A 113,659-nucleotide genomic window follows, 5' to 3' on the forward strand; every position below is an offset into this window, starting at 1 on the left:
CGCGTGCACCTGCATGCCGTACGGCGAGTGCAGGATGAGCCGCCAGTCGCCGAGCTCGTCGCGGAAGCGCTCGACCACGAGCGTCGTGTCGTTCGGTACGTGGCCGGTCGCCGCGCGCTGGTCGCGCAGGAAGGTCAGCAGGTTCGTCACCGCGCGCTCGTCCAGGCCGCCAGCGGCGACCCGGGCGCGAGCGTCCTCGTCGGACGCCGCGTCGACCTCGCGCACGAAGGCCCCGGTGGCGCGGCCGAGCTCGGCGGGCCGACCGATGCCGTCGCCCTTCCAGAACGGCACCCGCCCGGGCTGTCCGAACGCCGGGCTGACGATCACGCGGTCGTGCGTGATCTCCTCGATCCGCCAGCTCGTGGCGCCGAGGGCGAAGACGTCCCCGACGCGGGACTCGTAGACCATCTCCTCGTCGAGCTCGCCGACACGGCTGGCCTTCTCGCCCACCATGAACACGCCGAACATGCCGCGGTCGGGGATCGTGCCGCCGCTCGTCACCGCGAGCCGCTGCGCACCGGGACGCGCGGTCAGGGTCCCGTGCACGCGGTCCCACACCAGGCGCGGCCGGAGCTCGGCGAACTCGTCGCTCGGGTAGCGCCCGGTCACCAGGTCGAGCGTCGCCTCGAACGCCGAGCGCGGCAGCGAGCTGAACGGGGCGCTCCGGCGGACGAGCTCGAACCAGTGCTCGACCTCGACGGTGTCGACGGACCCGGCGGCGACGGTGTGCTGCGCGAGGACGTCGAGCGGGTTCGCCGGCACCGAGATCGACTCGATCTGCCCGGAGACCATCCGCTCGACCGTCACGGCGCTGTTCACCAGGTCTGCGCGGTGCTTCGGGAACAGCACGCCGCGGGAGACCTCGCCGACCTGGTGCCCGGCACGGCCGACGCGTTGCAGCCCGCTGGCGACGGACGGCGGTGCCTCGACCTGCACGACGAGGTCGACCTCGCCCATGTCGATGCCGAGCTCCAGCGAGCTCGTCGCGACGACGCAGCGGAGCCGGCCGGTCTTCAGGTCGTCCTCGATGATGGCCCGCTGGTCCTTCGACACCGATCCGTGGTGGGCACGCGCGAGCACGGGGACCTTCGGGTCGGAGCCGCCGCCGTCGGTCTGCCCGGACTGCCCGACCATCTGGGCGGGTGGACGCTTCGGCTGTGCGACCGGTGCGTGGGCGGACGCCCGGCCGGGGGACTGCGTGACCGTGGCTGCTCCGGCGACCGCGCCGACCGTCTCCGGGGTCTCGACGGCCGCGAGGACCCGCTCCTCGTGGATCTCGTTGAGCCGGGCGGTCAGGCGTTCGGCGAGCCGCCGGGAGTTCGCGAACACGATCGTCGAGCGGTGTTCCTCGATGAGGTCGACGACCCGTTCCTCCACGTGGGGCCAGATCGAGCCGTTCGTCGGTGACTCGGTGGCGTCCGCGCCGACGGGCGGTGCGCCGAGCTCGGTCATGTCGTCGACCGGCACCACGACGCGCAGGTCGAAGGTCTTCTGCGCGGGCGGCGCGATGACCGTGACCGGTGCGCGACCACCGAGGAAGCGTGCGACCTCCTCCGCCGGACGCACCGTCGCGGACAAGCCGATGCGCTGCACGGGCTTCTCGAGCAGGTCGTCGAGCCGCTCGAGCGACACCGCGAGGTGGGCGCCGCGCTTCGTCGAGGCGACCGCGTGCACCTCGTCGACGATGACCGTGTCGACGTTCACCAGGGTCTCGCGCGCCTGCGACGTCAGCATGAGGTACAGCGACTCGGGTGTCGTGATGAGGATGTCCGGCGGCTGTCGGAGCAGACGCTGCCGATCGGACGAGGGGGTGTCACCGCTCCGGACGCCCACCGTGACCTCGGGCGGTTCGGTGCCGAGCCGTCGGGCCGTCTGGGTGATCCCGACGAGCGGGCTGCGGAGGTTCCGCTCGACGTCGACGCCGAGCGCCTTGAGCGGCGAGACGTACAGCACGCGGGTCCGCTGCTTCGCGGGCGGACGGTCCGACGCGCTGATGAGCCGGTCGATCGACCACAGGAACGACGCCAGTGTCTTGCCGGACCCCGTCGGGGCGATCACGAGCGCGTGCTGCCCGGTGGACACGGCGTCCCACGCTCCCGCCTGGGCCGCGGTCGGTGCGGGGAACGCGCCGCGGAACCACTCCGCGGTCGCGGGGGAGAAGCGCTCGAGGACGTCCGTCATGGTCCGTCCCATCCTGCCCGCCGCCACCGACAGCTGGCCGAGGGGACGCCGCCCTTGACCTCGCGATAGGTACCGATCTATCGTTGACGCATCGCGATACCGCAGCAACCCATCGCGAGCCCACTTCACCACCGACAGGAAGGAGTCATCATGCGCCCCTCGTACGATGACCTCGACAGCACCACCCCTCGCCGCGGCCCCCGCGGCACCGGCCCGCGCGGACCCCGCTTCGGCGGCGCGCGGCAGCACCACGGCCACGGCTTCCCCGGCCGCGACCGCGGTGACCACGACCACGGCGGGCGCGGCGGCCCCGGGTTCGGCGGCCCCGGGTTCGGCGGCCGCGGCTTCGGTCCGGGCTTCGGTCCGGGCTTCGGCGGCGGCCCCGGCTCCGGACGCGCACGGCGTCGCCGTGGTGACGTCCGCCTCGCGATCCTCGGCCTGCTCGCCGAGGGCCCGCAGAACGGGTACGCCGTGATCAAGACCATCGCCGAGCGCACCGACGGCGCCTGGAAGCCCAGCCCCGGATCGGTCTACCCGACGCTCCAGCAGCTCGTGGACGAGGGCCTCGTCGTCTCGACCGGTGACGGCCGCGGGACCCTCTTCGAGCTCACCGACGCCGGCCGCGCCGAGGCCGAGGCGAAGTCCGCCGAGATCGCCGCCGCGTTCGAGGCCGCGCCGGGCATGCCCGAGCCGCAGCGCGAGCTGGCGGAGGCGCTCCGCAAGGCCGTGAGCGTGCTGCACGTGTACCGGACGAGCGCCACCGACGAGCAGACGAAGGCCGCGACCGCCAGGGTCGACCAGCTCCGCAAGGACCTGCTGCAGATCCTCGCCGACTAGCGGGGTCGCGCCCGACGCGACACGGCGTCGGCCGGGAGGCGCGTGGCGACGCTCGCCGTCCACGGCGACCGCGCCTTCCGCCGAACTCGCCGGAGCGACTGGTAGACACGGTGCATGGCCTCGCTGCGCACCCCCGACCCCGACTCCGGCTGGCTGTCCGACGAGGAACTCGCGAACATCCGCCGCCGGCTGCCCATCTGCTACGTCGAGGCACTCCCCGTCCGCACCGACGGACTCGGCGTCGTGACCGAGGTCGGCGTGCTGCTCCGCGTCGCGCCGAGCGGCTCCATCGCCCGGACGCTCGTCTCCGGCCGGGTGATGTTCGGCGAGTCGATCCGCACCGCGCTGTTCCGGCACCTCGAGAAGGACCTCGGGCCGATGGCGTTCCCCCAGCTCCCCGCGAGCCCCACGCCCTTCACGGTGGCCGAGTACTTCCCGCTGCCGGGTGCCTCGGTGTACACCGACGAGCGCCAGCACGCGATCTCCCTGGCATACGTCGTCCCGGTCACGGGCACGTGCGACCCCCGGCAGGACGCCCTCGAGCTGACGTGGATGAGCCCGATGGAGGCCGCCTCCGACGCCGTGGCCGAGGAGATGGAGGGCGGCCGCGGAGCCCTGCTGCGCGCCGGCCTGGCCTCGGTGGGGGCGCTGCACTGACCCGACCCCACCGCCCGCGCTCCGCGCACGACGAAGCCCCCGGATCCGTCAGGACCCGGGGGCTTCGCAGCTCGGTCGTGGACCGGCTTCAGTGCTTCTCGTCGCGGAGGGAGTCCGCGACGCCGTGCGCCGCGCCCTTCACATCGTCGACACCCTGCTTGGCCGACGCCTTGGCCTGGTCGGTCTGACCCTCGGCCTGCAGCTTGTCGTTGCCGGTCAGGTTGCCAACGCCCTCCTTGACCTTACCGACGAGCTTCTCGCCGGTGTGGTTCTCTTCGCTGCCAGCCATACGGTCTCCTTCCAACGACGGACGATTCCCCGTCGGCTGCTCACGCGGCCTCCGGTGCACCAGAACGTACGCGGTCGGTGCCGCCCTGCTCCCACTGGGCGTCCAGGTTCCGAGCAGCCGAGCGCCCGGAGCCCGAGCCGCGCCTCAGTGGCGGTCGGCAGCCCCGGCCGGACGCGACGCACGACGCGAGCCGCCGCGACGACGACCCCCGCCGGACTCGCCCGCACCGGATCGACCGGCCGCGTAGCCGCCCTCGGACGACCACACCGGAGCGGACCCACCGCGCACGACGTCGCTCGACGCCCGACGGCTCCCGCCCGAGCGGCGCTGACCGCCCGACGACGCTCCGCCCGAGGCGCCGCCACGCGACGACCCGGAGCGGGTCGCGGCCGCGCCGGCGCCCTCGGCGACCGGACGACCACCGCGACCGCCGGTGGACCGGGCCGAGCCGCCGGCCGCAGGAGCGGCCTGCGGGGCCTGGGCCGCGCCTCCCGACCGTCCACCGCGACCGCGGCGACGACCGCCGCCCGCGGACTCGGGCCGAGCCGACTCGGTCGCACGCGGCTGACGCTGACGCTGCTGCTGGGCCGGCTGCTCCGGAGCGAGGTGACGGATCGGGGCTGTCTCGCCGACGAGCTCGGTGACGGCGGGCGAGCTCGCGGTGACCTGCTGCGGCGTGACCTTGATCGCGGCAGCACGCATCATCTGCGCGACGTCGCGGCGCTCGGCCGGCAGCGTCACGGTGACGACGTCACCCGAGGAACCCGCACGCGCGGTGCGGCCCGAGCGGTGCAGGTACGCCTTGTGCTCAGTCGGCGGGTCCACGTGCACGACGAGCTCGACGTGGTCCACGTGCACACCGCGGGCGGCCACGTCGGTGGCGACGAGCACGAGGGCCTCGCCGGAGGAGAACTTGGCGAGGTTGCGCTCCCGGGCCCCCTGCGACAGGTTGCCCTGCAGGTCGACGGCCGGGATCCCCTGGCTGGTGAGCTGCTTCGCCAGGCGCTTCGCGTGGTGCTTCGTGCGCATGAACAGGATGCGACGGCCGGTGCCCGAGGCGAGCGTGCGGACGAGGTCCTTCTTCGCGTCGGCGTCGGCGACCTCGAACAGGTGGTGCGTCATCGCCTCGACCGGGCTGGTCTCGTCGTCGACGGAGTGCATCACCGGGTCGTGCAGGAACTTCTTGACGAGCTTGTCCACGCCGTTGTCGAGCGTGGCGGAGAAGAGCAGGCGCTGGCCCTTCTCGGGCGTCGCCTGCATGATCTTGGTGACGCCGGGCAGGAAGCCCATGTCGGCCATGTGGTCGGCCTCGTCGAGGACGGTGACCTCGATGTCGCCGAGGCTGACGTGCCCCTGCTGCATGAGGTCGGCGAGGCGACCCGGGCAGGCGACGACCACGTCGACACCGCCGCGGAGGGCGTCGACCTGGCGGCCCTGACCGACGCCGCCGAAGATCGTGGTGGTGTTGAGCCCCATCGACTTCGCGAGCGGCGCGAGCGTCGCGTCGATCTGCGTGGCGAGCTCACGGGTCGGGGCGAGCACCAGCGCACGGGGGCGACCGGCGCGACGCGGACGACGGCTCGCGGCCAGGCGGGCGGCCAGCGGGATCGCGAAGGCGATCGTCTTGCCGGACCCGGTGCGACCGCGGCCGAGCACGTCCTTGCCCTGCAGGGAGTCGGGCAGCGTGTCGGCCTGGATCGGGAACGCGGTCTCCTTGCCCTGCTGGGCGAGGGCCTGCGCCATCGGCGCGGGCACGCCGAGGTCGGAGAAACGGATGTCGGAAGGGGTGGCGGTCATCGTGACCTTTCGGGCCGGCACGTGCCGGCCGTGGGCGCGCTCGGGTTCGGCGCGCGGGCGGGATCCCCGCGTCAGCGTGGCTGGCGCGGTCGCCGCAGCAGAGAGCCTGGCACCGGATGGTGGTGCGCGATCATCGACCGGATGACGGTCGGGAGTCGGGGGCGTCCGTACGACGCACGAGGCGATCGGCGCCTCGAGTACCACCAGCATAGCGTGCGACCCCCGGACCCGGGCAGGAACGTTCGCCGAGCGCGTGCGATGATCCCGTGGTGCGCACCCGTCCCGTCCTGCTGACCACCGCGATCGCCCTGGTCGCCGTCCTGGCCAGCGCCGGCTGTGCCGAGGCGTCCACCCCCGCCTCCGCCCGCGCGGCCGCCGCGACGACGTCGTACCGGAACCTGCCGACCGCGGGGCTCCCGGACTACCAGCTCGGCGGCGGGTACACCCCTGCCGTCGGAGTCACCATCGTCGAGCGGGACAGCACGGACCGGCCCGCGTCCGGGAAGTACGGCATCTGCTACGTGAACGGGTTCCAGACCCAGCCCGGCAGGCTCGCGGCCTGGAAGCGGACCGCCCCGTCGGCGCTCCTCCGCGACGCGAAGGGCAGGCTCGTGTCGGACCCGGGCTGGCCGGACGAGGTGCTCCTCGACACCCGCACGGCGGCGAAGCGTGCCGCGATCACGAAGGAGCTCACCAGGTACGTCGCCCGGTGCGCCGACCGCGGGTTCGACGCCGTCGAGTTCGACAACCTCGACTCGTGGACGCGCTCCGGGAAGCGGCTGACCCGCGCCGGGAACCTCGCGCTCGCGAAGGCCCTCGTCCGGGTCGGGCACGGGCACGGGCTCGCCGTGGGCCAGAAGAACACGCCGCAGCTCGGCACGGCCGGGCGGAAGACGACCGGCTTCGACTTCGTCGTCGCCGAGGAGTGCGTGCAGTACGACGAGTGCTCCGCCTACACGGCCGTGTACGGGAAGCGCGTGATCGACATCGAGTACTCGGACACGCTCGGTCGCTCGTGGGAGTCGGTGTGCGGGCTGCGGGACCGACCGGCGATGACGATCCTGCGGGACCGCGACCTGGTCACCCCGGACGACGACGAGTACGTCTTCGAGCACTGCTGACCGACGCCGACCGCGGGACGCAACACCGGCGGCAGCGTGCAGCGGAACGGTGCCGCGTGAGGTCGGCAGGGTTGCGTGCCGCGGACGCGCGGCCGGGCACGCGCGGCCGGGAGGCGCGGCTCGGGCCCGCCGCGTGCCCGGCGTGGTGCCGCAGGGCGGGTCAGGCGGGCCAGGCCTCGCGCAGCGCGGCTGCGGCCTGGTCGGCGGAGAGCCCGGCGTCGTGTGCGGCGGCCGCCAGGGCGCGGGCGGCCTCGGTCACCCCGTCCGGCACCTCCGCCGGGCGTACCACCCGGGTGCCCGCTCCGCGGGCCGTGTGCACGAGCCCGGCTTCCTCGAGCAGCTGGTAGGCCTTGGCGACCGTCCCGGCGGCCAGGCCGAGCTCCTCGGCGAGCGCACGGACGCTCGGCAGGCGCTCCCCGTCCACCAGGTAGCCGGCGGCGATCTGCGCCGCGATCTGCGAACGGACCTGCTCGAACGGCGGTACGCGCCCGCCGGCGTCGAGTGCCACGAGTCCCGTCATGCGATCCACCCTTGCGTCCTGCTCGTCGTGTCGTGTGCTGGGGTCAGAAGTCGTACTGCTCGCCGACCGGGATCGGCACGGCGACCGTGTTGCCCGGGGGAGCGAGGGGGCACGCCCACGCCGGGTCGTACGCGCACGAGGGGTTGTACGCGAAGTTGAAGTCGAGCACGAGCTCGCCGTCGTCGCCACCCAGGTCCGCGCCCTTGATGGTGTCGAGCAGGTAGCGGCCGCCGCCGTAGGTGCCCCGGGCCCTGCCGGCGCTGGCGTCCTTCACCGGTACGAAGACCCCGCCCGCGTACCCGCCGTGCGACCAGACGTCGAGCGTGCCGATGCCCGGGAGCCGCACGACGCCGAGCCGGTCGAAGTGCACGGTGCCGTCGGTGCCCGTCTCGACGTCCATCGCCAGGGGCTCCGCCGGCTCGACCCGGGCGCGGAACCGCCACTCGGGGTCGTAGTCGGGGACCGGCAGCGTCTCGAAGTCGCGGGCGTCCTCGTCGAGCAGCGGACTCGCCGGGTGCTCGCCGAACATCGCGTCGCGGGTCTCCCGCCACATCGCGTGGGCGGTCTCGGGGTCGGCCGTCGCCCGCACGCGCCGGTACAGGTCGAACGTCATCCGCCGCCAGTCCACGGTGGCGAGCGTGCTGTGCACGCGGTCACGGGCCCTCGGCTCCTGCGTCTGGCTCACGGTGCGAGCGTACGCCCGGCCGCTCCGGGCCCGCCAGCGACGGGCCGCGCCTGTGGAAGCTCCCCGACCCGGGCGCTCGCGGGCGGACCCTGGCAGAGTCGTGGGTGCAGGCACGGACGGAAGGGGGCACGACATGGTCGGACGGACGGGGCGACTGCTGGCAGCGGGGGTGACGGCCGTCGCGTCGGCAGCGGCGCTCGCGGGGTGCACGGTCTCGGCATCGGCGGAGCGGACGGTCTCGCCGCCGCGGTTCGAAGCGTCGGTCGCCGACGCGCTCGAGCAGGAGGTCGGCCAGCGGCCCGAGGTCGACTGCGGCACCGACGACGTCGAGCTGGTCGAGGGCAACACCGTGCACTGCGACATCGGCGCCGAGGGGGACACGACCGTGTACGACTCCACGGTCGAGGTGCGGGACGTCGACGGCTCGCGGTACTCGGTGCGGGTCGAGGTGGCGGAGCAGCCGAAGACGCCCTGATCAGGCCCGGTCGGCGGGGACGGGACGGGGCCAGGACGGGGCGAGCTGCCGCATCCGGAGCGCGCGCCACTGCCAGATCACCCACATGCCCGGCCAGAGGGCCACGCCGAGGAGCGCCGGGCGCATCCGGTAGGTCAGGCGGTCGAGCAGCAGGGTCCGACCGTCGCCGAGGTCGACGGTGGCCATGCGGTGCCGCATCGTCATCCGGCCGAACAACCCCGAGACGCCGCCGCCGCCGTCGCGCTGCACCGGCACGCCGTCGACCTCGTACAGGTCGATGTCGACGTGGGTGTCCCCGCTCGGTACGACGCCGAACGCGTCCGCCGTGATCGGGTGCGGGACACCCGGCGTCCAGCGCTCCGGCAGGCCCTCCGGCGAGCGGGACCGGTAGACCAGGAACGGCTTCGTGACGGCGACCATCACCGACGGCGACAGCAGGGCGTCGCGGACGGCGTCGACGGGTGCATCGAGGACGATGCGGAGACCCACGTGCATGACCCGAACCGTACGCCGCTGCTCTGGGTCCCCGCGCGCGGGCCGGGGGACGCGCGCGGCGCTCAGGCGTGCCGGGCGGCGCGGCGGCGGGAGCCCTCGGCGCGGTCGCGCGTGCGCAGTCGTTCCGTGAGCGCCAGGCGCACGGTCGGCCACTCGGCGGCGGTGATCGAGAAGACGACGGTGTCGCGGAGGGCGCCGTCGCGTCCGATCGAGTGGCTCCGGAGCACGCCGTCCTGCTTCGCACCGAGCGACGCGATGGCCGCCCGGGACTGCTGGTTGTGCCAGTGCGTCCGGAACTCGACCGCGATGCACTGCCACGTCTCGAACGCGTGGCTGAGCAGGAGGAGCTTCGCCTCGGTGTTGATGCCGGTCCGCTGTGCCGCCCGGGCCAGGAACGTGTACCCGACCTCGACGCGACGGTTCGCCGTGTCGATGTTCGCGAAGGTCGTGGCGCCGACCACCCGTCCGGTCGGGCGGTCCCGGATCGCGAACGGCACCATCCGTCCCGCCTCGTGCTCGGCGAGCCGACGTCCGATCTCGGCGTCGACCCGGTCGGGTGCGGGCACCGACGTGTACCAGGTGCGCCAGAGGTCGCCGTCCGACACCGCCGCCCGCAGGTCGTCCGCGTGCTCGGCCGCCAGGGGCTCGAGGGTGACGCGGTCGCCGGTCAGGGTGGGGACGGTGCCGATCTCCATGGTCATCGATCCTACGGTCGCGGGACCGGCAGGACGGCCCTGCGGCCCGCACCTGTGGAGACGGACAGGACCCGGCCGCGGGTATCGTGGTCCGGTGGCAGCACGCACCCAGGAGAAGTACCAGGTCCGGTTCGCGTGGGGGACCGCGGGTGCCGACCGGATCGCGCACGACACCCACCTCGTCGTGTGGGTCGACGTGCTCCCGGACACGCGCGACGCAGCCAGGGGCGCCGACCCCGTCGCACGCGCACGGGCCGCGGCAGGCCTGCTGCCGGACGGGCCGGAGGTCGTGCTCGGCCACCTCGGGAACGCGTCGGCCGTGGCGGAGCGGGTCACGAGCCTCCAGGCCGGGCGCGGCGACCGTTGCGTCGTCGCGGTCGTCGCCGCCGGACGGTCCACGTCCGCAGCCGCCGACGTGGCGGACGCCGCCGGGGAGCCGACCGACACGGGCGACGTGCCGGAGCCCGCGGTCGAGGACCTGCTCGCCGCCGGTGCCGTCGTCGACGCGCTCATCGCCGTCGGCATCGACCACACCTCGCCCGAGGCCGCCGCCGCCTGCGCCGCGTACACGGGGCTCCGCCGCGCCGTGAAGCACCTGGTGAGCGCGGCCGAGGGTGCCGCCGGGCTGGAACGCGAGACCGTGCACGCGGCGCTCGCCGCCGGGCCCGACCTGGTCGTCCTGCGGGAATCGAGCGCGTCGGCGTAGCGTTCCCGATCGCAGGCGCCGCCAGGGCGCCGTTGATCGCAAGGAGCACACGTCATGAAGGCAGTCGTCGGCGACACCGTGATCGCGGAGGCCCCGAAGGAGGACCTCATCCAGATCGAGGGCAACTGGTACTTCCCGCCGTCGAGCGTGGACCCGGAGTTCTTCTCGGAGAGCGACACCCAGTACCACTGCCCCTGGAAGGGCGACACGCAGTACTACACCGTCACGGTCGACGGCCAGGAGCTGCCGGACCGCGCCTGGACGTACCCGACGCCCATCCCGTCGTCGTTCGACCGGGTCGGCAAGGACTACTCGGGCTACTTCGCGTTCTGGAAGGACGTCCGCGTCGTCGACTGACCGCCCAGCCGCACGGCCGGCTCAGCCGACCAGCGTCAGCACCACGAGCGCCACGTTGAGGGCGACGATCACCAGCGCGATGACCCCCGCCACGACGCGGGTGGTCATCGCGTTGACGTCTGCGCCCATGATGCTCCGGCGCGACGTGTAGACCACGAGCGGGACGATCGCGAACGCGATCCCGAAGCTCAGGACCACCTGGCTCAGCACGAGGAGCGTCGTCGGGTCCGCGCCGAACGCGAGCAGCGCCACCGCGGGCAGCAGCGTCACGAGTCGGCGGGCGACGACCGGGATGCGCACGTGCAGCAGCCCGTGCATGATCTCCGCGCCGGCCATGCAGCCGACCGACGTCGACGCGAGCCCGGATGCGAGCAGTCCGACCGCGAACAGGACGCCGACGACGGGTCCGACGTTCGCCTCGATCGCAGCCTGCGCCCCGGGGATGGTGTCCGTGCCGGCGACCCCGGGCAGCGTCGCGGCGGCGAGCACCAGCATGCAGACGTTCACCCCGCCGGCCACGACGAGCGCGAGGGCGACGTCCCACCGGGTCGCGACGAGCACCCGCCGGCGCCCGGGTCCCGCGGGCACGTCCCCGTGCCGGTCGCGCGCGAGCGCCGAGTGCAGGTAGACGGCGTGCGGCATCACCGTCGCGCCGAGCATCGAGGCGGCGAGGAGCACGGACTGCGCGCCCTCGAACCGGGGGACGAGCCCGCCGACGAGCTCGCCGGGCGACACCTGGGCGAAGAGCAGTCCGGCACAGAAGCCGACCGTGAGGATCGCGAGCATCGTCGTCACGACGGCCTCGAACGTGCGGGTGCCGCGGCGGCTGTGCAGCAGCAGGATCGCCATCGAGACCACGCCGGTGAGCACCCCGCCGGCGACGAGCGGCAGTCCGAAGAGCAGGTGCAGGGCGAGCGCGCCGCCGATGACCTCGGCGACGTCCGTGGCCGCGGCGACGACCTCGGCCTGCGCCCAGAACAGCAGGCGCGGTGTCCGCTGCATCCGCAGGCCCAGGTGTTCCGGCAGGGACCTCCCGGTGACGACGCCGAGCTTCGCGGAGAGGTACTGCACCACCACGGCGCTCGCGTTCGCGGCGACGAGCACCCAGAGCAGCAGGTACCCGTACTGCGCGCCCGCGGTCAGGTTCGCGGCGACGTTGCCGGGGTCGACGTAGGCGATCGCCGCGACGAACGCCGGACCGAGCAGCGTGAGACCGGCAGCGCGGCGCCGCGGCAGCCCGGGGCTCGGCGAGGCGCCGTCCGCAGGGCGTCCGGAGCGGGCACGTCGGGCGGCGGCGGTGTCGGTCATGCCCTCAGCATGCCAGGATTCGGCGTACCGAATCCACAGATTCGGGTGCGGTTCCGAGCCGGCTCGGGCAGCCGCCCACCCGAGCGCACTCAGGCGGCTGCGCGCCGGGCCCGGTGGGCGCGGACCTTCGCCCGGTTGCCGCAGCGCTGCATGGAGCACCAGCGACGCGTGCCGCCGCGCGACGAGTCGTAGAACACGAGCCCGCAGTCGTCGGCCGAGCACCGGCTCAGCCGCGTCGGCTGCCCGTCCGCGGCGAGGTCGTCGAAGCCGACCTCGGTGAAGAGCGCCACCGCGTCGCGCGCCACGCTCGACAGCGCCTGCGCCAGCCGGACCCGGTTCGCCCCGGCCCGGCGTCGACCACCGGGCAGGCTCGGCGGCACGTCGGGCAGCGCAGCGAAGAGGTTCACCGTGTCGATGTCGTCCGGAGCCGGGCGCGTCCGTCCGGTGCCGGCGCGCAGCCCCGCCGCGACCGCGGTCCGGGCGGCCGCATCGGTGGAGCCCGTCGGGGCCGGGGCCGCCGCGACCGCGAGCCGGCCGATCGCTGCCCGGAGCGCCCGGGCGTCCTGCAGTTCACGGGCGGTGGCGCCGACGTCGATCGGCTCGGTGTGGTCACCGAGCCACTCGTCGAGGTCGGCCGGGGTCACGAGGAGCTCGCCGAGGCGTGCGCGGGGACGTCGGCCGTCCGGGTCGTCCGCGAAGCCACCGGTGTGGGCGAAGTCCAGGGCGATCCGGCCGGCGTCGAAGAACCACGACGACCCGCTGTCCGTCCGGATGTGCTGCCCCGTGTGCATCCGCCCAGGCTAACGGTTCCCCGGCGCGCCTCCCCGCGGCCTGTGGATCATGCGGTAGCCGAGCGGCGTTCCCACGTGATGAGGTTCCGTCCGTCGAACCGTCGGGAGCACCGCGCGCACGCCAACGGGCGCGTCGGGGTGCGGTAGCGGAAGTGCTCGTGACCGGCCGGGCAGGTGCCGACCCACGGCGCGAGCTCCGAGGCGATCGGTCCGTCGTACAGGCGGGACCCGGTGTACCCGATGCCCGCGGCGGTCCGTCGCCACGCGGGGCCGTGGCCGGCGCGGGGGCCGGCGAGCGCGTGTGCGACCTCGTGGAGCAGGACCTGCTCCACGTCGTCGTCCGACACCCGGGCCGCGATGTGCCGGCTCACCGTGATCCGCCGGCGTCCGAAGTCGCACTGGCCGGCACGGGTCTTGGCGTGGTCGAACGCGAACGTCCACCCGCCCGACCCGAGGTGCACGGTCAGCAGGTGCTCCGCGCGGTCCCGGACCCGCTCGAGCGTCGCTGCCGCGGACCGCGTGGTCGCCGCAGGGTGCGTCGTCACCGCTGGTCGGGGTCCGGCTCGTCGCGTGGCGCCTGGCCCTTCTGCGCCGCCCGTGCGGCGATGCGCCCCCACAGGTCGTCGGCCTCGGTCCGCGCGGCGTCGGGTGCGCCGAGCACACGGCGGCGCACGGGCGGGACCTGCTTCACCGGCTCGGCGACGCGGGTGGTCGGCTCGTCGTCCTCGGCGCGGCGCGCGGCGACCTCGCGAGCGGTGCGGGGCTTGTCGTCGGCTGCCTTCGGCTGCGACACGGACGCACGGAGCGCTGCCTCCACCGCGGTGCGGAGGGCCTCGGTGCGCTCGGAGGGGGCGCCGGCCTGGCGGAAGGCCTGGTACGCGCGGGACAGTGCGGCGCGGGCCTCGTCGAACCGGGACAGCTCGAACAGCGACCAGCCCTCGAGCTCGGCGGCGGCGCCCTCGAGCTCCGGCCACTCCTCGGTCCGCGCGGTGTCGCGTGCCATCGCGGCCTCGGTCGCGGCACGCTCGTGCCGGCCGAGGTCGTGCAGCACGTGGGCACGACGGATCCGGGCGGCGACCTTGTCCGACCGCTCGCCGGTGAACATCGTCAGACGGAACACCTCCTCCGCGACGACGAGCGACTCGTCGAGGCGGCCCAGCAGGCGGAGGAGCTCGGCCCGCTCGGCGAGGGCGTCGGTGCTCCGGCTCTGGCCGAGGTCACGCAGCCGCTGCTGCACGGCGTCGGCGTCGACGGCCGGGCGCAGGCTGATCGGCGCGAAGGTGCTCCCCGGGCTCACACCGGCGGTGACCGGCGCGGAGTCGCCCGGTGCGGCGTGACGGGGTTCCCGGGCGCGTTCGGCGCGGTCGGGCTGCTGGCTGTCGTCGGGCGGGAGGGACATCGGTTCGAGGGTAACCGCGGGCTCCCGTGAGCGGGCGGTGCCACGCGCACGGGCGGCGCGACCCGGACCGGGAGGGGACGAACGACGACGGCCCGCCCCGCTGCTGCGGGACGGGCCGTTCGGTGGGTGGGCGGGCGCTCAGGACGCGCCGTTCACCGCCGCCGCCGCGGCGACGCCGACGTAGGTCACGAAGGTCGCGATGGTGGCGACGACGGCGAGGACGATCGCGAAGATGCCCCAGCCGCGACCGCGCCCGGTCACGGCGGCGATGATCCCCTGCACGAGCGCCCAGAGGCCGAGGATCGCCGCGATCCCCGCCACGACCGCGCCGACGCCGAGCTGCCCCATCACGGCCGGGTCGTTCATGAGCTGCTGCTGGAGCTGCTGCTGTTGTTCGGCGGACGCCCCGCCGTTCTGCGCGATGTCGCTGAGCGCGTTGCTGCTCGCCAGGGCGGTGCCCATCAGGTACCCGCCGACGACGCCGAGCACGAGCGACGCGAGTCCGAGCACGAACGCGACGACGCCGACGGTCTTCTTCTTGCGATTCGGCTCCTCGTGGGACTGCCATGCGGGGCCGCCGGCGCTGGCCGGCGCCGAGGACGCCGCGTACGGCTGGTGGGAGCCCTGGTGCTCGCCCCACGTCGGGGAATCCTGGCGCCCGTCGCCCTGGCCGTACTGGTCCTGCTGGTGCCCGTGGTGCTGGCCGTACTGCGGCTGCTGGCCGTACTGGTCCTGCTGGCCGTACTGCGGCTGCTGGCCGTACTGGCCGTGCTCGCCGTGGCGCTGCGCCCGGTCGTCGTACTGCGGCGCGGGGTCGACGCGCTCACCGTACCGCGGTGCGTCGGACTGGTCGTGCTCGGGTGCCCGGCCCCAGACCGGGGCGCTGCCGTCGCCCGTCCGGTCCTCGTTGCTCCGGTCGTCGTTCGTCATCAGGGACTCCCTCGGTCGGTCGCGCGGCTGCGCGGTCGTTGTCCCCCATCCTGGCAGCCGGATGCCCGACGTGTTCCGAGGTCGAGGCCGGCCCGGTACCCCGTCGTCGGCCGGGAGGCGCGGTGCCGGTCCGGCACGGCACCTCCCGGCCGCGCGGTCGCCGCGACCCCGGGTCAGCCGCCGAAGACGCTCCGGTTCGGCTCCGGGGACGCGACCGCGGTCACGTCCGTCACGATCGGGGCCCCGGCCGTGAAGGCGCGCAACTCCGCCCCGTGCACCACCTTCGCGGGCATCGGGTCCGACGAGTACCGCCGCGGCATGTCCGCCACCGGCAGCTCGCTCGCCGACCCGAGCAGCACGATGTTGCCGAAGCGCCGGCCCTTGAGCATCCCGGTGTCCGCCACCGCCGCGACCGAGGGGAGCACGGCCTGCAGGGTCGACGCCTGCCCCCGGGCGAACGCCAGTCCCGCGCCGTCGGCGACGTTCACCGCGACGATGCCGGTGGGGGACAGGAACTCGGCGACGGACCGGTAGAACTCGAGGCTCGTCACGTGCGCCGGGATCTGCGAGCCGCCGAACACGTCGACGACCACCAGGTCCACGGTGCCGCGGAGCCCCGCGGGCAGCTTGCCGAGGACCTCGCGTGCGTCGCCGTACCGCACGCGGATCGACGCACCGCGCGGGAAGGGCAGGACCTCGCGGACGTGGTCGACGAGGTCCCGCTCGAGCTCGACCACCTGCTGCCGTGACCCCGGCCGGGTGACGGCGACGTAGCGGGGGAGCGTCAGGGCGCCCGCGCCGAGGTGCAGCGCGGTGATCGGTCCCCCGGGCAGCAGGTCGATGGCGTGCCCGATCCGCCGGATGTACTCGAAGGCCAGGTGCGTCGGGTCCTCGAGGTCGACGTGCGACTGGGGGGTGCCGTCGACCACGAGGGTGAAGGACCCGGGGCGGTGCCGGTCCGGCTCCACCGAGGCCCAGCCCGCACCGATCCGGAACCCGTCGATCGCATCAGCCATGCCCCCATGGAACACCACGCGCGCGGCCACCCCGCACACGACCACCTGCGCACGGCCACCCGCGCACGGCCAGCAGACGCCAAGACTCCCGACGTACCCTCGACGCCGTCGTCACCCGACAGGTGTCGAGCAACCGGCCGTCGCGGCCGGGGTGTTCCGCTCGTCCGTGTGACCACGACGTGGACCGGCACGACCCGCGCGACCCCCACCGCGCCCGGCGCCCTCGCACGTCGTCGGCGTGCCCCGGTGCGCCGCCCTCCGGCGTGCGAAGGTGCACGGCACCACCCGTGCGCCGATCGCCCGATCCGTGCGGCGCGCGGTTGGGACCGGACTCCCCCGAGGAACCCGACCCACCAGGAGACCCGCGATGACCGACACCCTCAGTGTCCCCACCCTCGGACCCGCCCGCGCCGCGACGGCGGCGGGCCGGTCCGCCCGCCCGCACCGTGCCTCCCGTCCGGAGACGGCCGACGGGGAGCGCGCTCCCGTCTGGATGCGGGTCACCGGCGCCGTGCTGCTGCTCGGCGGCGGCGCGCTCACGGCGGCCGTCCTCGGCTGGCCCGGTGACGCACCCGAGGTCGCGCTCCTCGTGCCGGGACTGGTCGCGCTGGTGGCCGGCGCGCTGCTGCTGCTCGCCCGCACCGGGATCGCGGTGACCGACACCGACGTCGTCCTGCACTTCCGACCGCTGCCCGTCCGCCGGATCCCGCGGCGGCGCATCGCCGACGTCGCGGTCGTCGAGGCGGACGCGACGACGTACGGCGGGGTCGGGCTGCGCCTGCGCCGTGGCGTCCGGGCGCTCATCCTGACCCCGGGTCCGGGGGTGCGCATCACGGACGACCGTGGCCGCGTGACGTTCGTGCGGGCCGAGCACCCGGAGCAGGTCCTGCACGCGCTCGCGGCCCGGGCCGGCGCGGCTCCCTGGTCGTAGGAGCGGGAATACGCGACCGGTCTCCGCGCTTATACACGCCATCGCCGAATCCGGTCAAGCCAGGACTGGACAGCGCAGGCCAGGGCGACCTATGATGACAGTTCGCGCTCCCTGGCATCCGTGTGTCGTCATATTGCGGTCGAACACGCGCCCTGGTGCAGCCGGTCCCGTATATGGCGGCGGGTCCCGCTCACCGATCATCCCACAGGTCCTCGACGGTCGTGCCCGTCCTGCACCCGTGTCGGTGGTCCCGGGGTCGCGCCGAGCGATCAATCCACTCACCTACGTGCTGCTCGTCAGTACCGGCCCGACGGGGCCTACCGGAGGTCACACCCTTGGCTGCTGCGCCCAACGCATCCACCAACCCCAAGAACGGTCGCAACCACTCGCGACTCTCGTTCGCCAAGATCACGGACACCCTCACGGTCCCTGATCTGCTCGCCCTCCAGACGGAGAGCTTCGACTGGCTCGTCGGCAACGACGTCTGGAAGGCCCGCCTCGCCGAAGGACAGGAGCAGGGTCGCACCGACCTCGCGCTGCACTCCGGCCTCGAGGAGATCTTCGAGGAGATCTCCCCGATCGAGGACCTCGGCGAGACCATGCAGCTCTCGTTCACGTCTCCGGAGCTCGAGGACCCGAAGTACTCCATCGACGAGTGCAAGGAGCGTGGCAAGACCTACGCCGCGCCGCTCTACGTCAACGCCGAGTTCATGAACCACATGACCGGTGAGATCAAGACGCAGACCGTCTTCATGGGCGACTTCCCGCTCATGACCGAGCGCGGCACGTTCATCATCAACGGCACCGAGCGCGTCGTCGTCTCGCAGCTCGTCCGCTCCCCGGGCGTGTACTTCGAGCGTGCGCAGGAGAAGACCTCCGACAAGGACATCTACTCCGCCCGCGTCATCCCCTCGCGCGGTGCCTGGCTCGAGTTCGAGATCGACAAGCGCGACCAGGTGGGCGTGCGCATCGACCGCAAGCGCAAGCAGTCCGTGACCGTCTTCCTCAAGGCCCTCGGCCTGACGAGCGAGGAGATCATGGAGGAGTTCCAGGGCTTCGCCTCGATCGAGTCGACGCTCGAGAAGGACGCCGTCCTCACCAAGGAAGAGGCGCTCAAGGACATCTACCGCAAGCTGCGTCCGGGCGAGCAGGTCGCCGCCGAGGCCGCGCGTGCGCTCCTCGACAACTTCTACTTCAACCCGAAGCGCTACGACCTCGCCAAGGTGGGTCGCTACAAGCTGAACCGCAAGCTCGGCATCGACGCGCAGCTCTCGGACTCGGTGCTGACCGTGCAGGACATCGTCCGCACCATCAAGTACCTCGTCTCGCTGCACGCCGAGAAGACCACGCTCGACGGTGTCCGCGACGGCGAGCCGGTGCAGCTGCGCCTCGACGTGGACGACATCGACCACTTCGGCAACCGTCGCATCCGCGCCGTCGGCGAGCTCATCCAGAACCAGGTCCGCACGGGTCTGTCCCGCATGGAGCGCGTCGTCCGCGAGCGCATGACCACGCAGGACATCGAGGCCATCACGCCGCAGACGCTCATCAATGTGCGTCCGGTCGTCGCCGCGATCAAGGAGTTCTTCGGGACCTCCCAGCTGTCGCAGTTCATGGACCAGAACAACCCGCTCGCGGGCCTGACGCACAAGCGTCGCCTGTCGGCCCTCGGCCCGGGTGGTCTGTCCCGTGAGCGTGCCGGCGTCGAGGTCCGCGACGTCCACCCGTCGCACTACGGCCGCATGTGCCCGATCGAGACCCCGGAAGGCCCGAACATCGGCCTGATCGGCTCGCTCGCCTCGTTCGGTCGCATCAACTCGTTCGGCTTCATCGAGACGCCGTACCGCCGCGTCGTGAACGGTCAGGTCACCACGACCATCGACTACCTCACGGCTTCGGAGGAGGACGACTTCGTGGTCGCCCAGGCCAACGCGCCGCTGACCGACGACTTCCACTTCCAGGACGACAAGGTGCTCGTCCGGAAGAAGGGCGGCGAGGTCGAGCTCGTCGGCAAGGACGAGGTCGACTACATGGACGTCTCGCCGCGCCAGATGGTGTCGGTGGCGACCTCGCTCATCCCGTTCCTCGAGCACGACGACGCGAACCGCGCCCTCATGGGTGCGAACATGCAGCGTCAGGCCGTCCCGCTGCTCCGTTCCGAGTCGCCGCTCGTCGGTACCGGCATGGAGGGCTACACCGCCATCGACGCCGGTGACGTCGTCACCGCCGACAAGGCCGGTGTGGTCTCCGAGGTCTCGGCCGACGCCGTGACCCTGCAGCTCGACGAGGGCGGCACGCAGACCTACTACCTGCGCAAGTTCGACCGCTCGAACCAGGGCACGAGCTACAACCACCGCGTCATCGTCTCCGCCGGCGAGCGCGTGGAGCAGGGCGAGGTCATCGCCGACGGCCCCGCGACGGAGAACGGCGAGCTCGCGCTCGGCAAGAACCTCCTCGTCGCGTTCATGCCGTGGGAGGGCTACAACTACGAGGACGCGATGATCCTGTCGCAGAACCTCGTGAAGGACGACACGCTCTCCTCGATCCACATCGAGGAGTACGAGGTCGACGCCCGCGACACGAAGCTCGGCAAGGAGGAGATCACCCGCGACCTCCCGAACGTCAGCCCGGACCTCCTGGCCGACCTCGACGAGCGCGGCATCATCCGCATCGGCGCCGAGGTCCGCCCCGGCGACATCCTGGTCGGCAAGGTCACGCCGAAGGGCGAGACCGAGCTCTCGGCCGAGGAGCGCCTGCTCCGCGCGATCTTCAACGAGAAGTCGCGCGAGGTGCGCGACACCTCGCTGAAGGTGCCCCACGGTGAAGAGGGCACGATCATCGGCGTCAAGGTGTTCGACGCGCAGGACGGCGACGACGAGCTCGGCTCCGGCGTCAACCAGCGCGTGGTCGTCTACATCGCCCAGAAGCGCAAGATCACCGCGGGTGACAAGCTCGCCGGTCGTCACGGCAACAAGGGCGTCATCTCGACGATCCTGCCGGTCGAGGACATGCCGTTCCTCGCGGACGGCACCCCGGTCGACATCGTGCTCAACCCGCTCGGCGTCCCCGGCCGCATGAACTTCGGCCAGGTCCTCGAGATCCACCTCGGGTGGCTCGCGAAGCAGGGCTGGAACGTCGAGGGCATCCAGGAGTGGGCGTCCGCCCTCCCCGAGGCCGCCCGCCACGCGGAGCCCGGCACGAAGGTCGCCACCCCGGTGTTCGACGGTGCGTACGAGCGTGAGATCGAGGGCCTCCTCGACAGCACCCTCCCGAACCGCGACGGTGAGCGCCTGATCGGTTCGTCCGGCAAGGCGCAGCTCTTCGACGGTCGCTCCGGCGAGCCGTTCCCGGAGCCCGTCTCGGTCGGCTACATGTACATCCTCAAGCTGCACCACCTGGTCGACGACAAGATCCACGCCCGTTCGACCGGTCCGTACTCGATGATCACGCAGCAGCCGCTGGGTGGTAAGGCGCAGTTCGGTGGCCAGCGATTCGGTGAGATGGAGGTGTGGGCGCTCGAGGCGTACGGCGCCGCCTACGCCCTCCAGGAGCTCCTGACGATCAAGTCCGACGACATCCTCGGCCGCGTGAAGGTCTACGAGGCGATCGTCAAGGGCGAGAACATCCAGGAGCCCGGCATCCCCGAGTCGTTCAAGGTCCTCATGAAGGAGATGCAGTCGCTCTGCCTGAACGTCGAGGTCCTCTCGGCCGACGGCCAGGCGGTCAGCCTCCGCGACACGGACGACGAGGTCTTCCGTGCCGCTGAGGAGCTCGGCATCAACATCTCCTCGCGGTTCGAGTCGTCGTCCGTCGACGACATCTGATCCCGCCCGTACCGAACACGTTTCGAACTCAGCAAGAGAGAAGAACATTGCTCGAAGCAACTTCCTTTGACGCCATTCGGATCGGCCTCGCAACCGCCGAGGACATCCGTCAGTGGTCGTACGGCGAGGTCAAGAAGCCGGAGACCATCAACTACCGCACCCTGAAGCCCGAGAAGGACGGTCTGTTCGGTGAGCAGATCTTCGGTCCGTCCCGTGACTGGGAGTGCGCCTGCGGCAAGTACAAGCGCGTGCGCTTCAAGGGCATCGTCTGCGAGCGCTGCGGCGTCGAGGTCACCAAGTCCTCGGTCCGCCGTGAGCGCATGGGCCACATCGAGCTCGCCGCCCCCGTCACGCACATCTGGTACTTCAAGGGCGTCCCGTCGCGCCTCGGGTACCTGCTCGACATGGCCCCGAAGGACCTCGAGAAGGTCATCTACTTCGCGGCGTACATGATCATCGACATCGATGAAGAGGGCCGTCACGCCGACATGCCCGGTCTCGAGAACGAGATGCGCCTCGAGATCAAGAACCTCGAGGGTCAGCGCGACTCGATCATCGCCGACCGCCTCAAGAAGCTCGAGGACGACCTCGCAGCGCTCGAGGAGGAGGGCGCCAAGGCCGACGTGAAGCGCCGGACCAAGGACACCGCCGAGAAGGAGATGTCCCAGGTCCGCAAGTCCTTCGACGAGGACATCACCCGCCTCGAGCGCGTGTGGGAGGACTTCCGCAACCTCAAGGTCGGCGACCTCAAGCCCGAGGACGCCGTGTTCCACGAGCTGCAGGACCGCTTCGGGATCTACTTCGACGCCTACATGGGCGCCGAGGCGATCAAGCTGCGTCTCGAGGCCTTCGACCTGGCCGCCGAGGCCGAGTCGCTGCGCCTGCAGATCGCCGAGGGCAAGGGCCAGAAGAAGATCCGCGCGATCAAGCGTCTGCGCGTCGTCAGCTCCTTCCTCGCCACCGGCAACTCGCCGGCCGCGATGGTGCTCGACGTCGTGCCGGTCATCCCGCCGGAGCTCCGCCCGATGGTGCAGCTCGACGGTGGCCGCTTCGCCACGTCGGACCTCAACGACCTCTACCGTCGTGTGATCAACCGCAACAACCGTCTCCGCCGCCTGCTCGACCTCGGTGCCCCCGAGATCATCGTGAACAACGAGAAGCGCATGCTGCAGGAAGCGGTCGACGCGCTGTTCGACAACGGTCGTCGTGGTCGCCCGGTCACGGGTACCGGCAACCGCGCCCTGAAGTCCCTGAGCGACATGCTCAAGGGCAAGCAGGGTCGTTTCCGCCAGAACCTGCTCGGCAAGCGCGTCGACTACTCGGGCCGTTCGGTCATCATCGTCGGCCCGCAGCTCAAGCTGCACCAGTGCGGTCTGCCGAAGCAGATGGCGCTCGAGCTGTTCAAGCCGTTCGTCATCAAGCGCCTCATCGACCTGTCGCACGCGCAGAACATCAAGTCGGCCAAGCGCATGGTCGAGCGTTCGCGTCCGCAGGTGTGGGACGTGCTCGAGGAGATCATCCGCGAGCGTCCCGTGCTGCTGAACCGTGCGCCGACGCTGCACCGTCTGGGCATCCAGGCGTTCGAGCCGCAGCTCGTCGAGGGCAAGGCCATCCAGCTCCACCCGCTCGTGTGTGCTGCGTTCAACGCGGACTTCGACGGTGACCAGATGGCCGTGCACCTGCCGCTGTCGGTGGAGGCCCAGGCCGAGGCCCGCATCCTGATGCTCGCCTCGAACAACATCCTCAAGCCGTCGGACGGCCGTCCGGTGACCCTGCCCGCACAGGACATGATCATCGGTCTGCACCACCTGACGACCGTCCGCGAGGGCGCCCTCGGCGAGGGCCGTGCGTTCTCCTCGGTCGCCGAGGCGATCCTGGCGAAGGACCAGAACACGCTGCACCTCAACGCGATGGTGAAGATCCGCATGACGGGTGTCCACTTCGCCGAGGGTGAGGCGCCGGAGGGCTACGAGGTCGGTCAGCCGATCCTCCTCGAGACCACCCTGGGCCGCGCGCTCTTCAACGAGACCCTGCCGGCGGACTACCCGTTCGTGCAGCGCGTCACCGACAAGGGCACGCTCTCCGCGATCGTCAACGACCTCGCCGAGCGCTACTCCAAGACCGAGACGGCCGCCGCGCTGGACCGGATCAAGGACGCGGGCTTCTACTGGGGCACCCGCTCCGGTGTGACCGTGGCGCTGTCGGACGTCGTGACGCCTCCTCGCAAGAAGGAGATCATCGCGGGCTACGAGGTCCAGGCCGCCAAGGTGCAGGGCGAGTTCGACAAGGGTCTGATCACCGACGCGGAGCGCCGCGCCGACCTGATCAAGATCTGGACCGAGGCCACGAACGAGATCGCGCAGGAGATGCGCGACAACTTCCCGGTCGACAACACCATCAACCGCATGGTGTCGTCGGGTGCCCGTGGTAACTGGCTGCAGGTGCGCAACATCGCCGGTATGCGTGGTCTGGTGAACAACCCGAAGGGCGAGATCATCGCCCGCCCGATCATCAACTCGTACCGCGAGGGCCTGACCGTGGCGGAGTACTTCATCGCCACGCACGGTGCGCGCAAGGGTCTGGCGGACACGGCTCTCCGTACCGCCGACTCGGGCTACCTGACGCGTCGTCTCGTCGACGTCTCGCAGGACGTCATCATCCGCGAGGACGACTGCGGCACGACCCGTGGTCTCGAGCTGCCGATCGCGACCGTGGGTGCCGACGGTGCCCTCGTCCGCGACCCGCGCGTCGAGAACACCGTGTACTCGCGCACCCTGGCCACCCCGGCCACGGACGCGCAGGGCACGGTCGTCGCCGAGGCCGGCGAGGACGTCGGTGACGTCCTCATCGACAAGCTCATCGCTGCCGGTGTCGAGAGCATCAAGGTGCGCTCGGTCCTGACCTGCGAGTCGGCCGTCGGTGTCTGCGCGAAGTGCTACGGCCGTTCGCTCGCCACGGGCAACCTCGTCGACATCGGCGAGGCGGTCGGCATCATCGCCGCCCAGTCCATCGGTGAGCCCGGTACCCAGCTGACGATGCGTACCTTCCACACGGGTGGTTCGGCCTCGGCCGACGACATCACGCAGGGTCTGCCCCGCGTGACCGAGCTCTTCGAGGCCCGCACCCCGAAGGGCGCGTCCCCGATCGCCGAGGCCCCCGGCCGCGCCACGATCGAGGACACGGACAAGGGCCGTCGGATCATCCTCACGCCGGACAACGGCGACGAGCCGTTCATCTACCCGGTGCTCAAGCGTGCGACCCTCCTCATCGAGGACGGCCAGCACGTCGAGCTCGGCGAGCAGTTCATCGCCGGCACGGTCGACCCGAAGGAGGTCCTCCGGGTCAAGGGTGTGCGCGAGGTCCAGAAGCACCTCGTCAACGGTGTGCAGGACGTGTACGGCTCGCAGGGCGTGCCGATCCACGACAAGCACATCGAGGTCATCGTCCGTCAGATGCTCCGCAAGGTCACCGTCGTCGACCACGGCGACACCGACCTGCTGCCGGGTGAGCTCGTCGACCGGTCGCGCTACAACGCGCTGAACCGTGCGGCACTGCAGGAGGGTCGCAAGACCGCCTCGGCTCGCCAGGAGGTCATGGGCATCACGAAGGCGTCCCTCGCGACCGAGTCGTGGTTGTCCGCCGCTTCCTTCCAGGAGACCACCCGCGTCCTCACGCAGGCGGCCATGGAGGGCAAGCAGGACCACCTCGTCGGCCTCAAGGAGAACGTCATCATCGGTAAGCTCATCCCCGCCGGGACGGGCCTCAGCCGGTACCGCGACGTGGACGTCGCCGCGACCGAGGAAGCCAAGGCAGAGCGGTACCCCAACCGCATCTTCGCCGACGACTCCTCGTTCTCGGACGCGGACCTGAGCTTCGTCGACTTCGACAGCTTCTCGTCCGACGACTTCACGCCCGGCACCTACAACTGAGCCTGAGCTGACGTCGGAAGGCCCCCGCATCCTCGGATGCGGGGGCCTTCCTCGTTGCGGCGACGGCGCCGGACGGGAGGCGCGGTGCGGGCCGGTACCGCGCCTCCCGTCCGCCGTGCGGTCTTGTCAGGCCGTCCGGCCCTTCTCGTCGACCAGCGAGTAGAGGCTGAGGACGTTGCCGTCCGGATCACGCACGTCGAACCAGTCGACGGCACCGTCGACGCACTCGACCGGGCCCACGTCGATGCCGAGGGACCCGATCCGCGCGTGCTGCGCGCGGACGTCGTCGACGCCGAACCGGACGGTGGCCGGGCGCTCCTCGGCGTCCGCGGCCAGGTACAGCTGGAGCCAGATGCCGCCGACCTCGTACTCGACGACGCCGTCCTCGGGCTCGAGGTCGGGATCGGTGCGCTGGAACACCGCGCCGTACCAGAGGCAGGACGCCTCGATGTCGGTGACGGGCAGGCCCACGGTCACGCTCGTGATGTCCATGACCCATCATGTCCCGACGGGAACGCGCACGTCGAGGGTCTTCTCGTCCCGTGCCTGCTGGCAGCCGTTCCTGCACCGGTACGGCCCACCACCGCCCTGTCCACCGATCGGCGCCCGCACCCGCGCTGGTGGCGCGGCGGAGCAGACGATCGACGCATGTCGAACACGACGCGGACACATCGGCACCGACCGTCACCCCTGCACTGGGGACACCCGGCACCCCGTCGCCCCCTCGTTGTGGGACTGCGGGGCCGAGGTGGCTCAGCCGTAACGTGGACGGGCGCCGCGACGCCGCGGTGCGCACCCCCACGACACAGTCTCGACCCGAAGGAGGCTCCGGGGCACATGGCCACGCTGTCCGAGATCCTCATCCTCAACGGCGCCCTGCCGATCGAACACCTCGACGCCATGACGGGCGACGAGGAGATCGACGAGCGGGCGATCCGCACCCTCGTCGACCAGGGGGTCGTGAGCGAGGCGCAGTACATCACCGCCCGTGCGGCCTCGAACAACTCGCGCACCGTGCCGCTGACGGACTACCCGGTGGACGGCACGGCCGTCTCGATGCTGCCGGCTGCGCTCTGCCGTCGACACGGCGTGCTCGGCATCGGGTTCGAGGGCGAGACGCTGGTGCTCGCGATGGTCAACCCGACCAACGTGCTCGCGATCGACGACGCCCGCACCGCCTCCGGTCGTACGGTGAAGCCGCTGCAGGTCGACGAGCGGGACCTGCAGGCAGCGCTCGACCGGTACCTCCGCGCGGACGACGAGCTCAACGACCTGACCTCGTCGCTCGAGGAAGAGGCGTCCGCCCAGGCGCAGCAGCAGGTCGACCTGACCGACGGGTCGCTCGACGACGTCCCGATCGTCCGCTTCGTCAACCTGCTCGTGTCCCAGGCGATCCAGGACCACGCGTCGGACATCCACATCGAGCCCGGCGAGCACGAGGTCCGGGTCCGGTACCGCATCGACGGTGTGCTGCACGAGATGGCACCGGCGCCGAAGAACATCCAGAACGGCGTGACCAGCCGGCTGAAGATCATGAGCGACATCGACATCGCCGAGCGTCGGAAGCCGCAGGACGGTCGCATGTCGGTCCGGCACGGTGGACGGCAGATCGACCTCCGCGTCGCGACGCTGCCCACGGTGTGGGGCGAGAAGGTCGTCATGCGGATCCTCGACAACTCGAACACGTCGATGTCCCTCAAGGACCTCAACCTGCTCGAGCAGAACTTCCGGGCGTACCAGCGCTCGTACTCGAAGCCGTACGGCATGATCCTGGTCACGGGCCCGACCGGTTCGGGCAAGTCGACGACGCTGTACACGACCCTGAACGCCGTCGCCCGCCCCGAGATCAACGTCATCACCGTCGAGGACCCGGTCGAGTACCGGATGGCCGGGATCAACCAGGTGCAGGTCAACCCGAAGGCGGGCCTGACGTTCGCATCGGCGCTCCGGTCGATCCTGCGTTCGGACCCCGACGTCGTGCTCCTCGGCGAGATCCGGGACCACGAGACCGCCCAGATCGCCATCGAGGCGTCGCTCACCGGGCACCTGGTGCTCTCGACGCTGCACACGAACGACGCTCCCTCGGCCGTCACCCGGCTCACCGAGATGGACATCGAACCCTTCCTGGTCGGGTCCGCCCTCGACTCGGTCGTCGCGCAGCGTCTGGCGCGGCGGCTCTGCGACCGGTGCAAGGCGCCGGCGGTCTACGAGGCCGAGCAGCTGCACGCGCTCGGGTTCCTCGACAGCCCGGGCGCAGTCGTGCCGGAGTTCTTCGCGCCGATCGGCTGCGCCGTGTGCTCGAACACCGGGTACCGCGGCCGCATCGCCCTGCACGAGGTCATGACCGTCACCGAGGAGATCGAGCGACTCGCCGTCGCACGCGCGTCGAGCGCCGAGATCAGCCGCGTCGCCCAGCAGCAGGGCATGCTCACGCTCCGGCAGGACGGGTGGGAGAAGGTCAAGCTCGGCATGACGAGCGTCGACGAGATCCTGCGCGTGGTCGCGTAGGTCGGGAGCACGGACGATGAGCGAATCGGTGTACGACATCGAGGCCGGCGACGACCCCGTCGCCGGGTGGCACCCCGGGCAGCCGGGCAACGAGGTCGGTGGTCGACGGGCCGCGCGGCTCGCGGCGGCCGCAGCGGCTGCGGCCGCCGCATCGGCGCCGGAGGTCGACCGGCCCGTGGTGCCGACGTCGAGCAACGCCGTCTACGACCTGTCCGCGGAACCCGCCTGGGATGCCCCGGCCGACCCCGGCAGCGCGTCCGCGTGGGGGAGCGAACCGGGTGGCGACGCCGCTCCCGCGTGGGGCGGCGCCGGGTCCTGGCCGCCGCCCGCGGGGGAGCCCGTCGCCGTACCGGTGGCGCAGCCGCAGGCCGCGCCGGCCACCCCGCCGGCCGCCGTGCCCCCGTCCACCGCCGCCTACGGCTACGCCGACACGGTGACCCAGCACCTGCCCGTGGTGCCCGCGGAGCCGACCACGATCCTCCAGACCGTCGCTCCCAGCGCGCCGGGGACCGCCGGCGCGCACCCGGAGATCGGCTTCACCCGCCATGCACGCGAGGTCGCCGACGCCGACCTCATCACCGCGCTCGCGCAGGTCGTCTACCAGGGCGCCTCCGACCTGCACGTCACCGCCGACGCCCCACCCACGGTGCGCGTCGACGGCTCGTTGCGACCCGCCGTGCCCGGAGGACCGTGGGCCCGGAACAAGGTGATCGCCGCGCTGAAGACGCTGCTCAGTCCGGAGCAGGCCGGGCAGTTCGACCACGAGCAGGAGCTCGACTTCGCGTACTCGCTGTCACCCGAGTTCCGCTTCCGCGTGAACTACTACCAGCAGCGGGGCAACTGGGGTGCGGCGTTCCGCATCATCCCCACGAAGATCAAGTCGCTCAAGCAGCTCGGGATCCCGGAGCACGTGGGCGAGTTCGCCAAGCTGCCCCGCGGGCTCGTGCTCGTCACCGGGCCGACCGGGTCCGGCAAGTCGACCACCCTCGCCGCGCTCATCGACCTGGTCAACGAGACCCGTGCCGACCACATCGTCACGGTCGAGGACCCGATCGAGTTCATGCACGAGCACAAGAAGGCGATCATCAACCAGCGGGAGGTCGGTGCCGACACGCACTCCTTCGCCGCCGCCCTCAAGCACGTGCTCCGGCAGGACCCCGACGTCATCCTCATCGGCGAGCTCCGCGACCTCGAGACCATCTCCGTCGCACTCACCGCCGCCGAGACCGGCCACCTCGTGTTCGCCACGCTGCACACGCAGAGCGCGCCGGGGACCATCGACCGCGTCATCGACGTGTTCCCGCCACACCAGCAGGGGCAGATCCGGACGCAGCTCGCGGCGACGCTCGAGGGTGTCGTCTGCCAGACGCTCGTGCCGAAGGCGAACGGCACCGGCCGTGTCGTCGCCACCGAGATCATGAAGACCACGCCGGCGATCGCGAACCTCGTGCGTGAGGGCAAGACGTACCAGATCACGTCGGCCATGCAGGCGGGGCGGGATGCCGGCATGCACACGATGGACCAGGACCTCGCCGAGCTCGTCAACGTCGGCACCGTCACCCGCGCCGCCGCCATGGAGAAGGTGCACGACGAGGACGGCTTCGACCGCCTCGTGCAGCGCGTCGAGTCGCCGTCCGACTCGTCCGCCGCCGCCATCGCCGCGTCGGAGATCGACTTCGGTGACAAGTACTCGGGAGGCCACTGATGTCGCTCGCCTTCGACTACCGGGGCCGAGACGGGGCGGGCAAGCTCGTCAAGGGGCGGCTCGACGCCGCCTCCGAGGGGGCAGTCGTCCAGCGCCTGCGCAGCATGGGTGTCTCGCCGATCGCCATCACCGAGGCGAAGCCCGGCACCGGGCTGCAGACCGAGATCAAGATCCCCGGCTTCGAGAAGGGCGTCGGACTCAAGGACCTGGCGATCATGTCGCGGCAGGCCTCGACGATGCTCTCGTCCGGCCTCTCACTGCTGCGGGCGCTCACGATCCTCGCCGACCAGACGGACAACAAGAAGCTCAAGGACATCCTCGGCAAGGTCCGCGACGACGTCGAACGGGGCGTCTCCTTCTCGGACGCCGTGGCGAAGTACCCGGTCGACTTCCCGCCGATCATGATCAACATGATCCGCGCGGGGGAGACCGGCGGGTTCCTCGACCAGGCGATGGACTCGATCGCGACGAACTTCGAGAAGGAGCACAAGCTCCGGTCGACGATCAGGTCGGCGATGACCTACCCGGTCGTCGTGCTCGTGATGTCGCTGGTCGCGGTCGTCGTGATGCTGATCTTCATCGTGCCGATCTTCCAGGACATGTTCGCGTCGCTCGGCGGGCAGCTGCCGCTCCCGACGCAGATCCTCGTCCAGCTGTCACACGCCATGCGCTGGGCCGGGCCCGTGCTGGCCGTGCTCGTCGTCGTCGGGTGGCTCTGGTACCGGGGGAACAAGAACACGGACCGCTTCCGCGCGTTCCGCGACCCGGTCCTGCTCCGCCTGCCGGTCTTCGGACAGCTGACGAAGAAGATCGTCATCGCGCGGTTCGCCCGCAACTTCTCGAACATGATCGGCGCCGGCGTGCCGATCCTGCAGGCACTCAAGATCGTCGGAGAAGTGTCGAACAACTTCGTCGTGCAGAAAGCATTGGACCGTGTTGCGGAAAGCGTGCGGAAAGGCGAATCGATCGCTGAACCGCTCGCGAAGGAATCCGTGTTCCCAGCGATGGTCGCGCAGATGATCGCGGTCGGTGAAGACGCCGGTTCGCTCGAGGTCATGCTCGAGAAGATCGCGATCTTCTACGATTCCGAGGTGGAATCGACCACAGAGTCGCTGACGTCACTCATCGAGCCGCTCCTGATCGCGTTCCTCGGCGTCGTGGTGGGTGGCATGATCGTCGCCCTCTACCTGCCGATCTTCCAGATCTCCTCGCTCGTCAAGTAACTCGGCGAATGCGTTCTGCCCTCTTCCGGGGGTGGTCGGCTCGCGGTCCGACCCCGGTACTGGGGGCATTTCGCAGCGCCGATCACCCCCGTTCTCGGGATTATGCCCGCAAACTGCTCTGAATACGCTTGCCAGCGGCGGCGGAGCAGTCCCCAGCCCATCCCCCCAGTGCAATTCCCAGAAGAATGGACAACACCATGTACTTCGCTCTCATGGGCAAGCTCGACGCTCGCCGCAAGGGCCTCCTCGAGGACAAGGAGAAGGGCTTCACGCTCATCGAGCTCCTGGTCGTCGTGATCATCATCGGCATCCTCGCCGCGATCGCCATCCCGGTCTACCTGAACGTGCAGAACAACGCGAAGGACGCGTCGGTGAAGTCGGACCTGGCGAACGCGAAGACCGCGGTCATCGCGTTCCAGACGGACAAGAACGGGACGCTGCCGACCGGAACGGAGTTCGCCGACGGTAAGACGATGGTTCCGTACGGCTACACGGAGAGCGCCGACACGAAGTTCACGTACAAGCCCGCGGCCACGGGAAGCTCGTTCTGCATCTCCGCGCGCGGTGCGACGAAGAAGGACTTCAACATCACCGACACCAAGGCCGCGGCCGAGGGCACCTGCCCCTGAACGAACTGTGACTCAGAAGGGCGACGTGTCTTCCCGTGCGTCGCCCTTCTCCGTAGTCCAGACCCTGTGAGGAGGTGACCATGTTCCGCAGGACGCACCGCGTGCTGCGCCCGATCGACCCGACGACCCGTGACTCCGGGCTCTCGGTGATCGAGGTCATGGTCGCCATGATGGTCTTCGCCGTCATGTCGGTCGGCATCGCCTACGGCATCGCGAACACCCTCCAACTCACCCAGACGAGCCGTGGCCGCGAGACGGCGGTCGCACTCGCATCCCAGGACATCGACGCGATGCGCCAGACAGCAGCGGCGACGACGGCGGGGATCTTCAAGGTCGTGAGCAAGTCCGGCTCGAGCAACAGGAAGACCCTGGGCGGTGTGACCTACGAGATCGACCGGTCCGTCACCTGGGTCCAGAGCGACGGCGCGAGCGGCGCCTGCGGGACGTCGAACGGCAAGCTCGCCTACAAGAGCGTCGTCGCGACGGTGTCGTGGCCGAACGCCCGTGGCGGGACGTCCTCGACGACCATGACCTCGGCGATCGCGCCGAGCGACGCCGTGACCGACCCCGGGTACGGCACCGTCATCGTCTCCGCGGTGAACGCCTCGGGGGCACCCTTCGCCGGCGTCGGGATCTCGCTGACGCCGATCTCGGGCAGCGGTGCCGTGGCGCCGGGCACGGCCCCGTCGCCGACGGACTCGCAGGGCTGCTCGTACGCGGTCAACGTCGCTCCGGGCGACTACACCGTCACCGCGACGATCGCGGGCGGCATCGACACGGACCAGGAGCAGCCGTCCCAGCAGACCCCGATCACCGTCACCGCCGGCGCGAGCGCACCCGTCCCGTTCGTCTACGACCGCGCGAGCCAACTGACGCTCCGCTACGCATCGAGCTACGGTGCGACGCTCCCCACGAACATGCCGACGGTGTTGTCGAGCACGGTCGGCGGGCTCGACACCGTCACGCCGTGGGACACGACGAGCCAGACGCTCGTCGTCACCTCCGCCTCGGAACAGTCACTGCCGGTCTTCCCCTTCGCGTCCGGGTACACGGCGTACGCCGGGCCCTACTCGAACAGCCCGAACGCCACGGTGAACTGCTTGAGCCCGAACCCTGCGGCCTGGACGACGCCCGATGCCGCAGGCGCGGCCGGAGCGCTCCCACCGCTGATCACGACCGAGTCCGGGCAACCGTCCGACGGGGCCGTGATGATGGGCGTGGCGAAGGTGAGCGACGTCAAGGGGCGCTACATCACCGCGGTCTCGTCCTCGAACCCGGGAGCAGGCGACCCCGGCTGCGCCGCAGGCATGACCATGAAGTTCCCCGTCTCGTCGTCGGACACCGCGACGATCGCCCTGCCGTTCGGGACGTGGACGATCTCCTCGGGGAAGACGTTCGGTTCGACGTCGCGGAACGAGATCGCCACGAAGGCTGCGAACGTCACGCCGGTGACGCCCGGCCGCGTGAACCAGAAGACCGCGCTCTTCGTCATCGACTACGACAACACGCTCACGCTCGACCCGCGCGGACAGACCTCGTGATGCGGGTGTTCGGCCGGTTCCGGCGCGAGGACGCCGGCGTCGGCCTCATGGAACTCATCGTCGCGATGAGCATCTCCATGGTGATCCTCGTCGCGGTCGGCGGCTTCTTCACCGCGACCCTGCGCGCCGGCTCGACGAACACCAGGTCCGACCAGAACGCGCGCTCGGCCGCCGTCGTGATGAACTCACTCACCCGGTACGTGCACGCCGCGAGTCTGCTCCCCCGTGCGGACGGCACCTACGCGGCGGCGGTCACCCAGGCGAACGGCTCCCGGATGACGTTCACCGCCTTCATCGACCTCGACGGCAACGCCACCGACACCCCGGTCCAGGTCCGGTACTCGTTGAACGCCGCCAGGGGCCTCGTCCTCGACCGGTGGACGGGGACGACGACGAAGGGCTTCACGACCTTTCCCGCCCCGACCCAGGCGCCGACCCGCACGATGGTCCTCGGTGGTGCCGTGGCGACACCGACGGGTGACGGGGATCCGCTCTTCACCTACCTCGGCGCGAACGGGTCCCCGCTGGCCACCCTCGCCGACGGGTCCGTCCCCGCGTCGCAGCTCGGCGCGATCCGCGCGGTCCGGGTGAACCTCGAGCTCGGGTCCGCCACGGCGGACACCCCGGGCAACACGCACATCCAGAACACGTTGTACCTGTTCAACGTGGCGTACGGCACCGGCACCGGCACCGGAATCGGGAGCACGCCGTGATGCGCCGCGTCGTCGCCGCTCTCCGTCGTGCGCACGGCGACGAACGGGGCATGGCCCTGGCCAACGTCGTCATCTTCGGCACCGTCATGCTCATGCTGGTCGCGACGATGGTGGCCGTGTCGGCGTCGGGCGCGGTCAAGTCCGCGACTGACCGGAACTTCCAGAACGCGATGGCTGCTGCGTACGCCGGCCTCGCGGACTACCAGGCGAAGCTGTCGAACGACAACGGGTACGCCCTCTACGGCAACCCGGCCGCGCAGTTCAGCAAGGCGAGCGGATCGACGTTCACCGGCGACGACAAGAACGTCGCCTTCACGACCAGCGGGAGCCGGTGGGCGGCCGTCGTGGGCTCGACGGACCAGTTCTTCCGGTACGAGGTCGACAACGCCGACTACTCGTCCAAGGGCGTGCTGCGTGTGCGCGTGACGGGCAAGGCGGGTGGCAGCGTGCGGTCCCTGGTCGCGAACCTCAAGGGCGACGGCTTCATCAACTACCTGTACTTCACCAACTACGAGTCGTCGAACCCGGCGATCTCCGGCAGCACCTGCACCACCGCCTACCAGTGGCAGAGCGGTGTCAGCAACAAGTGCCAGGCCGTGCAGTTCGCCGCCAGCGACGTCCTGAACGGCCCGATCCGGACGAACGACGTCTTCACCGCTGCGTGTGCCACGACCTTCAACGGAAGCGTCGAGCAGCACGACACGCGGGTGCGGCCCTCGAGCGGCACCTGCGGCGGGCAGTTCAACGGTGGGGACCCTGCCGCCGTGCCGTACCTCGGTCTGCCGGCGCTCAACTCGAACATGTCCCAGGAGACGCGCACCGACATCCCCGCGACCGTCCCGCGTCCGGGCTGCCTGTACACGGGGCCGACGCGGGTCGCCTTCCTCGGCGGCGGCAAGATGACGGTCTGGTCGCCCTGGACGAAGGCGACCCAGATCCAGGTGGACGACAGGACGGGCAAGGTCGAGGCCGGTCCGGACACCGCGAAGGCCGCGGCGCTGTGCGGTTCGATCGACGCCCTGCAGAGCGCGAGCGGAGCGACGATCCCCACGCTGCCGGCGAACCTCATGTACGTGCAGGACGTGCCGTCGTCCGGGAACAACGTGAACAAGTGGCCGGGTGCCTTCCCCTCCGGGTACACGAACACCTACTGCACGACCTCGGTCACGGTCGGCTCGAACGGCAAGGCGACCACGAAGCCGAACCAGCCGTTCAGCAACGGGCTGGGCTATCCCGCCGCGGACGAGTGGGTCAACGGGCGCAGCGCAGGTCGGGACGCGACGACGCTGACCGGTTCGGCGTCCGACACGTACTCGTGCACGGCGGGCGACGTCTTCATCAGCGGAGCGTTCGCGGGCGCGATGACCATCGCCTCGTCGGGCACGATCTGGGTGACCGGCAGCGTCACCTACGCGGATGCGACCGCCGACATCCTCGGACTGGTCGGCCAGAACGCCGTCGAGGTGTACAACCCCACCAAGTGCACCTCGTACCCCTCCACACGGTCCGGCACCGACCACTCCCGGTGCAACACCTCCGGGATCGCGCTGCTCGACCGCTCGGCCGGGGAGAGCATCACGATCAGTGCGGCGATCGCGAGCAACGCCGGGACCTTCTGGAACCAGAACTACGACATCGGACCGAAGCTCGGCGTGCTCAAGGTCGTCGGTTCCATCGCGCAGAACTGGCGCGGCCCGGTCGCGACCACCGGCAGCACCGGTTTCTCGAAGAACTACGTCTACGACAAGCGCCTCCTCACCACCGCGCCGCCGAAGTTCCTGCAGCCCGTCTCGACGTCGTACGGCGTCACGACGCAGGTCGAGGTGCAGTCCGCCTACCAGGTGGACGGTGCATGCGCGAAGACGAGCACGGGAGCCTGCCGGTGAGCGCGGCCTGGATCACCGCCGCCCTGGCCGGGGTGCTCGGCCTGGCGATCGGTTCCTTCCTCAACGTCGTCGTGCACCGGGTCCCCGCGGGGCTCTCCGTCATCGCGCCGGCGAGCGCCTGCCCACGGTGCGACCACCCGATCCGCCGGCGGGACAACGTGCCCGTCCTGTCGTGGGTCCTGCTCCGTGCGCGGTGCCGCGACTGCGCCGCACCGATCTCGGTCCGCTACCCGGTGGTCGAGGCCGCGACCGCCGTGCTCTTCGTCCTGGTCGCACTGGTGGCGCCGCAGCCGCTCGCCGCCGCGACCGCGACAGGAGCGCTCGGGCGGACCGTGATGCTCGGCGCACTGCTCTACCTGATGGCGGTGAGCGTCGCGCTCTCGCTGATCGACCTCGACACGCACCGCCTGCCGAACGCGATCGTCCTCCCGGCGGCCGTCGTGCTGCTGGTGCTCCTCACCGGGGTCTCTGCGACATCGGGGGACTGGGGTGCCCTGCTCCGTGGTGTCATCGGCTCGGTCGCGCTCGGCGGGGCCTACCTGGTCCTGGCGCTCGCCGTCCCGGGCGGCATGGGGCTCGGCGACGTCAAGCTCGCCGTGGTGCTCGGACTCGTGCTGGCGTACCTCGGATGGGGACCCCTCGCAGTGGGAGCTTTCGGTGCCTTCGTCGTCGGCGGTACGGTCGCGATCGCACTGGTCGTCGCCGGCCGCGCCCGCATGGGGAGCGGTGTCCCCTTCGGGCCGTCGATGCTCGTCGGCGCCTGGATCGGCATCGTGTCCGGCGCTCCCCTCTGGGCGGCCTACCTGGGCCTCCTCGGCCTCTCCTGATCGCCCCACAACGAAAGCAGCACCATGGGAAAGAGCATCGTCGGCGTCGACATCGCCGCGTCGTCGATCCGCGCGGTCGAGGTCGCTGACGCCCACCGCGGTCGGCCGATCGTCATGCGCGTGGCCGAGGTCCCGACGCCCGAGGGCGCGGTGAGCCGCGGCGAGGTCCTCGAACCGAACACCGTGGGTGCCGCACTGCGCCAGCTCTGGTCCGTCGGGCGGTTCCGATCCCGCGACGTCGTCCTCGGCATGGGGAACCAGCGGGTCCTGTCCCGTGACCTGACGGTCCCGCACGCCCCGCTCGCGCAGATCAGGGAGAGCCTGCCCTTCCAGGTGCAGGACATGCTCCCCGTCCCCGTGGTCGACGCGATCCTCGACTTCTACCCCGTCAGCGAGGGTGTCGACGAGACCGGGCCGGTGATCCGCGGCCTGCTCGTCGCCGCGATCAAGGACGCCGTCCTCGCCAACGTGCGCTCCGTACGGCTCGCCGCGCTCAACCCGGTGGGGGTGGACCTCATCCCGTTCGCGCTCACCCGGGTGCTCGCCCCCGCGGACGCGCAGCAGGGGACCATCGCCATCATCCAGGTCGGCGCAGACACCACGAGCGTGGTCATCGCGACCGACGGCGTGCCGCAGTTCGTGCGCATCATCCCGTCCGGCGGGGACGACATCACCCGCTCGCTCGCCGGACGCCTGGACATCCCCTTCGCGCAGGCGGAGGCCGTCAAGCGCCACTTCGGCATCGGCCCCGGGGCCAGGACACCGGACGACGCACGCGCCGTCGCGGCGGTGTTCGACACCGTGAACGAACTCGTCACGAGTCTCCGGAACACCATCAACTACTACGTGAACACCCGTCCGGAGGAGACCGTCTCGGGCATCTCGCTCGTCGGCGGTGGCGCGCGCCTCATCGGCTTCCGCGAGGCCCTCGCCGACACGACGCACCTGCCGGTCACGACGCCGTCCGCGTTCCGTGACGCGGGCTTCGGCCGCGCCGTGCGCGAGGAGGACATCCTCGCCCACGGCGACTCGGTCGCCGTCGCCTACGGACTCGCGGTGGGGAGCAAGGCAGCATGACCAGCACCCAGGAACGATCGAGCACGGCACCGGCCCGCCGGAACCGCAGCGACCGCCGTTCCGGCACGGAGTCGATCGCGGGTCGCGCACCCCGTGTCGACCTGTTGCCGGCGGAGGTCTACGTCGAGCGTCGCCAGCGGGCGGCCACCCGTCGTGCATGGCTCGGCGTCGTCGTGGCCGGAGCGGCCGTGGTGCTCGCGACGGTCGGCGCCGTGGCGCACCAGATGGCCACGGCTGCGTCGCTGACCGCGGCGCAGGCGGAGACCACCACCCTCCTCTCGCAGCAACAGCGGTACGCGGACCTCCGGGCGACGGAGCGCGACACCGAACTCCTCGAGTCGGCCCGGGAAGTGGGCGGATCCACGGAGGTGGACTGGGACGCCACGCTCGGTGGCATCAGGAACGTCCTGCCGGCCGATCTCTCGATCAGTGGCATGACCATCGCATCGGCGAACGTGACCGAACCCTTCGGACAGGCCGCAGACGCGGGCGGCGCACCTCGGGCGGCGACGCTCACCCTCACGGCGAAGTCGACGACCATCCCGTCCGTCCCTGACTGGACGACCCGCTTGTCCGGGCTGACGGGCTACCTGGACTCGTCCATCTCCTCGATCTCCTACGACGAGGACCGGGCCGAGTACACGTCCGTGATCGCCCTCGAGCTCGACGCACGCGCCTACGACGGCAAGTACGGCAAGGACACCGAACGATGACGAAGCACCGTCTCTCCCTCGTGATCGCACTCGTCGTCTGCGCCGCCGTCCTGGCAGGCGGCTGGTTCCTCGGCGTGCAGCCGCAGCTCGCCGCGGCCGCGGCGAACCAGACGCAGCAGGCGACCATCGACGCGACGAACGACAAGAACCGAGCCGAGCTGACGCGGCTCGCGAAGGCGTTCTCCGGACTCGGCGAGACGAAGGCAGAGCTGGACCGCCTCCGCGCCTCGGTGCCGTCGACGGTCGACACCGAGTCCTTCGTCCGCGAGATCGACGCGGATGCGACCGCAGCGTCGGTGCAGGTGACGAACGTCACCATCGGCGACGCCGTTCCCTACGCCCCGGCCGCCGATTCCGCGGCCGAACCGGACGCGAGCTCGAACGGGACGTCCGCCGCGTCCGCGGCACCGCCCACCGCGGACTCGGAGGTGCCCTCAGCGCAAGCGGCGACCGACCCGGCGATCACCGGTTCGAACTTCTCGCTCGTCCCCGTCACCGTCGCGGTCAAGGGGTCCTACGACCAGGCGCTCGCGTTCACGAAGGCGATGCAGTCGGGCGCCCGGCTCTTCCTCGTCACGGGCATCGCCGCCGCCAGCGAGGACGACGGCGCGACCCCCATGCAGTCGCAGTCATGGTCGCTCTCGGGGTCGATCTACGTGCTCGCCGACCCGTCCGCGGCCCCCGCCCCAACCGGCTGAACCCAGCGCGCACGAGACCCCCGCGAAGTGGGTGCGCCACGCCACGCCGCGCCCACTTCCGCGACACACGTCGGTCTGCGTACGATGCTCCCGACGCCGCACTCGCGGCTGCTCACCCCCTCTCGGACGGTCGCCTCAGGACGGCCGTTCCTCGTCGTGCCCGGAGTCGCGCGTGTTGGTCGGAATCGTGGAGTTCCTCGGCTGGTTCGGAGCCGTAACCGTTCTTGCAGGTTACCTGCTGTTCTCACTGGGCAAGATCCCGAACGGACCGCTCTACCAGCTCCTCAACCTCGTCGGGGGGCTCTCCGTCGCGATCAACGTCGCCGCGCACCACGCGATCCCGTCCACCATCGTGAACGGCGTCTGGGCGATCGTGGCGGTCGTCGTGCTCGTCAGGATGGCGCGCACCCGGAGGGCCACGAGGGGCCGCGTCGTCGAGGTCCCCGCTTCGGTGGCGCTGCACGCCGAGCCGCCGGCGACGACCGCGGTCCTGCCGATCGTCGGCCCCGCCCTGCGCGACCACGAGGCGGAGGCGACCGACCCCGACCAGGCCGAGCCGCGCCTCCCGGCCGACGCTGCCGCGGCCAGCAGTGCCGTCCCCGCCGCGCCCAGCAGCGCCGCCCCCGCCGCCCCGCTCACGGAGTCCATCCCCGTCATCACGGCGACCATCGCGCTCGCACTGGTCGCCGCCGCCCAGGAGCAGGCCGACCAGGCGTCCTCCGAGCAGGACCGGGTGCAGCGGGACCAGGTCCCGACCGTGCAGTAGCCGGACCGCGCCGTCCCGCCCTGCCGGCGGTACGATCGCTCCATGTCCCGGTGGCTGATCGCGACGATGACGTCCGTGCTCTTCATCGCGCTCGTCATCGCGGTGACGGGTTTCGAAGCCCTGCTCGCCGACGTCGAGGCCATCGCGCAGCCCGACGCGAGCCCCTACCTCGGCCCCGCGATGGTCGTCGGCGCCGGGGTGGTCGTGTTCCTCGCGACCGCGTCCGGTGTCCGTGAGGGCAACCCCGGTGTCACCGCCCTCGTCGCCGCGGCGGGCACCTACCTGGTGATGCTCGGGGTCGGTTCCGTCGGGTACGCCCTGACGCGTGGCGACGGCACGGAGCTGCTCGTCTTCCCCGCCGGCGCGGCGCTGAGCCCCTTCGTCGTCGGGTCCGTCGTCGTCGCGCTGCTCTGCGTCGTCGGCGGCATCTCGGCCGCGCGTCACCAGGCTCGTGCGCAGCCCACGCCGACCGCCGCGGCCCCGGAGCGCGAGCACCCCTGAACCCGGCCCCGCACCGCCTGACGGCGGTACGATCGCGGAGCAGGCACGAGGCACGACGGGGGACGCATGAACGACCAGCAGCCGGACGGGTGGGCAGCGGCCCCGCACGTCGACACGCTCCGCGGCACGCAGGAGGCACCGGCGCCGGTGGGCGGACCCGCGCCCGGTTGGCAGCGTCGACGGATGCGCCGCGGTGCGGTCCTCGGCATCATCGCCGGTGGCACGGCCGTGGTCCTGCTCGCGGTGACCGGGGTCGTCGGCTACGCCGTCCAGTCCGCCTCGCACTCGGCCGACCGGCCCGTGCGCGCGTTCCTCGACGACCTGACCTCTGGTCGTGTCGACGACGCACTCGACGCGGCGGGGATCGACCACGACGACGACGACGTCCTCCTCACCGACGCCGCGTACGCGGAGGCGTCCGGCCGCGTGACGGGCTACCGCATCGTGGCCACGCGGACCGACGGCGACACCGCCACGGTGCGCGCCTCCCTGCGGCAGGGCGGCCGTGACGTCGCGACGACGTTCACCCTGGACCGCACCGACTCCGACTGGGGCGTCTTCCCGGTCTGGGAGCTCGAGGCGCCGACGCTCGGTCAGGTCGAGCTGTCGGTGCGCGGTCCCGCGGGGACGCCCGTCGAGGTCGCCGGCCAGCGGGTGACGACCGGGCGCGACGGCACCGCGCGCCTCGACGCCCTCCCCGGCACGTACGACGTCTCCGTCGACGGGGGCAAGTGGTACTCGGCCGAGGGCGGATCGGCTCGCGTGGCAGGCTTCGGCGGGACCGGCTCCGTCCCGGTCGCCATGACGACGACGCTGACGTCCGCGGGGGAGCGGGCGGCGCAGCAGGCGGTCGACCGCTGGGTCGACGCCTGCATCGCGTCGACGGACGCGGCGCCCTCGGGCTGCAGCTTCTACGCGTACGGCGAGGACCCGGCCTACACCTACTCGAACCAGGAGTGGACGCTCGAGCAGCGACCGCAGGTCGCGGTCGGCGGGTGGCTGTCGCGCGGTTGGACCGTGTCGACGACGACCTTCGGTCGCGCCACCTTCACCGCGGACATCTCCGGCCCCGACGGCGTGGGCACCGCGACGGCCGGGCCGATGAACGTCAACGTCGCCGGGTACGTGTCGGGCTTCACCGACGCCGGCGCCACGTTCGAGTCCGCCATCGGGAACGGTGCGTCGGACACGGGTTCCTGACCCGCGTCGCGTCGGTCGCGCGGGGCGACGTCGGCCGGGAGGCGCGACCCACCCCCGTCGGGTCCGTGCCGTCGACAGGTGGTCGGCGCCCACACGACACCGCCCCTCGGGGCCGGACCCGGTCCAGCGCGACCGCGTTCGCCCAGGGCGCTCACCGGGGCTCCGAGCGCGACGCGCCCGGATTGATTTCGCTGTGTGACGCGGGTAGTCTCTACCGGGTGTGCGCCCTCGGGCGCGCCCGAAATCCCGGGTCACCCTCGTCGCCCTGACGGGTCCGTGCCGGGATCATCCATCCCACGACCTCCCCTCCGCCGTCAGGCGGTGATCAGCGTGGGATGAGGAAGCCGACGGAAGGCGTCGGCCAGAGCACGAGCGAAGAACCAGGAGAACAGTTGCCTACCATCCAGCAGCTCGTTCGCAAGGGTCGCACGCCCAAGGTCGTCAAGACCAAGGCGCCGGCACTGAAGGCGAACCCCCAGCAGCGTGGTGTCTGCACCCGCGTCTACACCACCACCCCCAAGAAGCCGAACTCGGCCCTGCGCAAGGTCGCTCGTGTGAAGCTCTCGAACGGCACCGAGGTCACGGCCTACATCCCCGGTGAGGGCCACAACCTGCAGGAGCACTCGATGGTGCTCGTCCGCGGCGGTCGTGTGAAGGACCTCCCCGGTGTGCGCTACAAGATCATCCGCGGTGCCCTGGACACCCAGGCCGTCAAGAACCGTAAGCAGGCCCGCAGCCGCTACGGCGCGAAGAAGGGTTGAGATAGATGCCTCGTAAGGGTCCCGCCCCGAAGCGTCCCGTCGTCGCCGACCCGGTGTACGGCGCGCCGATCGTCTCGCAGCTCGTCAACAAGATCCTCCTGGACGGCAAGAAGGGCCTCGCCGAGCGCATCGTCTACGATGCACTCGAGGGTGTCTCCGCCAAGAACCAGCAGGACGCCGTCGCGACGCTGAAGAAGGCGCTCGACAACGTCCGTCCGACCCTCGAGGTCCGCAGCCGCCGCGTCGGTGGCTCGACCTACCAGGTCCCGGTCGAGGTCAAGCCGCACCGCGCGAACACCCTCGCGCTCCGCTGGCTCACCTCGTACGCCAAGGCCCGTCGCGAGAAGACGATGACCGAGCGTCTCATGAACGAGATCCTCGACGCGTCGAACGGTCTCGGTGCCGCGGTCAAGCGCCGCGAGGACACGCACAAGATGGCCGAGTCGAACAAGGCCTTCGCCCACTACCGCTGGTAGTCCCGGCTGCGGGCGGGTGCCGGTCGTCATGAACGACCGGTGCCCGCCCGGCCGCCAACCTCTCCTACAACTCTTCCGGAGGAACCTGTGGCACAGGACGTGCTCACCGACCTGAACAAGGTCCGCAACATCGGCATCATGGCGCACATCGATGCCGGCAAGACCACGACGACCGAGCGCATCCTGTTCTACACGGGCATCACGCACAAGATCGGTGAGGTCCACGACGGCGCTGCCACGATGGACTGGATGGCGCAGGAGCAGGAGCGCGGCATCACGATCACGTCGGCCGCGACGACCTGCTTCTGGGACAACAACCAGATCAACATCATCGACACCCCCGGTCACGTGGACTTCACGGTCGAGGTGGAGCGTTCGCTCCGCGTCCTCGACGGTGCCGTCGCCGTCTTCGACGGTAAGGAGGGCGTCGAGCCCCAGTCCGAGACCGTGTGGCGTCAGGCGGACAAGTACAACGTCCCGCGCATCTGCTTCGTCAACAAGATGGACAAGCTCGGTGCGGACTTCTACTTCACCGTCGACACGATCATCAACCGCCTCGGTGCGGAGCCGCTCGTGCTCCAGCTCCCGATCGGTGCCGAGAACGACTTCATCGGTGTCGTCGACCTGATCGAGATGCACGCCAAGGTCTGGCCCGGCGACGCCAAGGGTGACGTGACCATGGGCGCCCAGTACGAGGTCCAGGAGATCCCGGCGGACCTCCAGGACCGTGCCGAGGAGTACCGCGCCAAGCTCGTCGAGCGTGTCGCGGAGTCCGACGACGCCCTGCTCGAGAAGTTCTTCGACGGCCAGGAGCTCACGAACGACGAGATCCGCGCGGGCATCCGCAAGCTCACCATCGCGTCCGAGGTCTACCCGGTCCTCTGCGGCTCGGCGTTCAAGAACCGCGGTGTCCAGCCGATGCTCGACGCCGTCATCTCGTACCTCCCGTCCCCGCTCGACGTCCCGCCGATGATCGGCCACGACGTCAAGGACGAGGAGAAGGAGATCATCCGCAAGCCCGACGCCACCGAGCCGTTCTCGGCCCTGGCGTTCAAGGTCGCGGTGCACCCGTTCTTCGGTCGTCTGACCTACGTCCGCGTGTACTCCGGCTCGATCGAGTCCGGTGCCCAGGTCATCAACTCGACCAAGGGCAAGAAGGAGCGCATCGGCAAGATCTTCCAGATGCACTCCAACAAGGAGAACCCGGTCGACAACGTGACCGCGGGCCACATCTACGCGGTGATCGGCCTCAAGGACACCACCACCGGCGACACGCTCTGCGACCCGAACGACCAGGTCGTCCTCGAGTCGATGACGTTCCCGGAGCCGGTGATCGAGGTCGCCATCGAGCCGAACACGAAGGCCGACCAGGAGAAGCTCTCCACGGCCATCCAGAAGCTCGCCGAAGAGGACCCGACGTTCCGCGTCGAGCTCAACGCCGAGACCGGCCAGACCACCATCAAGGGCATGGGCGAGCTCCACCTCGACATCCTGGTCGACCGCATGAAGCGGGAGTTCAAGGTCGAGGCGTCGGTCGGCAAGCCGCAGGTGGCCTACCGCGAGACCCTGACCAAGCCGGTCGAGCGCTACGACTACACCCACAAGAAGCAGACCGGTGGTTCCGGTCAGTTCGCGAAGGTGCAGATCGCGCTCGAGCCGATGGAGGTCACGGCCGAGAAGGTCTACGAGTTCGAGAACGCCGTCACCGGTGGTCGCGTCCCGCGCGAGTACATCCCGTCGGTCGACGCCGGTATCCAGGACGCGATGCAGGTCGGCATCCTCGCCGGCTACCCGACCGTCGGTGTGAAGGCCATCCTCAAGGACGGCCAGTCGCACGACGTCGACTCGTCCGAGATGGCGTTCAAGATCGCCGGTTCGATGGCGTACAAGGAGGCTGCCCGCAAGGCCGGCCCCGTCATCCTCGAGCCGATCATGGCCGTCGAGGTCCGTACTCCCGAGGAGTACATGGGCGACGTCATCGGTGACCTGAACTCCCGTCGTGGCCAGATCGCCTCGATGGAGGACGCTTCGGGCGTCAAGGTGGTCCGCGCGAGCGTGCCGCTGTCCGAGATGTTCGGCTACGTCGGTGACCTTCGTTCGAAGACCTCCGGTCGTGCCGTCTACTCCATGACCTTCGAGACCTACGCACAGGTCCCGAAGAAGGTCGAAGAGGAGATCATCGAGAAGGGCAAGGGGAACTGACGCTCTGAGCGTCTTCTCCACAGGCGAGGGTGCCCGGCGACGGGCCCCTCGCCACCAAGTAAAGTAAGACACACACCCTGCACGCCAACGGTTGCAGAACCGGGGGCATGCTCTCCGAGTCCTGAGGAGGACCCACAGTGGCCAAGGCCAAGTTCGAGCGGACCAAGCCGCACGTCAACATCGGAACCATCGGTCACGTCGACCACGGCAAGACCACGCTCACGGCGGCGATCACCAAGGTTCTGCACGACCAGTACCCGGACCTCAACGAGGCCCGTGACTTCGCGCAGATCGACAGCGCTCCCGAGGAGCGCGACCGCGGTATCACGATCAACATCTCGCACGTCGAGTACCAGACCGACAAGCGCCACTACGCGCACGTCGACGCCCCGGGTCACGCTGACTACGTCAAGAACATGATCACCGGTGCGGCCCAGATGGACGGCGCGATCCTCGTGGTCGCCGCCACCGACGGCCCGATGCCCCAGACGCGTGAGCACGTGCTGCTCGCCCGCCAGGTCGGCGTCCCCTACATCGTCGTCGCGCTGAACAAGTCCGACATGGTGGACGACGAGGAGATCCTGGAGCTCGTCGAGCTCGAGGTCCGTGAGCTCCTCGGCTCGCAGGAGTTCGACGAGGACGCCCCCGTCGTGCAGGTCTCGGCGCTCAAGGCGCTCGAGGGCGACGAGAAGTGGGTCAAGTCCGTCCAGGACCTGATGTCCGCCGTCGACGAGAACGTCCCGGACCCGGTGCGCGCCACCGACCAGCCGTTCCTCATGCCGATCGAGGACGTCTTCACGATCACCGGTCGTGGCACCGTCGTCACCGGTCGTGTCGAGCGTGGCACGCTCGACCTGAACTCCGAGGTCGAGATCGTCGGCATCCGCCCGACGCAGAAGACCACGGTCACGGGCATCGAGATGTTCCGCAAGCTGCTGGACAAGGCCGAGGCCGGTGACAACACCGGTCTGCTCATCCGCGGTCTCAAGCGCGAGGACGTCGAGCGCGGCCAGGTCGTCGTGAAGCCGGGTTCGGTCACGCCGCACACCGAGTTCAAGGCGAACGCCTACATCCTGACCAAGGACGAAGGCGGCCGTCACAACCCGTTCTACGCGAACTACCGTCCGCAGTTCTACTTCCGCACCACGGACGTCACCGGCGTCATCACCCTGCCCGAGGGCACCGAGATGGTCATGCCGGGCGACACCGTCGCCATGTCGGTCGAGCTCATCCAGCCGATCGCCATGGAGGCCGGCCTCCGCTTCGCCATCCGTGAGGGTGGTCGTACGGTCGGCGCCGGTACGGTCGAGGAGATCATCAAGTAGTCCCGGTCTTCCGGAAGACACTGCGGAAGCGGGGTCGGGCCTTCGGGTCCGGCCCCGCTTCGTCGTTCCCGGCGGGGTCCGCGGAGTCTCCGGCAGGCGCACCGGAGACGCCGTTCGGGACCGATCACAGGCGGGACAGGGCACGATCGTCAGGGTGACTCGTCTCCGTCGTTCCAGGACCAACGGTCGTGGCTACCACCGTGTCCGCAGCGGGAAGGGCTTCTCGTTCCGTGACCCGGACGGGCAGACCGTGACGGACAAGGCCGTCCGCCAGCGGCTCGAGGAGCTGGTCATCCCTCCGGCGTGGGACGACGTGTGGATCTCGCCGTACGACAACGGCCACATCCTGGCGACGGGCATCGACGGTGCCGGGCGTCGGCAGTACATGTACCACCCGGGCTGGCGCGAGCGGATGGACCGCATCAAGTACGACCGGGCCCTCGCCCTCGCCGAGTCGTTGCCGTCCGCGCGGCGCATGGTGACGCAGGACCTCCGTCGGCCCGAGCCGGACCGCCGCCGAGCCCTCGCCGCGGCCTTCCGGATGCTCGACCAGGGATCGCTCCGGGTCGGCTCCGAGCGCTACGCCACCGAGCACGGCAGCAGGGGGCTCTCGACGCTGCTCTGCGCGCACGCGCACGTCTCCGGCGACGACATCGAGCTCGACTTCCCGGGCAAGAGCGGGCAGGAGTGGTCGTCCACGATCCACGACCACGACCTGGCGCGCGTGATCGCCGGGATGAAGCGGCGTGGACCGAACGCGCGGCTGCTCTCCTTCCGGGCGGAGCGGGGCGCCGAGTGGGAGCCGCTCGCCGCCGAGGACATCAACGAGTACGTCAAGGAGCGCGCGGGCGACGAGTTCACCGCGAAGGACTTCCGGACCCTGCACGGCACCGTGGCGGCGGCGGTGGACCTGGCGAAGACCGGGCCCCAGTCGTCGCAGGCGAAGCGGAAGAAGGCGGTGTCGCACGCCGTGAAGGCCGCGAGCGAGGAGCTCGGCAACACCCCGACGGTGTGCCGGCAGAGCTACATCGACCCGCGACTGCTCGACGCCTACGACCACGGTGAGACGATCGATCCGGACCGACTGCACGCGGCGGAGTCCGAGGTACGCGCCCTGCTCTACCGGCAGTGACCCGGGGGTGCGGGAGATGACGTACGGTTGGACACCGTGCCCGACCACCCCCACCCGGGCACGGAAGGACCCCTCCCAGTCGTGACCGACGAGTGCATCCACGGTTTCCCCACCGAGCTCTGCGACATCTGCTCCCCCCGTCAGGCAGAACTGCCTGCGGCCCCCTCCACGCCGACGCCCCGTCGGACCCGCATCACCACCGACCTGCGCTCCACCCCCGCCCCGACGAGGGGTTCCTCGTCCCTGCGGACCCCGGCAGCGCCCGAGCTGCCCGAACCCCGCGTCTTCGCCTCGCTGCGGGCCCACCACGCCACCCACGTCGACAACCTGGCATCGATCGTCGCCGAGGGCGCGATCCTCGCCGCCGACACGGCCACGCCGACCGTCGACGTCAGCTCGGCCGAGACCCGTGCGGCGCGCGCCGAGGCCCCTGCTCCCGACGGTGGTCCGGTCTCCGGGCACGTCGCCTTCACGCTGTCGCCGGACGCGACGCGTTGGGACGAACTGCGCCGGGGCGCCGAGGGCCCGCGCTGGTCCGACGCGGCCCGCCGGACCCGCGCCACCGAGTACGTCGTGCTCGTCGTCCCCGTGTCGGCGTTCGGGGCGTCGGTCATCGTCGCCGACCAGGACGCCGAAGCCGACGACGTGCGCTTCGCCGTCGGCCCCGAGGCCGCGACGAACCTCATCCGGCGAACGGACTTCACCGACCCCGAGATGCACGGCCTCGAGCTGCTCGCCGGGCCCCGCGTGCCGTTCTCGTCCGTGGCCGTCATCGGTGTCGCGAACGACCGCGTTCGCCAGCAGGTCAAGGCGCTCCTCGCCGAGCACCGCGGGCACGCTCCGCGCGTGGCGGTGTTCCCGCCCTGGTTCGTCCCGCCCGTGGTCGACGCCGAGTAGCGGCACGACGCACCGACGGCGCACCCTCCCGACCACGTCGGGAGGGTGCGCTGCGTCGTGGGGCGATCCGGGCCTCCCGACCGGCGGATGCCCGTGGTTCCGGGGGAGCGGGCCGTCCCCGACACGCCCGCGATCCGCGACACGCCCGGGTTGCACGGATCCCGTGCCTATGCGAGACTTGTCCGGTTCCGAATTCCGCGGGCGTTCGCGCGCGCAGGATCACTGCTCTGGCAGTGCACAACCCCTCCGTCCAGCGGAGCTGGGTTGGGCCGCAGGCAGCAGAACACGATCGAATCCCCACGAAGCGCGACGAGCAGCGCTGTGTCGAGAGACACGGCTGTGCCCGGAGGGCGGGGAAGCGACATGCCCACGCTGGACGGCCCCGGTCGCCCTGCGCGGTTGACAGGAGAACAGCGGTCATCCCCCAGCGGATGCGGCCGGTTGGTTCAGGAAAACAGCCAAGCCCTGCAGGAATGCACGGTGACGGCGGCGTCAGGCGGCCCGGAAGGGTGCGCGGCGCAGAGAGGACAGAGAGACACATGGCGGGACAGAAGATCCGCATCCGGCTCAAGTCGTACGACCACGAGGTCATCGACACGTCGGCCCGGAAGATCGTCGACACGGTGACCCGTGCCGGTGCGACCGTGGTCGGCCCGGTGCCGCTCCCCACCGAGAAGAACGTGGTCACCGTGATCCGTTCGCCCCACAAGTACAAGGACTCGCGCGAGCACTTCGAGAAGCGCACGCACAAGCGGGTCATCGACATCGTCGACCCGACGCCGAAGGCCGTCGACTCGCTCATGCGACTCGACCTCCCGGCCGACGTCAACATCGAGATCAAGCTGTAAGGGGGCTGACCAATGGCGAACTCAACCAAGACCGTCAAGGGCCTCCTCGGCAAGAAGCTCGGGATGACCCAGGTGTGGGACGAGAACAACAAGTTCATCCCCGTCACCGTGATCGAGGTCGGCCCGAACGTGGTCACCCAGATCCGCAACGTCGAGCGCGACGGCTACGAGGCGATCCAGATCGCCGCCGGTGCCATCGACCCGCGCAAGGTCAACAAGCCGGCCGCCGGCCACTTCGAGGCTGCCGGTGTGACCCCGCGTCGCACCCTCACCGAGATCCGCACCAACGACGCCGCTGAGTACACGCTCGGCCAGGAGCTCACCGTCGACACGTTCGAGGCGGGCCAGAAGGTCGACGTCGTCGGCACGTCGAAGGGCAAGGGCTTCGCCGGTGTCATGAAGCGCCACGGCTTCGCCGGTGTGTCCGCTTCGCACGGTGCGCACCGCAACCACCGCAAGCCCGGCTCGATCGGTGCTTCGTCGACCCCGTCGCGTGTCTTCAAGGGCATGCGCATGGCCGGTCGTATGGGTGGCGAGCGCGTGACCGTCCTCAACCTCACGGTGCACGCCGTCGACGCCGAGAAGGGTCTGCTGCTCGTCAAGGGCGCCGTCCCCGGTGCTCGCGGTCGCTCCGTCTTCGTCCGCACCGCCGTGAAGGGTAAGTGATCATGGCCACCACGACCGCCAACACGATCGACGTCCTCGACGCGACGGGAGCCGTCGCCGGCAGCATCGAGCTGCCCGCGGAGCTCTTCGACGTCGAGACCAACGTCCCGCTGATCCACCAGGTCGTCACCGCGCAGCTCGCCGCCGCGCGTCAGGGCACCCACAAGACCAAGAACCGCGGCGAGGTCCGCGGTGCCGGTCGCAAGCCGTTCAAGCAGAAGGGCACCGGCCGCTCCCGTCAGGGTTCGGTCCGCGCTCCGGAGCACACCGGCGGTGGCGTCGTCCACGGACCGACCCCGCGCGACTACTCGCAGCGCACCCCGAAGAAGATGATCGCCGCTGCGCTGCTCGGCTCGCTCTCGGACCGCGCCCGCGGTGGCCGCATCGCCGCCGTCGAGTCCTTCGTCCCGGCTGAACTGCCGTCGACCAAGACCGCTCGCACGCTCATCGAGAAGGTCGCGCCCGTCAAGAACGTGCTCGTCGTGCTCGAGTCGGACGACGAGCTCACGCTCAAGTCGGTCCGCAACCTGCCGAACGTCCACGCGCTCTCGTACGGCCAGCTCAACGCCTACGACGTGCTCAAGGCCGACGCCCTCGTCTTCAGCAAGAGCGCACTCGACGCCTTCATCGCGTCGAAGACCGCGAAGGAGATCTCCGCATGAGCGGCTTCAACAAGGACCCGCGCGACATCATCATCTCGCCGGTCGTCTCGGAGAAGAGCTACGGCCTGATCGACCAGGGCAAGTACACGTTCATCGTGGACCCCCGTTCGAACAAGACCGAGATCAAGCTCGCCATCGAGAAGATCTTCGACGTCAAGGTCGCGAGCATCAACACGCTGAACCGTCCGGGCAAGACCCGTCGCACGCGTTTCGGCATGGGCAAGCGCAAGGACACCAAGCGCGCCATCGTGACGCTCAAGTCCGGTTCGATCGACATCTTCACGGCTGTCGGCTGAGGACCAGAGGGATAAATCATGGCTATTCGTAACTACAAGCCGACGACCCCCGGTCGTCGCGGCTCGTCGGTCGCCGACTTCGCTGAGATCACCCGTTCGACGCCGGAGAAGTCGCTGCTTCGTCCGCTGCCGAAGACCGGTGGCCGCAACAGCTCGGGCCGCATCACCACCCGCCACATCGGTGGTGGCCACAAGCGCCAGTACCGCGTGATCGACTTCCGTCGTCACGACAAGGACGGCGTGGACGCCAAGGTCGCACACATCGAGTACGACCCGAACCGCACCGCGCGCATCGCGCTCCTGCACTACGTCGACGGCACGAAGCGCTACATCATCGCGCCGAACAAGCTCAAGCAGGGCGACGTCATCGAGCAGGGCCCCGGCGCCGACATCAAGCCCGGCAACAACCTGCCGCTGCGCAACATCCCCGTGGGTACGGTCATCCACGCGATCGAGCTCCGCCCCGGTGGCGGCGCGAAGATGGCGCGTTCGGCCGGTGCCTCGGTGCGTCTCGTCGCCAAGGACGGCCCCTACGCGCAGCTCCGTCTGCCGTCGGGCGAGGTCCGCAACGTCGACGCCCGCTGCCGCGCCACGATCGGCGAGGTCGGCAACGCCGAGCAGTCCAACATCAACTGGGGCAAGGCCGGCCGCATGCGCTGGAAGGGCGTCCGCCCGACCGTGCGTGGTGTCGCGATGAACCCGGTCGACCACCCGCACGGTGGTGGTGAGGGCAAGACGTCCGGTGGTCGTCACCCGGTCAGCCCCTGGGGCCAGGCCGAGGGTCGTACGCGCAAGCCGAACAAGCCGAGCGACAAGCTCATCGTCCGTCGCCGTAACGCCGGCAAGAAGCGCAAGTAGGAGTTCCGAAGATGCCACGCAGTCTGAAGAAGGGCCCCTTCGTCGACGAGCACCTGCTCCGCAAGGTCGTCACGCAGAACGAGGCCAACACCAAGAACGTGATCCGCACGTGGTCGCGTCGTTCGATGATCGTGCCGAACATGCTCGGCCACACGATCGCCGTGCACGACGGCCGCAAGCACATCCCGGTGTTCGTCACCGAGTCGATGGTCGGTCACAAGCTCGGCGAGTTCGCGCCGACCCGCACCTTCCGTGGTCACGTGAAGGACGACAAGAAGGGCCGTCGCCGCTAAGGCGGGGACGAAGAGGAGGAACGAAATGGTGGAGTCGATCGCACGCGTGCGACACATCCGCGTCACGCCTCAGAAGGCCCGTCGCGTCATCGAGCTGATCCGCGGCAAGCAGGCCCACGAGGCCCTCGCCATCCTGAAGTTCGCCCCCCAGGCCGCTTCGGAGCCCGTGTACAAGCTGGTCGCCTCGGCGATCGCCAACGCACGTGTCAAGGCGGACTCGACGAACAGCTTCCTCGACGAGCGCGACCTCTACGTGAGCCGCGTCTTCGTCGACGAGGGCACGACCCTGAAGCGGTTCCAGCCGCGCGCCCAGGGCCGGGCCTTCCGCATCAACAAGCGCACCAGCCACATCACGGTCGTCCTCGCGACGCCGGACGAGGTCGAGGCTGCCGCGACGAGCAAGAAGGCGAGCAAGTAATGGGCCAGAAGGTCAACCCGTACGGCTTCCGTCTCGGGATCACGACGGACCACGTCTCGCACTGGTTCACCGACAGCACGAAGCAGGGTCAGCGTTACGCCGACTACGTGGCCGAGGACATCAAGGTGCGCGAGTACCTGAAGAAGACCCTCGACCGCGCCGGCGTCGCCCGCATCGAGCTCGAGCGCACCCGTGACCGCGTCCGCGTGGACATCCACACCGCGCGTCCGGGCATCGTCATCGGTCGCCGTGGCGCCGAGGCGGAGCGCGTCCGTGGCGAGCTCGAGAAGCTCACCAAGAAGCAGATCCAGCTCAACATCCTCGAGGTGAAGAACCCCGAGACCGAGGCCCAGCTCGTCGCGCAGGGCATCGCCGAGCAGCTCTCCGCCCGTGTCGCGTTCCGTCGCGCCATGCGCAAGGGCCTGCAGGGTGCACAGCGCGCCGGCGCCAAGGGTGTCCGGATCCAGGTGTCGGGCCGTCTCGGCGGCGCCGAGATGTCGCGCTCGGAGTTCTACCGCGAGGGCCGCGTGCCCCTGCACACGCTCCGCGCGAACATCGACTACGGCTTCTACGAGGCTCGCACCACCTTCGGCCGCATCGGCGTGAAGGTCTGGATCTACAAGGGCGACATCACGAACAAGGAGCTCGCTCGCGAGCAGGCGAACCAGCGTTCGTCGCGCCCGGAGCGTCGTGGCGGCCCCCGTGGCGAGCGCGGCGACCGTCGTGGCGGCGACCGTGGCGGCCGTCAGCAGCAGGCCCCGCAGGACGCGCCGGCCGGCGCAGGAGTTGAGGCGTAACCATGCTTATTCCCCGTCGAGTCAAGCACCGCAAGCAGCACCACCCGAAGCGTTCGGGCCAGGCCACCGGTGGCACCAAGGTGTCGTTCGGTGACTACGGCATCCAGGCGCTGACCCCCGCCTACGTGACCAACCGTCAGATCGAGTCCGCTCGTATCGCCATGACGCGTCACATCAAGCGTGGCGGCAAGGTGTGGATCAACATCTACCCGGACCGTCCGCTCACCAAGAAGCCGGCTGAGACCCGCATGGGTTCCGGTAAGGGCTCGCCCGAGTGGTGGGTCGCCAACGTCAAGCCGGGTCGTGTGCTCTTCGAGCTCTCCGGCGTCAACGAGGACATCGCCCGCGAGGCGCTGACCCGTGCAATCCACAAGCTGCCCCTCAAGGCACGCATCATCAAGCGCGAGGAGGGCGACGCGTAATGGCGATCGGTTCCAAGGAGCTCCGTCCCACGGAGCTCGACACGTTCGAGAACGAGCGTCTCGCTGACGAGCTGAAGAAGGCCAAGGAGGAACTCTTCAACCTCCGCTTCCAGTCGGCCACCGGCCAGCTGGAGAGCCACGGTCGTCTCCGTGCCGTCAAGCGCGACATCGCACGCATCTACACCGTCCTCCGCGAGCGCGAGCTCGGCATCCGTGCCACGCCCGCGCCCGTCGAGACCGCCACCAAGGCCAAGAAGACGAAGAAGGCTGACAAGCCGGCCGAGTCGACCGAGGCCGAGACCGCCGAGGAGAACTGATGGCGAACGAAGAGAAGAACTCCGCCGCCTCGACCCGCGGCTACCGCAAGACGCGTCGCGGCTACGTGACGAGCGACAAGATGGACAAGACCATCGTGGTCGAGGTCGAGGACCGCGTGAAGCACGCGCTCTACGGCAAGATCATCCGCCGCACGTCCAAGGTGAAGGCCCACGACGAGCTCGGCACCGCTGGTGTCGGCGACCTCGTCGTGATCAGCGAGACCCGTCCCCTCAGCGCCTCCAAGCGCTGGCGCCTGGTCGAGATCCTCGAGAAGGCCAAGTAGGCCCCGGCCTGCTTCGGAATAGGAGACAGCAGTGATTCAGCAGGAATCCCGCCTGAAGGTCGCCGACAACACGGGTGCCAAGGAGATCTTGACCATCCGCGTGCTCGGTGGCTCGGGTCGTCGCTACGCCGGTCTCGGTGACGTCATCGTCGCCACGGTGAAGGACGCCATCCCCGGCGGCAACGTGAAGAAGGGTGACGTCGTCAAGGCCGTCATCGTTCGCACCAAGAAGGAGACCCGTCGTCAGGACGGCTCCTACATCAAGTTCGACGAGAACGCGGCAGTGATCCTCAAGGCCGACGGCGACCCGCGCGGCACGCGCATCTTCGGTCCGGTCGGTCGTGAGCTCCGTGACAAGAAGTTCATGAAGATCATCTCGCTCGCGCCGGAGGTGCTGTAAGCCATGGCGAACATCAAGAAGGGTGACCTCGTCGAGGTCATCACGGGCGCCACGCAGGAGCGTGGCGGCGACCGCGGCAAGCAGGGCAAGGTCATCGAGGTGCTCCCGGAACAGGAGCGCGTCGTCGTCGAGGGCGTGAACTTCGTCACGAAGCACGTCCGCGTCGGGCAGACCCAGCGTGGTTCGAAGACGGGTGGCATCGAGCAGCACGAGGCTCCGATCCACGTGTCGAACGTCGCGATCGTCGACCCGAAGACCAAGAAGCCGACCCGCGTCGGTTTCCGTACCGAAGAGGTGGAGAAGGACGGCGTGAAGAAGACCGTCCGCGTCCGCTACGCCAAGAAGTCGGGTGAGAAGCTCTGATGACCGACACGACTGCCACGCCGGCGACCAAGGTCGAGCCGCGCCTCAAGCAGAAGTACAAGAACGAGATCAAGGCTGCCCTCACCGAGCAGTTCGGGTACGCGAACGTCAACCAGGTCCCCGGCCTGGTGAAGGTCGTCGTGAACACCGGCGTCGGCGAGGCGGCTCGCGACTCGAAGATCATCGAGGGGGCCATCAAGGACCTCACGGCGATCACGGGTCAGAAGCCCCAGGTCACCAAGGCCCGCAAGTCCATCGCGCAGTTCAAGCTGCGTGAGGGCCAGGCCATCGGTGCGCACGTCACCCTCCGCGGTGACCGTGCCTGGGAGTTCATCGACCGGCTCGTGACCCTCGCACTGCCCCGCATCCGCGACTTCCGCGGCCTGAGCGACAAGCAGTTCGACGGCAACGGCAACTACACCTTCGGTCTCACGGAGCAGTCCGTGTTCCACGAGATCGACCAGGACCGCATCGACCGCGTGCGTGGCTTCGACATCACCGTCGTGACCACCGCGAAGACGGACGACGAGGGCCGCGCGCTGCTCCGCCAGCTCGGCTTCCCGTTCCGTTCGGCCGACCAGACGGTCTAAGATAGTCCGGGCGTTGCGGGCCGGAGGATTCACGTCCTCCGGCCCGCACGCACGAACACACCGACTCCGGGGAACCGCCCCGGGGTCACCCGATCGCTCAGGTCGGCATTCGTGGAACGGGTGTCGAAACCAGGCGAAGAATGGACGACCATCATGACGATGACCGATCCGGTCGCAGACATGCTGACCAGATTGCGGAACGCGAACTCGGCGCACCACGACGCCGTCTCGCTCCCCAGCTCCAAGCTGAAGAAGAACATCGCCGAGATCCTCAAGCGCGAGGGCTACATCAGCGAGTGGAAGATCGAGGACGCCCGCGTCGGGCAGACCCTCACGATCGACCTGAAGTACGGCCCCGAGCGCGAGCGTTCGATCGCCGGCATCAAGCGCGTCTCGAAGCCCGGTCTCCGGGTCTACGCGAAGTCGACGGAGATCCCCCAGGTCCTCGGTGGCCTCGGCGTGGCGATCCTCTCGACCTCGTCGGGACTGCTCACCGACCGTGAAGCCGAGCAGAAGGGCGTGGGTGGGGAAGTCCTCGCCTACGTGTGGTGACCGACAATGTCTCGTATCGGACGTCTTCCCATCGACATCCCCGCAGGCGTGACCGTCTCCGTTGACGGCCAGATCGTCGCGGTCAAGGGCCCGAAGGGCGAGCTCGCGCTCGTCGTCGCCGAGCCCATCCAGGCCAAGGTCGAGGAGAACCAGGTCCTCGTCACCCGCCCGGACGACGAGCGTGAGTCCCGTGCCCTGCACGGCCTGACCCGCACCCTTATCGCGAACAACATCGTCGGCGTGACCCAGGGCTACTCCAAGGGCCTCGAGGTCGTCGGCACCGGTTACCGCGTGCAGGCCAAGGGCAGCAACGTCGAGTTCGCGCTCGGCTACTCCCACCCCATCACGGTCGAGCCGCCGGCGGGCATCAGCTTCGCCGTCGAGGGCAACAACAAGCTCACCGTGTCGGGCATCGACAAGCAGGCCGTCGGCGAGGTGGCTGCCAACATCCGCAAGCTGCGCAAGCCCGAGCCCTACAAGGGCAAGGGTGTCCGCTACGCAGGCGAGGTCGTGCGCCGCAAGGCCGGAAAGTCAGGTAAGTGATCATGGCTCTCGGTATCCGAGGAAAGAGCAAGTCGGCCGCCAAGGCGCGTCGTCACAACCGTCTCCGCAAGAAGATCACCGGCACCGAGGCGCGTCCGCGTCTCGCTGTCACCCGGTCGTCGCGTCACGTGTTCGTCCAGGTCATCGACGACGCGAAGGGCCACACCCTGGCCAGCGCCTCGACGATGGAGGCCGACCTCCGTTCGTTCGACGGCGACAAGACGGCCAAGGCCCGTCGCGTCGGCGAGCTCCTCGCCGAGCGTGCGAAGGCCGCCGGCGTCGAGGCCGTGGTCTTCGACCGCGGTGGTAGCAAGTACGCCGGTCGCGTCGCCGCGATCGCCGATGGTGCCCGTGAAGGAGGGCTGAACCTGTGAGCGACATCGCGAACAACAACGAAGCGGCCGAGACCAAGGCCCCGGCAGCGGACACCGCCGCCGTCGCCGAGCGTCCCGTCGAGACCGCCGCGGGCTCCGCGTCGAACAACCGCGACAACGCCGACCAGCGCGGCCGTCGTGGCGGCGGGCGTGACCGTCAGCAGGGTCGTGACCGCAACAACCGCGGTGGCGACAGCCAGTTCCTCGAGCGCGTCGTGACGATCAACCGCGTCTCGAAGGTCGTCAAGGGTGGTCGTCGCTTCAGCTTCACGGCGCTCGTCGTCGTGGGTGACGGCAACGGCCTCGTCGGTGTCGGCTACGGCAAGGCGAAGGAAGTCCCGACCGCGATCTCGAAGGGCGTCGAGGAGGCGAAGAAGAACTTCTTCCGCGTCCCGCGCGTCGGCAACACCATCCCGCACCCGGTGCAGGGTGAGGCCGCTGCCGGTGTCGTCCTCCTGCGTCCGGCCGCCGCCGGTACCGGTGTCATCGCCGGTGGTCCGGTCCGCGCCGTGCTCGAGTGCGCCGGCATCCACGACGTCCTGAGCAAGTCGCTCGGCTCGTCGAACACCATCAACATCGTGCACGCGACCGTCGAGGCGCTGCAGCAGCTCGAGGAGCCCCGCGCCGTCGCGAGCCGTCGTGGCCTCGACGTCGACCGGGTCGTCCCGGCTCGTCTGCTCCACGCCGAGGCCGCGGCCCTGCGTGCCGCGACCGAGAAGGCAGGTGCGTGATGGCGATGCTGAAGATCACGCAGACGAAGTCCGTTATCAGCGAGAAGCAGTACCAGCGCGACACCCTGCGCAGCCTGGGCCTCAAGCGCATCGGCCGTACGGTCCTGCGTGAGGACAACGCCCAGAACCGCGGGTACATCGCGACGGTGGCGCACCTCGTGAAGGTCGAGGAGGTCGACGCATGAGCGACGAGAAGAACGAGCGCGTGCAGGTGCTGAAGCTGCACCACCTCCGCCCCGCCGAGGGCGCCAAGAAGGACCGCACCCGCGTGGGTCGCGGTGAGGGCTCGAAGGGCAAGACCGCCGGCCGTGGCACCAAGGGTCAGAAGGCCCGGTACCAGGTCAAGGTCGGCTTCGAGGGTGGGCAGATGCCGCTGCACATGCGCACCCCGAAGCTCCGCGGGTTCAAGAACCCGTTCCGCGTCGAGTACCAGGTCGTGAACCTGGACAAGATCGCGGAGCTCTACCCCAACGGTGGCGACGTCACCGTCGCGGACCTGGTCGCCAAGGGTGCCGTCCGCAAGAACGAGAAGGTCAAGGTTCTCGGTCAGGGTGACATCAGCGTTGCGCTGACGGTCTCGGTCGACAAGGTCTCGGCGTCCGCCGCCGAGAAGATCGTGGCTGCTGGCGGAACCGTCTCCCAGTAACCCCCGTCGGCGGCCCGTGCGTTTGCGCACGGGCCGCCGTTACGGTTTCCTTGACAGTGGCCGTCGTCCGTCGGCCGGGTCGGTGCTGCCGACCGACACCGTGACGGCCCCGATCGGCCGCCGGTCCCAGAAGTTCGGAGTCCTCGTGTTCAGAGCGGTCGCGCGCATCATGCGCACCCCAGATCTTCGCAAGAAGATCGGCTTCACCCTCGCGATCATCGCGCTGTTCCGTCTCGGGTCGTACATCCCCGCGCCGTTCGTCGACTACGCCGCCGTGCAGAGCTGCCTCGCCAGCGCGTCGTCCTCGGGTGGTCTCTACGACCTGATCAACCTGTTCTCCGGCGGCGCCCTGCTGAAGCTCTCGGTCTTCGCGCTGGGCATCATGCCGTACATCACTTCGTCGATCATCGTGCAGCTCCTGCGCGTGGTCATCCCGCACTTCGACGCCCTCTACAAGGAGGGCCAGTCGGGCCAGGCGAAGCTGACGCAGTACACGCGCTACCTCACCATCGCGCTCGGTGTCCTGCAGTCCACCACGCTCATCACGGTCGCGCGCTCGGGTGCCCTCTTCGGCACGAACGCCTCGGCCTCCTGCTCGTCGATCATCTCGAACGACAGCTGGTACGCGATCATGCTCATGGTCGTCACGCTGACCGCGGGTACGGGCCTCATCATGTGGATGGGCGAGCTCGTCACCGAGCGCGGCATCGGCAACGGCATGTCGCTGCTCATCTTCACGTCGATCGCGGCGCAGTTCCCGTCGGCGCTCTGGGCCATCGAGCAGTCGCAGTCCTTCGAGCTCTTCCTGTTCGTCATCCTCGTCGGCCTGGTCATCATGATGGCCGTCGTCTTCGTCGAGCAGTCGCAGCGGCGCATCCCCGTGCAGTACGCCAAGCGCATGGTCGGACGTCGCACCTACGGCGGGAACAACACCTACATCCCGATCAAGGTGAACATGGCCGGCGTCGTGCCCGTCATCTTCGCCTCGTCGCTGCTGTACCTGCCGGCCCTGGTCGCGCAGTTCAACCAGCCCTCCGACGGCTCCGAGCCGGCGGCCTGGGTGACCTGGATCCAGAACAACCTGACCTCGGGTGACAACTGGTTCTACATGGTCCTGTACTTCCTGCTCATCGTCGGGTTCACGTACTTCTACGTCGCGATCACCTTCAACCCCGAAGAGGTCGCCGACAACATGAAGAAGTACGGCGGCTTCATCCCGGGCATCCGGGCCGGTCGTCCGACGGCCGAGTACCTCGACTACGTCCTGACCCGGGTGACGTTGCCCGGCTCGCTCTACCTCGGTCTCATCGCGCTCATCCCGCTGGCAGCACTGGCGCTGTTCGGCGCGAACCAGAACTTCCCGTTCGGCGGCGCGAGCATCCTCATCATCGTGGGTGTCGGTCTCGAGACCGTGAAGCAGATCGACTCGCAGCTGCAGCAACGTCACTACGAAGGGCTTCTCCGTTGAGCGCACGTCTCATCATCGTCGGACCTCCCGGAGCCGGGAAGGGCACCCAGGCCGGTCGCGTCGCCGAGAGCTTCGGCGTCCCCGCCATCTCCACCGGTGACATCTTCCGCAAGAACGTCTCCGAGGGCACGCCGCTCGGCGTCCAGGCGAAGGCGATCATGGACGCGGGCAACTACGTCCCCGACGAGCTGACGAACGAACTCGTGAAGTCGCGCCTGGCCGAGGCGGACGCCGCGCAGGGCTTCCTGCTCGACGGCTACCCGCGGACGGTCGGTCAGGTCGAGTACCTGGACGCGCTGCTCGCCGAGCAGGGCACCGGGATCGACGCCGTGGTGCAGCTCGTCGCCGACCAGGACGCGCTCGTGGAGCGGCTCCTGAAGCGCGCCGAGGAGCAGGGCCGGAGCGACGACAACGAGGAGACCATCCGTCGTCGTCAGGAGGTCTACACGGAGCAGACGGCACCGATCGTGGCCGCCTACGCCGAGCGCGGGCTCGTGGTGGACGTCGACGGCCTCGGTGGCATCGACGAGGTCGGCGACCGCATCCAGGCGGCGCTCGTCTCGCGCGGACTCACCGCGGGCGTCTGAGCCCCGTCGTGCGACGCCGGAAGCCGTCGATCTACAAGACGCCGGAGGAACTCCGTGCGATGGTCCGGCCGGGTCTGCTGACCGAGGCTGCCCTCACCGCGGTGCGTGCGGCGGTCCGGCCGGGCATCACCACCGCGGAGCTCGACGCGATCGCCGAGCGGACGATCCGCGAGGGCGGCGGCATCCCGAACTTCCAGCTCGTGCCCGGCTACCGGCACACGCTGTGCGTCTCGGTGAACGACGAGATCGTCCACGGCATCCCCGGCGACCGCGTGCTGCAGCCCGGTGACATCGTGTCGGTGGACGCCGGTGCCGAGGTGGACGGCTGGAACGGCGACAGCGCCTTCACGACGGTGCTGCCCGGGGGCGATGCGCCGCTGACGGCGGCACGGCAGACCCTCTGCGACACGACCGAGCGCGCGCTCTGGCACGGCATCGCGGCGCTCGCGCACGCCCGGAACCTGAACGAGGTCGGCGCGGTCATCGAGGACACGATCGACGAGACGGGTGCGTGGGGCATCGTCGAGGACTTCACCGGGCACGGCATCGGACGCTCCATGCACGAGGACCCGCCGGTCTTCAACTACCGGGTCCGCGGCGCCGGGCCGGCGGTGAAGCCCGGGCTCGTCGTGGCCGTCGAGCCGATGGTCACCGCCGGCACGATCGACAGCGCGACGGACGACGACGACTGGACGATCCGGACGCTGGACGGCTCCGACGCAGCGCACTGGGAACACTCGGTCGCCGTGCACGCGGACGGCGTCTGGGTGCTCACCGCCACGGACGGCGGTGCGTCGGGTCTGGCGCCGCTGGGCGTCACACCCGTCCCGATCCCGTAGGTCGGCCGCCAGCCGGGCTGCGCCGTCGCCCGGCCCGGAGGCCGCCCCGCGTGCACGGAGTGCGTCCGGCTGGGGCGGTCGCAGGCGTCGGTGCCTGTGGCTCAGTTGCCGACGGAGCAGGTCTGCTCCGACGCGCTCTGCCCCGAGATGCTCGAGGGCAGGGGCGTCGCGCTCGGCGTCGAGGTGGTCCCGGAGCCGGTGGAGCCGGGAGCGGCCGGTCCGGTGCTGCTCGCGGCGGACGGTTCCTCGGTGGGGCTCGGGGCGGCTGGTGCCTCCGCGCCGCTGGACGGCGACGCCGAGGGCGTGCTCCCTGCGGTCGGGGACTCCTCGGAAGCCCGACCGGTCGAGGAGTCCGCCAGCGAGGTCTTCTGGTCCCGCTGGAGCGCGACGTTGAGCGCGTGCGCCGGTTCCTCCGCGACGAGCACGTGCGCGGTGTCGTCCGGGTCGTCGACCACGGGGTACTGCACGAACAGCATGTTCGCGGTGCTCATCCCGCGCAGGGTCGAGGCGAGCCCGACCAGCGTGCGGGTCTGGGCGAGGCCGTCGGAGAGCGTCATGTTCGACAGGGCTGCCCCGGCGAGCTTGTACAGCGTGACCGGGTTGGACAGCGTGCCGTCGGAGGTCACCTTCCGCAGGAGGGCGGAGAGGAACACCTGCTGCGAGCTGATGCGCGCGAGGTCGCTCCCGTCGCCGACGCCGTGCCTGCTGCGGAGGAACGCGAGGGCGTCCTGCCCCTCGAGGGAGTGCTGTCCGGCAGCGAGCTGGAGGCCGGTGTACGTGTCGTTGATCGGCTTGGCGACGCAGACGTCGACACCGCCCAGGGCGTTCGACATCTCGATGACGCCGTCGAAGGTGATGAGGCCGGCGTAGGGGATGTTCAGGCCGGTCAGGTTCTCGACCGTGTCGACGGCGCAGGAGATCCCGCCGTGACCGAGGGCTTCGTTGATGAGCTCGCTGTCGACCGCCGGGTAGGTGGTGCCGGTCTCCGGGTTCGTGCACGCCGGGAACGGCACCTTGAGGTCGCGCGGGAAGCTGACGGCGGTGAGCTGCTGGTGGTCCTGCGAGATGTGCACCAGGATCGTGACGTCGTTCCGGGCACCTTCGACGTCCTCGTCGGAGTCGAACTGTCCGACGCGGGTGTCGCTGCCGACGAGCAGGATGTTCGCACCGCCCTCGATCGCGGTGATGTCCGCGGTCTTCGCCGTGTTCTGGTCGTCGGTGCTGAGCTGCACGGTGTCGGGCGCGGCGGCCAGCTGTGCACCCGCGATGGCGGCGACGCTCGTCCCGCTGACGAGCAGGACGGCCAGCCCCGACGCGACGAAGCCGACCAGCGTTCCCCAGGCGCGACGGCGGGGCAGCCGGCCGTGGCGGGCGAGGGGGCGGCGGGGCGCGTCAGGCACGTGGTCTCCGATCGGTGGTCCGACGGGGCGTCGGACGGTCAGCGCGACCCACGCTACGGCGACGGAGCCGTCGCGGAGCCCGGAACGCACTGTCAGACCACTGTGGGACACGCAGCCCGTGCGCCGCGAACCCCAGACGGAGGGGTTCCGTCCGGCCAGCACTTGGCAATCGGGGGCTCATCCCATACGATTGATCTTTGGTGTGTCATGCCCTTCGGCGTGGCGCCCGACCCGCAGACCGGCTCGGGGATCACACCGGTAATCCAACCAAGCGACAGTGAGGCTATGGCCAAGAAAGACGGCGTCATCGAGATCGAGGGCTCGGTGCTCGAAGCTCTGCCCAACGCGATGTTCCGCGTTGAGCTGACCAACGGACACAAGGTCCTTGCGCACATCTCCGGGAAGATGCGCCAGCACTACATCCGCATCCTCCCCGAGGACCGCGTGATCGTGGAGCTGAGCCCGTACGACCTGACCCGCGGCCGGATCGTCTACCGCTACAAGTGATCCGCGAGCTGGAAAGGAACGGCTCGGCGAACCCGCCGAGCACGAAGCCAGCGAGCAACAGGAAGCAATCATGAAGGTCAACCCCAGCGTCAAGCCCATCTGCGAGCACTGCCGTGTCATCCGCCGCAAGGGCCGCGTCATGGTGATCTGCAAGAGCAACCCGCGCCACAAGCAGCGCCAGGGCTGAGCTCCCAGCAGGACCCACAACTCAACACTGAACACGCAGTACCAGAACCCCGGTCCGGCCTCGGCCGCGATCGGGGGGACACCTCGGGACGGAGGCCCGGGCACCGGTACTGCGCCACACCTCCACCGAAAACAGGAGCAGCCAGCACATGGCACGTCTAGCAGGCGTCGACATCCCGCGCGAGAAGCGCGTGGAGATCGCACTCACGTACATCTACGGCGTCGGCCGTACCCGCGCGGTCCAGGCACTCGCCGAGACCGGTATCTCCGGTGACATCCGCGTCAAGGACCTGACCGACGACCAGCTCGTCGCCCTCCGTGACTTCATCGAGGGCAACTTCAAGGTGGAGGGTGACCTCCGCCGCGAGGTCGCCGCCGACATCCGCCGCAAGGTCGAGATCGGTAGCTACGAGGGTCTCCGCCACCGTCGTGGTCTCCCGGTGCGTGGTCAGCGCACCAAGACCAACGCGCGTACCCGCAAGGGACCGAAGCGCACCGTGGCAGGCAAGAAGAAGGCCCGATAGGAGATCATCATGGCTACCCCCAAGACTGCCGCGCGCAAGCCGCGTCGCAAGGAGAAGAAGAACGTCGCCGTGGGCCAGGCCCACATCAAGAGCACGTTCAACAACACCATCGTCAGCATCACCGACCCGTCGGGTGCCGTCCTCAGCTGGGCGTCCTCGGGTGCCGTGGGCTTCAAGGGTTCGCGCAAGTCGACGCCGTTCGCGGCGCAGCTCGCCGCCGAGTCCGCTGCGCGTCAGGCGCAGGAGCACGGCGTCAAGAAGGTCGACGTCTTCGTCAAGGGTCCGGGTTCGGGCCGCGAGACCGCGATCCGTTCGCTCCAGGCCGCTGGCCTGGAGGTCGGCTCGATCAACGACGTCACCCCGCAGGCGCACAACGGCTGCCGCCCGCCGAAGCGTCGCCGCGTCTGACGCGAGGAGCAACCGGCCGTTCCCCGCTCGTCCCCTGACCGGGGCGAGCGGGGCCGGCCATTCCTGGTCGTTCGATCGCGCACGACGGGCCCCTCGGCTCCGCCGGTGCGCGTGATCACAACTCAACAGACCCGTCGGGGCCCGGTCGGCCCCGTCGTACCGCCGAGTGTCATATAGCGGACACTCCGCCGAAAGGAATCCCACAGTGCTCATTGCACAGCGCCCCACCCTGACCGAGGAGTCGATCTCCGAGTACCGCTCGCGCTTCGTCATCGAGCCGCTCGAGCCGGGCTTCGGTTACACCCTCGGCAACTCGCTGCGCCGCACGCTCCTCTCCTCGATCCCCGGCGCGGCTGTCACCAGCATCCGCATCGACGGCGTCCTCCACGAGTTCAGCACCGTCCCCGGTGTCAAGGAAGACGTCACCGAGATCATCCTCAACATCAAGAGCCTCGTCGTCTCCAGCGAGCACGACGAGCCGATCACCGCGTACCTGCGCAAGCAGGGTGCCGGTCAGGTCACCGCGGCGGACATCTCCGCCCCGGCCGGCGTCGAGATCCACAACCCGGAGCTCGTCATCGCGACCCTGAACGACACCGCGCGCTTCGAGCTCGAGCTCACGATCGAGCGTGGCCGTGGCTACGTCTCGGCGACGCAGAACCGTTCGGAGTTCAGCGAGGCCGGGCAGATCCCGATCGACTCGATCTACTCGCCGGTCCTCAAAGTCACCTACCGCGTCGAGGCGACGCGTGCCGGTGAGCGCACGGACTTCGACCGCCTGGTCGTCGACGTGGAGACGAAGCCGGCGATCTCGCCGCGCGACGCCATCGCGTCGGCCGGCCGCACGCTGGTCGAGCTGTTCGGTCTCGCCCGCGAGCTGAACACGGGGGCCGAGGGCATCGAGATCGGCCCCGCGCCGGTCGACGCGGTGCTCTCGAACGAGCTGCAGACCCCGATCGAGGACCTCGACCTGTCGGTCCGCAGCTACAACTGCCTCAAGCGGGAGGGCATCAACACGGTGTCCGAGCTCGTCGCCCTGTCGGAGACGCAGCTCATGAACATCCGCAACTTCGGTCAGAAGTCGGTGGACGAGGTCAAGGACAAGCTCACCGAGCTCGGCCTGTCCCTCAAGGACACCGTCCCCGGATTCGACGGCGCCCACTTCTACAGCGGGTACGACGAGGACGAGTCCAACTGACCTCGCGCTGACGCGCACGCGCACCGTTGAGTCGGCGCGCACCACCATCACCACTGGAGAACTGACATGCCGAAGCCCACCAAGGGCCCCCGCCTCGGTGGCGGTCCCGCCCACGAGCGCCTGCTCCTGAGCAACCTCGCCAACGCCCTCTTCACGCACGGTCGCATCACGACCACCGAGACGAAGGCCAAGCGCCTCCGTCCCGTCGCCGAGCGTCTCATCACGTTCGCGAAGCGTGGCGACCTGCACGCGCGTCGTCGCGTGATCAGCATCCTGCGCGACAAGTCCGTCGTGCACACGCTGTTCACCGAGATCGCCCCGCAGGTCGAGGACCGTCAGGGCGGCTACACCCGCATCACGAAGCTCGGCTTCCGCAAGGGTGACAACGCGCCGCTCGCCTCGATCGAGCTCGTGCTCGAGCCGGTCTCGGGCAAGCCCGCCCCGGTCAAGCGCGACGCTGCTCCGGCCGCTGCCGCGCCGGTTGAGGAGACCCCGGCCGAGGAGACCCCGGTCGAGTCCACGGAGACGACCGAGGAGTCCGCTCCCGTCGAGGCCGAGACCGCGACCCCGGCTGCCGCCGAGGTCGAGGCCGACGCTGCCGAGAAGGCCGACGACGCCGACAAGGCCGACGACGCCAAGTAGGTCCCGCCACCACGAGGAAGCCCCCGCGACGCACGTCGCGGGGGCTTCCTCGCGTCCGGGCGGCGGTCCGGGCGGACGGGAGGCGCGCTGCGGCCCGTCCCGTGCCTCCCGTCCGGTGCGCACCCGCGTCAGTTCACAGCGTCGCCGCCGTACGGTGATCGCGACATGGCGAGAGCAGAACGGATCACCGGAGCAGGCCGCAGGGTGTGGCGTTGGAGTCGGGACTCCGGTACGCAGCCCCGGCTGCTGCTCGCGGTCAAGGCGGCCATCGCGGCGACCATCGCGTGGACGCTCGCGAAGTACGCGCCGGGCGTCGCCGCCGAGTACCCGTACTACGCGCCGCTCGGCGCCATCGTGGCGATGCGGACGACCGTCTTCGCCGGCATCCGGTCGGGCGTGCAGACCTTGGTCGGGATCACGCTCGGCATCCTCATCGCGATGTTCACGATGCTCATCGGCGACCCGGGTGTCATCGCGGTGGCGTTGGCCGTGGGGCTCGGGGTGCTCGTGAGCGGGTTCCGCGTGCTCGGCGAGGGGTACTCGTGGGTGCCCATGGCAGCGCTCTTCGTCCTGCTCGTGGGCGGTGGGAACGCCGAGGGGTACTCCTTCGCCTACGTCGTGCAGATGGCGATCGGCATCGGGATCGGTCTCGCCGTGAACTTCGCCGTGGTCCCGCCGCTGCACTTCTGGGACGCGGAACGCCGGATCGACCAGGTCAACGGCGTCCTGGCGCAGCAGCTCGACGACCTCGCGGACGTGCTCGAGAAGGGGGAACCGGACACCGCTGCGTGGGATCGGCAGCAGGAGCGTCTCGACACGGCGATCGCGGACGTGCGGGACCGCGTCTCGACCGCGCAGGAGAGCCGTCGCATGAACCCCAGGAGCGCGCTGCGGGGATCGCGTGCTCGTCTGCAGACCGACGGCGCCCGGTTCCGCGCGCTGGAACGGGTCGCCTGGTACACGACCGACCTCACCGAACTCGTGGCACGCTCCGGGCCCGTCGCGGAGAACATCGGACGCCCCGACCCCGCGTTCGCCGAGCCGTTCGCCGCCGCGCTCCGCAGGGTGGCGTGCGTCGTGCGCGGCGACTGCCCCGAGGACGGTGCCGACGAGGCGATCGCGGAGCTCGAGCGGGCGCTCGACGCCAGCCGGTCGGACCCGTCGCGGGTCACGGTGACCTCGAGTGCGATCGTGGCGCTGCGCGGCGTCCTCGAGTCGGAGAAGCGCGCGACGTCCGACGTCGACACCGAGACCGGGCCCTCGGGCAGCCGGCGCTAGCGGGCGCCTCCGTCCCAGCTGCGCGGGGCGTCGACGGCCGTCGTGCTCAGTAGGATCGGCTCGTGCCCGTCGAGTCCCGCGTCGCCGTCCTCGGACCGGTCACGGTCGAGGGGCCGGACGGAGCAGTGCTCCCGGTGCCCGGTGCCCTCGCGCGGTCGTTCCTGGCCGCCCTGGTCCTCGCGCCCGGACATGCGCTCGGCACCGACGCGCTCATCGACGAGATCTGGGGCGACGACCGGCCGAAGGGCGCCCGGGCGGCACTGCAGACCCTGGTGTCCCGACTGCGCAGGACGACGGCGGACGGGCTCGTCGTGTCGACCAGCACGGGCTACGCGCTGGGCGGCGACCCGGCGGGCATCGACCTCGTCGCCGCGGAGCAGGCCGTGCACGCACCCGACACCGCCGCGGTGCGGGGAGCGCTCGGCCGCTGGCGGGCTGCACCGGGTGCCGACGTCGACGGGGACCTGGGTTCCGCAATCGCCGATCGCGCGGCTGCGGCCGAGCATGCCCTGCGTCGTCGGCTCGCCGCACTGCTGCTCGAGGACGGCGACGCCGCCGCTGCCGCGACCACCTGGCTCGCCGAGGTCGACGCGGCACCCTTCGACGACGCGGCCGCGGGCGGCGCGATGCGCGCCCTCGACGCCGACGGCCGCACTCCCGAGGCGCTCGCGGTGTTCGCTGCCCACCGGGAACGGCTGGCGGACGGGCTCGGGGCCGACCCGTCCGCGGAGCTCGTGCGGCTGAACGCCGAGCTGCTCAGACGGTCGGCGGCCGTGGACCACGCGGTCCGGCGCACCGGGCTCCGGGCCGCCCCGAACGAGCTCGTCGGGCGGCAGGACGACGTCGCCGCGGTGTCCCGGTTGCTCGACGAACAGCGCCTGGTCACGGTGCTCGGACCGGGCGGACTCGGCAAGACCCGGCTCGCACAGGCCGTCGCGGCAGCGCTGCCTCCGACCACCGGCGTCGTCGTCTGCGAGCTCGCACCGATCGGCGACGGCGAGGACCTGCTGCCGGCCCTCGGTGCCCTGCTCGGGATCGCAGAGGTGCGGACCGCGCGGATGCTCCAGGACGCCGTGGTCACCGACCTCTGGGCACGGGTGGTCCGTGCGCTCGACGTCGGCCCCACGGTGCTCGTGCTCGACAACTGCGAGCACCTGCTGCACGCAGTCGCCCGCTGCACCGCCGACCTGCTCGCCGCGGTCGCCGGGCTCCGCGTGCTCACCACCTCACGGGCACCGCTCGCGATCGCGGGCGAGGTCGTCGCACCCCTCGGGCCGCTGCCGGTCGAGGCCGACGGTGCCGCGGTGCGGCTGTTCACCGAACGCGCTCGTGCCGCCCGGCCCGGCGCGGTGCTGCCCGTCGACGCCGTGCGCAGGATCTGCACCCGCCTGGACGGTTCCCCGCTCGCCATCGAGCTCGCCGCGGCCCGCATCCGGGGCATGTCGGTGGACGAGGTCGAGCGTCGGCTCGACGACCGCTTCGCCCTGCTGCGCGGTGGCGACCGGAGTGCGCCCGAGCGACACCGCACGCTGCTCGCGGTCATCGAGTGGAGCTGGCGGCTGCTCGATCCCGGGGCACAGGACCTGCTCACCCGCCTCGCGCTCTTCCCGGACGGCGTCGCCGTCGACGCCGTCGAGTCGGTCGCCGAACCCGATCGGCGCCCGGACGCGCTCGACGACCTCGCCGACCTCGTGGAGCAGTCCCTCGTGCAGCTCGTGGAGGTCGAAGGGGAACCGGTGCGCTACCGGTTGCTCGAGACCGTCCGCGAGTTCGGTGCCGCGCGTCTGACCGAGCGGGGGACCGCCGAGGCCGTCCGCTCGGCGATGACCACCTGGGGCCGCGAGCTGTGCGCGGGACGGAACCTGTTCGCGGTGCGGGGTCCGGCACAGCTCGTCGCGTTCACGGACGTCCGACGCGAGGCGGACAACCTCGTCACCCTGCTGCGCTGGGCGCTCCGCGCCGACGACGTGGTGACCGTCGCACACGTCTTCGCCGCGCTCGGCGGGTACTGGACGCTCCGGGGGCTGCACCGTGAGGTCGCCGGGACCGCTCCCGACGTCGTCGCGGCGCTGCGCTCGCGCACCCCGGGGCCTGCCGACCGCACCGCGGCGGTGATCGGCCTCGTGATGTGCGGCGCGACCGCGGCGTTCACCGACCTCCGGACCACCGCCCGGGCGATCATCGGGCTGCGGGAGCTGCACGGCTCCGGCCGCGCCGAGGACCCGGTCGTCGACGCGCTCGCCGAGCTCCTGCTGTCCCTCGGACGACCCGAGCAGGGCTTCGCCGAGCTGGCACGGCTGCGTGACCACCGGGCCCCCGCGGTGTCCCTGCTCGGCCACATGCTCAGCGCACCGCTCGCCGAGAACGCCGGCGACCCCGTCGGGGCCCTGCGGTACGTCCAGCGCGCGGAGGAGCTGACCCGTGTGACCGGCGAGGCCTGGACCACGGGCACCGTCGCGGTCACGCTGACGCAGCTGCTCGCGCAGTCCGGGCGGTACCGGGAGTCGCTCGCCGCCGCCGTCACCGCCCGGGAGCACCTCGAGCTGTTCGGGGCGGAGGACGACCTGTACGAGATCGGGTGGACGGTCGGTCTCGCATCGGCCGCGACCGGTGACGTCGACCGAGCCCGCACCGTCGCAGCAGACCTGCGGCACCGGCCCGACGGTGGTCGCGGTGGGTTCGAGGACCGGGGGCTCATCGCCGTGCTCGCGGTCGCGATCAACGCCGAGTGTGCGCGGTACGAGGGTGACCTCGACGCAGCAGCGGCCGGGTACGCCACGGCCTGGGACGTCGTGCAGCCCGGACGCGGACCCTCTGCGCACTGGGCCCTCATGGCGGGCGCGGCACGCATCGCAGCGGCGGACGAGGCGGCCGTGGGCCGGACCGACGGTGCACCACCGGGACACGCGCCAGCTGACCTGGCGGCAGCCGAGCTGGCGGTGGCCCGTCGGATCCGCGTCGGGACCCTCGTGCAGCTGCGGCTCCGACAGGCCCGCCGGGACATGCCCGTCATCGGGACGGCACTCGCCGGGCTGGCGGTCGCGTACGCCCGCACCGGCCGTCCGGCCGCGGCGGCGGGCTGCTGGGGCGCGCTCGTCCGGCTCGGGTCGCGTCAGGACTTCGCGGTCCTCGCCCACGCTCGGCTGCGCCCGCTGCTGGCCGGTGCGGTGGGGGAGCAGGAGCTCGCCGACGCCGAGGCGACCGCGGCCGGATGGGACCGGGCCGAGGCCGCCTCGCGGGTTCGGGCCCTGCTCGAGGGGACCCGGCTGCCGGAATGACCGGGTGCCGTCAGGCCTTCCGCATGTAGGCGCGGACCGTCAGTGGTGCGAACACCGCGACGACCACGGCGGCACCGAGCAGGCTGAGCCACAGGTCGCCGCCCACCACGCCGTGGTTCACGAGGTCGCGGACGGCGGTGATGAGGTGCGAGATCGGGTTGACCTCGGTGAACCAGCGCAGCCAGCTCGGCAGCGTGTCGGTCGGGACGAAGGCGTTCGACAGGAATGTCAGGGGGAAGAGCACGAGGTTCGCGATCCCCGAGACGCTGGACGCCGTGCGGGCGATGACCCCGAAGTAGGCGAAGATCCAGCTGATCGCCCACGCGACCACGATGACGAGGAGCGCCGCGAGGAGCACCGCGCCGAGGCCGCCGGCCGGCCGCAGGCCCATGACGATCCCGACCACGAACGTGATCGTGGTCGCGATGGCGTAGCGGACGGTGTCGGCGAGCAGGGCACCGGCGAGCGGGGCGATCCGCGCGATGGGGAGCGACCGGAAGCGGTCGAACACCCCCTTGTCCATGTCCTCGCGGAGCTGCACCCCGGTCACGACGGACGACGTGATCGCCGTCTGCACGAGGATGCCGGGGATGATCACGGGCAGGTAGCTGCCGACGTCGCCGGAGATCGCGCCGCCGAAGATGTACGTGAACATCACGGTGAAGACGATCGGCATGAGCGTCACGTCGAACAGCTGTTCCGGGGTGCGACGGATCTTGACGAGTCCGCGGTACGCCATCGTGAACGACTGGCGGACGGTGGCGGCGAGGCCGGTGGCACCGACCCCGGGCCGCGGGGTGACGCGCGGTGCCGAGGACGGGCCGGCGGTGGGGGCGATGGTGGTGGTCATGCGAGGCTCCCTTCGAGCGCACGGTCGGTCTCGGTCGCCGCGTCCGCGGGGGTCGGCGAGTCGGTGATGGTGAGGAAGACCTCGTCGAGGGTCGGCTTCTGCACGCTCACCTCGGCGAGGGAGACGCCTGCGTCGCGGAACGACACGAGCAGGTCGGTGACGCGATCGGGCGCGGTCATCGGTGCCGTGAGCCGCCCGCCCTCGGGGCTGACGACCGCCGGGGTGCCGAGCACACGCTCGACGAGCGACGCCGCGGTGGCGAGGGCGACCGGGTCGGCGTCCGCCAACCGGAGCTGCAGCGAGGCCGTGCCGACCGAGGACTTCAGCTCGTCCGCGGTGCCCTCGGCGACCACGCGGCCGTGGTCGATGACGGCGATGCGGTCAGCGAGCTGGTCGGCCTCGTCGAGGTACTGCGTCGTGAGGAGGACGGTCGAGCCGGTCGCGACGAGCTCCCGGATCGTGTCCCACATCTGTGCGCGGGTCCGGGGATCGAGGCCCGTGGTCGGCTCGTCGAGGAAGATGAGCGGCGGCTGCGCGATGAGGCTCGCCGCCAGGTCCAGCCGGCGACGCATGCCACCCGAGAACGCCTTCAGCGGGCGCGAGGCCGCCTCGGTGAGCCCGAAGCGCTCGAGGAGCTCTCCCGCCTTGCGCTTCGCGTCGGCACGGGACAGCCCGAGCAGCCGCGCGAAGATGACGAGGTTCTCGGTGGCGCTGAGCGTCTCGTCGACACTGGCGTACTGCCCGGTCACGCCGATCAGGGAGCGGACGGTCTGCGGCTCGCGTCGGACGTCGTGCCCGAACACGCGGGCCTCGCCGCCGTCCGGCACGAGCAGCGTCGCGAGCATCGAGATGGTGGTCGTCTTGCCGGCGCCGTTCGGGCCGAGCACGCCGTAGACCGTGCCGGCCTCGACACGGAGGTCGACGCCGTCCACGGCACGGTTGCTGCCGAACGTCTTGACGAGGCCGGTCGCCTCGACGGCGAGTGGTGTGGTGGTCATCGCACAGGTCCTTTCGTCGATGTCGAGACGATGGTGCTGTCGGCCGCTCACGCGGCGCTGACGCGGCGCTGACACCGGCGGACCGCTGCCGTCAGCGGGGCACGGACGGGAGGCCCGTCCCGGCCCCGGTACGCTCGCTCCCGTGGACGGGACGGACGAGCCGAGCACGGCCGGGACGGACGAGCCGAGCACGGTGCGGTTGCGCCTCGACATCGCGTACGACGGCGCGGCGTTCTCGGGCTGGGCCCGGCAACCGGGGCTGCGGACGGTGCAGGGCGCGCTGGAGTCGGCCCTCGCGACGGTGTTCACCCGCTGGGGGGAGCCGCCGCTGCTGACCGTCGCGGGCCGGACGGACGCGGGGGTGCACGCCACCGGGCAGGTCGCCCACCTCGACCTCACCGCGGAGCAGTGGGGCGCGCTCACCCGCCCGCGGCGGTCGTCGCCGGACGGGCCGCCCCGGACGTCGCTCGACGGACTGGTCAAGCGGGTGAACGGCATCGCCGCTCCCACGGGCGACGTCGTCGTCACGCGGGCCTCGGTCGCACCGGACGGGTTCGACGCCCGGTTCTCGCCGCTCTGGCGACGGTACGAGTACCGGGTCGCGGACGCCGACGCACCGCGCGACCCCCGTCGTCGTGGGCACACGCTGTGGCACCCGACGCGCCTGGACCCGGCAGCGATGGAGCGCGGTGCGCTGACACTGCTCGGGCTGCACGACTTCGCGACCTTCTGCAAGCCGCGCGAGGGCGCGACCACCATCCGGACGCTGCAGGAGTTCCGCTGGGACCGCGAGCCGGACGGCGTGCTGGTGGCGCGCCTCCAGGCCGACGCGTTCTGCCACTCGATGGTGCGGGCGATGGTCGGCGCGACCATCGCGGTCGGCGAGGGGCGCCTCGGCCCGGACCGGCTCGAGGAGCTGCGCGTCGCCGAGCAGCGCACGAGCGCGTTCAAGGTGGCGCCCGCCGTCGGCCTGACGCTGACCGAGGTCGGGTACCCCGCGGACGACGAGCTCGCGGCCCGCGCGACCCAGACCCGTGCGCGCCGGACGGACGACGAGCCGGGCGCCGGTAGCGTCGGGGGATGAGCACCCGCGCGCCCCGATCCGTCGTGTCCGTCGCCCCCGGGGTCGTGTTCGTCGAGGGGCCGGTGTCGAACTGGGTCGTGCTCGCGGAGGAGGACGGCGTCGCGCTGATCGACGCGGGTTACCCGGCGGACACCGACCTCGTGCTCGACACGGTGCGCTGGGCCGGACACGACCTCGCCGACCTGCGGCGCGTGTACGTCACGCACGGGCACGTCGACCACGTCGGCGGCATCCCCGGCATCCTCGAGCGGTTCCCGCACGTCCGGGTGCTGGCCCACGCGGACGAGCTCGACAACGTCCGGGGGCCCGGGCGGCAGCAGGTCACGCCGGCGGAGATCGGTGGGCGGCTCGCCGCGCCGCGGACGCTGCGGTGGCTGGCGCGGGCGATCGGCTCGGACGCGCTGCGGCCGGTGACGGTGCCGACCGCCCGCGCCTTCACCGCGCACGACTTCGAGGGGCGGGCGATGACGCCGTTCCCCGCCGTCGGGCACACCGCCGGGTCGACCGCGTACCTGCTGCCCGCAGCGGGGGCGATCGTGACGGGGGACGCGGTGGTCACGCACCACGACACGCAGCCGGCGTCGTGGCAGCCCCGGCCGCGGATGATCACGCCGTTCTTCACCGCGGACGAGGCCACGGCGCTCGAGTCCGCACGGGCGCTGCCGTTCCCCGAGATCGTGCTGCCGGGGCACGGACCGGCCGTGCACCGGGTCGGGAGCGAGTGGGTGCCGGTCACCGGCTGAGGGCCCCGACGGGCACCCCGGACGGGGGTGGACCGGATCGTTCACCTGCCGGAAACCTGAGCGACCCCGCAGGTCACTAGCGTGCTGGAGTCCCCCTCCTCCTGCCGAAGGTCAGCATGCCCAAGCTCATGCGGCGCACCGTGCTGTGCGCCACCGTGGCGGCGACGCTCGTCGCTGCCCCGCTCGTGTCCGTCTCCACCGCTCTCGCCGCTCCCGACGGCACCGACCTCGTCATCACCGAGGCGTACCTCAAGGGCGGCAGCGCGAACCAGCCGTTCACGAACAAGTTCGTCGAGCTGGGCAACCCGACCGACGCGGCCGTCAGCGTCGACGGCTGGTCCGTCCAGTACCGGTCCGCGACGAGCACCGGCGCCCCCGCCGTCGGGCGGCTCGCCGGCTCGGTGCCCGCACACGGCACGTACCTCGTGCAGATGGGGTCGAACGGCACGAACGGCGCGGCGTTGCCCGAGCCCGACGCGGTCACCGGTCTCAACCCGTCCGGCAGCGCCGGGACCCTCGTGCTCTCCGACCAGGCCACGGCGTTGACGCTGCCGGCGGGCGCGGTCGCCACGGGCACGCCCGGCGTGGTCGACCTGCTCGGCTACGGCACGTCGAACACCTACGAGTCCGCCGTCGCCACGACGGGCACGGCGAACAGCGTCCCCGACGCGCTGACGCGGACCGGGACGGCCGACACCGACTCGAACGCGGCCGACTTCACGCGCAGCTCCTCGGTGACGCCGGAGAACGCAGGCGGCGAGGGCACCACGCCCACCGACCCCGGCACGCCCACCGACCCCGGCACGCCGACGACACCGGCCGAGCAGGTCACCATCGCGCAGCTGCAGGGCACGACGGACACCTCGCCGTACGCCGGCAGGACCGTCACGACCGAGGGCGTCGTCACCGCCGTCTACCCCACCGGCGGCCTGAACGGGTACACGATCCAGACCGCCGGCACCGGCGGCGCGGTCGACCTCGCCACCCACCGCGCCTCGGACGCGGTCTTCGTGTTCTCGTCCGCGACCGCCGGCAGCGTCGCGATCGGCGACGCCGTCCGGCTGACCGGCGAGGTCTCCGAGTACAACGGCCTGACCGAGCTCACGGTCGCCAGCGCCGCGGGCCTGACGAAGCTCCCGGAGGACGGCGTCGTGCAGCCGGCCCCGGCCACGCTGACCCTCCCGCGCACCGACGCACAGCGCGAGTCGCTCGAGAGCATGCTCGTCGCGCCCCAGGGTGACTACACCGTCGCCGACAACTACACGACGAACCAGTACGGCGAGGTCGTCCTCGCCGCGGGGACGGAGCGCCTGCTCCAGCCGACCGAGGTCGCCCGGCCGGGCAGCGCCGAGGCCGCCGCGGTCGCCGCGGACAACGCCGCCCGAAAGGTCGTCCTCGACGACGGCGCGAGCACGAACTTCCTCAGCGCCGCGAACCAGTCGGTGCCGGTGTCGTGGCTGACCCAGGGGCCGGTCACGGTCGGCGCCGCAGCGACGTTCTCGGAGCCCGTCGTCCTCGACTACCGCAACGCCGCGTGGAAGTTCCAGCCCACGGCGCCGATCACCGGTGCGACGCCCGCGGCCGAGCTGCCCGCGTCGTTCTCGGACGTCCGCACAGTGGCACCGGAGGAGGTCGGCGGCGACCTGAAGCTCGCCGGGTTCAACGTGCTCAACTACTTCCCGACGACGGGGGACCAGCTCACCGGCTGCAGCTACTACACGGACCGCGACGGCGACCCCGTGACGGTGCGCGGCGGCTGTGACGCCCGCGGTGCCGCGAACGCCGACGACCTCGCTCGCCAGCAGGTGAAGATCGTCAAGGCCATCAACGCCCTCGGCGCCGATGTCGTCTCGCTCGAGGAGATCGAGAACTCCGCCCGCTTCGGGAAGGACCGCGACGCCGCGGTGGCGACCCTCGTGGCCGCCCTCAACGCCGCCACCGGCGAGGACACCTGGGCGTACGTGCCGTCCCCGGCGGAGCTGCCCGCGAGCGAGGACGTCATCCGCCTCGCCCTCATCTACAAGAAGGACCGCGTCGCGCCCGTCGGCGAGTCGACGATCCTCGACGACCCGGCGTTCGCGAATGCCCGCCAGCCCGTCGCGGACGCCTTCCGCCCCGTCGGCGGCGACGCGGACGACGACTTCCTGGTGATCGCGAACCACTTCAAGTCGAAGGGCTCCGGCTCGGGTGCGGACGCCGACCAGGGCGACGGCCAGGGCGCCTCGAACGCGTCGCGCGTGGCCCAGGCGACGGCGCTCGCCGCGTTCTCGACCACCGAGCAGGAGAAGTACGGCACCGACAAGGTGTTCATGCTCGGTGACTTCAACGCCTACAGCGAGGAGGACCCGATGGTCGTCCTGCGCGACGCCGGCTACACCGACCTCGGGCCGGCGGAGGACGCGTCGGAGTACTCCTACGTGTTCAGCGGGCTGAGCGGTTCGCTCGACCACGTGCTCGCGTCGCCGGCCGCGCTCGAGACGGTCGCGGGCGTGGACATCTGGAACATCAACTCGGTCGAGTCGGTCGGTCTCGAGTACAGCCGGTACGACTACAACGTCACGGACCTGTACCGCGACGACGTGTACCGCGCGAGCGACCACGACCCGATCCTGGTCGGCTTCGACCTGGCCGAGGACGAGACCCCTGCCCCGGGTGACGGCGGCACCCCGACGCCGGGCGACGGCGAGACGCCGGCCCCGACGCCCGGCGGCGAGACCCCGGCCCCCGTCCCCGGCGCGACGCCCGCTCCGGTCCCGGGCGACGGCGCCACCCCGGCGCCCGCGGCCCCGGTCGCACCCGCCGAGACGTCCCTCACGGACGGCGAGCGCGGCTCCGTCAGCGCCCCGGCGACGGTCCGTGCGGGCGAGACGATCACCGTGACCGTCGGTCCGCGGTACGCCGGCACCGAGGTGTCCGTCTGGCTCTACTCGACCCCGCGCCTGCTCGCCACGACCACGGTCGCCGCTGACGGCACCGTGCGCGTGACGATCCCTGCCGACGCCACCCTCGGCGCCCACCGGCTCGCGGTCACCGCTGCGGACGACTCGCTCATCGGCTGGACGACGACCACGGTCGTCTCCGCCACCGGCGAGCTCGCCTTCACCGGTGCGGAGGTCATCGGCGGTCTCGCCGCCGCGGTGCTCCTGCTCGCCGCGGGCACCGGCGTGCTCGTGGCCCGGCGCCGTCGAACGGCCTGACCGCGGTCCGAGGCTCGGAGCGACAGCCCCGTCGTCACACGACGACGGGGCTGTCGCCATGCCCGGCGCGAGCCCCTGACGGGCTGGAGGCGCGGTGCCGGCCGGCCGCGCGCCTCCAGTCCGTCACACCGCCACCGTTCGACAAGGCGAGCCGCGTCGGGTAGGCTCTCACCTTGGTCTGCGCGCCCCGTGCGCCGGACAGTCAGATGAGCCCTCCACCGGGCAGTTCCACGAGCATCGCCCGCGGAACACCCACCGGAGCGGGATTCACGGACTCCTCACCTCGACACGAAAGCAGCACACCTGTGACTCGTACGTTCTCCCCGAAGCCGGCAGACGTCCAGCACGACTGGATCGTCATCGACGCGACCGACGTCGTCCTCGGCCGTCTCGCCACCCACGCTGCGGCGCTCCTGCGCGGCAAGCACAAGGCCACCTTCGCCCAGCACATGGACATGGGTGACTACGTCATCATCATCAACGCGGACAAGGTCGCCCTCACCGGCTCCAAGCTCGCGAAGAAGGTCTACTACCGCCACTCGGGCTACCCGGGCGGCCTCACGGCGACCTCCTACCCGGAGATGCTCGAGAAGCACCCGACCCGCGCCGTCGAGAAGGCGATCCGCGGCATGCTGCCGAAGAACACCCTCGGCCGTGAGCAGCTCAAGAAGCTGAAGGTCTACGCCGGCGCGGAGCACCCGCACGCCGCGCAGCAGCCCAAGGCGTACACCTTCGACCAGGTCGCACAGTAGTTCCGGCCACGACGACTTCAAGGACAGAGAAAACTCATGGCTCAGATCGCTGACTCCCTCGACCAGACCCCGGAGAGCTTCACCACCGAGAGCGCCCCGGCGTCCTCGGAGACCGCTCCCCGCCAGATCCTCAACGTCTCGGGCGGTGCCGTCGGGCGCCGCAAGGAGGCCATCGCCCGCGTGCGCCTCGTCCCCGGTGGCGGCGCGTTCACGGTCAACGGCCGCACGCTCGAGGACTACTTCCCGAACAAGCTGCACCAGCAGCTGATCAACGACCCGTTCAAGGTGCTCGAGCTCCTCGGCGCCTACGACGTCACCGCCCGCATCACCGGTGGTGGCCCCTCGGGTCAGGCCGGTGCGCTCCGCCTCGCGATCGCGCGTGCGCTGAACGAGATCGACCGCGAGAACAACCGCGCCACCCTCAAGAAGGCCGGCTTCCTCACCCGTGACGCCCGCGTCATCGAGCGCAAGAAGGCCGGTCTCAAGAAGGCCCGCAAGGCGTCGCAGTTCTCGAAGCGCTAGTCGCGCGACGAACCCGATCGCAATGCCGCGTCTGTTCGGTACCGACGGTGTTCGTGGACTCGCCAACGGCGAGCTGACGGCCGCGCTGGCACTGGGTCTCGCCCAGGCCAGCGCGGCCGTGCTCACACACGGACACCATGCGGACGCCCGCCGGGCGTCCGGTCGACCGCGCCCCCGCGCGGTCCTGGCGCGCGACCCGCGCGTCTCCGGCGAGTTCCTGGGTGCCGCGGTCGCGGCCGGTCTCGCCTCCGCCGGCGTCGACGTGCTCGACGCCGGGGTCATCCCCACCCCTGCTGCGGCCTTCCTCGTCGCGGACATCGACGCCGACTTCGGCGTGATGATCTCCGCGTCGCACAACCCGGCGCCGGACAACGGGATCAAGTTCTTCGCCACGGGCGGCCGCAAGCTGCCGGACGAGGTCGAGGACCGCATCGAAGCGGCCATGCACGACCAGTCCGCGCCGACGCCCACCGGCGGCGACGTCGGTCGCATCACGCGCTTCGCCGACGCCGAGGACCGCTACGTGGTCCACCTGCTCGGCACGCTGCCCCACCGGCTCGACGGCCTGCACGTCGTGCTCGACTGCGCGAACGGTGCCGCCGCGGGCGTCTCGCCCGAGGTGTTCGTCAACGCCGGTGCCCGCGTCACGCTCATCGGTGCCGACCCGGACGGCATGAACATCAACGACGGTGTGGGGTCGACGCACATCGACAACCTCGCCCGCGCGGTGCTGTCGCACGGTGCGGACGTGGGCATCGCGCACGACGGCGACGCCGACCGCTGCCTGGCCGTGGACGCAGCCGGCAACGCGATCGACGGCGACCAGATCATGGCGATCCTCGCGCTCTCGCTCCAGGAGCGGGGCAAGCTGGCGGACGACACGCTCGTCGCGACCGTCATGTCGAACCTCGGGTTGAAGCGGGCCATGGCGGACGCGGGCATCACGGTGCTCGAGACCGGCGTGGGCGACCGCTACGTGCTCGAGAAGATGAACGAGGGCGGCTTCTCGCTCGGCGGCGAACAGTCCGGCCACATCATCTTCAGCGACTACGCCACCACGGGCGACGGGGTCCTGACGGGCCTGCACCTGGTGGCCGAGATGGCACGCACGGGCAAGACCCTGCAGGAGCTCGCCTCGTGCATGACCGTGTTCCCGCAGGTGCTCCTCAACGTGCGCGGCGTGGATCGCCACGGGCTGGACGACCAGGGCGTGCAGGACGCCATCGCAGCGGCGACCGAGGCGCTCGGGGACTCCGGCCGGGTGCTGCTGCGTCCGTCGGGCACCGAGCCCGTCGTCCGCGTGATGGTCGAGGCCGCCTCGCAGGAGGACGCCCAGCGCGTCGCCGAGGAGCTGGCCGACGTCGTGCGCGACCGGCTGGCGATGGACGAGGCCGCGTAGGGCGCTGCCCGCTGCGCCGGGCGCACCCCGTGCCGAACATCGCACTCCGGTCCACCGGGGTGCGATGTTCGTCCGGGGGTGCGACTTCGGCGGGCCCGCGCCGCAGCCGCAGACGCCGGCGCCGCGGCGTCAGATCTTGCGGAGCAGCACCGAGTTCACCTTGTGGTTCGCGCCCTTCTTGAGCACGAGCGTCGCCCGGGAGCGGGTCGGCAGCACGTTCTCGACCAGGTTCGGCTCGTTGATCGCCCGCCAGACCTCGGTGGCCGTGCGCACCGCGTCCTCGCGGGACAGCGACGCGAACCGGTGGAAGAACGAGTCGGGGCTCGAGAACGCCTCCTCCTGCAGGGCGAGGAACCGGTCGACGTACCAGGACTCGATGTCCTTCGTCTTCGCGTCGACGTAGATCGTGAAGTCGAACAGGTCGGACAGCGCGAGTCGGCCGTGCACGGGTGGCGCGAGCACGTTGAGCCCCTCGACGATGAGGACGTCCGGCTGCCGCACGACGATCTCGGCGTCCGGCACGATGTCGTAGACCAGGTGCGAGTAGAACGGCGCGCGCACCTCGGTCGCCCCGCTCTTCACCTGGCTGACGAACCGGAGCAGGGCCCGACGGTCGTACGACTCCGGGAAGCCCTTGCGGTCCATGATCCCGCGGCGCTCCAGCTCGGCGTTCGGGTACAGGAAGCCGTCGGTCGTGACGAGTTCGACGCGCGGCGTGTCCGGCCAGCGCTTCGTCAGCTCGCGCAGCAGACGCGCGACGGTGGACTTGCCGACGGCCACCGACCCGGCGACGCCGATCACGAACGGGGTCCGTCCGGCGCGCTCGCCCAGGAACCGGCTCGTCTCGGCGTGCAGGTTGCGCGCACCGGCCGCGTACAGCGTCAGCAGGCGCGAGAGCGGCAGGTAGACCTCCTGCACCTCCTGCATGTCGAGCCGGTCACCCAGGCCGCGCAGCTGCACGATCTCGGTCTCGGTGAGCGACAGGTGCTCCTTCGGGGCGAGCTGGGACCACTCGTCGCGCGGGATCTCCACGAACGGGGTCGGGTGCGCGACGGGGGTCTCCGTGATCGGCATGGGGACGAGCGTACAGACGGGAGGCGCGGCGGACGTGAGCGGACCGGCGCGCGCACGCCGCGCCTCCCGTCCGGTGCCCGGTGCGTGTCCGCAGGACGCGACCGGACGGCAGGCAGGTGGTCAGGCGGGGAGCGCTGCCTCGATGGCGGCGACGACCTCGGGGGCGTCCGGCTTCGTGGTGGGACGGAAGCGCGTGACGGTGCCGTCGGGGGCGACGAGGAACTTCTCGAAGTTCCACGAGACCCGGCCGGCCTTGCCGGAGGCGTCGGGTGTCTCCTTGAGGGCCTGGTAGAGCGGGTGGGCGCCCTTGCCGTTCACCTTGACCTTCTCGGACATCGGGAACGTGACACCCCAGGTGGTGGAGCAGTACTCGTCGATGGCCTCGGAGGAGCCGAGCTCCTGCAGGAACTGGTTGCTCGGGAACCCGAGGACGGTGAAGCCCCGCGGGCCGTACGTCTTCTGGAGGGCCTCGAGCTGCTCGTACTGCGGCGCGAGCCCGCAGCGCGACGCGACGTTCACGACCAGGACGGCCTTGTCGGCGAAGGTGCCGAAGGTCGTCCGCTCACCGTGCAACGTCGTGATCGCGATGTCGTCGAAGCGTCCCATGCGCCAAACGTTATCCCCAGCCCTGCTGCCTTGCAGGGTGGTCCTCCAGGCAGACCGTAGGATCGTGCGCATGTGTGGAATCGTGGGCTACGTCGGCAGCAAGAGCAGCCAGGAGGTCCTCCTCGGTGGTCTCCGTCGTCTCGAGTACCGCGGCTACGACTCGGCGGGCATCGCCGTCGTCGACCGCCCCGGTGACCTCGTCTCCGCCAAGAAGGCGGGCAAGCTCCAGGCCCTCGTCGACGAGCTCGAGTCGCACCCCGTCGCCGACGGTGCCACCGGCATCGGGCACACCCGCTGGGCGACGCACGGTGGCCCGACCGACGGCAACGCGCACCCGCACCTGGCCGACGGCGGCAAGCTCGCCCTCATCCACAACGGCATCATCGAGAACTTCTCCGAGCTGAAGCAGGAGCTGCTCGCCGAGGGCGTCGAGTTCGCCAGCGAGACCGACTCCGAGGTGGCCGCGCACCTGGTCGGCCGGGCCTTCCGCGAGACCGGCGACCTGACCGCCGCCATGCAGCAGGTCGTGCAGCGGCTCGAGGGTGCGTTCACGCTCCTCGTCGTGCACGCCGACCAGCCGGGCGTCGTCGTCGGTGCCCGACGGAACTCCCCGCTCGTCGTCGGTCTCGGTGACGGCGAGAACTTCATGGGCTCCGACGTGGCCGCGTTCGTCGCGTACACGCAGCGTGCCCTCGCCATCGGGCAGGACGAGATCGCCACGATCCGCCCCGACGGCGTCGACGTCGTCCACTTCGACGGCACCCCGGCCGAGCCGACCGAGTTCGAGGTCAACTGGGACGCCTCGGCCGCCGACAAGGGCGGCTGGTCCTCATTCATGGCGAAGGAGATCAGCGAGGAGCCCGAGGCCGTCGCCAAGACGATCCTCGGCCGCGTGCACGACGGCGCGGTCACGCTCACGGACCTCGACCCGATCGCGGACCGGCTGCAGCAGGTCGACCGGGTCATCGTCATCGCCTGCGGCACCGCGGCCTACGCCGGCATCCTCGGCAAGTACGCCATCGAGCAGTGGGCCCGGATCCCGGTCGAGGTCGAGCTCGCCCACGAGTTCCGCTACCGCGACCCCGTGCTCGACGGCCGCACCCTCGTCGTGTCGATCAGTCAGTCCGGCGAGACCATGGACACCCTCATGGCGGTCAAGTACGCCCGCGAACAGGGCGCGCAGGTGCTCTCGATCTGCAACACGCAGGGCGCCACGATCCCGCGTGAGTCCGACGCCGTGATCTACACGCACGCCGGTCCCGAGGTCGCCGTCGCGTCGACGAAGGCGTTCATCGCGCAGGGTGTCGCCCTGTACCTGCTCGGGCTCCACCTCGCGACGCTGAAGGGCACGCTGACGTCGGAGCAGATCGCCGAGCAGGTCGCCGAGCTCGAGGGCCTCGCCCCGAAGCTCCAGCAGACCATCGACGACGCGTCCGGCATCAAGGACCTGGCGCGCTGGATGGCGGACACCCGGAGCGTGCTGTTCCTCGGCCGCCACGTCGGGTACCCGATCGCGCTCGAGGGTGCGCTCAAGCTCAAGGAGCTCGCGTACATCCACGCCGAGGGCTTCGCCGCCGGTGAGCTCAAGCACGGTCCGATCGCCCTGATCGAGCCGGGCCAGATCGTCTTCGTCATCGTCCCGTCGCCGCGCGACCAGCGCTCGCTGCACCCGAAGGTCGTCTCGAACATCCAGGAGATCCGCGCGCGCGGGGCACGGGTCATCGCGATCGCGGAAGAGGGCGACGCCGCGGTGCTGCCCTTCGCGGACGAGGTCCTGCGCATCCCGCTGGCGACCCCGCTGTTCGAGCCGCTGCTGGCCGTCGCGCCGCTGCACATGTTCGGCATGGAGCTCGCGGCGGCCAAGGGTCTCGACGTCGACCAGCCGCGCAACCTCGCGAAGTCGGTCACCGTCGAGTAGTCGGTCGTGATCATCGGCATCGGGGTCGACGTCGTCGACACGGAGCGGTTCCGGGGTGTGCTCGAGCGCACCCCGGCGCTCCGGGCGCGGCTGTTCACCCCCGCCGAACAGCTGCGGGACGGTGAGCCGCGGCCGGTGTCGTCGCTCGCGGCCCGGTTCGCGGCGAAGGAAGCCCTCATCAAGGCGTTCGGCTCGAGCGCCGGGTTGAGCTGGCAGGAGCTCGAGGTCGTCGCGGACGACCAGCGGAACCCGTCGCTCACCCTGCACGAGGGTGCCCGTCGTGTGGCCGCGGACCGCGGTGTGACGAACGTCCACCTGTCGCTGTCGCACGACGGCGGGATCGCGACGGCGTTCGTCGTCATCGAAGGGAAGCAATCGTGAGTGCGTTCACCGGGATCACCGTGGACCGCGAAGCGTTGATCGCCAACTACGCAGCCGTGTCGGAGCGGGTGTCGCCCGCCGGGGTCATCGCGGTCGTCAAGGCGAACGCGTACGGGCACGGAGCCGCCGACGCCGCGCGGGCGTTCGTCGACGCCGGGGCGGAGTGGCTCGGGGCCGCCGACGTGGACGAGGGGATCGCGCTCCGCCGGTCGGGCATCGACGAGGGCGTCCGGATCCTCGCGTGGTTGCACGCCCCGGACGAGGACTTCCGTCGCGCCGCGCAGTACGACATCACTCCGGCGGTCTCGAGCGTGTCCCAGCTGGCCGCGGCCGCCGACTCCGAGGTCCCTGCCGTGCACGTCTGCGTCGACACCGGCCTGAGCCGGAACGGCGCCGTCGAGTCCGAGTGGGCCGAGCTCTTCGAGACGGCCGGACGCATCGTCCGCGCGGGTGGTCGCACCCGCGTCGAGGGGCTCATGTCGCACCTGTCGAACGCCTCGCGCGCCGACGACCTCGACCAGGACGCCGCGCTGCAGCGGGCACTCGACGGCCTGGCCGCGCAGGGCATCGTGCCGGACGTCGTGCACCTCGCCGCGAGTGCCGCGAGCATCGCCGTGCCGGAGACCCGTCACGACGCCGCCCGGGTCGGCCTGGCTCTGTACGGGCTCAGCCCGTTCGCCGACCGCACATCGGCCGACCTCGGGCTGCGGCCCGCGATGCGGGTCACGGCCGCGGTGCTCCGGACCGTCCGCGTGGCCGCGGGCGAGGGCGTGAGCTACGGCTACACCTGGCGTGCCGAGACGGACACACGCCTCGCGGTGATCGGGCTCGGGTACGCCGACGGCTTCGACCGCGACTTCGGCAACCGGGTCTCGGTGCGGATCGGCGACCGGCTGTTCCCGGTCGTGGGACGGGTGGCGATGAACGCCATGCACATCGACATCGGCGACGCGGACGTCCACGTGGGCGACGAGGTCGTGCTCTGGGGCGACCCGGCGGACGGCGACCCCGCGGTCGAGGACTGGGCGGCCGCCATCGGCACCATCAACTACGAGGTGGTCGCCAGGGTCGGCCGCAGCGTGGAACGGAGGACGACGTGAACGCGCCGCTGCGCCGGGCCCGGATCGACCTCGACGCCTACCGGTCGAACCTCGACCTCGTGCGCGAGTGGATGGAGCCGGTCGAGGTCATGGCGATCATGAAGGCCGACGCCTACGGTCACGGCCTCGAGCCGATCGCCCTCGCTGCCGTCGACGCCGGCGTGCGGTGGATCGGCGTGCTGACGGTGCCGGCGGCCCTGCGCCTCCGGTCGATCGGGGTCGGCGAGGACGTCCACCTGTTCACCTGGCAGCACGACCCGGCGCTCGACTTCCGCGACGCGATCGACTCGGCGGTCGACCTCGGTGTCTCGAACCTGGCCGAGCTGCAGCGGGTCATCGACGCGGTCGACCAGCGCCCCGCACGGGTGCACCTCGGCGTCGACTCCGGGCTGCACCGTGACGGCGCGACCGCCGACGCCTGGCCGGAGTTGGTGTCGCTCGCGCTGGACGCGCAGCGCGCCGGTCGCATCGAGGTCGTCGCCGCGTACACGCACCTCGCCGAGTCCTCCGACGACGACGACAGTGCCGCGGTGGCCGTCTTCGACCGCGCCGTCGAGACCGCGGAGGACCTCGGGCTGGACCTGCCGATGGAGCACGTCGCCGCGTCCCTCGCCGGGCTCGAGCGCAAGGAGTTCCGCAAGGACATGGTCCGGATGGGCGCGAACCTGTTCGGCATCCCCGGTGCGGACGGGGTGTCCGCCGCCGACCTCGGGCTCGAACCGGTGATGACGTTGACGGCCTCGGTCGCGAAGACGAAGCGCGTGCCGGTCGACACCGGCGTCTCCTACGACTACACGTACCGCACGGCCTCGGAGACGACGCTCGCGCTCGTGCCCGTCGGGTACGCCGACGGGGTGCCGCGCCTGGCGCAGGGCCGGATCGAGGTGACGATCGCGGGCAAGCGGTACCCGATCGCCGGCCGTGTCGCGATGGACCAGTTCCTGGTCGACGTCGGCGACGACGAGGTGCGCGTGGGTGACCCGGTCGTGCTGTTCGGCACGGGGGAGCACGGCGAGATGACCGTCCTCGAGTGGGGCGAGGCGCTCGGCACCATCGGTGAGGAGATCACCTGCCGCATCGGCGCCCGTGTCCCGCGTGAGGTCGTCGGGTACGAGGTCGAGGGTCGCGTCGGCGCCTACCTGCGGGAGCAGCCGTGACCGACGCCCGCGTGCTGCTCGACACGACGGTGGCGACGACCGACGAGATGGGCGCGCTGGGCGCCCGGCTCGCGCGGGTCCTGCGGGCAGGCGACCTCGTCGTGCTGACCGGTCCGCTCGGCGCCGGCAAGACGACGCTGACCCGTGGCCTCGGCGCCGCGCTCGGTGCACGCGGGCAGGTGTCGAGCCCGACGTTCGTGCTCGCCCGGACCCACCCGACGACGACGGGGCCGGACCTCGTGCACGTGGACGCGTACCGGTTGACCGACCCGGTGGAGCTCGACGACCTCGACCTCGACTGGGACGCCGCGATCGTGGTGGTCGAGTGGGGCCGGGGCTTCGTCGACGGCATCTCCGACGAGGTGCTCGACGTCGAGATCGTCCGCGCGACGGGAGCGGACGCGTCCGACGTCGACGACGCAGACCTCGACCCGGACGACGTGCCGGACGAGCCCCGACGGGTGATCGTCACGGCGACCGGGCCGCGCTGGGCAGACACCGCGCTCTGACGGCGAGGCCGACCGGCACGGCGATCGCGCCTACGATGGACGCGTGCTCCTCGCGATCGACACGTCCGCCGGTACCTCGGTCGCCGTCGTCGACCCGGCCACCGGACACGCCCTCGCCGAGCGCAGCACCGACGACTCCCGTCGCCACGCCGAGGTGGTCGGCCCGTTCCTCGCCGAGGTCCTCGCCGAGGCCGGCATCACGGGCGCCGGTGTCACCGGCGTGGTCGCAGGCATGGGCCCCGGCCCCTTCACCGGTCTGCGCGTCGGCATCGCCGCCGCGCGCACCTTCGCCGCGGCCCGCGACGTGCCCTTCCTGCCCCTCGTCAGCCACGACGCCATCGCGGCGGACCTGCCGCAGCGCCCCGTCGTCGTCCTGACGGACGCCCGCCGTCGCGAGGTCTACTGGAGCGCGTACGACGAGACCGGAGCGCGGGTGGCGGGTCCGGGACTCGCGAAGCCGGCCGACGTGGACGAGGCGATCCGCGCCTCCCGTCCGCACGCGGCGACCTGGGAGCGCGTGACGGTCGCGACCGTGCCGGCCGGGAGGCTCGGGGCGCTCGCCGCTGACCGGCTCGCCTCCGACGCACCCTTCGCCGACGACACCCCGCTCTACCTGCGCGACCCCGACGTGACGATGCCGGGGGCCCCGAAGCGGGTCGTCCGGTGAGCGGCCTGCCCGAAGGCCTGCGGCTGCGGCGAGCGGTGCCGCAGGACCTCGACGACATCATGTGGCTCGAGCACGTGTCCTTCCCGACCGACGCGTGGTCGGCGTCGCAGATGGCGGGGGAGCTGTACTCGCCGCACGGGTACTACGTCGTCGTGGAGACGACGGACGACGGTGCGCCGGCGGTCGTGGGCTACGCCGGGTTGTCCTCGCTCGCCGGCAACCCGGTCGCCGACGTGCAGACCATCGCCGTCGCCGCCGACCAGCGGGGCAGGGGACTCGGGAAGGTACTCTTCACGGAGCTCCTCGACGAGGCCCGTCGTCGTGGCGTGCACGAGGTGTTCCTCGAGGTCCGCGCCGACAACCCCGTCGCGCAGGCGATGTACACGGCGGCCGGGTTCGAACGCATCGCCGTGCGGCCCCGCTACTACCAGCCCGACGGCGTCGACGCGTGGGTGATGCGGGCGGAGCTCCCCGTCACGCCCGGTGCGTCCACCGGTGTCGGCCCCATCGGACAGGAGACCCTCGGTGAGCGCGACTGAACCCCTGGTGCTCGGGATCGAGACGAGCTGCGACGAGACTGGCGTCGGCATCGTCCGCGGGACGACCCTGCTCGCCAACGTGATCGCGTCGAGCATGGACGAGCACGCCCGCTACGGCGGCGTCGTGCCCGAGGTCGCCGCGCGCGCGCACCTCGAGGCGATGGCCCCGACCCTGCACGAGGCCCTCGACCGCGCCGGCGTGACCCTCGACGAACTCGACGCGGTCGCCGTGACCGCCGGCCCCGGGCTCGCGGGCGCGCTCATGGTCGGTGTCGGCGCGGCGAAGGCGCTGGCGGTCGCGACGGGCAAGCCCCTGTACGGCGTCAACCACCTGGTCGGACACGTCGGTGCTGACGTCCTGCGCGCCGACGGCAGCGCCATCGAACTGCCGACCGTGGCGCTGCTCGTGTCCGGTGGGCACACGTCGCTGCTGCTCGTGCGCGACCTGGTCGGCGACGTCGAGCTGCTCGGCGAGACCATCGACGACGCCGCGGGCGAGGCGTTCGACAAGGTCGCGCGGCTCCTCGGCCTGCCGTACCCGGGCGGGCCGCAGATCGACCGTGCCGCCGCGGACGGCGACCCGACGGCCATCCGGTTCCCCCGGGGGCTGACGCTGCCGAAGGACATGGCGCAGCACCGCTACGACTTCTCGTTCTCGGGGTTGAAGACCGCCGTCGCACGGTGGGTGGAGAAGTGCCGGGACGAGGGCCGCGAGGTCCCGGTCGCCGACGTGGCCGCGTCGTTCCGTGAGGCCGTGGTCGACGTGCTGCTCACGAAGGCGCTCGCCGCGTGCCGCGACACCGGCGTCGACCGGCTGCTGCTCGGCGGCGGGGTCGTCGCGAACGCGCGGCTCCGGGCGGTCGCCGAGGAGCGCTGCGCCGCCGCCGGGGTGGCGCTGCGGATCCCGCCGTTCGACCTCTGCACCGACAACGGCGCGATGATCGCGGCCGTCGGAGCGCGCCTGGTCGCCGAGGGGCACGCGCCGAGTGACCTCGGCATCGCCGCCGACTCCACCCTGCCAGTGACGACCGTCCAGGTCTGACCAGCGGGCCCGCAGCCGTCCGCGCCGGTCCGGAGCCGTCCGAACCGGTCCGGAGTCCTTGTGGGAGGATGCTCGGGAGGCACCGACCGACCATGGTGCCGAGAGGGGTGGACGGTGTCCGATCAGAACCAGTGGCCGAAGCCGGGCGAGTCGAACGGCTCGACCAACGGACAGCAGCACGACGGGCGGTCCGGCGCCCAGCAGCCTCCGCAGTCGGCCCCGTCGAGCGGTGCGCAGGACCCCTGGTCGCGGTCCGGTCAGGGCACCTCGGCGCAGGGCGTCGGGAGCGCCCCGTACGGTCAGCCGTCGCAGGGCAACCCGTACGGACAGCAGGCCCAGGGCAACCCGTACGGACAGTCGCAGTCGGGCCAGCAGGGCAACCCGTACGGACAGTCGCAGCCGGGCCAGCAGGGCAACCCGTACGGACAGTCGCAGCCGGGCCAGCAGGGCAACCCGTACGGACAGTCGCAGCCGGGCCAGCAGGGCAACCCGTACGCCGCCAGCGGCCCCCAGCACAACCCGTACGCCCCACAGCAGGGCGGCAACCCCTACGCCGCGCCGTACGCCACGGGCGGCTACCAGCCCTACGCGCAGCGGCCGAAGACGAACACCCTCGCGATCCTGTCGATCGTGTTCGCGTACGCCGGCATCATCATCTGGCCCGTCGTCATCCTGACGAGCCCGGCCGGGGCGATCATGGGCCACATCGCCCTCGGCAAGATCAAGCAGACCGGAGAGGGCGGTCGGGGCCTCGCCCTCGCCGGCATCATCGGCGGCTGGGTGCTCACGGGGCTCTACGTCCTGTTCGCGATCCTCTTCATCGCCCTCATCGCCAGCACCGGTGGCGGCTACTCCGACCCGTACGACTACGACCCGAGCGCCTTCGTCGGCTGAGCGCTCCCGGCCAACGACAGGACCCCGCGAGATGCTCGCGGGGTCCTGTCGTTCCCCGGGAGTACCCGGGGTTGCTCGGGAGTGCGCGCGACGCCCTGCGCCGGGGCGCTACCCGGCCACGTCGGTGAGCCGCTCGCACAGGACCGCGGTGTGCCGCCCCTCCAGGCGGGTGAGCACGAGCGTGACCGACCGCCGCCCCCGCAACCGCAGCCGCTTCCGGAACTGCGCCGGGTCGACGTCGACGCCGCGCTTCTTGATCTCCACCGTGCCGACGTCCTCCGCCGCCAGGCGCGCCGCGAGTTGCTTCACGTCGAGCGGCATCGTGTCGAGCACGCGGAACCCCTGCGCGAACGGCGTCGACACCGCGCGGTCGGAGGTGACGTACGCGATCCCGTCGGAGAGCATCCGACCGTCGATCGACCGGGCCAGGTCGCCGATGAGCCGGGCGCGGATCACGGCCCCGTCCGGCTCGTACAGGTACGAGCCGACCGGCCCGACCTCGACGTCCTCGGCGTCGGCCGCCCCGGTCAGCTCGGCGATCCCGTGTGCGCCGATGACGGTCGCCGCACGGCGGACCCCGTCACGGGCGAGCGGGCCGGACCAGAGGACGAGCTCGACGACCTCGCGGTCGACGGACACCCACTGGGCCTCGAGGGTGTCGGGGATGAGGTCACGGTCGATGCCGGGCCCGAGCTTCACGCCCGTCGGGGTCGTTGTCGCCGCTGCGAACACGGTGTCGAGCGACGGTGACCAGTCGTCCGGGTCGGCCAGGCGCTTCGTGTTCGCGTGTCCCGCCGTGCGTCGTGCGGGGTCCATCCACACGCCGTCGACGCGGGACAGGTCGAACGTCGCCGCGTCGCCGAGCTCCACGCGCGCGTTCGGCCAGAGGGCGAGGTTGTGGGTCGCGACGGCCGCGGTCACCTCGTCGCGGTCGACGGCGGTCACGTCGAGGTCGAGCGCCGCCATGGCCATCGCGTCGCCGCCGATGCCGCAGCCGAGGTCGGCGACCCGTCGGATCCCCGCCGCGGCGAACCGGCCGGCGTGCTGCGCGGCGACCTGCAGCCGGGTGGCCTGCTCGAGCCCGGCCTCGGTGAAGAGCATCCGTGCGGCGAAGTCCCCGAACTTCCCTCTCGCCTTCTGCCGGAGCTTCGCCTGCGTCAGGACGGCGGCCACGAGCCCGGGATCGTGCCCCTCGCCGCGCAGCCGCGAGACGACCCGGACGATCTCGCCCCCGTCCGAGACGCCGGGGGTACGGTCGAGCAGGGCCATCCCCTCGGGGGTCAGCAACTGGGCGAGGTCGGCGGCTTCCACCCGACGATCCTCCCAGGTCGCCGAGGAGCCCGACACGTGCTGGCACTCGGATTGACCGAGTGCCAGACTGTCCCTAGAGTTGGCGTTGGCACTCTCCTGTGCGTAGTGCCAACCGGTTCCCATCTGTACCGAGTCAGTACCGAGAAAGAAGAGGTCACCGTGGCCGTCACCATCAAGCCGCTCGAGGATCGCATCGTCATCCGCCAGGTCGAGGCGGAGCAGACCACCGCTTCCGGTCTCGTCATCCCGGACACCGCGAAGGAGAAGCCCCAGGAGGGCGAGGTCGTCGCCGTGGGCCCGGGTCGCATCGACGACAACGGCAACCGCGTCCCGCTCGACGTCGCCGTCGGCGACAAGGTCATCTACTCGAAGTACGGCGGCACCGAGGTGAAGTACTCCGGTGAGGACCTGCTCGTCCTCTCGGCGCGCGACGTCCTCGCGGTCATCGAGCACTGAGACCAGTACTCCTCGACGAACGCCCCGTCCGGCTCGCAGCCGGCGGGGCGTTCGCGCGTCCGGAGGCGCCGGAGCGCTGTGCGGACGGGAGGCTCGCCCCACGCCCGCCGGGACGGTGCTGGTTCCTAGGATGGTTCCGTGAGTGAACCGACCCCCGTGCGCCCCGCACGCAGCGAGGCATCCGTCGGCGTCGTGCAGGCGATCGTGGCGTACGGGCTCTGGGGTCTCATGCCCCTGCTCTTCGCGGCGATGGCCCCCGCCGGTGCGTTCGAGATCGTCGCCTGGCGGATCGTCTTCGGCCTGGTCTTCTGCGCGGTCGCGATCGCCGTGACGCGGTCGTGGCTCCGCACCCGCTCCCTCATCGCCCAGCGCCGGGTGATGCTCGTGATGGGGCTCGCGGCCGTGCTCATCCTGGTGAACTGGACCGTGTACGTCGCCGCCACGACGACGGGCCACACGGTCGAGGCCGCGCTCGGCTACTTCATCAACCCGCTCGTGACGATCGCACTCGGTGTCGTCGTGCTCCGCGAGCGGCTCCGTGCGGCGCAGTGGGCAGCGGTCGGGATCAGCGTCGTGGCCGTCGTCGTCATCGCGGTCGGCTACGGGCAGGTGCCGTGGATCTCGCTCGCCCTCGCGTTCTCGTTCGGGCTCTACGGGCTCGTCAAGAAGCGTGTCGGCGGGACCGTCGACGCGTTGAGCGGGCTGACGCTCGAGACCGTCTGGTTGCTACCGATCGCGGTCGGGGCGCTCGTCGTGCTCGGGGTCACGGGCCTCGGAGGCGGGGTGACGTTCACGAGCGAGGGGTGGCCGCACGCCCTCGTCACGGTGCTGACCGGCCCGGCGACCGCGGTGCCGCTGCTGCTCTTCGCGTCGTCGGCGCGGCGGGTGAGCCTGTCGACGCTCGGGCTGACGCAGTACCTCGCGCCGGTCATGCAGCTGCTCGTCGGTGTCGTCGTGCAGCACGAGGCGATGCCGCCCGCGCGGTGGATCGGCTTCGGCATCGTCTGGGTCGCACTCGTGGTCCTGACGGTCGACAGCTTCGCGGCCGCTCGGGCAGCGCGGCGCCGGACGCTCGCGCCTTCGGCGGCCGAGCCGGTCTGACGGCGGGGAGCCGCGCCTCCCGGCCGTCGCCACGTCCGTGCGCCGGAGTGGTGCAACAGCGGAACAGTCCCCCGCCGGAAGCCGGCGGGGGACTGTCGCGCTCGCAGAGGTGTTACTCCGAGACCGAGCCCTGGATGGCGCTCTGGTACACGGGCTTGTTCTCGCCGTCGAACTTGTAGATGCCGATGTAGGCGCTCGACGGGTCGTTCTCGTCGTCGAACGGACCGATGCCGGACGGACCGGTGTAGTGGATGTCCTCACCCTCGTCGAGCAGGTCCTTGCACTCCTTGAACGTCGCGCACTCGGTGCCGCCGTCCGCACCGGACACCGCGGCCATGTTGGCCTGGATGGTGCCGGAGTCGGTGCCCTTGCCCTTCACCGCGGCGAGGGCGGCGAGGGTCGTGGCGTCGTAGGACTCCGCCGCGTACGAGTAGTCGGCGAGTTCCTTGCCCGACGACTCCTTGTAGAAGTCGGCGAGGCGCTGCTTCAGGTCGTCCTCCGGGCTGGCACCGGGGATGGTGCCCTGGGCGCCCTCGAGCGTGCCCTTGTCGAAGTCCTTCGAGTAGTCCGCGGTGTTGCCGTCGGACATGTAGATCTTCGCCATGTCGGCGTTCTGCGACTTCAGCTCGGGGATGATCGACTTCGTCTCGTCGAAGGCGAGCACCACGATGGCGTCCGGCTTCGCCGCCAGGGCGGCCGTGACCTCGGACGAGAACGTCGTCTGGCCGGGCGGGAACTCCTGGCCCTTGCCCTTGCCGCCGTAGACGACCTGGCCGCCCGAGTCCTCGACCGCCTGCTGCACCGAGTCGCGGAGGCCGGTGCCGTAGGTGTCGTTGAAGACCAGGAACGCGACCGTGGCGTTGCCGTCACCCGTGACGAGCTGGCCGAGCGCCGAGCCCTGCACCGAGTCCGGCGGAGCGGTCCGGAAGTAGTGCGACGAGTACCCGGACAGGTCGGTCGCCGTGTTCGCCGGCGAGATCTGCACGATGCAGTTGCTCGTCAGCTGGTCGATGACGTTCAGCGTGACGCTGGACGACTCGGCACCGATCACGACGGGGACCTCGGCGTTGACGAGCTTCGTCGCGGCGGAGCTCGACACGGTCATGTCGTTGCTGTCACCGGAGTCGGTGGCCGGGTCGATGCTGACGTCCTTGTCGAGCACGCCGCCCGCGGCGTTGATGTCCTCGACGGCGAGGCCGACACCGGACTCGGCCGGCGGGTTGAGGTACGACAGCGTGCCCGTGAGCGGGAGGATCGTGCCGATCTTCAGCGCGTCGGTGCCCGGGGTGTCGGGGGCCTTGCAGCTCGCGGCCGGGTCCTTCTTCGCGCCGCCGGCGGAGGCGGAGGAGGTGGTCTCGGCGCTGCCGCTGGTGGAACACGCGGCGAGGAGGAGCGCTGCCGCTCCCGCCACTGCCAGTGCCGTGGTGGCACGGGTGGTTCTGGTCATCCGTGGAGCCCTTTCTCTGCGCGGAGGTCCAACCGCATCGGGTCGAGCGCGGTCTCCTCCGCGTGGGTTGCCGAGAAAACTAGGGCCGAAGTGTTTCGCCTGTGTGTCCGGCATCGGCACCTGGACGTTTCGTTACACACCCGTGACGAAAGTCTGGAGCCGCACGGGAACCCCTGATGAGGAGTCCGTCCGGACGGTCTCCGGGTCGCACGGGCGTGGACCGCTCCTGCTCGGGCGTCGCTGGAGCGCTCCTTCCGCTGGCCCGTCGACGGCGCACTGTGCTGGTCGCGCGGATCCGGACGAGCACTGCGGCGACCGCGCGTAGCGTCCGGCCCATGAGCGACGCAGCTTCCACGACAACGTTCCGTCCCACCCGTGCGATCGTCACCGGCGCCGAGTCCGGCATCGGCCGGGCCACCGCCGTGGCGCTCGCCGCTGCCGGCATGGACGTCGGCATCACCTACCTGTCCGAGCCCGAACGGGCCGAGGAGACCGCCGCCGAGATCCGGCAGTCGGGGCGGCAGGCGTTCGTGGCGCAGATCGACGTCACCCGGCTCGACGAGGCGGGCGCCGTGATCGAGCAGCTCGCCTCGCAGCTCGGCGGCGTCGACGTGATCGTCGCCGACGCCGGGACCGGCGACAACGCGCCGTTCCTCGACATCACGCTCGACCAGTGGCGGCACACCGTTGCGACCGACCTCGACGGCGCCTTCGTCACGATCCAGGCGGCCGCGCGGCTGATGGTCCAGCAGGGCACGGGCGGACGCATCATCGGCATCACGAGCGTGCACGAGCACCAGCCCCGGTACGGGTCGAGTGCGTACGACGCCGCCAAGCACGGGCTCGGCGGACTCCTCAAGACCGTGGCGATCGAGCTCGCGGAGCACGGCATCACGGCGAACGCCGTCGCGCCGGGGGAGATCGCGACCCGGATGACCGGGGCAGAGGACGAGGACCCGCACACGATCTCCCGTCCGGGGGTGCCGCTCGGCCGGCCGGGCAACGCGTGGGAGATCGCCGCGGCGGTGGCGTTCCTGGCGTCGCCCGCGTCGTCGTACATCACCGGGGTGTCCCTGCCCGTCGACGGCGGCATGCTCCAGATGGGCCCGCACGGCGGCAGCCACATCACCTCCGACGACTGGCGGAGCGCCTGACCCGCGTCCCTCCCTCCCCGCAACGCCGTTTGTCGACCGAGACGCCTCCCGCCTGCCGAGACGCCTCCCTGTCGCCGAGACGCCGCGACTTCTGACGGCGTCTCGGCGCGGGTGAGGCGTCCCATGCTGACGCCGGCGTCTCGCATGGCATGCGGCCGTCGTGCGTCGACGTCCGCGTCCCGCGCGTCAGCGGGGTCGCTCGGCCCAGCCTCGACCGAGCGGCAGCCCCGCTGCGAGCAGCACCGGAGCGAGGAGCGCCGGTGCCGCGGCCTCGCGCATGCACCACCGCGCGAAGCCGGTCACCTGCGGCAGGCGCCGGATGGCGTCCTCCCGTCGCTTCTCGGCCCGGAGTGTCTCGCGGTCGTCGTACTTCGCCCGACCGTCGAACTCGCCGACCACGCCGGTGCTCGGCCACCAGAAGTCGACCCGGAATCGCCCTGCATCCGTCGTGAACTCCTGCTGCAGCACGGGTGGCTGGACACCGAGCTCCCGCATCGTCACCCGGCTCAGGGACTCTCCCGCCGATTCCGACTCGGCGTCGGCGAGGTCGAGGGCCGTCCGGGCCACCCGCGACCCTCGTCCACCTGCGCGGGCGGTGCACTCCCGCTCGAGCGCGTCACGAGGGACGGTGCCCAGGTGGAGCACGTGGTCGAGGACCAGGACCGCGTGCTCCAGCGGCACGACGTGCACGATGTCGGTCACGGTCCGCAGGAGTGACGTCACCGCGTTGCCGTCCAGCCGGACCACGTCGCGCGGAGTGAGCACGCCCGTGTGCCGGACGACTCCGCGGCCGACGTGGGTCTTCTCGAGCAACGGGTCCGTCACGTGCAGGCGCCAGTCCCACCGGCCGAGCTCGGGCAGCCCCCAGAGCACCCCGGCGGACCGGTGCGAGACCACCGCGCACCGCCGGAGTGCCGCGGCGCGGCTGCGCACGACGAGCCGGCGACGTCCACGATCGTCCAACGCGTCCCACTCGTGGCGCTCGACCGCCGCTCCGTGGAACAGACGGACGGGGTCCTCGAGTTCTGCAGGACGGCGGGCGACCACCCGCGGAGGCGGAGGCGTCGGGGGCATGTCCGACACGATGGCGCACCCATGCGTCGGACGGAGGCCGAGGGACAGGGTTGGGGAGAGCCTCCCGTCCGATGGCGGCGGTGCAGGACGAAGCGAGACGCCCCCGTCAACGCGAGACGCCCCCGGAGCTCCGAACGCCGCCGGATCCGGCGGTGTCCCGACGCAGCGGGGGCGTCTCGACGCGACGAGGGCGTCCAGTGCTGGGTCAGCCGCGGTAGTTGGGGGCCTCGACGACCATCTTGATGTCGTGCGGGTGGGACTCCTTGAGCCCGGCCGCGGTGATGCGGACGAACCTGCCGCGGGCCTTGAGCTCCGGGACGGTGCGGCCGCCGACGTAGAACATCGACTGCCGCAGGCCGCCGACGAGCTGGTAGACGGCGTTCGCGACCGAGCCACGGTAGGGCACCTGGCCCTCGATGCCCTCGGGGATGAGCTTCTCGTCCGAGGGGACGTCGGCCTGGAAGTAGCGGTCCTTCGAGTACGAGGTCTTCTCGCCGCGGGTCTGCAGCGCGCCGAGGGAGCCCATCCCGCGGTACGCCTTGTACTGCTTGCCGCCGACGAACACCAGGTCGCCCGGGGACTCGTCGGTACCCGCCAGGAGTGAGCCGAGCATGACCGTGTCCGCGCCGGCGACCAGGGCCTTCGCGATGTCGCCCGAGTACTGCAGGCCGCCGTCGGCGATGACCGGCACGCCGGCCTCACGCGCGGCGAGCGACGCCTCGTACACGGCGGTGACCTGCGGGACGCCGACGCCGGCGACGACGCGGGTGGTGCAGATGGAGCCCGGGCCGACGCCGACCTTGACCGCGTCGACACCGGCGTCGACGAGCGCCTGTGCGCCCTCACGCGTCGCGACGTTGCCGCCGATCACGTCGATGCCGTCGAACGAGGCGTCGGCCTTCAGACGGCGGACCATGTCGAGGACGCCCTCGCTCTCGCCGTTCGCGGTGTCGACGACGAGCACGTCGACCCCGGCGTCGCGCAGGGCCTCCGCGCGCTGCCAGGCGTCGCCGAAGAAGCCGATCGCGGCGCCGACGCGCAGACGGCCCTCGTCGTCCTTCGTGGCGTCCGGGTACTTCTCGCTCTTGTCGAAGTCCTTGACGGTGATGAGCCCGCGGAGCCTGCCGTCGGCGTCGACCAGCGGGAGCTTCTCGATCTTGTGCTGCGCGAAGATCGCGACGGCTTCCTCGGGGTCGATGCCCTCGGCCGCGGTGATGAGCGGCGCCTTGGTCATGACGTCGCGGACGAGCGTCGTGCCCATCTCGAACGGCGCGACGAAGCGCATGTCGCGGTTCGTGATGATGCCGACGAGGGTACCGTCCGACTCGACGACCGGCAGGCCGGAGACGCGGAACTGACCGCACAGGGCGTCGACCTCGGCGACGGTGGCGTCGGGGGTCGTGGTCACCGGGTTCGTGATCATGCCCGACTCGGACCGCTTGACCTTGTCGACGTACGCGGCCTGGTCCTCGATGGACATGTTGCGGTGCAGGATGCCGATGCCGCCCTGTCGGGCCATGGCGATCGCCATCCGGGCCTCGGTGACGGTGTCCATCGCCGCGGACAGCAGCGGGACGTTGACCGAGATGCGCTTGGTGAGCCGGGACGTCGTGGACGCCTCGCTCGGGATGACGTCGGTGTGCCCCGGCAGGAGCATGACGTCGTCGTACGTGAGTCCGATGAATCCGAACGGATCCGGCTGGTCCATGGGTCCCCTTCGTGGGCGAGGTGAAGTGGTGGCACCGGGGCGCGTCGTCGGGTTCCCGATGGGCCATGGTAACGCGCGCGACACGCGCGCCATTCCGGCGTCCCCCGGCGTCCGAATCTGAACGACAGCTGGGAGAGCCGCCCGAGGTCGTTCCGGAGCGCGCTGTACCGGCCGGACGGGCGGATCCATGCGGATCGGAGGGGCGTCGGTCACGAAAGCAGCACGATTTGTGCAGGAGACGTGATGGAAACACGGGGGACACAAAAAATGCCTATGGTCTCGACATCCGAACGAGAGGCTCATCCGTGGGTTCCATCACTCCGCCGGGGTCAGCGCTCAAGCGCCGACTCCGCCGTGGGGCACCAGGTCGCAACCGCCTGGTCCTCGCCGCAGTACTCTTCCTCGCTTTCCTCGCCACCTTCGCGGTCGACTGGGCAGTGTCGCCCTCGGCCCAGGCGGCGACGAGCAGTCCGTCCGCCAGCAGCAGCCCGGCCACGAGCACCGGGCCGTGCGTGGTCAGCCCGACGAACGGCTGCATCCGGGGCACGATCCTCGACTCCGAGCGCGAGCCCGCCGCCGGGGTCGACGTCGACGTCGTCGGAGCGGGCGGCTTCGACCAGACCGCGACGACCGACGACACCGGCCGCTGGTCCGTCTCGGTCACCGAGGCCGGGCAGTACACCGTCAGCGTCGACCAGGGATCGCTGCCGAAGGGGCAGTACCTGACGAACGCCGCCGACGCCGAGCGCAAGGTGAACGCCACGCTGGGCGCCAACGTCGGACAGATCTTCCAGCTGTCCGACCAGCAGGGCGCCACCACCGCCGACTCGTCGAGCAGCGTCAGCGCCGCCCGGGCCTGGCAGCAGCTCGCGTCCGGCATCCGTCTCGGGCTCCTCATCGCCCTTGCATCGGTCGGGCTGTCGCTCATCTACGGCACCACCGGCCTGTCGAGCTTCTCGCACGGCGAGCAGGTGACCCTCGGCGGCCTCCTCGCCTACGTCTTCGCGAACCAGCTCGGGTGGAACATCTGGGTCACCGGCATCGTCGTCACGCTCCTGTGCGCCGCGACCGGCTACCTGCAGGACGCCGCGATCTGGAAGCCCCTGCGCCGCCGGCGCATCAGCCTCACCCAGCTGATGATCGTCACGATCGGCCTGTCGATCGCCGCGCAGTACGCCTTCCAGTACTTCTTCGGCGCGTCGACCGTGCGCATCCAGCAGGGCAACCCGGAGACGGTGACCTTCGCCGGACTCACCCTGACCGTGCAGTCCTACGTCGCGATGGCCATCGCGCTCGTGGTGCTCGTCGGCACCGGGCTCTTCCTGGCCAAGACCCGCTTCGGCCGCGCCACCCGCGCCGTGTCGGACAACCCGGCGCTCGCCGCCGCGTCCGGCATCGACGTCGACCGGGTGATCCGGTTCGTGTGGACGCTGGCCGCCGGCCTCGCGGGGCTCTCCGGCGTCATGCTCGGCCTGGTCCTCAACGGCGTGAACTGGCAGACCGGCCTCCAGCTGCTGCTGCTCATGTTCGCGTCGGTCACCCTCGGCGGTCTCGGCACCGCCTACGGCGCCCTCGTCGGTTCGATGATCATCGGCATCGTCGTCGAGCTCACGAACCTCGTGCTGCCGGGCGACTTCAAGTACGCCACGGCCCTCGTGATCCTCATCCTCATCCTGCTGTTCCGGCCGCAGGGCATCTTCGGCCGCGCCGAGCGCATCGGCTAAGGGAGCACCGACATGGACTACATCCTGAACCTGCTGTCCTCGCTGACGCAGGAGGCCCTCGCCCCCACCACGGCGGCGTTCGCCCTGGCCGCGATCGGCCTCAACGTGCACTTCGGTCTGACCGGCCTGATCAACATGGGCCAGGCGGCGTTCCTGCTGCTCGGCGCGTACGGCTTCGCGATCTCGATCACGAACGGTCTGCCCTTCGTCATGGCGGTGCTCATCGCGCTGGCGGTGGCGATCGTGTTCGCGGTGATCCTCGGCATCCCGACCCTGCGGTTGCGTGGGGACTACCTGGCGATCGTGACGATCTCCGGCGCCGAGATCATCCGCATGGTCGGCCGGTCCAGCCTGCTGACGGACACCACCGGTGGTTCGAACGGCATCGCCGGCTCGAGCTACCGCGACCCGTTCAACGCCCTCAGCCCGCTGCCCGACGGCACCACGAGCATCCTGTGGTTCACGTACTCGAACAACGGGGTCAACGGCTGGTGGATCCGCATCGCCGCCTGGGGCCTCGTGGCGCTCTTCACCCTCGTGCTCTTCCTGCTCATGCGCAGCCCGTGGGGCCGCGTCGTGAAGGCCATCCGCGAGGACGAGGACGCCGTGCGCTCCCTCGGCAAGAACGTCTACTCGTACAAGATGCAGGCGCTCGTGTTCGGTGGTGCCCTCGGGGCGCTCGCCGGGGTGATCTACGTGCTGCCGAGCTCCGTGCAGCCGGACGCCATGGGTCGCTCGATGACGTTCTTCATCTGGACAGCGCTGATCCTCGGCGGAGCCGCGACGGTGTTCGGTCCGGTGCTCGGGGCGATCCTGTTCTTCGTCGTGCGGCTCTTCGTCCGCACCCTCGCCGGGGACTTCATCCCCGACTCGATCATGAACGCGCAGCAGGCGGAGCAGTTCTCCTACGTGCTCGTCGGCGTCGCGCTCATGCTCCTCATCGTGTTCCGGCCACAGGGACTCCTGGGCAACAAGAAGGAGCTGTCGTTCAGTGTCTGAGACCTACACCCACACGAAGACCGACCCGATCCTCACGGTCGACGGCGTCACCCGGCACTTCGGCGGCATGACCGCGGTCGACGTCGACCACCTCGAGGTGCAGCGCGGCACCATCACCGCCCTCATCGGTCCGAACGGCGCCGGCAAGACGACGTTCTTCAACCTGCTCACCGGTTTCGACAAGCCCAGCCCCGGTGCGACGACCCGCTTCAACGGTGACACGCTGCAGAAGACGAGCGCGACGCACATCGCGAACAAGGGCATGGTCCGGACGTTCCAGCTCACGAAGGCGCTCAGCCGCCTCACCGTGATGCAGAACATGCTGCTCGGCGCCCGCGACCAGCCGGGGGAGAACTTCTTCGTCGGCCTGGTGCCGGCGCTCTGGCGGAAGCGCGAGCGCGAGATCACCGCGAAGGCCGAGGACCTGCTCGCCCGCTTCAAGCTCCTCGAGAAGAAGGACGACTACGCCGGTTCGCTCTCGGGCGGCCAGCGGAAGCTCCTCGAGATGGCCCGGGCGCTCATGTCCGACCCGACGATGATCATGCTCGACGAGCCGATGGCCGGCGTGAACCCCGCGCTCACCCAGTCGCTGCTCGGGCACATCCAGTCCCTGCGCGACGACGGCATGACCGTGCTCTTCGTCGAGCACGACATGCACATGGTCCGGCACATCTCGGACTGGGTCGTCGTGATGGCCGAGGGCAAGGTCGTCGCCGAGGGCCCGGCGGACACGGTCATGGACGACCGCGCCGTCATCGACGCGTACCTCGGTGCGCACCACGACACCGACCTGGGCGACGACTCGCTCCTCACCGAGGAGACCTACGAGGAGCTGGCCGAAGAGGTGGCCGAAGAAGAAGCGGCGGACGACCACCACAAGGCGGACGACCACCGCGGGCAGGACGAGCAGGAGGCGACCCGATGACCGACGCAACGAACGCAGCAGACGCGAGCCGCGCCTCCAGTCCGGCCCCGGCGGCCACGCTGGACCGAGAGCCCGTCCTCACCGCGAAGAACCTGGTCGCCGGGTACCTGCCGGGCGTGAACATCCTCAACGGCTGCGACCTCGACTGCTACCCGGGCGAGCTCATCGGCATCATCGGTCCGAACGGTGCCGGCAAGTCGACGCTCCTCAAGGCGCTGTTCGGCCTGGTCTCCATCCGCGAGGGATCCGTCACGCTGCAGGGCGAGGACATCACGAACCTCAAGGCGAACAAGCTCGTGCAGGCCGGCGTCGGCTTCGTCCCGCAGACGAACAACGTGTTCCCCTCGCTCTCGATCGAGGAGAACCTGCAGATGGGCCTGTACCTGCGTCCGAAGAAGTTCGCGGAGCGGCTCGAGGTCATCTACGACCTGTTCCCGGTCCTCGGGCAGCGGCGCAACCAGCGCGCCGGTTCCCTGTCCGGCGGTGAGCGGCAGTCGGTCGCGATGGCCCGGGCACTGATGATGGACCCGAAGGTGCTGCTGCTCGACGAGCCCTCCGCGGGCCTGTCGCCGGTGCGCCAGGACGAGACCTTCATCCGCACGCGCCGGATCAACAAGGCCGGGGTGTCGATCATCATGGTCGAGCAGAACGCGCGACGCTGTCTGCAGATCTGCGATCGTGGGTACGTGCTCGACCAGGGGAGGAACGCGTACTCGGGCACCGGGCGTGAGCTCGCCGACGACCCGAAGGTCATCGAGCTCTACCTGGGGACGCTCGCCAAGGACGTCGACTCCGCTCGCTGAGCGAGGTCGACCCGCGGGTACTGCTGTGGGGGTGGTACCCGCACCCGACGGGGCCGCGCAGGCTGCTGATGCGCCGCGCGGCCCCGTCCTCACACGGGCGGGGCAGGGCTGGTCGCGAGACGCCGCGATCGCCCCGAGACGCCGCGGTCGCCCCGAGACGCCGTGGTTACGTCGAGACACCACCGGATCCGGGTGCGTCTCGCGTCGTCCGGTGCGTCTCACGTCGACGCCGGCGTCTCGCGCGCCGGGGCGCACCCCGATCCGGCCGGGAGGCACGACCCACCGCCGTCCGTCGGCTAGCGTGACGCGCGTGCGGACTCCCGGCCCCCTCGTGCTCGACGCCCTCGTCTGGGTCGTCTTCGCCGTGCTCTTCGTCGGTGCCGCACTCCTGGTGAAGGTGGCCGCCGCGCTCCTCGCGGTGCTGGTCGTGCTGGCGCTCCTGCTCGGGCTCGTCCTGCGGGCGATCCGGAAGCGACGTGCGCGGGGCCCCGACGCACGACGCTCCCGCTGATCCCGAGCCCGCACCGGCGGCCCCGCTGCACCGTCCACCCGTCCCACTCCGGCAACCCGCCCGCTAGGCTTGCCCGGTGACTGAAGTCGAGATCGGTGCAGGCAAGCGCGGCCGTCGGGCCTACGCGTTCGACGACATCGCGGTGGTCCCCTCGCGGCGTACCCGCGACCCGCACGACGTGAGCGTGCAGTGGTCGATCGACGCGTTCACCTTCGCGTCGCCGATCCTCTCGGCGCCGATGGACTCCGTGTCCTCGCCGGCGACGGTCATCCAGATGGGCAAGCTCGGGATCCTCGGCGTGCTCGACCTCGAGGGGCTGTGGACCCGGTACGAGGACCCCACGCCGTTCTACGAGGAGATCAAGACCCTCACCGACGGCAACGTCACGAAGCGCATGCAGGAGATCTACTCCGAGCCGGTCAAGGCCGAGCTGATCACCGCGCGTCTGGCCGAGATCCGTGCCGCGGGGGTGCCGGTCGCCGGTTCGCTCAGCCCGCAGCGCACGCAGGAGTTCTCGCAGACCGTCGTCGACGCCGGTGTCGACCTGTTCGTCATCCGTGGCACGACGGTCTCGGCGGAGCACGTCTCCCAGAACCAGGAGCCGCTCAACCTCAAGAAGTTCATCTACGAACTCGACGTCCCGGTCATCGTGGGCGGTGCCTCGACCTACACGTCGGCGCTGCACCTCATGCGCACCGGTGCCGCCGGCGTGCTCGTCGGCTTCGGCGGCGGCGCTGCCTCGACGACCCGTGCGGCGCTCGGCATCCACGCACCGATGGCGACCGCGGTGGCGGACGTCGCGGGCGCGCGCCGTGACTACATGGACGAGTCCGGCGGCCGGTACGTGCACGTCATCGCCGACGGCGGCCTCGACACCGCAGGCGACATCGTCAAGGCGATCGCCGTCGGCGCCGACGCGGTCATGCTCGGCACCGCCCTGGCACGCGCGACCGAGGCGCCCGGCGGCGGGTTCCACTGGGGCGCCGAGGCGCACCACCCGGAGCTGCCCCGCGGGCGTCGGGTCGAGGTGGGCCAGATCGCCCCGCTCGAGAACGTCCTCAACGGCCCGACCCCGTCGTGGGACGGCCGCGCCAACCTGGTCGGTGCGCTGCGTCGCTCCATGGCCACGACGGGATACTCCGACGTCAAGGAGTTCCAGCGAGTAGAAGTGGTCGTGGCGCCGTACCACCAGCAGTGACGGTGGCACCCGTGCTCCCGCGCGGGTGACGCCTCGGCGCCGTCCGTGCGCGGAGGCCCGCTCCGTGCGCGCAACCCGCACGGAGGCGACGATGGCGAAGGTACCCAGCAACACCGGTCCGACGGGCAAGGCCCCGGACGACGCGGTCACGCAGACGAGCACGGACGCGACGGCGAACGACGCGGCGGACAGCCTGCGCACGCCGAAGACCGGTGGCGTGGGCTTCGACCCGTCCGTGAAGCTCGGCCCGGACGAGCGTGCGGCCGCGATCGAGACGCTCAAGACGAAGGAGCTCGACGTCCTGGTCGTCGGCGGCGGCATCGTCGGCGGCGGCAGCGCGCTCGACGCCGTCACGCGTGGTCTCAGCGTCGGCATCGTCGAGGCCCGCGACTGGGGCTCCGGCACGTCGAGCCGCTCGTCGAAGCTCGTCCACGGCGGCATCCGGTACCTCGAGCAGCTCAACTTCGCACTCGTCCGCGAGGCCCTGATCGAGCGCGGCCTGCTCCTGCAGCGCATCGCCCCGCACCTGGTGAAGCCCGTGCGCTTCCTCTACCCGCTCAACCACCGCGTGTGGGAGCGCTTCTACATCGGCATCGGCATGGCGATGTACGACGTCTTCAGCTGGTCCGGTGGACGGCCGCCGGGGGTCCCGCACCACCGGCACCTCAGCCGCAAGCAGGTCCTCAAGAACATGCCCGGCCTGAAGAAGGACGCGTTCGTCGGCGGCATGACCTACTACGACGCCCAGGTCGACGACGCCCGCTACGTCGCCTCGCTCGTGCGCACCGCAGCGTCCTACGGCGCGGTCGCCGCGAGCCGGGTCCGGATCGAGGGCTTCATCAAGGTCGGGGAACGGGTCGTCGGCGCGCACGCGCACGACATCCAGACCGGCGAGAAGTTCGACATCCGGGCGAAGCAGGTCGTGAACGCCACCGGCGTCTGGACCGACGACACCCAGGCCATGGTCGGCACCCGCGGGCAGTTCAAGGTCCGGGCGTCGAAGGGCGTGCACCTCGTCATCCCGCGCGACCGGTTCCAGTCGAACACCGGCATGATCCTCCGCACCGAGAAGAGCGTGCTGTTCGTCATCCCGTGGGGCCGGCACTGGCTCGTCGGGACGACCGACACCGACTGGAACCTCGACAAGGCCCACCCGGCGGCGACCGCGGCGGACATCGACTACATCCTCGAGCACGTGAACAAGGTCCTCGCGGTCCCGCTCACCCGCGAGGACGTCGAGGGCGTGTACGCCGGCCTCCGCCCGCTGCTGGCGGGGGAGTCCGACCAGACGTCACAGCTCAGCCGCGAGCACGTCGTCACGCACACGGCCCCGGGTCTCGTCGTGGTCGCGGGCGGCAAGTGGACCACCTACCGCGTGATGGGCAAGGACGCCATCGACGAAGCCGTCGCGGCGATGGACGGCAAGATCCCGGCGTCGACGACCGAGGACATCCCGCTGCTCGGTGCCGAGGGGTACCCGGCCGCGTGGAACCGCCGTGGCCGCACCGCACGGCAGTTCGGCGTGCACAAGGTCCGGATCGAGCACCTGCTCAACCGCTACGGCACGCAGGCGACGGAGGTGCTGCAGCTCGTGCAGCAGGACCCCTCGCTCGCCGAGCCGCTGCCCCAGGCCGACGACTACATCGGCGCCGAGGTCGTGTACGCCGCGTCCCACGAGGGTGCCCTGCACCTGGAGGACGTGCTCGCCCGCCGCACCCGCATCTCGATCGAGGCGTGGGACCGCGGCGAGGAGGCCGCCCCGGTCGCCGCGAAGCTCATGGCGGGGGTGCTCGGGTGGGACCAGGAGACCACCGAGCACGAGGTGTCGAACTACCTCAAGCGCGTCGCCGCCGAGCGGGAGTCGCAGCTGCAGCCCGACGACGAGTCGGCCGACCGTGTGCGCCTCGAGGCGCCGGACATCGCGTTCGGCTTCGACGAGGACGACGTCGTCGTGGGCGGTGGCCGTTCGAGCGGCGCAGAGGGTGCGAAGGCGACCGACGACCAGGTCGAGGGCGAGAAGACGAGCGAACCGAGGTAGGTCCCACCGGACGGGAGGCGCACGGCGACGCCGCCTCGCGCCTCCCGTCCGTCTGCTGGCCCGTGTCTTCCGCGGAACGCAACGTCGGCGGCTGCTCGCAGCGCTATCCCGCTGCGAGGCGTCGCCGACGCCGCGCGATGAGTCGGGCCTGCCCGATGACGAGGACGACGGGGATCGCGACGAGCGCCGCGAGGCTCGTGCAGTACAGCACGCCCGCCCAGATCGTGTGGTCGCCACCCCCGACGCCGTACCCGTCGGCGACGTCCATGCCCAGCGCGAACCCGCACCACCACGAGACCGGTGCGCCGAACGCGACCACGGCCAGCAGGGCGGACGCCGTGACGTGCGCGGGACCATCGTGCAGCAGCCAGACGAGCACCGCGGCGATCACGACGCCGACCCCTGCGGTGACGAGCACGACCACGATGTCCTGGGTCACGCCGAAGCCCTGCCGTCGGAGTTCGGCGTGGATCTCGTCGAGTCGCTGCCCGGGGACGGCACCCAGCGGATCGAGCACCAGGGCGTTCAGCGCCAGCAGTGCCGCGTAGGCGGTGACGACGAGCAGTCCGACCACGGCGACGAGGGTGCGCGCGCCGCCCGGAGGATTCCCCATGGCGTGACGGTACCGGCACCGCCGAGCGCTCCGCGTCCGCCCGGCGGATGACCTGCAGCACGGAATGCCCCGTCGCACCCGGTGGTTATCATCGGGGTACTCACCAAGGGAGCCATCATGGTCGACGTCCATCGCGTCAAACTCCCCGGAGTCGGCGTGCTGCACAGCTTCTACACCGACGACGGTGGCAAGTGCGGTGTCATCACGCACCGGTCGGGGCACTCCGACCTCATCTCGTTCGCCGATGTCTCCGACGGCGCGGACAAGTCCGAGAAGGTCTCGCTGCGCCTCAGTGAGGACGAGGCGCACACCCTCGCCGAACTGCTCGGTGGCACCCGGATCACCGAGGGCCTCGACAAGCTCGACGAGATCCCCGGCCTGTCGATCGACTGGTTCAGCGTCGACTACGAGGACGCCATCGCGGGCAAGCCCCTCGGCGACCTGCACGACTCGGGCTTCATCGGCCTGACCGTGGTCGCTGTCGTCCGTGGTGACAGCGCCAACCCGGCGCCGTCGTCGGACTTCGTGGTGTTCCCCGGGGACACGATCGTCGTCGCCGGCGCACCGGAGAAGGTCGCCAAGGCGTTCGCGTTCTACCGCAGCGGAGAGCTTGCGGCCGCACCGGCCGAGGCCCCGCGCAGGAGCTGATCCGTGCACCTGGGTGGTGAGCTGCTCACCATCGGCGCGCTGTTCATCATCGCCTACGTCCTCGGACGACTGGGCAAGACCATCGGTCTGCCCGCCATCCCGGTCTACATGGTGGTCGGGCTCGTCGCGAGCCCGCACACACCGTGGTTCGGACTGAGCGTCGAGTCCCACACGATCGAGCTCATCGCGACGTTCGGACTCATCCTCCTGCTCTTCAACCTCGGGTTGGAGTTCGACCAGGAGGAGTTCTACGGCAACGCCGGCAAGCTCCTGGTCTCGGGCGGGACGTACGTCGCCATCAACATGGGCATCGGGTTCGCCTTCGGGTTCTCGCTCGGCTGGGGCACCCGCGAAGCCCTGATCATCGCGGGCATGACGGCGACGTCGTCGAGTGCGATCGTGACGAAGCTGCTCATCGAGCTGCGGCGCCTCGCCAACGACGAGACGCCGATGATCCTGGGCGTCACCGTCATCGAGGACGTCTTCATCGCCATCTACCTGGCGATCGTCTCCGTGGTGCTCTCGGGCGACACGAACATCTGGGCGGTCGTCGGCAAGCTCGCGTTGGCGTTCGGCTTCCTCGTCGTGATGTTCACCCTCGCCCGGTTCGCCGGCCGGTGGGTCTCGAAGATCTTCGCCACCCGTGACGACGAGCTCTTCACCGTGCTGTTCTTCGGGCTAGCGGTGATGTTCGGCGGCATCGGCGACCTGCTCGGCGTGACGGACGCGATCGGTGCGTTCGTGATCGGTCTGCTCTGCGGTGCCACCCGGTACCGGGACCGCATCGAGCAGCTCGCCCTGCCGATGCGTGACGTCTTCGCCGCGTTCTTCTTCGTGAACTTCGGCCTCGGGCTCGACCTGTCGACGTTCGGCGAGGTGCTCTGGCCGGTCCTCGGCGCGATCGGTATGACGATCGTGCTCAACGCCGTCGCCGGGCAGATCGTCGCCCGTATGAACGGCTTCAACGTCCAGCAGGGCATCAACACGGCGGTCATCCTGGTGAACCGCGGCGAGTTCGCGCTCATCCTCGCGACGCTCTCCGCCGCCGCCGGCCTGGAGGCACGGATCACCGCCTTCGCGGGCCTCTACGTCCTCGTCATGGCCGTCCTCGGTCCGCTGCTCGCCGTGAACTCGGACCGGATCGGCCGCCTCGTGGTGCGTCCGGCACGGGTCGCGAAGCTGCGCTCGCGCCTCCGTGCCCGGCTCGGTCGCCGGACCGGCCTCCCGGCCGGGCCGGCACTCGACGAAGCCGTCGACGCCGCGGCCGAGGCGGGCGTCGCCGACCAGGACGCCGCGGCTGCCGCTCGCCGTGCCGAACGGGACCGCCAGTTCGCGGAGGAGTTCGCCCTCGTGGAGGCAGCGGGCAGGGAAGAGCGCGACAATGGGGCATCGGAGCCGACGACGAGCGAACCCGTGACGTCGCCGGTCGAGATCCCCGCCGAGCGCCCGAAGCGCCCGGCCCGCCAGCGCGATCCGGAGTACTGATACAGATGTGGGCCGTAGCCCGACGACCGAGGTGGATCGCGCTGCTCCTGCTGGCGCTCGTGCTCGCGGGGGTGTTCGCCGGGCTGGGCAAGTGGCAGCTCGAGCGGAGCATCGCGAACGGCAAGCCGCTGCCGGCGACGACCGAGACGCGCAGGGCGCTCGACGACGTGACCGAGCCGAGCCGTGCCGCGTCGGAGGAGCTCGCGGGGCAGCAGGTCAGCGTCACGGGCACGTTCGTCGCCGGTGACACGACCGTCCTCACCGGCCGGTCCGGTGGTGGGACGTACCAGGCGGTCGGTCACCTGGTCGACACCGACACCGGGGCGAGCCTGCCGGTGGTCATCGGCTGGTCCGACGACCGGCGCGACGCCGTGGCGGGCGGGGAGCGCCTGGCCGACGGTGACGAGGTCACGGTCGAGGGCCGCTACTACCCGGCCGAGTCGCCGGACCAGGACGCCTACAGCGAGGGCGAGTTCTCCGCGGTCGCGCCGGCTCGGTTCGTCAACACGTGGCAGGCCTTCGACGACCGGATGTACATCGGGTACGTCGTCGCCGACGGCACCACCGCGAAGGCCGCCGACCTCGGCACCATCGCCGACCGGGCCCCGACGCGCGAGGTCCAGTTCGACTGGCTCAACCTGTTCTACGCGATCGAGTGGGTCGTCTTCGCCGGGTTCGCCGTGTTCCTCTGGTACCGGTTCGTGAAGGACGCCTGGGAGCGCGAGCAGGAGGACGCCCGCGAAGCGGCGCTGGCCTCCGGGGCCGAGGGGTCCGAGGCGGCCGACGGCACCACCGAGCCCGCTCCGGCGCACCGGTAGGATCGATCCATGGCCCTGACCGTCCGGACGCGTGACATCCCGAAGATCCCGGGCGCGGTGAAGTGGTACCGCGTCTCCGCGTACGTCACCGGTGTGCTCCTGCTCGCCCTGGCGGTCGAGATGGTCATCAAGTACACCCCGCTGCAGCTCGAGATGCAGCTCGGCAACGGCCCGTTCTTCGTGCCGAACGGCACCGCGGGCGAGACGCCGGGCACGTTCAACCTGTCGACGGCGATCCTCATCGCACACGGCTGGCTCTACGTCGTCTACCTCTTCACGGACTTCCGGCTGTGGAGCATCATGCGCTGGAGGCCGACGCGCTTCCTGCTCATCGCCCTCGGGGGCATCATCCCGTTCATGTCCTTCGTCGTCGAGCACCGCATGCAGAAGCTGGCGATGGACACGTACCACGACCTGACCGCTGCGCAGCAGCGTGAGAAGGAGGCCGCTCGGTGAGCGAGACCGAACAGCGCCCCGTCCTCGTCGTCGACTTCGGCGCCCAGTACGCGCAGTTGATCGCGCGTCGTGTGCGCGAGGCGAACGTCTACAGCGAGATCGTCCCGCACTCGGTCACGGCGGACGAGATCCGTGCGAAGGACCCGGCCGCGATCGTCCTGTCCGGAGGCCCGTCCTCCGTCTACGAGGACGGCGCACCGGCCCTCGACGGCGAGATCCTCGATCTCGGCGTCCCCGTGCTCGGCATCTGCTACGGCTTCCAGGCGATGGCGAAGTCGCTCGGCGGTGAGGTCGCGCACACGGGTCTCCGCGAGTACGGCGCCACCGACGTGACCGTCTCCGGCACGGGCAGCGTGCTGCTCGGCGACCAGCCCGAGTCGCAGGTCACGTGGATGTCGCACGGCGACTCCGTGGCGAAGGCGCCGGAGGGCTTCGAGGTCCTCGCGTCGAGCGCCTCGACCCCGGTCGCCGCGTTCGCGTCCGACGAGCGCAAGCTCTACGGCGTGCAGTGGCACCCGGAGGTGAAGCACTCCGCGTACGGCCAGGCCGTGCTCGAGAACTTCCTGCACCGTGCCGCCGGGCTGCCCGGTGACTGGAACTCGGCGAACGTCATCGAGGAGCAGGTCGAGCGGATCCGCTCGCAGGTGGGTTCCGCCCGGGTCATCGCCGGACTCTCGGGCGGTGTCGACTCCGCCGTCGCCGCCGCGCTGGTGCACAAGGCCGTCGGCGACCAGCTCACGTGCGTCTTCGTCGACCACGGGCTCCTGCGCGCCGACGAGCGCAAGCAGGTCGAGGAGGACTACGTCGCCTCGACCGGTGTCCGACTCGTCACGGTCGACGCCGAGCAGCAGTTCCTCGACGCCCTGGCCGGCGTCAGCGACCCGGAGCAGAAGCGCAAGATCATCGGGCGCGAGTTCATCCGCACGTTCGAGGCGGCGGCCGAGGCCCTCGTGCTCGAGGCGCGCGCGGACGCTGCGGCCTCGGACTCCGACGCCGGCGAGGTCAAGTTCCTCGTCCAGGGCACGCTCTACCCCGACGTCGTCGAGTCCGGCGGCGGTTCGGGCACGGCGAACATCAAGTCGCACCACAACGTCGGCGGCCTGCCGGAGGACATGACCTTCGAGCTCGTCGAGCCGCTGCGCACCCTGTTCAAGGACGAGGTCCGTGCGGTCGGTCGTGAGCTCGGGCTGCCCGAGGTCATCGTGGGCCGACAGCCGTTCCCCGGCCCGGGGCTCGGCATCCGCATCGTCGGCGAGGTCACGAAGGACCGCCTCGAGCTGCTCCGTGCCGCCGACAGGATCGCCCGCGAGGAGCTGACCGCGGCCGGCCTGGACGAGGAGATCTGGCAGTGCCCGGTCGTCCTGCTCGCCGACGTCCGCTCGGTGGGCGTCCAGGGCGACGGCCGCACCTACGGGCACCCGATCGTGCTCCGTCCGGTCTCGTCGGAGGACGCCATGACCGCCGACTGGACGCGCCTGCCGTACGACACCCTGGCGAAGATCTCGAACCGCATCACGAACGAGGTCCGCGACGTGAACCGCGTCGTGCTCGACGTCACGAGCAAGCCGCCGGGGACGATCGAGTGGGAGTAGCCACTCCCTGACGCATCGAGGGCCCGGCACGCACTGCGCGCCGGGCCCTCGTGCGTTCGGGCCCCTCGCCGTGCGCCGCGTCCGTCCTGGTCGCACGAGGCGCCGTCCGCGTCCGTCCTGGTCGCACGACGCGCCGTCCGCGTTCCTTCCGGTCGCACAACGCGCCGCCCGCGTTCGTCCCGGTCGCACGACGCGCCGCCAGGGCGGGACATGAGCGGCATGTCGTGCGACCTGCACCACCGGCCGGCCAGCCGGCCGTCCGTCCGCTCGTCCGGGGCCTTGCGGTGACGAAGAGCCCCGGGAACGACGAAGGGCTCCGGCGTCTGCCGGAGCCCTTCGATCGAGCGGGTGCGAGCTACTCGCGGTTGCTCGCCAGGATCGCGAGGATGCGCAGGATCTCGATGTACAGCCACACGAGGGTGACGATGAGACCGAACGCCGCGGTCCACGCGTAGATGCGGGGAGCGCCGCGCTGGACACCGGTCTTGATCTGGTCGAAGTCGAGGACCAGCGAGTACGCCGCCATGAGCACCACGAGGATGCCGATGATGACGCCGAGTGGGATGCCGAAGACCTCGACGCCACGGAGTCCGAACGCGGTGTCCGTCACGCCGGTCCACATCAGGACGACGTTGACGAGCGAGAAGACCAGGTACCCGACCATCGCGATGAGGAAGAAGCGCGTGGCCTTCGGCGTCGCACGGACCTTGCCGGACGTGAACAGCAGCAGGGTCACGGCGAAGACGCCGAGGGTGCCGAACACCGCCTGCGTGACGATGCCGTCCCACATGCTGTTGAACGCTGCCGAGATGCCGCCGACGAACAGGCCCTCGAAGAACGCGTAGGCGAGGACGAGCCCCGGCGACGGCTTCTTCTTGAAGGTGTTGACGAGGGCGAGCACGAAGCCGACGACCGCGCCCACGATCCAGACGATCGGGGGCAGGTTCCAACCGGCGACGGCGCCGACGAGGAGCACGCCGAACGCCAGGAGCGTCTTGACGATCGTGTCCTCGTAGGACATGCGGTCGGTGTCGACGGTGCTGGCCGCCGGGCGGTCGTACATGTACTGCAGCTGCTCGGGCGTCATACCGCCCTGCTGCGGGTACTGCCCCTGCTGTGGGGTGTGTCCCCAGCCCGCCTGCTGCTGACCAGCGCCGGCGCCCCAGGCGTTCCGGCCCTGGTCGTTGAAGGCGGGGGACTGGTCGAAACCGGGCTTGAAGGCCATGGTGTCCTCTTCCTTGGAGATTGGAGTCCTCTCAGCCTAGGGGCGCTTCACCGCGGAAGGCTGAGGATTCGCGGCGAGCGGAAGCGGGCATGGGCGGGCCCGACTCCGGAAGACTATGGGGACGGTCTGCGTGCGCGCCCCGAGCTCGTCGAGAAGCAGCCGACCGTCGGAAGCGACGTGCGCGCCCGGGTGGGACGTGCCTCCCGGCGGGGTCGGCCGATGCGGCGACGTGCCGGAGCGACACCGGACCCTCACCCCGGGGCAGGCCCGAGCGGCTACGGTTCGGCGCATGACCCGTGTCATCGCCCACCGCGGAGCCTCCGGCCACCGCCCCGAGCACTCGCGGAGCGCCTACGAACTGGCCGTCGAGCTCGGTGCCGACGCGATCGAGCCCGACCTGGTGCCGACCAGGGACGGCGTGCTCGTGCTCCGGCACGAGAACGAGGTGTCCGGCACGACCGACGTCGCCGACCACCCGGAGCTCGCGCACCTGCGGACCACCAAGACCGTCGACGGGCAGACCGTCACCGGCTGGTTCACCGAGGACTTCACGTGGGACGAGCTCCGGACGCTCCGGGTCCGTGAGCGCCTGCCCGTGTTGCGTCCGGCCTCCGCGGCGCACGACGGGGAGGAGGGGGTGCTGCGGCTCGAGGACCTGCTCCGCATCCTCGACGCGGCCCCGCGCCCGGTCGGGCTCGTCGCGGAGGTCAAGCACGCCACGTACTTCGAGCGGGCCGGGTTCCCGATGGCGCAGCTGCTCGACGACGTGCTCGGCACCGCCGGGTGGCGTGGGGACGACCGGCTGACGGTCGAGTCGTTCGAGAAGACCGTGCTCCGGCAGCT

At 70.8% G+C, this 113,659-nt stretch carries 116 protein-coding genes (2 of these 116 only partly in view); 91 read left to right on the top strand and 25 right to left on the bottom strand.

All coding sequences use genetic code 11. From position 1 onward, the window contains the following. Window positions 1-2,181: the beginning of an ATP-dependent helicase gene (locus tag DEJ23_RS07550; RefSeq protein WP_111239666.1), read on the bottom strand. Its footprint begins 2,562 nt before the window's first position; 2,181 of the gene's 4,743 nt are visible here — the first part of the coding sequence; its start codon is at window positions 2,179-2,181; its stop codon lies off the left edge, out of view. A 150-nt stretch (window positions 2,182-2,331) separates the two neighbouring features. On the opposite strand from DEJ23_RS07550, the gene DEJ23_RS07555 reads away from it, so the two are divergent. Beyond that, on the top strand, window positions 2,332-3,018 hold the full coding sequence (locus tag DEJ23_RS07555) for a PadR family transcriptional regulator (protein ID WP_111239667.1): 687 nt from the start codon (window positions 2,332-2,334) through the stop codon (window positions 3,016-3,018). Between the two features lie 114 nt (window positions 3,019-3,132). Next, entirely contained in the window at window positions 3,133-3,675 is a 543-nt protein-coding gene (locus tag DEJ23_RS07560) for an NUDIX hydrolase family protein (protein ID WP_111239668.1), read from the top strand. An 88-nt stretch (window positions 3,676-3,763) separates the two neighbouring features. Here DEJ23_RS07560 and DEJ23_RS07565 read toward each other — a convergent pair whose 3' ends face one another. Both DEJ23_RS07565 and DEJ23_RS07570 read right to left on the bottom strand, forming a co-directional pair. Continuing rightward, the gene (locus tag DEJ23_RS07565) at window positions 3,764-3,964 is read right to left on the bottom strand and encodes a CsbD family protein (RefSeq protein ID WP_111239669.1); all 201 of its coding nucleotides are present in this window, start codon (window positions 3,962-3,964) and stop codon (window positions 3,764-3,766) included. Window positions 3,965-4,108: 144 nt separating this feature from the next. Beyond that, a complete protein-coding gene (locus tag DEJ23_RS07570) occupies window positions 4,109-5,761 on the bottom strand; it encodes a DEAD/DEAH box helicase (RefSeq protein WP_111239670.1) in 1,653 nt (550 codons plus the stop codon). Between the two features lie 269 nt (window positions 5,762-6,030). Here DEJ23_RS07570 and DEJ23_RS07575 point away from each other — a divergent pair, with 269 nt between their 5' ends. Beyond that, window positions 6,031-6,882, top strand: a complete 852-nt coding sequence (locus tag DEJ23_RS07575; protein WP_111239775.1) for an endo alpha-1,4 polygalactosaminidase — start codon at window positions 6,031-6,033, stop codon at window positions 6,880-6,882. A 160-nt stretch (window positions 6,883-7,042) separates the two neighbouring features. On the opposite strand, the gene DEJ23_RS07580 is transcribed toward DEJ23_RS07575, so the two are convergent. Beyond that, on the bottom strand, window positions 7,043-7,402 hold the full coding sequence (locus DEJ23_RS07580) for a GntR family transcriptional regulator (RefSeq protein ID WP_258375337.1): 360 nt from the start codon (window positions 7,400-7,402) through the stop codon (window positions 7,043-7,045). Window positions 7,403-7,445: 43 nt separating this feature from the next. Further along, the gene (locus tag DEJ23_RS07585) at window positions 7,446-8,015 is read right to left on the bottom strand and encodes a DUF1684 domain-containing protein (protein WP_111239776.1); all 570 of its coding nucleotides are present in this window, start codon (window positions 8,013-8,015) and stop codon (window positions 7,446-7,448) included. A gap of 205 nt (window positions 8,016-8,220) precedes the next feature. Between DEJ23_RS07585 and DEJ23_RS07590 the strand changes: the two genes are divergently transcribed. After that, window positions 8,221-8,562, top strand: coding sequence for a DUF4333 domain-containing protein (locus DEJ23_RS07590; RefSeq protein WP_111239672.1), 342 nt, complete (start codon window positions 8,221-8,223; stop codon window positions 8,560-8,562). Here DEJ23_RS07590 and DEJ23_RS07595 read toward each other — a convergent pair whose 3' ends face one another. Both DEJ23_RS07595 and DEJ23_RS07600 read right to left on the bottom strand, forming a co-directional pair. Next, entirely contained in the window at window positions 8,563-9,057 is a 495-nt protein-coding gene (locus DEJ23_RS07595; RefSeq protein WP_111239673.1) for a hypothetical protein, read from the bottom strand. A 62-nt stretch (window positions 9,058-9,119) separates the two neighbouring features. Further along, window positions 9,120-9,758 (bottom strand): GNAT family N-acetyltransferase, encoded by a 639-nt coding sequence (locus DEJ23_RS07600; RefSeq protein ID WP_111239674.1) that lies wholly within the window; start codon window positions 9,756-9,758, stop codon window positions 9,120-9,122. An 88-nt stretch (window positions 9,759-9,846) separates the two neighbouring features. On the opposite strand from DEJ23_RS07600, the gene DEJ23_RS07605 reads away from it, so the two are divergent. Together DEJ23_RS07605 and DEJ23_RS07610 are read left to right on the top strand one after the other, a co-directional pair. Next, window positions 9,847-10,458 carry a hypothetical protein gene (locus DEJ23_RS07605; protein ID WP_111239675.1) on the top strand — a complete coding sequence of 204 codons (612 nt, stop codon included), beginning with the start codon at window positions 9,847-9,849 and terminating at the stop codon, window positions 10,456-10,458. Window positions 10,459-10,512: 54 nt separating this feature from the next. Then, on the top strand, window positions 10,513-10,815 hold the full coding sequence (locus DEJ23_RS07610) for a DUF427 domain-containing protein (protein ID WP_111239676.1): 303 nt from the start codon (window positions 10,513-10,515) through the stop codon (window positions 10,813-10,815). Between the two features lie 21 nt (window positions 10,816-10,836). Here DEJ23_RS07610 and DEJ23_RS07615 read toward each other — a convergent pair whose 3' ends face one another. The 6 genes from DEJ23_RS07615 to DEJ23_RS07640 form a co-directional block, all read right to left on the bottom strand. Continuing rightward, window positions 10,837-12,123 carry an Nramp family divalent metal transporter gene (locus DEJ23_RS07615; RefSeq protein WP_111239677.1) on the bottom strand — a complete coding sequence of 429 codons (1,287 nt, stop codon included), beginning with the start codon at window positions 12,121-12,123 and terminating at the stop codon, window positions 10,837-10,839. An 89-nt stretch (window positions 12,124-12,212) separates the two neighbouring features. After that, window positions 12,213-12,914 carry a CGNR zinc finger domain-containing protein gene (locus DEJ23_RS07620; RefSeq protein ID WP_111239678.1) on the bottom strand — a complete coding sequence of 234 codons (702 nt, stop codon included), beginning with the start codon at window positions 12,912-12,914 and terminating at the stop codon, window positions 12,213-12,215. 47 nt (window positions 12,915-12,961) lie between these two features. Beyond that, window positions 12,962-13,459, bottom strand: coding sequence for a SprT-like domain-containing protein (locus DEJ23_RS07625; protein WP_111239679.1), 498 nt, complete (start codon window positions 13,457-13,459; stop codon window positions 12,962-12,964). Next, window positions 13,456-14,313, bottom strand: coding sequence for a hypothetical protein (locus DEJ23_RS07630; RefSeq protein ID WP_111239680.1), 858 nt, complete (start codon window positions 14,311-14,313; stop codon window positions 13,456-13,458). Before DEJ23_RS07630 ends, DEJ23_RS07625 begins: the two co-directional genes overlap by 4 nt. A 138-nt stretch (window positions 14,314-14,451) precedes the next feature. Further along, window positions 14,452-15,243 (bottom strand): DUF308 domain-containing protein, encoded by a 792-nt coding sequence (locus tag DEJ23_RS07635; protein WP_111239681.1) that lies wholly within the window; start codon window positions 15,241-15,243, stop codon window positions 14,452-14,454. Window positions 15,244-15,416: 173 nt separating this feature from the next. Further along, on the bottom strand, window positions 15,417-16,259 hold the full coding sequence (locus DEJ23_RS07640) for a spermidine synthase (protein WP_111239682.1): 843 nt from the start codon (window positions 16,257-16,259) through the stop codon (window positions 15,417-15,419). Window positions 16,260-16,626: 367 nt separating this feature from the next. On the opposite strand from DEJ23_RS07640, the gene DEJ23_RS07645 reads away from it, so the two are divergent. From DEJ23_RS07645 to DEJ23_RS07655, 3 genes are all read left to right on the top strand, one after another. Beyond that, on the top strand, window positions 16,627-17,190 hold the full coding sequence (locus DEJ23_RS07645; RefSeq protein ID WP_111239683.1) for a hypothetical protein: 564 nt from the start codon (window positions 16,627-16,629) through the stop codon (window positions 17,188-17,190). A 335-nt stretch (window positions 17,191-17,525) separates the two neighbouring features. Beyond that, window positions 17,526-21,014, top strand: coding sequence for a DNA-directed RNA polymerase subunit beta (gene rpoB, locus DEJ23_RS07650; RefSeq protein WP_111227379.1), 3,489 nt, complete (start codon window positions 17,526-17,528; stop codon window positions 21,012-21,014). 47 nt (window positions 21,015-21,061) lie between these two features. Further along, window positions 21,062-24,943 (top strand): DNA-directed RNA polymerase subunit beta', encoded by a 3,882-nt coding sequence (locus DEJ23_RS07655; protein ID WP_111239684.1) that lies wholly within the window; start codon window positions 21,062-21,064, stop codon window positions 24,941-24,943. 126 nt (window positions 24,944-25,069) lie between these two features. On the opposite strand, the gene DEJ23_RS07660 is transcribed toward DEJ23_RS07655, so the two are convergent. Beyond that, window positions 25,070-25,435, bottom strand: coding sequence for a VOC family protein (locus tag DEJ23_RS07660; RefSeq protein ID WP_111239685.1), 366 nt, complete (start codon window positions 25,433-25,435; stop codon window positions 25,070-25,072). A gap of 345 nt (window positions 25,436-25,780) precedes the next feature. Between DEJ23_RS07660 and DEJ23_RS07665 the strand changes: the two genes are divergently transcribed. The 43 genes from DEJ23_RS07665 to map all read left to right on the top strand — a co-directional run bounded on the left by DEJ23_RS07665 (window position 25,781) and on the right by map (window position 60,677). Beyond that, on the top strand, window positions 25,781-27,451 hold the full coding sequence (locus DEJ23_RS07665; protein ID WP_111239686.1) for a GspE/PulE family protein: 1,671 nt from the start codon (window positions 25,781-25,783) through the stop codon (window positions 27,449-27,451). 16 nt (window positions 27,452-27,467) lie between these two features. After that, window positions 27,468-29,156 carry a type IV pilus twitching motility protein PilT gene (locus DEJ23_RS07670; protein WP_146240223.1) on the top strand — a complete coding sequence of 563 codons (1,689 nt, stop codon included), beginning with the start codon at window positions 27,468-27,470 and terminating at the stop codon, window positions 29,154-29,156. Beyond that, on the top strand, window positions 29,156-30,379 hold the full coding sequence (locus DEJ23_RS07675; protein ID WP_111239687.1) for a type II secretion system F family protein: 1,224 nt from the start codon (window positions 29,156-29,158) through the stop codon (window positions 30,377-30,379). Before DEJ23_RS07670 ends, DEJ23_RS07675 begins: the two co-directional genes overlap by 1 nt. A gap of 197 nt (window positions 30,380-30,576) precedes the next feature. Continuing rightward, the gene (locus DEJ23_RS16010) at window positions 30,577-31,008 is read left to right on the top strand and encodes a prepilin-type N-terminal cleavage/methylation domain-containing protein (protein ID WP_309147078.1); all 432 of its coding nucleotides are present in this window, start codon (window positions 30,577-30,579) and stop codon (window positions 31,006-31,008) included. An 80-nt stretch (window positions 31,009-31,088) separates the two neighbouring features. After that, a complete protein-coding gene (locus DEJ23_RS07685; protein WP_111239688.1) occupies window positions 31,089-32,549 on the top strand; it encodes a hypothetical protein in 1,461 nt (486 codons plus the stop codon). Further along, a complete protein-coding gene (locus DEJ23_RS07690; protein ID WP_111239689.1) occupies window positions 32,549-33,262 on the top strand; it encodes a type II secretion system protein J in 714 nt (237 codons plus the stop codon). Before DEJ23_RS07685 ends, DEJ23_RS07690 begins: the two co-directional genes overlap by 1 nt. Before the next feature lie 50 nt (window positions 33,263-33,312). Next, window positions 33,313-35,148 (top strand): hypothetical protein, encoded by a 1,836-nt coding sequence (locus tag DEJ23_RS07695; RefSeq protein WP_220034204.1) that lies wholly within the window; start codon window positions 33,313-33,315, stop codon window positions 35,146-35,148. Further along, window positions 35,115-35,975 carry an A24 family peptidase gene (locus DEJ23_RS07700; RefSeq protein ID WP_111239691.1) on the top strand — a complete coding sequence of 287 codons (861 nt, stop codon included), beginning with the start codon at window positions 35,115-35,117 and terminating at the stop codon, window positions 35,973-35,975. The genes DEJ23_RS07695 and DEJ23_RS07700 overlap by 34 nt, the downstream gene beginning before the upstream one ends. 24 nt (window positions 35,976-35,999) lie before the next feature. Next, entirely contained in the window at window positions 36,000-37,052 is a 1,053-nt protein-coding gene (gene pilM / locus DEJ23_RS07705) for a type IV pilus assembly protein PilM (RefSeq protein WP_111239692.1), read from the top strand. Further along, the gene (locus DEJ23_RS07710) at window positions 37,049-37,765 is read left to right on the top strand and encodes a hypothetical protein (RefSeq protein ID WP_111239693.1); all 717 of its coding nucleotides are present in this window, start codon (window positions 37,049-37,051) and stop codon (window positions 37,763-37,765) included. Before pilM ends, DEJ23_RS07710 begins: the two co-directional genes overlap by 4 nt. Beyond that, window positions 37,762-38,463 carry a hypothetical protein gene (locus DEJ23_RS07715; RefSeq protein WP_111239694.1) on the top strand — a complete coding sequence of 234 codons (702 nt, stop codon included), beginning with the start codon at window positions 37,762-37,764 and terminating at the stop codon, window positions 38,461-38,463. Before DEJ23_RS07710 ends, DEJ23_RS07715 begins: the two co-directional genes overlap by 4 nt. Before the next feature lie 172 nt (window positions 38,464-38,635). Continuing rightward, the gene (locus DEJ23_RS07720; RefSeq protein WP_111239695.1) at window positions 38,636-39,229 is read left to right on the top strand and encodes a hypothetical protein; all 594 of its coding nucleotides are present in this window, start codon (window positions 38,636-38,638) and stop codon (window positions 39,227-39,229) included. A 42-nt stretch (window positions 39,230-39,271) separates the two neighbouring features. After that, window positions 39,272-39,730, top strand: a complete 459-nt coding sequence (locus tag DEJ23_RS07725) for a DUF6121 family protein (RefSeq protein WP_111239696.1) — start codon at window positions 39,272-39,274, stop codon at window positions 39,728-39,730. 66 nt (window positions 39,731-39,796) lie between these two features. Further along, the gene (locus DEJ23_RS07730; protein WP_146240225.1) at window positions 39,797-40,930 is read left to right on the top strand and encodes a hypothetical protein; all 1,134 of its coding nucleotides are present in this window, start codon (window positions 39,797-39,799) and stop codon (window positions 40,928-40,930) included. 392 nt (window positions 40,931-41,322) lie between these two features. Further along, a complete protein-coding gene (gene rpsL, locus DEJ23_RS07735; protein ID WP_058728453.1) occupies window positions 41,323-41,691 on the top strand; it encodes a 30S ribosomal protein S12 in 369 nt (122 codons plus the stop codon). Window positions 41,692-41,696: 5 nt separating this feature from the next. Next, window positions 41,697-42,167 carry a 30S ribosomal protein S7 gene (rpsG, locus tag DEJ23_RS07740; RefSeq protein ID WP_058728452.1) on the top strand — a complete coding sequence of 157 codons (471 nt, stop codon included), beginning with the start codon at window positions 41,697-41,699 and terminating at the stop codon, window positions 42,165-42,167. An 87-nt stretch (window positions 42,168-42,254) separates the two neighbouring features. Beyond that, the gene (fusA, locus tag DEJ23_RS07745) at window positions 42,255-44,369 is read left to right on the top strand and encodes an elongation factor G (RefSeq protein WP_111239698.1); all 2,115 of its coding nucleotides are present in this window, start codon (window positions 42,255-42,257) and stop codon (window positions 44,367-44,369) included. Between the two features lie 137 nt (window positions 44,370-44,506). Next, a complete protein-coding gene (gene tuf, locus DEJ23_RS07750) occupies window positions 44,507-45,694 on the top strand; it encodes an elongation factor Tu (RefSeq protein ID WP_111239699.1) in 1,188 nt (395 codons plus the stop codon). Between the two features lie 154 nt (window positions 45,695-45,848). Continuing rightward, a complete protein-coding gene (locus DEJ23_RS07755; RefSeq protein WP_111239700.1) occupies window positions 45,849-46,826 on the top strand; it encodes a DNA topoisomerase IB in 978 nt (325 codons plus the stop codon). Between the two features lie 81 nt (window positions 46,827-46,907). Beyond that, complete coding sequence (locus DEJ23_RS07760; protein ID WP_111239701.1) at window positions 46,908-47,723, top strand: DarT ssDNA thymidine ADP-ribosyltransferase family protein; 816 nt, start codon at window positions 46,908-46,910, stop codon at window positions 47,721-47,723. A gap of 539 nt (window positions 47,724-48,262) precedes the next feature. Continuing rightward, window positions 48,263-48,571, top strand: coding sequence for a 30S ribosomal protein S10 (gene rpsJ / locus DEJ23_RS07765; RefSeq protein ID WP_022903286.1), 309 nt, complete (start codon window positions 48,263-48,265; stop codon window positions 48,569-48,571). Between the two features lie 12 nt (window positions 48,572-48,583). Beyond that, window positions 48,584-49,237, top strand: coding sequence for a 50S ribosomal protein L3 (rplC, locus tag DEJ23_RS07770; protein WP_111239702.1), 654 nt, complete (start codon window positions 48,584-48,586; stop codon window positions 49,235-49,237). Window positions 49,238-49,239: 2 nt separating this feature from the next. Then, entirely contained in the window at window positions 49,240-49,899 is a 660-nt protein-coding gene (gene rplD, locus DEJ23_RS07775; protein ID WP_111239703.1) for a 50S ribosomal protein L4, read from the top strand. After that, entirely contained in the window at window positions 49,896-50,195 is a 300-nt protein-coding gene (gene rplW / locus DEJ23_RS07780) for a 50S ribosomal protein L23 (RefSeq protein ID WP_022903283.1), read from the top strand. The genes rplD and rplW overlap by 4 nt, the downstream gene beginning before the upstream one ends. An 18-nt stretch (window positions 50,196-50,213) precedes the next feature. After that, on the top strand, window positions 50,214-51,053 hold the full coding sequence (gene rplB, locus DEJ23_RS07785) for a 50S ribosomal protein L2 (RefSeq protein WP_058728264.1): 840 nt from the start codon (window positions 50,214-50,216) through the stop codon (window positions 51,051-51,053). Between the two features lie 11 nt (window positions 51,054-51,064). Beyond that, window positions 51,065-51,346: a 30S ribosomal protein S19 gene (gene rpsS, locus DEJ23_RS07790; protein ID WP_017885529.1), complete on the top strand. Its 282-nt coding sequence runs from the start codon at window positions 51,065-51,067 to the stop codon at window positions 51,344-51,346. A 25-nt stretch (window positions 51,347-51,371) separates the two neighbouring features. Further along, window positions 51,372-51,764 (top strand): 50S ribosomal protein L22, encoded by a 393-nt coding sequence (gene rplV, locus DEJ23_RS07795; RefSeq protein WP_111239704.1) that lies wholly within the window; start codon window positions 51,372-51,374, stop codon window positions 51,762-51,764. Continuing rightward, window positions 51,764-52,561, top strand: a complete 798-nt coding sequence (rpsC, locus tag DEJ23_RS07800; protein WP_111239705.1) for a 30S ribosomal protein S3 — start codon at window positions 51,764-51,766, stop codon at window positions 52,559-52,561. The genes rplV and rpsC overlap by 1 nt, the downstream gene beginning before the upstream one ends. 2 nt (window positions 52,562-52,563) lie before the next feature. Continuing rightward, window positions 52,564-52,983 carry a 50S ribosomal protein L16 gene (rplP, locus tag DEJ23_RS07805; RefSeq protein WP_022906346.1) on the top strand — a complete coding sequence of 140 codons (420 nt, stop codon included), beginning with the start codon at window positions 52,564-52,566 and terminating at the stop codon, window positions 52,981-52,983. Next, on the top strand, window positions 52,983-53,300 hold the full coding sequence (gene rpmC, locus DEJ23_RS07810) for a 50S ribosomal protein L29 (protein WP_111239706.1): 318 nt from the start codon (window positions 52,983-52,985) through the stop codon (window positions 53,298-53,300). Before rplP ends, rpmC begins: the two co-directional genes overlap by 1 nt. Then, a complete protein-coding gene (gene rpsQ, locus DEJ23_RS07815; RefSeq protein WP_058728266.1) occupies window positions 53,300-53,584 on the top strand; it encodes a 30S ribosomal protein S17 in 285 nt (94 codons plus the stop codon). Before rpmC ends, rpsQ begins: the two co-directional genes overlap by 1 nt. Window positions 53,585-53,615: 31 nt before the next feature. After that, window positions 53,616-53,984, top strand: coding sequence for a 50S ribosomal protein L14 (rplN, locus tag DEJ23_RS07820; protein WP_017885523.1), 369 nt, complete (start codon window positions 53,616-53,618; stop codon window positions 53,982-53,984). Window positions 53,985-53,987: 3 nt separating this feature from the next. After that, window positions 53,988-54,347, top strand: a complete 360-nt coding sequence (gene rplX, locus DEJ23_RS07825; protein ID WP_111239707.1) for a 50S ribosomal protein L24 — start codon at window positions 53,988-53,990, stop codon at window positions 54,345-54,347. Further along, a complete protein-coding gene (gene rplE / locus DEJ23_RS07830) occupies window positions 54,347-54,937 on the top strand; it encodes a 50S ribosomal protein L5 (protein WP_111239708.1) in 591 nt (196 codons plus the stop codon). The genes rplX and rplE overlap by 1 nt, the downstream gene beginning before the upstream one ends. Window positions 54,938-55,090: 153 nt before the next feature. Beyond that, the gene (gene rpsH, locus DEJ23_RS07835) at window positions 55,091-55,489 is read left to right on the top strand and encodes a 30S ribosomal protein S8 (RefSeq protein ID WP_058725384.1); all 399 of its coding nucleotides are present in this window, start codon (window positions 55,091-55,093) and stop codon (window positions 55,487-55,489) included. A 6-nt stretch (window positions 55,490-55,495) separates the two neighbouring features. Beyond that, window positions 55,496-56,032 carry a 50S ribosomal protein L6 gene (rplF, locus tag DEJ23_RS07840; protein ID WP_111239709.1) on the top strand — a complete coding sequence of 179 codons (537 nt, stop codon included), beginning with the start codon at window positions 55,496-55,498 and terminating at the stop codon, window positions 56,030-56,032. Window positions 56,033-56,034: 2 nt separating this feature from the next. Beyond that, on the top strand, window positions 56,035-56,406 hold the full coding sequence (gene rplR / locus DEJ23_RS07845) for a 50S ribosomal protein L18 (protein ID WP_058725386.1): 372 nt from the start codon (window positions 56,035-56,037) through the stop codon (window positions 56,404-56,406). 5 nt (window positions 56,407-56,411) lie between these two features. Further along, entirely contained in the window at window positions 56,412-57,137 is a 726-nt protein-coding gene (gene rpsE, locus DEJ23_RS07850) for a 30S ribosomal protein S5 (RefSeq protein ID WP_111227462.1), read from the top strand. Beyond that, a complete protein-coding gene (gene rpmD, locus DEJ23_RS07855; protein WP_031273241.1) occupies window positions 57,137-57,322 on the top strand; it encodes a 50S ribosomal protein L30 in 186 nt (61 codons plus the stop codon). The genes rpsE and rpmD overlap by 1 nt, the downstream gene beginning before the upstream one ends. Continuing rightward, a complete protein-coding gene (gene rplO / locus DEJ23_RS07860) occupies window positions 57,319-57,783 on the top strand; it encodes a 50S ribosomal protein L15 (protein ID WP_111239710.1) in 465 nt (154 codons plus the stop codon). The genes rpmD and rplO overlap by 4 nt, the downstream gene beginning before the upstream one ends. A 145-nt stretch (window positions 57,784-57,928) precedes the next feature. Next, window positions 57,929-59,251, top strand: coding sequence for a preprotein translocase subunit SecY (gene secY / locus DEJ23_RS07865; protein WP_111227404.1), 1,323 nt, complete (start codon window positions 57,929-57,931; stop codon window positions 59,249-59,251). After that, a complete protein-coding gene (locus DEJ23_RS07870; RefSeq protein ID WP_111239711.1) occupies window positions 59,248-59,838 on the top strand; it encodes an adenylate kinase in 591 nt (196 codons plus the stop codon). The genes secY and DEJ23_RS07870 overlap by 4 nt, the downstream gene beginning before the upstream one ends. An 8-nt stretch (window positions 59,839-59,846) precedes the next feature. After that, entirely contained in the window at window positions 59,847-60,677 is an 831-nt protein-coding gene (map, locus tag DEJ23_RS07875; protein WP_309147079.1) for a type I methionyl aminopeptidase, read from the top strand. Window positions 60,678-60,778: 101 nt separating this feature from the next. Here the strand turns inward: map and DEJ23_RS07880 are convergent, their stop codons facing one another. After that, the gene (locus DEJ23_RS07880; protein ID WP_258375341.1) at window positions 60,779-62,077 is read right to left on the bottom strand and encodes an LCP family protein; all 1,299 of its coding nucleotides are present in this window, start codon (window positions 62,075-62,077) and stop codon (window positions 60,779-60,781) included. A gap of 285 nt (window positions 62,078-62,362) precedes the next feature. On the opposite strand from DEJ23_RS07880, the gene infA reads away from it, so the two are divergent. The 8 genes from infA (at window position 62,363) to DEJ23_RS07920 (ending at window position 70,098) form a co-directional block, all read left to right on the top strand. After that, window positions 62,363-62,584, top strand: coding sequence for a translation initiation factor IF-1 (infA, locus tag DEJ23_RS07885; RefSeq protein WP_017885509.1), 222 nt, complete (start codon window positions 62,363-62,365; stop codon window positions 62,582-62,584). A 70-nt stretch (window positions 62,585-62,654) separates the two neighbouring features. Next, entirely contained in the window at window positions 62,655-62,771 is a 117-nt protein-coding gene (rpmJ, locus tag DEJ23_RS07890; RefSeq protein ID WP_022903266.1) for a 50S ribosomal protein L36, read from the top strand. 148 nt (window positions 62,772-62,919) lie between these two features. Continuing rightward, entirely contained in the window at window positions 62,920-63,294 is a 375-nt protein-coding gene (rpsM, locus tag DEJ23_RS07895; RefSeq protein ID WP_058728274.1) for a 30S ribosomal protein S13, read from the top strand. Window positions 63,295-63,303: 9 nt separating this feature from the next. Continuing rightward, complete coding sequence (gene rpsK / locus DEJ23_RS07900; RefSeq protein ID WP_017885507.1) at window positions 63,304-63,702, top strand: 30S ribosomal protein S11; 399 nt, start codon at window positions 63,304-63,306, stop codon at window positions 63,700-63,702. A gap of 205 nt (window positions 63,703-63,907) precedes the next feature. Next, window positions 63,908-64,900: a DNA-directed RNA polymerase subunit alpha gene (locus DEJ23_RS07905; protein ID WP_111239712.1), complete on the top strand. Its 993-nt coding sequence runs from the start codon at window positions 63,908-63,910 to the stop codon at window positions 64,898-64,900. 66 nt (window positions 64,901-64,966) lie between these two features. Next, complete coding sequence (gene rplQ, locus DEJ23_RS07910; protein ID WP_111239713.1) at window positions 64,967-65,542, top strand: 50S ribosomal protein L17; 576 nt, start codon at window positions 64,967-64,969, stop codon at window positions 65,540-65,542. Between the two features lie 165 nt (window positions 65,543-65,707). Next, on the top strand, window positions 65,708-66,820 hold the full coding sequence (locus DEJ23_RS07915; RefSeq protein ID WP_146240227.1) for an aromatic acid exporter family protein: 1,113 nt from the start codon (window positions 65,708-65,710) through the stop codon (window positions 66,818-66,820). 62 nt (window positions 66,821-66,882) lie between these two features. Beyond that, window positions 66,883-70,098, top strand: coding sequence for a BTAD domain-containing putative transcriptional regulator (locus tag DEJ23_RS07920; RefSeq protein WP_111239715.1), 3,216 nt, complete (start codon window positions 66,883-66,885; stop codon window positions 70,096-70,098). Window positions 70,099-70,108: 10 nt separating this feature from the next. Here the strand turns inward: DEJ23_RS07920 and DEJ23_RS07925 are convergent, their stop codons facing one another. Further along, window positions 70,109-70,948: an ABC transporter permease gene (locus tag DEJ23_RS07925; RefSeq protein ID WP_111239716.1), complete on the bottom strand. Its 840-nt coding sequence runs from the start codon at window positions 70,946-70,948 to the stop codon at window positions 70,109-70,111. Next, on the bottom strand, window positions 70,945-71,946 hold the full coding sequence (locus DEJ23_RS07930; RefSeq protein WP_111239717.1) for an ATP-binding cassette domain-containing protein: 1,002 nt from the start codon (window positions 71,944-71,946) through the stop codon (window positions 70,945-70,947). Before DEJ23_RS07930 ends, DEJ23_RS07925 begins: the two co-directional genes overlap by 4 nt. A 142-nt stretch (window positions 71,947-72,088) precedes the next feature. Between DEJ23_RS07930 and truA the strand changes: the two genes are divergently transcribed. From truA to glmM, 6 genes are all read left to right on the top strand, one after another. Continuing rightward, window positions 72,089-73,030: a tRNA pseudouridine(38-40) synthase TruA gene (gene truA / locus DEJ23_RS07935; RefSeq protein ID WP_258375342.1), complete on the top strand. Its 942-nt coding sequence runs from the start codon at window positions 72,089-72,091 to the stop codon at window positions 73,028-73,030. Further along, window positions 73,027-73,773, top strand: a complete 747-nt coding sequence (locus tag DEJ23_RS07940; protein WP_111239718.1) for an MBL fold metallo-hydrolase — start codon at window positions 73,027-73,029, stop codon at window positions 73,771-73,773. Before truA ends, DEJ23_RS07940 begins: the two co-directional genes overlap by 4 nt. Before the next feature lie 116 nt (window positions 73,774-73,889). Further along, on the top strand, window positions 73,890-76,970 hold the full coding sequence (locus tag DEJ23_RS07945; protein WP_111239719.1) for an ExeM/NucH family extracellular endonuclease: 3,081 nt from the start codon (window positions 73,890-73,892) through the stop codon (window positions 76,968-76,970). A gap of 305 nt (window positions 76,971-77,275) precedes the next feature. Beyond that, window positions 77,276-77,722, top strand: coding sequence for a 50S ribosomal protein L13 (gene rplM / locus DEJ23_RS07950; RefSeq protein ID WP_022904636.1), 447 nt, complete (start codon window positions 77,276-77,278; stop codon window positions 77,720-77,722). A 36-nt stretch (window positions 77,723-77,758) separates the two neighbouring features. Continuing rightward, on the top strand, window positions 77,759-78,244 hold the full coding sequence (gene rpsI / locus DEJ23_RS07955; RefSeq protein WP_111239720.1) for a 30S ribosomal protein S9: 486 nt from the start codon (window positions 77,759-77,761) through the stop codon (window positions 78,242-78,244). Between the two features lie 22 nt (window positions 78,245-78,266). Continuing rightward, window positions 78,267-79,643, top strand: a complete 1,377-nt coding sequence (glmM, locus tag DEJ23_RS07960; RefSeq protein WP_111239721.1) for a phosphoglucosamine mutase — start codon at window positions 78,267-78,269, stop codon at window positions 79,641-79,643. Between the two features lie 129 nt (window positions 79,644-79,772). Here the strand turns inward: glmM and coaA are convergent, their stop codons facing one another. After that, window positions 79,773-80,717, bottom strand: a complete 945-nt coding sequence (gene coaA / locus DEJ23_RS07965; protein ID WP_111239722.1) for a type I pantothenate kinase — start codon at window positions 80,715-80,717, stop codon at window positions 79,773-79,775. 120 nt (window positions 80,718-80,837) lie between these two features. Continuing rightward, on the bottom strand, window positions 80,838-81,323 hold the full coding sequence (locus DEJ23_RS07970; protein WP_111239723.1) for a glutathione peroxidase: 486 nt from the start codon (window positions 81,321-81,323) through the stop codon (window positions 80,838-80,840). 70 nt (window positions 81,324-81,393) lie between these two features. On the opposite strand from DEJ23_RS07970, the gene glmS reads away from it, so the two are divergent. The 9 genes from glmS to DEJ23_RS16015 all read left to right on the top strand — a co-directional run bounded on the left by glmS (window position 81,394) and on the right by DEJ23_RS16015 (window position 89,530). After that, window positions 81,394-83,241: a glutamine--fructose-6-phosphate transaminase (isomerizing) gene (gene glmS / locus DEJ23_RS07975; protein ID WP_111239724.1), complete on the top strand. Its 1,848-nt coding sequence runs from the start codon at window positions 81,394-81,396 to the stop codon at window positions 83,239-83,241. Window positions 83,242-83,247: 6 nt separating this feature from the next. Further along, window positions 83,248-83,622, top strand: a complete 375-nt coding sequence (locus DEJ23_RS07980; RefSeq protein ID WP_111239725.1) for a holo-ACP synthase — start codon at window positions 83,248-83,250, stop codon at window positions 83,620-83,622. After that, window positions 83,619-84,722: an alanine racemase gene (gene alr, locus DEJ23_RS07985; RefSeq protein ID WP_258375343.1), complete on the top strand. Its 1,104-nt coding sequence runs from the start codon at window positions 83,619-83,621 to the stop codon at window positions 84,720-84,722. The genes DEJ23_RS07980 and alr (DEJ23_RS07985) overlap by 4 nt, the downstream gene beginning before the upstream one ends. Continuing rightward, on the top strand, window positions 84,719-85,879 hold the full coding sequence (gene alr, locus DEJ23_RS07990; protein WP_181429171.1) for an alanine racemase: 1,161 nt from the start codon (window positions 84,719-84,721) through the stop codon (window positions 85,877-85,879). The genes alr (DEJ23_RS07985) and alr (DEJ23_RS07990) overlap by 4 nt, the downstream gene beginning before the upstream one ends. Then, a complete protein-coding gene (tsaE, locus tag DEJ23_RS07995; protein ID WP_111239727.1) occupies window positions 85,876-86,388 on the top strand; it encodes a tRNA (adenosine(37)-N6)-threonylcarbamoyltransferase complex ATPase subunit type 1 TsaE in 513 nt (170 codons plus the stop codon). The genes alr (DEJ23_RS07990) and tsaE overlap by 4 nt, the downstream gene beginning before the upstream one ends. 43 nt (window positions 86,389-86,431) lie before the next feature. Then, window positions 86,432-87,055 (top strand): tRNA (adenosine(37)-N6)-threonylcarbamoyltransferase complex dimerization subunit type 1 TsaB, encoded by a 624-nt coding sequence (gene tsaB, locus DEJ23_RS08000; protein WP_111239728.1) that lies wholly within the window; start codon window positions 86,432-86,434, stop codon window positions 87,053-87,055. Then, a complete protein-coding gene (gene rimI / locus DEJ23_RS08005; RefSeq protein WP_258375345.1) occupies window positions 87,052-87,594 on the top strand; it encodes a ribosomal protein S18-alanine N-acetyltransferase in 543 nt (180 codons plus the stop codon). The genes tsaB and rimI overlap by 4 nt, the downstream gene beginning before the upstream one ends. Further along, complete coding sequence (gene tsaD, locus DEJ23_RS08010) at window positions 87,581-88,636, top strand: tRNA (adenosine(37)-N6)-threonylcarbamoyltransferase complex transferase subunit TsaD (protein WP_181429172.1); 1,056 nt, start codon at window positions 87,581-87,583, stop codon at window positions 88,634-88,636. The genes rimI and tsaD overlap by 14 nt, the downstream gene beginning before the upstream one ends. Before the next feature lie 114 nt (window positions 88,637-88,750). Then, window positions 88,751-89,530, top strand: coding sequence for a DUF4190 domain-containing protein (locus DEJ23_RS16015; RefSeq protein ID WP_111239730.1), 780 nt, complete (start codon window positions 88,751-88,753; stop codon window positions 89,528-89,530). A 108-nt stretch (window positions 89,531-89,638) separates the two neighbouring features. On the opposite strand, the gene DEJ23_RS08020 is transcribed toward DEJ23_RS16015, so the two are convergent. Next, on the bottom strand, window positions 89,639-90,841 hold the full coding sequence (locus DEJ23_RS08020; protein WP_111239731.1) for a class I SAM-dependent methyltransferase: 1,203 nt from the start codon (window positions 90,839-90,841) through the stop codon (window positions 89,639-89,641). Window positions 90,842-91,000: 159 nt separating this feature from the next. Here DEJ23_RS08020 and groES point away from each other — a divergent pair, with 159 nt between their 5' ends. Then, window positions 91,001-91,297: a co-chaperone GroES gene (groES, locus tag DEJ23_RS08025; RefSeq protein ID WP_056121496.1), complete on the top strand. Its 297-nt coding sequence runs from the start codon at window positions 91,001-91,003 to the stop codon at window positions 91,295-91,297. A 138-nt stretch (window positions 91,298-91,435) separates the two neighbouring features. Then, window positions 91,436-92,398, top strand: coding sequence for an EamA family transporter RarD (gene rarD, locus DEJ23_RS08030; RefSeq protein WP_181429173.1), 963 nt, complete (start codon window positions 91,436-91,438; stop codon window positions 92,396-92,398). Between the two features lie 112 nt (window positions 92,399-92,510). Here rarD and DEJ23_RS08035 read toward each other — a convergent pair whose 3' ends face one another. Further along, window positions 92,511-93,845, bottom strand: coding sequence for an ABC transporter substrate-binding protein (locus DEJ23_RS08035; RefSeq protein ID WP_111239733.1), 1,335 nt, complete (start codon window positions 93,843-93,845; stop codon window positions 92,511-92,513). Between the two features lie 335 nt (window positions 93,846-94,180). Here DEJ23_RS08035 and DEJ23_RS08040 point away from each other — a divergent pair, with 335 nt between their 5' ends. Further along, window positions 94,181-94,999, top strand: a complete 819-nt coding sequence (locus tag DEJ23_RS08040; protein ID WP_111239734.1) for an SDR family oxidoreductase — start codon at window positions 94,181-94,183, stop codon at window positions 94,997-94,999. Between the two features lie 186 nt (window positions 95,000-95,185). Here the strand turns inward: DEJ23_RS08040 and DEJ23_RS08045 are convergent, their stop codons facing one another. Both DEJ23_RS08045 and guaB read right to left on the bottom strand, forming a co-directional pair. Then, the gene (locus tag DEJ23_RS08045; protein WP_146240228.1) at window positions 95,186-96,073 is read right to left on the bottom strand and encodes a hypothetical protein; all 888 of its coding nucleotides are present in this window, start codon (window positions 96,071-96,073) and stop codon (window positions 95,186-95,188) included. 205 nt (window positions 96,074-96,278) lie between these two features. After that, window positions 96,279-97,781: an IMP dehydrogenase gene (gene guaB, locus DEJ23_RS08050; protein WP_111239736.1), complete on the bottom strand. Its 1,503-nt coding sequence runs from the start codon at window positions 97,779-97,781 to the stop codon at window positions 96,279-96,281. Window positions 97,782-98,086: 305 nt separating this feature from the next. Between guaB and DEJ23_RS08055 the strand changes: the two genes are divergently transcribed. The 7 genes from DEJ23_RS08055 to DEJ23_RS08080 all read left to right on the top strand — a co-directional run bounded on the left by DEJ23_RS08055 (window position 98,087) and on the right by DEJ23_RS08080 (window position 105,979). After that, window positions 98,087-99,505, top strand: a complete 1,419-nt coding sequence (locus tag DEJ23_RS08055; RefSeq protein WP_258375346.1) for a branched-chain amino acid ABC transporter permease — start codon at window positions 98,087-98,089, stop codon at window positions 99,503-99,505. A gap of 12 nt (window positions 99,506-99,517) precedes the next feature. Then, a complete protein-coding gene (locus tag DEJ23_RS08060) occupies window positions 99,518-100,504 on the top strand; it encodes a branched-chain amino acid ABC transporter permease (protein ID WP_111239737.1) in 987 nt (328 codons plus the stop codon). Then, entirely contained in the window at window positions 100,497-101,429 is a 933-nt protein-coding gene (locus DEJ23_RS08065) for an ABC transporter ATP-binding protein (protein WP_111239738.1), read from the top strand. Before DEJ23_RS08060 ends, DEJ23_RS08065 begins: the two co-directional genes overlap by 8 nt. Continuing rightward, window positions 101,426-102,232 carry an ABC transporter ATP-binding protein gene (locus tag DEJ23_RS08070; RefSeq protein WP_258375347.1) on the top strand — a complete coding sequence of 269 codons (807 nt, stop codon included), beginning with the start codon at window positions 101,426-101,428 and terminating at the stop codon, window positions 102,230-102,232. Before DEJ23_RS08065 ends, DEJ23_RS08070 begins: the two co-directional genes overlap by 4 nt. A gap of 310 nt (window positions 102,233-102,542) precedes the next feature. Then, window positions 102,543-102,743, top strand: coding sequence for a hypothetical protein (locus DEJ23_RS15385; RefSeq protein ID WP_146240229.1), 201 nt, complete (start codon window positions 102,543-102,545; stop codon window positions 102,741-102,743). Between the two features lie 76 nt (window positions 102,744-102,819). After that, window positions 102,820-103,941, top strand: coding sequence for a GuaB3 family IMP dehydrogenase-related protein (locus DEJ23_RS08075; RefSeq protein ID WP_111239739.1), 1,122 nt, complete (start codon window positions 102,820-102,822; stop codon window positions 103,939-103,941). 91 nt (window positions 103,942-104,032) lie between these two features. Beyond that, window positions 104,033-105,979, top strand: coding sequence for a glycerol-3-phosphate dehydrogenase/oxidase (locus DEJ23_RS08080; RefSeq protein WP_258375348.1), 1,947 nt, complete (start codon window positions 104,033-104,035; stop codon window positions 105,977-105,979). Window positions 105,980-106,082: 103 nt separating this feature from the next. Here DEJ23_RS08080 and DEJ23_RS08085 read toward each other — a convergent pair whose 3' ends face one another. Then, window positions 106,083-106,592, bottom strand: a complete 510-nt coding sequence (locus DEJ23_RS08085) for a hypothetical protein (RefSeq protein ID WP_111239740.1) — start codon at window positions 106,590-106,592, stop codon at window positions 106,083-106,085. A gap of 117 nt (window positions 106,593-106,709) precedes the next feature. Here DEJ23_RS08085 and DEJ23_RS08090 point away from each other — a divergent pair, with 117 nt between their 5' ends. The 5 genes from DEJ23_RS08090 to guaA are packed head-to-tail and all read left to right on the top strand — an operon-like array spanning window position 106,710 to window position 111,591. Next, window positions 106,710-107,240, top strand: coding sequence for a cation:proton antiporter regulatory subunit (locus DEJ23_RS08090; protein WP_111239741.1), 531 nt, complete (start codon window positions 106,710-106,712; stop codon window positions 107,238-107,240). A gap of 3 nt (window positions 107,241-107,243) precedes the next feature. Beyond that, window positions 107,244-108,725, top strand: coding sequence for a cation:proton antiporter (locus DEJ23_RS08095; RefSeq protein WP_111239742.1), 1,482 nt, complete (start codon window positions 107,244-107,246; stop codon window positions 108,723-108,725). 5 nt (window positions 108,726-108,730) lie between these two features. Further along, the gene (locus DEJ23_RS08100; RefSeq protein WP_111239743.1) at window positions 108,731-109,543 is read left to right on the top strand and encodes an SURF1 family cytochrome oxidase biogenesis protein; all 813 of its coding nucleotides are present in this window, start codon (window positions 108,731-108,733) and stop codon (window positions 109,541-109,543) included. Between the two features lie 9 nt (window positions 109,544-109,552). Then, on the top strand, window positions 109,553-109,999 hold the full coding sequence (locus tag DEJ23_RS08105; protein WP_111239744.1) for a DUF3817 domain-containing protein: 447 nt from the start codon (window positions 109,553-109,555) through the stop codon (window positions 109,997-109,999). Further along, window positions 109,996-111,591 (top strand): glutamine-hydrolyzing GMP synthase, encoded by a 1,596-nt coding sequence (gene guaA, locus DEJ23_RS08110; protein ID WP_111239745.1) that lies wholly within the window; start codon window positions 109,996-109,998, stop codon window positions 111,589-111,591. Before DEJ23_RS08105 ends, guaA begins: the two co-directional genes overlap by 4 nt. Window positions 111,592-111,946: 355 nt before the next feature. Here the strand turns inward: guaA and DEJ23_RS08115 are convergent, their stop codons facing one another. Continuing rightward, window positions 111,947-112,816: a Bax inhibitor-1/YccA family protein gene (locus DEJ23_RS08115; RefSeq protein ID WP_111239746.1), complete on the bottom strand. Its 870-nt coding sequence runs from the start codon at window positions 112,814-112,816 to the stop codon at window positions 111,947-111,949. 289 nt (window positions 112,817-113,105) lie between these two features. On the opposite strand from DEJ23_RS08115, the gene DEJ23_RS08120 reads away from it, so the two are divergent. Next, a protein-coding gene (locus tag DEJ23_RS08120; protein ID WP_111239747.1) for a glycerophosphodiester phosphodiesterase family protein crosses the window boundary here: on the top strand, window positions 113,106-113,659 show its 5' portion. Its footprint extends 451 nt past the window's final position; 554 of the gene's 1,005 nt are visible here — the first part of the coding sequence; its start codon is at window positions 113,106-113,108; its stop codon lies off the right edge, out of view.

The organism is Curtobacterium sp. MCSS17_008, assembly GCF_003234185.1.
Taxonomy (GTDB): domain Bacteria; phylum Actinomycetota; class Actinomycetes; order Actinomycetales; family Microbacteriaceae; genus Curtobacterium.

Coding starts and splice junctions, on each gene's coding strand:
- DEJ23_RS08100 (WP_111239743.1), top strand. CDS start 108,731: ATGTGGGCCGTAGCCCGACGACCGAGGTGGATCGCGCTGCTCCTGCTG.
- DEJ23_RS07660 (WP_111239685.1), bottom strand. CDS start 25,435: ATGGACATCACGAGCGTGACCGTGGGCCTGCCCGTCACCGACATCGAG.
- DEJ23_RS07695 (WP_220034204.1), top strand. CDS start 33,313: ATGGCCCTGGCCAACGTCGTCATCTTCGGCACCGTCATGCTCATGCTG.
- DEJ23_RS07560 (WP_111239668.1), top strand. CDS start 3,133: ATGGCCTCGCTGCGCACCCCCGACCCCGACTCCGGCTGGCTGTCCGAC.
- DEJ23_RS07690 (WP_111239689.1), top strand. CDS start 32,549: ATGCGGGTGTTCGGCCGGTTCCGGCGCGAGGACGCCGGCGTCGGCCTC.
- DEJ23_RS07590 (WP_111239672.1), top strand. CDS start 8,221: ATGGTCGGACGGACGGGGCGACTGCTGGCAGCGGGGGTGACGGCCGTC.
- DEJ23_RS07940 (WP_111239718.1), top strand. CDS start 73,027: ATGAGCACCCGCGCGCCCCGATCCGTCGTGTCCGTCGCCCCCGGGGTC.
- rpsJ (WP_022903286.1), top strand. CDS start 48,263: ATGGCGGGACAGAAGATCCGCATCCGGCTCAAGTCGTACGACCACGAG.
- DEJ23_RS08085 (WP_111239740.1), bottom strand. CDS start 106,592: ATGGGGAATCCTCCGGGCGGCGCGCGCACCCTCGTCGCCGTGGTCGGA.
- rplR (WP_058725386.1), top strand. CDS start 56,035: ATGGCTCTCGGTATCCGAGGAAAGAGCAAGTCGGCCGCCAAGGCGCGT.
- coaA (WP_111239722.1), bottom strand. CDS start 80,717: ATGCCGATCACGGAGACCCCCGTCGCGCACCCGACCCCGTTCGTGGAG.
- rplP (WP_022906346.1), top strand. CDS start 52,564: ATGCTTATTCCCCGTCGAGTCAAGCACCGCAAGCAGCACCACCCGAAG.
- DEJ23_RS08115 (WP_111239746.1), bottom strand. CDS start 112,816: ATGGCCTTCAAGCCCGGTTTCGACCAGTCCCCCGCCTTCAACGACCAG.
- rplF (WP_111239709.1), top strand. CDS start 55,496: ATGTCTCGTATCGGACGTCTTCCCATCGACATCCCCGCAGGCGTGACC.
- DEJ23_RS08105 (WP_111239744.1), top strand. CDS start 109,553: ATGGCCCTGACCGTCCGGACGCGTGACATCCCGAAGATCCCGGGCGCG.
- DEJ23_RS07970 (WP_111239723.1), bottom strand. CDS start 81,323: ATGGGACGCTTCGACGACATCGCGATCACGACGTTGCACGGTGAGCGG.
- DEJ23_RS07640 (WP_111239682.1), bottom strand. CDS start 16,259: ATGGCTGATGCGATCGACGGGTTCCGGATCGGTGCGGGCTGGGCCTCG.
- DEJ23_RS07700 (WP_111239691.1), top strand. CDS start 35,115: ATGCGCGAAGACGAGCACGGGAGCCTGCCGGTGAGCGCGGCCTGGATC.
- rplE (WP_111239708.1), top strand. CDS start 54,347: ATGACCGACACGACTGCCACGCCGGCGACCAAGGTCGAGCCGCGCCTC.
- DEJ23_RS07635 (WP_111239681.1), bottom strand. CDS start 15,243: ATGACGAACGACGACCGGAGCAACGAGGACCGGACGGGCGACGGCAGC.
- rpmD (WP_031273241.1), top strand. CDS start 57,137: ATGGCGATGCTGAAGATCACGCAGACGAAGTCCGTTATCAGCGAGAAG.
- rpsQ (WP_058728266.1), top strand. CDS start 53,300: ATGGCGAACGAAGAGAAGAACTCCGCCGCCTCGACCCGCGGCTACCGC.
- DEJ23_RS07725 (WP_111239696.1), top strand. CDS start 39,272: ATGTCCCGGTGGCTGATCGCGACGATGACGTCCGTGCTCTTCATCGCG.
- DEJ23_RS07600 (WP_111239674.1), bottom strand. CDS start 9,758: ATGACCATGGAGATCGGCACCGTCCCCACCCTGACCGGCGACCGCGTC.
- DEJ23_RS07675 (WP_111239687.1), top strand. CDS start 29,156: ATGTCGCTCGCCTTCGACTACCGGGGCCGAGACGGGGCGGGCAAGCTC.
- glmM (WP_111239721.1), top strand. CDS start 78,267: ATGCCGCGTCTGTTCGGTACCGACGGTGTTCGTGGACTCGCCAACGGC.
- DEJ23_RS08080 (WP_258375348.1), top strand. CDS start 104,033: ATGGCGAAGGTACCCAGCAACACCGGTCCGACGGGCAAGGCCCCGGAC.
- DEJ23_RS07665 (WP_111239686.1), top strand. CDS start 25,781: ATGGCCACGCTGTCCGAGATCCTCATCCTCAACGGCGCCCTGCCGATC.
- glmS (WP_111239724.1), top strand. CDS start 81,394: ATGTGTGGAATCGTGGGCTACGTCGGCAGCAAGAGCAGCCAGGAGGTC.
- DEJ23_RS16010 (WP_309147078.1), top strand. CDS start 30,577: ATGTACTTCGCTCTCATGGGCAAGCTCGACGCTCGCCGCAAGGGCCTC.
- DEJ23_RS07585 (WP_111239776.1), bottom strand. CDS start 8,015: ATGACGTTCGACCTGTACCGGCGCGTGCGGGCGACGGCCGACCCCGAG.
- rplW (WP_022903283.1), top strand. CDS start 49,896: ATGAGCGGCTTCAACAAGGACCCGCGCGACATCATCATCTCGCCGGTC.
- rpsH (WP_058725384.1), top strand. CDS start 55,091: ATGACGATGACCGATCCGGTCGCAGACATGCTGACCAGATTGCGGAAC.
- rplC (WP_111239702.1), top strand. CDS start 48,584: ATGGCGAACTCAACCAAGACCGTCAAGGGCCTCCTCGGCAAGAAGCTC.
- DEJ23_RS07580 (WP_258375337.1), bottom strand. CDS start 7,402: ATGACGGGACTCGTGGCACTCGACGCCGGCGGGCGCGTACCGCCGTTC.
- DEJ23_RS07945 (WP_111239719.1), top strand. CDS start 73,890: ATGCCCAAGCTCATGCGGCGCACCGTGCTGTGCGCCACCGTGGCGGCG.
- DEJ23_RS07565 (WP_111239669.1), bottom strand. CDS start 3,964: ATGGCTGGCAGCGAAGAGAACCACACCGGCGAGAAGCTCGTCGGTAAG.
- rplV (WP_111239704.1), top strand. CDS start 51,372: ATGGTGGAGTCGATCGCACGCGTGCGACACATCCGCGTCACGCCTCAG.
- rpsM (WP_058728274.1), top strand. CDS start 62,920: ATGGCACGTCTAGCAGGCGTCGACATCCCGCGCGAGAAGCGCGTGGAG.
- DEJ23_RS08035 (WP_111239733.1), bottom strand. CDS start 93,845: ATGACCAGAACCACCCGTGCCACCACGGCACTGGCAGTGGCGGGAGCG.
- DEJ23_RS07570 (WP_111239670.1), bottom strand. CDS start 5,761: ATGACCGCCACCCCTTCCGACATCCGTTTCTCCGACCTCGGCGTGCCC.
- DEJ23_RS08040 (WP_111239734.1), top strand. CDS start 94,181: ATGAGCGACGCAGCTTCCACGACAACGTTCCGTCCCACCCGTGCGATC.
- DEJ23_RS07615 (WP_111239677.1), bottom strand. CDS start 12,123: ATGACCGACACCGCCGCCGCCCGACGTGCCCGCTCCGGACGCCCTGCG.
- DEJ23_RS07685 (WP_111239688.1), top strand. CDS start 31,089: ATGTTCCGCAGGACGCACCGCGTGCTGCGCCCGATCGACCCGACGACC.
- DEJ23_RS08090 (WP_111239741.1), top strand. CDS start 106,710: ATGGTCGACGTCCATCGCGTCAAACTCCCCGGAGTCGGCGTGCTGCAC.
- rpsS (WP_017885529.1), top strand. CDS start 51,065: ATGCCACGCAGTCTGAAGAAGGGCCCCTTCGTCGACGAGCACCTGCTC.
- pilM (WP_111239692.1), top strand. CDS start 36,000: ATGGGAAAGAGCATCGTCGGCGTCGACATCGCCGCGTCGTCGATCCGC.
- rpmC (WP_111239706.1), top strand. CDS start 52,983: ATGGCGATCGGTTCCAAGGAGCTCCGTCCCACGGAGCTCGACACGTTC.
- DEJ23_RS07620 (WP_111239678.1), bottom strand. CDS start 12,914: ATGCACACGGGGCAGCACATCCGGACGGACAGCGGGTCGTCGTGGTTC.
- DEJ23_RS07710 (WP_111239693.1), top strand. CDS start 37,049: ATGACCAGCACCCAGGAACGATCGAGCACGGCACCGGCCCGCCGGAAC.
- infA (WP_017885509.1), top strand. CDS start 62,363: ATGGCCAAGAAAGACGGCGTCATCGAGATCGAGGGCTCGGTGCTCGAA.
- DEJ23_RS07930 (WP_111239717.1), bottom strand. CDS start 71,946: ATGACCACCACACCACTCGCCGTCGAGGCGACCGGCCTCGTCAAGACG.
- DEJ23_RS07645 (WP_111239683.1), top strand. CDS start 16,627: ATGACCGACACCCTCAGTGTCCCCACCCTCGGACCCGCCCGCGCCGCG.
- DEJ23_RS07915 (WP_146240227.1), top strand. CDS start 65,708: ATGGCGAGAGCAGAACGGATCACCGGAGCAGGCCGCAGGGTGTGGCGT.
- DEJ23_RS07630 (WP_111239680.1), bottom strand. CDS start 14,313: ATGTCCCTCCCGCCCGACGACAGCCAGCAGCCCGACCGCGCCGAACGC.
- rpsI (WP_111239720.1), top strand. CDS start 77,759: ATGGCTCAGATCGCTGACTCCCTCGACCAGACCCCGGAGAGCTTCACC.
- rplB (WP_058728264.1), top strand. CDS start 50,214: ATGGCTATTCGTAACTACAAGCCGACGACCCCCGGTCGTCGCGGCTCG.
- DEJ23_RS08045 (WP_146240228.1), bottom strand. CDS start 96,073: ATGCCCCCGACGCCTCCGCCTCCGCGGGTGGTCGCCCGCCGTCCTGCA.
- DEJ23_RS08060 (WP_111239737.1), top strand. CDS start 99,518: ATGGACTACATCCTGAACCTGCTGTCCTCGCTGACGCAGGAGGCCCTC.
- rpsG (WP_058728452.1), top strand. CDS start 41,697: ATGCCTCGTAAGGGTCCCGCCCCGAAGCGTCCCGTCGTCGCCGACCCG.
- DEJ23_RS07610 (WP_111239676.1), top strand. CDS start 10,513: ATGAAGGCAGTCGTCGGCGACACCGTGATCGCGGAGGCCCCGAAGGAG.
- rpsK (WP_017885507.1), top strand. CDS start 63,304: ATGGCTACCCCCAAGACTGCCGCGCGCAAGCCGCGTCGCAAGGAGAAG.
- DEJ23_RS07715 (WP_111239694.1), top strand. CDS start 37,762: ATGACGAAGCACCGTCTCTCCCTCGTGATCGCACTCGTCGTCTGCGCC.
- rpmJ (WP_022903266.1), top strand. CDS start 62,655: ATGAAGGTCAACCCCAGCGTCAAGCCCATCTGCGAGCACTGCCGTGTC.
- DEJ23_RS07595 (WP_111239673.1), bottom strand. CDS start 9,057: ATGCACGTGGGTCTCCGCATCGTCCTCGATGCACCCGTCGACGCCGTC.
- rplD (WP_111239703.1), top strand. CDS start 49,240: ATGGCCACCACGACCGCCAACACGATCGACGTCCTCGACGCGACGGGA.
- rpsC (WP_111239705.1), top strand. CDS start 51,764: ATGGGCCAGAAGGTCAACCCGTACGGCTTCCGTCTCGGGATCACGACG.
- DEJ23_RS07730 (WP_146240225.1), top strand. CDS start 39,797: ATGAACGACCAGCAGCCGGACGGGTGGGCAGCGGCCCCGCACGTCGAC.
- guaB (WP_111239736.1), bottom strand. CDS start 97,781: ATGGACCAGCCGGATCCGTTCGGATTCATCGGACTCACGTACGACGAC.
- DEJ23_RS08070 (WP_258375347.1), top strand. CDS start 101,426: ATGACCGACGCAACGAACGCAGCAGACGCGAGCCGCGCCTCCAGTCCG.
- rplO (WP_111239710.1), top strand. CDS start 57,319: ATGAGCGACGAGAAGAACGAGCGCGTGCAGGTGCTGAAGCTGCACCAC.
- rplQ (WP_111239713.1), top strand. CDS start 64,967: ATGCCGAAGCCCACCAAGGGCCCCCGCCTCGGTGGCGGTCCCGCCCAC.
- rplX (WP_111239707.1), top strand. CDS start 53,988: ATGGCGAACATCAAGAAGGGTGACCTCGTCGAGGTCATCACGGGCGCC.
- DEJ23_RS07925 (WP_111239716.1), bottom strand. CDS start 70,948: ATGACCACCACCATCGCCCCCACCGCCGGCCCGTCCTCGGCACCGCGC.
- DEJ23_RS07670 (WP_146240223.1), top strand. CDS start 27,468: ATGAGCGAATCGGTGTACGACATCGAGGCCGGCGACGACCCCGTCGCC.
- DEJ23_RS07555 (WP_111239667.1), top strand. CDS start 2,332: ATGCGCCCCTCGTACGATGACCTCGACAGCACCACCCCTCGCCGCGGC.